The organism is Teredinibacter franksiae, from assembly GCF_014218805.1.
GTDB lineage: Bacteria > Pseudomonadota > Gammaproteobacteria > Pseudomonadales > Cellvibrionaceae > Teredinibacter > Teredinibacter franksiae.
This window is the reverse complement of sequence record NZ_JACJUV010000001.1, coordinates 173,015-288,357: the sequence shown is the minus strand read 5'-3', so window position 1 is coordinate 288,357 and position 115,343 is coordinate 173,015. Positions and strand designations below refer to the sequence as shown.

The window sequence follows — 115,343 nt, the reverse complement described above, 5'->3', positions numbered from 1 at the left end:
ACGCCCGTATTGGTGATACGCAGGGCCTGATTGCTGCAGCGCCATTTATTGAAGGTAAGGGCTTGTTGGCAGCGGGCTCTGTGGTAAAACCTATTCAGATACAGGGTGTGAACCCCAAATATGAAAAAAATATTTCTGCCGTTCACGACCACATGATTGCGGGTGAATTGGCGTTTATTCAACCCGGTCAATACGGCATCGTTATGGGCGATTTATTGGCCGCTCATCTTGGCCTACGGGTGGGAGATAAGGTTTCACTAACACTGCCAGAGGTGTCGGTTACGCCCGCGGGTATCTTCCCTCGGAGTAAGCGATTCAAACTTGTGGGTATTTTTTCCGTGGGTGCCCCTGTGGATCAGTATTTAGTTCTTATCCATATTAATGATGCGCAAAAACTCTTTCGCCGTGGGCAGGCGGTGGATGGGTTACACCTGAAATTTGACGATATTTATCGTGCGCCGACGGCTGTTAGTGAGCTGGCCGAGAAGCTTGGCGAGAAGGTTGTTGGCAAAGACTGGAGTCAAACGCAGGGGAGCCTTTTTCAAGCGGTAAAAATGGAAAAAACCGTTATTGGTTTAATGTTGAGTATCATTATCGCGGTGGCGGCGTTCAACATTGTTACCAGCCTGGTAATGATGGTCGCTGAAAAAAGAAGCGATATTGCCGTGCTGCGCACACTCGGCATGTCGCGCTGGAATATTGTCAGTATTTTTATGGTGCAAGGTATAAGTCTTGGTTTTGTCGGTATTGTACTAGGGTGTGTGTTGGGTACGGTGACGGCAATCTGGTTGCCTGAAATCATGTCCGTTGTGGAGGCGCTTATCGGGATTCAGGTGTTTGACCCCAGCGTTTATTTTGTTGCGTATCTTCCCTCTTATTGGAAATTAGAAGACACGATACTGGTGTGTGGGCTTTCATCGACTATTTGTATTCTTGCCACTATTTACCCGGCGTATCGTGCATCGACCATTGAACCTGCAGAAGCACTGCGGTACGACATATAAAGGTTTTGGAAAAGAAAACGATGAGCAATATTGTACTCAGCTGCCAAGATGTAGTGAAAAATTATAGTCAGGGCCCTCAGCTGGTGGAGGTGTTGAAAAAAATTGAGTTGAACGTAGAGCGTGCTGCGCATATAGCCATTGTTGGCTCTTCTGGTAGTGGTAAAAGTACTCTGTTGAACGTGTTGGGCGGCTTGGACAAACCCGACGAAGGCAATGTTGAATTACTTGGCAAACCATTTTCGCAACTAGGCGACAACCAGCGCGGCGCTATCCGTAATAGCTCACTTGGTTTCGTCTATCAATTTCATCATCTGTTACCTGAATTTACCGCACTTGAAAATGTGGCTATGCCTTTACTTATTGGTGGTAGTGGCAAGAAAAATGCGCTATCGGCGGCTGAGTTAATGCTTAAACGGGTTGGGCTGCAGGATCGGCTCGAACATAAACCCTCAGAATTATCGGGCGGGGAGCGCCAGCGAGTGGCTATTGCCCGTGCTTTGGTTGCTGAACCCGCTTGCGTATTGATGGATGAGCCAACGGGTAACCTCGATTCCACCAATGCTAAAGCCATTCAAATTTTAATGGATGAGTTAAGTAATGAATTGGCAACCAGTTTTGTTGTGGTGACCCACGATGAGCAGTTTGCGAAAACTATGGATACCATATATCAGTTAAACGATGGCGTATTGAGTTTGCTATGACATTACCGTTACCCCTTTATATCGGTTTGCGCTACACCGGTGCTCGCCGTCGCAGCCAGTTGGTCTCTTTTCTGTCGGCGATTTCCATTACTGGGTTGGTGGTCGGGGTGGCATTACTCGTTGTTGTACTGTCCGTTATGAATGGTTTTGACCGAGAGTTGCGAGAGCGCATATTGGGTTTGGTACCGCAGGCGTCTATTAAGCATTACCAGGGGGTCGATAACTGGCCAGAATTGGTGGCGACGTTAAAACAAGACGCTCGAATTCTCGAAGCCGCTCCGTTTGTACAATTACCGGGCCTGGTGAGTTTCCGCAAAAAGGCCGAGCCCATTGTACTTTATGGTATAGACCCAGAGTACGAGCAAAAAGTGTCCATTATTTCACAGTATGTGCAACAGCAAGCGCTTGAGCGTCTTGTAACGGAGCCTTCGGCGCTGATACTGGGTTATGGCGTTGCCAATTCTTTGGGGGTATCGGCAGGTGACAAGCTAATGGTGGTGATACCCGGGAATGCAGGTATTAGTGCAATAGCCGGTAGCCGAAGTGCGGCCAAGATGGGTTATTTTGATGTTGTGGCTGTTATTCAATCACGCACTGAACTCGACAACACTTTGGCACTGACGGGCTTAAGTACTGCAGCTAATTTGGCCGGCATGGGCGACAAGGTTAGTGGTATTCGGTTGAAACTCGATGACTTGTTTGCGGCCCCCAGTATCGTCTACGAAAATCTGATGGAGTTGGGGGTGGGCTACCATGGATCGAATTGGACCCGAACTCAAGGCAATCTCTATCACGCTATTCAAATGTCGAAAAACCTAGTGGGTTTATTGATGTCGCTAATTGTCGGTATTGCAGCATTTAATGTGGTGTCCACACTGGTAATGGTAGTGGTAGATAAGCAAGGTGAAATTGCGATTTTACGCACACTGGGGGCGTCTACAAAAACTATTTTATCGGTGTTTATCGTACAGGGAAGCGTTATCGGGCTGTTGGGCACTTTGCTCGGTATTGGGATTGGTTGTTTGATGGCATTACTTATTGAAGATTTTGTGCAGTTTGTTGAAAGGCTATTTCAGGTACAGTTTTTAAAATCGGATGTTTACCCGTTAACTTATCTGCCTTCTGAAATCCGATTAGCCGATTTAGTTCGAGTGGGCTTAACGGCTTTATCACTGTGTTTTGTCGCGGCTTTGTATCCTGCGTGGAAGGCCAGTCGAGTGCAGCCCGCCGACGCGTTGCGATACGAATAAAGGTTTACTCTTCTTCGGTTAGGGCTCGTTTTTTTCTATCCTGCCAGCGCTGGATTACATGCCACCGCCAGGTCCACTGAATAACCACGTAACCCAGACAGCCAAAAAAGATACTGGCGATAAAACTGCCTAACACTAGTGGCTCCCATATGTGTTGGAATTCGGAAGCGAACCACTGCCAAGACATTTCCATATGAAACTGTCTTGGTTGTATTTGCATAATTCGGGCACCCAGCTTATAGGTGGCGTAGTAGATAACCGGAAAGGTAACAGGGTTACTGATCCATACCAGTGCAATGGAGATAGGCAAGTTGCAGCGGAATAGCAATGCCCCACCTGCGGCAATGGGGACTTGCCCTAATGTTGGTAAAAAAGCAACAAATAGACCCACGAAAAACGCCACTGATACCGAGTGCCGGTTTAAATGAAATAGATTTGGGTCGTGCAGGAGTGACCCCAAAAATTTCAAGCCGGGCGCTTTCCTAATTTTGGCCGGATCTGGGATCCAGCGTTTGAAAATCTTACGTGGCATAGGTTATCAATTCTGCTGAAAGGCACTGCCCGAGAAGCGGGTTGTCGAATGGGCTTCGACAGTATTATAGGCAGTCTTACTCATAGGTAATTCAGTATAGTAAGAGATGTATGGCGTTTTTTGAAATTGCGGTGACACTCAAATATTCGCTATTGTGTAAGCTAGTAGGACGCGACGGTATTATGCCGATAGGCGCTCGATTTGGCTACTGCTTGCGTCCTCAAAACTGTGCCGCGCATTTTAGGGTGCGAAGGTATACCAGTCTTTGATTACAAATAAGCCTATTGGAATGGACTCCCTTATCAAAAGCATTCGCATGGTTACTTTTAAGCCAAACAGCCTGACAAATAGTCGCATAATACTTTTGCTGCTGGTTGCCGCCGCCGGGGGCCTTCCTGCATCTTTGTCATTAGAGTACGCACACTATAGTCGGGTGTTGAGCATGGCACTCTTTGGTTTGCTGCTTTTGTTGCTGTCGGCTGGTTTACTACCGCGCTGGCGACGGTCGTTACTTTTGTTTATTGGTGCGCCACTGTTGGGCTTTTTGTTCAACGGTTATCGCATACTTGCGCTCGTTGACAGCCAGCTACCGGTAGAGATGGAAGGTAAGGATGTAGCGCTTGTTGTAAGCGTGAAGAGCTTGCCCCAAATCACACGGGTTAAGGGGCGGCTGAGTTCCATTGCATTCTATGCACGTGTTATTTCGGTCGCTGAGGACGCGGTGTTGCCGTTGCAGGATAAGCTGATTCGGTTAAGTTGGTACCACCCATCACAAAAATTAAATATTCGCCCAGGGCAACGCTGGGCGCTGACCGCCAGGCTAAAAAGGCCACGGGGTACTGTTAATCCAGACGGTTTTGATTACCAGCAATGGTTGTTAGCAAAAGGTGTCGTAGCAACCGGATATGTTCGCGCTAAAGAGCCTGTTGAGCAGATTTTTGAGGGTTATGCGGGCTTTGATGGCTGGCGCTACCAGCTTGCACAGCTTATCTCCTCAGCTTCGCTAATGGGTGAGCATGGTTCGCTGTTGGCGGCGCTGATGATAGGCGACAAGTCGGCTATTACTCAGTCTCAGTGGCAGGTTTTACAGAAGACGGGGACCATACACTTAATGGCCATCTCGGGTTTACATATCGGTTTGGCCGCTGGCATGGGGTATTGGTTGGGGGTATTACTGTCGCATCTGGGTGCTTTGCGGCGCAACCAGGGGATGCGTTGGTTACCACCCGTTTTAGCTATAATTTTTGCAAGTGTATATGCCGGGTTGGCTGGTTTTTCTATTCCAACGCAAAGGGCATTGGTAATGATAGTGGTATTTAGCCTCGCTTTGGCTATGGGTCGGCGGCTGAATTACTGGTATGTGTTTTTTGTGGCGGTGATCGGTGTTGAAGTGTTAGACCCGTTTGCCTTTTTAGCGCCTGGTTTTTGGCTGAGTTTTGCTGCTGTAGCGGTCCTAGTATCTGTTTTTGGCTGGCGAAAGGGCGTTGATGGCATTTTACTAAAAACACTAAAAGCACAGTTGTGGTTGCTTGTGGGTTTAGCGATTCCGCTGGCTGTTTTGGGTTTGCCCGTGAGCCTGGTATCGCCTATTGCTAATTTGATTGCGGTTCCAGTGGTATCGCTTGCCATCGTTCCATTACTGTTGTTAGGTGCAATTCTGTCCCCTTTTTTTGGCTCTGCCACTCAGGTGTTGTTGAAGCTTAGCGCGTACATTTTTGAGTGGCTATGGCCCTTACTTGATTTTTTTGCGTCTACTGATTTACACGCATATCTTGGGCTGGGCCTAGAAGGGATTCAGCTGATTACTTTGGCGCTGATGCTGGGGTTGTTTCTCGCTCCCGCAGCGTTGAAATTGCGACTGTTAGGCGTTGCTTTACTGGTGGTTACAGTGGCTCCTAATGAACGTCGTGATGGTCGTACCCAATTGACGGTGATGGACGTACAGCAAGGGCTTGGTGTTGTTATCGAAACGCCCTCCGAAACATGGGTGTACGATACCGGGGCGCGTTATGGTGAGCAGTTTGATATGGGCTCCAGGGTCATTGCTCCCTTCCTGCGAAGTCGAAATGTTCGCCAGCTGGACGCCTTAGTAGTGAGCCACGGCGATAATGACCATGCCGGTGGGTTTGATGCACTAGCGCGGGAATTTCAGCCAAAGAGCGTGTTGGCGGGTGAACCCGACCGTCTTACGGGTGCAGTACAGGCCTGTGAAGCGGGGCAGGGCTGGTCTGCTGGCGGTGTCTCGGCCGAGGTTCTTTGGCCTGTGGCGGGCTATGTGTCCGAAAAGGCAAACAATCGTTCTTGTGTGTTATTGCTAACCTTTAACGGGCAAACGGTCTTGCTGATGGGTGATGTTGAAAAGCAGGTTGAGCAGGCGTTGCTCTCAAGTAATGTGCTTCCCAGTGGCGTTGATGTACTCATTGTGGGGCACCACGGTAGTAAAACTTCGTCTTCACCGGCGCTAGTAGCGAAACTCCAGCCGAAATATGCGGTCTTTAGCGTGGGTTACAAAAATCGTTACCATCACCCCAATAAAAAGGTGGTGGAGCGTTTTGAACGGGCCGGTAGCCGTATTCTGCGTACCGATGCACACGGAGCTATCGCCTTTTTTTGGGGGGCTGAGGGTTTGAAATTAACCCAGTACCGATCCGCCGAGCCAAAACCCTGGTTTTGGTAGCGTCAGTCTGTAGGTTTTGGTAAGTGAATTCTGATACACAAGTCACGCCCACCCAATCGGTGTAATCGGGTATGATAACGCCCTTAAAAACAGAGGGTTAGCCGAACTATCTCAGCCTTTTACCCTAGGCTGTGGTTTTTGAAGCTACCGGTGAATTTGGCTTCAGTGCTGAAGCCGGTGAATCCCCCTATTATTTATTTCAGGAGTGATCTGTGTTCGAAATTCTTATGACTGGTGGCTGGTTGATGTTGCCCATCATTTTCTGTTCCGTTGCGGTGATAGCGGTGAGTATCGAAAGATACTGGACCCTAAACCCATCAAAAATAGCGCCGCGACATCAGCTTGGACAAGTCTGGAGTTGGATACAGCAAAATCAGCTCGACAGTGAACGGTTGAAAGAACTGCGTAAATCATCGCAATTGGGGCGAATACTCGCGGCCGGTTTGAGTAATTCCCGTCACGGTCGTGATGTAATGAAAGACAGCATAGAAGAAGCGGCCAGTCAGGTCGTGCACGACATGGAGAGGTTTGTAGGCGCATTGGGCACCATTGCGGCGATTGCACCACTGCTAGGGTTGTTGGGTACGGTGATTGGCATGATCAAGGTTTTCACCGCACTTAACCTTGAAGGTGCAGGCAACGCTGCGGTGCTAGCGGGCGGTATTTCAGAAGCGCTGGTAACGACGGCAGCAGGGTTATGCGTCGCTATACCGGCGATGATCGCCCATCGTTTTTTCGTGCGTCGTGTAGATACATTGGTTGTCACCATGGAGCAGGAAGCGGTTAAATTGGTCGATGCCTTGCACAACGATCGTCGTGTTGATCTGAAAGTTGCCTGATATCGAGCTACGCTATGCAATTTAAACGACAAGTAAAAGCCGAAGAGTCCATCAATCTAACGCCATTGATTGATGTGGTGTTTTTGCTGCTTATCTTTTTTATGGTGTCGACTACGTTCACCAAAGAGACGCACCTTAAAATTGATTTGCCCGAGGCCGTAGGCGATTTACAGCCTACTTTAGTGGATCAAATAGAGGTGGTTGTTGATGCCCAGGGTGGTTTTTCGGTTAATGGCCGAGCGCTGGTGAATAAGCAGTTAGCCACCTTGCAAGCCGCGATTCAAGACATTGGCGCTGCCGATACCAGTGTTCCATTTATCATTACGGGTGATGCAACAACGCCTTATCAAACGGTCATTTCGGTGATGGACCTCGCCGGCCAATTGGGTTTTGCCAATCTTAGCCTAACGACCCGCCAGCCAGAAGAGGCCGATTCAAGTATTCGGACTCAGGACTAGGGCGCGTATTCAGTGAGCCGCGCGCAGTCATCGCAAGCCCGAGCGGCGCCCATACCGAAATTAAAAAAGTCGTGGTTGGTGCAGGCGATAGAAACCCGTTGGTATGCGTCCCCCGGCTGGTTGTACGGTCTGTTACCGCTCGAGTTCCTATTTCGTTTTATCTCAATTCTCCGTAAAGGTTATCTTAATCGTCGTCGCTGGCATTCAACGCTTCCGGTTATTATCGTTGGTAATATTTCAGTTGGTGGTACGGGTAAAACGCCGGTTTTAATCGCGTTGATTAAACATCTACAGGCAGCTGGATTTCATCCTGGCGTTATATCTCGAGGCTATGGGCGCAGCTTCGGTAAGCTGTGCGTTGTGTCTCCTCAGAGTAGGGCAAGTGAGGTGGGGGATGAACCTCTCGAAATAGTTAATCAAACCGCATGCCCCGTTGTTGTTTCGTCATCGCGGGTTGAAGCTGCGCAATATCTACAACAGCATCAGCTTTGCACGGTTATTGTGGCTGACGATGGTTTGCAGCATTATCGTTTGGGGCGCAATATTGAAATAGCGGTGGTGGATGGTGAGGCGGGGTTTGGCAATGGTCATTGCTTGCCTGTGGGGCCTTTGCGAGAACCGGTATCTCGTCTGGCTAGTGTTCATTATGTTTTGGCGAGCGGCAGGGTGGCTGCTTATCCGAGTGCCTACCTGTTTGATGTGCAGCCAAAATGGTTAGTAAATGTAAAAACAGGGGCAAAGGAATCTCTACAGTTTTTGCGGGCTTTGCGCTCACCAATTGCGGTGGCCGGTATTGGTAAGCCGGACAAATTATTTAGTACCTTGAAATGCGTGTTATTCGACAAGGGTGGCGGTACTTTAGAATGTTATGGCTTTGCAGATCATCACGTATTCAGTTTAAAAGATTTTGAATTTGCCGGTAATCGGCCGGTTATAATGACCGCCAAAGATGCGGTTAAATGTGTAGCTTTCGCGCAAAAAAACTGGTGGTATCTAAGTGTTGAAGCAAAATTGTCAGACGAGTTTTTACAGGTGTTACTAACCGATATTAAGCAGGCCGCGATATGACTTTTAGCGTAATTATTCCCGCCCGGTATGCGTCGGAACGTTTGCCGGGAAAACCGTTGGTGGATATTGGCGGTAAACCTATGGTTCAGCACGTATACGAATGTGCTCAAAAAAGTGCAGCGGACAAGGTGATTGTTGCTACCGATGACACGAGAGTTGCCGATGCTGTTGTCAGTTTCGGTGGTGAAGTTTGTATGACATCAGCACAGCATCAATCGGGTACCGATCGCCTGCAGGAGGTGGTTCAGGCCTATGGTATGGGCGATGACGAAGTGGTGGTGAATGTACAGGGTGATGAGCCTCTGATTCCGGCTGCCGTTATTAATCAGGTTGCTAATAATTTGAGGGAAAACGCTAAAGCCAGTGCAGCAACGCTCTGCGAACCTTTTTTAAATCTCGAAATGGTGATGAATCCCAACGCTGTGAAGGTGGTGTGTGACGAGCGCCAGTTTGCGCTGTATTTTTCACGTGCACCCATACCCTGGGATCGAGATGGCTATAGTCTGGGGAAATTTTCTGGTGGAAAGCCTAGTCAAATAGCTCGACGACATATCGGTATATACGCCTACCGCGTTGGCTTACTGAATCAGTTCGTTACTTGGCCAGCGTCGGCCCTAGAAAAAATTGAAAAACTTGAACAATTGCGTGTGTTGGCGAACGGTTTACACATTCATGTTGAGGATGCCTGCGAGCCGGTTCCTGGTGGGGTGGATACCCCAGCCGATTTAGAAAGTGTTCGCGCGCGGGTCAATTAATAGAGGTGCTCATTAGTTAACAGGCTAAATTATGCAGGAAACCCGTGTTTTATTTGTATGTCTGGGCAATATTTGTCGGTCGCCAACGGCGCATGGTATTTTTCAGGCCTATGTTGACCGAGAAAACTTGTCGCACGTTATCCGTATAGAGTCGGCCGGCACCTCCGGCTGGCATGTTGGAGACCCGCCAGATTCTCGGGCAATGGCTGCGGCTAAATCCAGAGGCTTTGACTTGTCTAGGCTCCGTGGGCGTGGGTTTACCGCCAGTGATTTTCTTGCTTTTGATTATATTTTGGCAATGGACAACGATAACCTTAGCGCTATGCAGGCGCTGCAGCCCTCGACCTATACCGGCCACTTGTCGTTGTTTTTAGACTTTTCCCAGCAGACCGCATACCGGGAAGTGCCAGACCCATACTATGGCGCTGCCGATGGTTTTAGCACGGTTCTCGACTTGGTGGAGGATGGTTGTGCTGGGCTTTTAGAGCATATACGACAAACACGTTCATGATTCAAATTCTCGAAAATGTAGATTTACAGCGCTATAACACAATGGCAGTGCCTTCGGTTGCGCGCTTTTTCTGCAGGGCTACCTCGGTTAGTGAATTACGAGAAGCGTTGGCTTGGAGTCAAACACAGCACACAGCGCAATATGTTCTTGGGGGTGGCAGCAATACACTGCTCGACGCAGAGGTAAATGGATTGGTTATTCGCCCAGAAATCTCTGGTTGGGAAGTTGTTGGCGAAGATAAGGACGTTGTCTATGTGTGTGCCGGTGCGGGTGTTGTTTGGCACACCTTTGTTATGGAGTGCATTGAAAATGGTTATTTCGGTTTGGAGAATCTTGCTTTAATTCCGGGCCATGTTGGCGCGGCTCCTATTCAAAATATTGGAGCTTACGGGGTTGAACTGAAGGATGTGTTTCATACATTACAAGCGGTCAACTGCGAGTCGGGTGAATTAATAGAGCTAAGTAAATTACAATGTGAATTTGGTTATCGCGATAGTGTTTTCAAAGGAAGGTACAAAAATAAGCAGGTTATTACATCGGTTACGTTTTCGTTGAGTAAAGCTCCAAGGGTTAGTGTTCAATACCCTGCGCTGATAGAAGAGTTGGCAAAATCTAACGTGCTAACGCCCACGCCAAGGCAGGTGGCGGAAGCCGTTATTCGTGTTCGTAGGCGCAAATTACCTGCACCCGAAACAATACCTAACGCCGGCAGCTTTTTCAAAAACCCTGTGGTGTGCGAAGATTTTGCTTTGAGATTAAAGGCCGAGTATCCCCAAATGCCGCAGTACGATGCGGCCAATAAGCGTAAAAAATTAGCGGCAGGATGGTTGATAGAGCAGTGCGGCTGGAAAGGGCGGAAGGCCTTTGGTGTAAAAGTACATGACAAGCAGGCGTTGGTTATAACAAATCCTAACCGAGTCGATGTGGGCAATATTCTCGAATTGGCAGCCAGTATTGCGGCTGACGTTAAGCTTAAGTTTGATGTAAGTTTGGAGCGCGAACCGAAGCTATTGTCAGAATAATTCTATTTCGTCGTTATCCGCATCGGGTGATTTGGCTTTCTCTTTTTCAAAATGGTGGTTGTAGATTTTAAGGGCTTCGTCAACAGAGCCTCCGCGCATAATGTATTCAAACATAATGCGCTCAGCCTCCATGGTGTAACTTCCCTTAATGTAGTCTTTCAACGTTTGCCATTCACTGGGCTGCGACAATTGCTGACCGTCTGCCATTAAACCTGACATTTTTTCCAGGCTGCGGGCGATATGGTCTAGCCGTTGACATATGCGGTCGTAAAACTGAAAAGCTTGTATGGATGCATTGATATTGACCTGCATCTCGCCGGTGGTTTCGATTAAATCAGATTTAAAGGGGCTTAACTCGGAAGTCGTTTGTAATTGTTCCGCTTGTTGGCCAATCGCAATGGTATGGCTGGCAAGTTTAGTAAAAGCGGAGGTCAGTGTTTCAACCGACTTATTGGATTCAGACATGGTCGCTTCTATCTGGCACACCGCTAGATAAAGCATGTTGATGGTTTCTTTTACGTGAGACCATTCGGAGGAATCTGTGGTTTGTAGTTCAGGTTGGTCGGCCAAACTAGTCGTACTCCCGCTGAGATAGGTGTGCGAATACGCATCTACATAAGAATAGAAGATATTCAGCTGTGTGCAGGGAAGTTTGGTGAGACCTAGCCTGCTTTTAGAGCAGGCTATTGGCTTCGAGTTCGCTTACCAAATTACGGGGTTTGCCCATGCGGTAACCATAGATCACAGAGAACGAAAGTACGTTTTGAACGTAACCTCGGGTTTCTTTAAAGGGGATGGTTTCGATCCATATGTCGAAGGCAACATCCTGTGGGTTTTTACCCACCCAGCGGTCTACACGGTGTGGACCAGCGTTATAAGCGGCAGCGGCGAGTATGCGATTGCCGTTGTATTGATCAAGCAGTTGGTTGAGGTAAAAGCTGCCGAGGCGAATATTGTGTACGGGGTCGAATAAGTCCTGTTTGCGGTGTTTAATGCCGTTTTTTCGCGCTGTGCTTTTCGCTGTGGCAGGCATAAGCTGCATGAGCCCCATGGCGCCGGCCGAGGAGTGAGCGTTTTCGGCGAATGCGCTTTCCTGGCGTGCGACCGCAAATATAAGATCGGGTGTCACGCTGGTGAGCGACGACATTTGGTGCACTTCATCTTCGTAGGCGAGCGGAAAACGAATACTCAAGTAATCCCAAAGGTTACCGGAGATCATGGCGTTGATTCCCTTGTTATACCAGCCCCAGCGTCGCGCGAGTTCACCCGCTGCTACTAGGTCGTCTGAACCCATATGCCGCGTAGTAAATATCCATTCCGCCTGAGCTTCACCGAAGTTGCCTTTTAGCCAGAGCTCACGTGCACGCTTTAAGCCCGGTAAGGCTTCCATTGTTTGCAGTGAACTAGGGCTAATTTCGACTGGAATATGCTCTAAAGAGTAAGATTTACCCATACGATCTGATGATAGAAACCCGTAAAAGCTACGATTATTGGCAAGCTTTAAGTAAATTTGCTCGGGGCTGCCATGGTCTCGATCAACCAATGCCAGCTCACCCATGGCGCGGGCGCGCCAATACTGCCAGCGGTCCTGTGAGCGCTCTTGTTCCGAAAGTGCATTCAGCCAATGGAGTACCTTATCCCAGCTCTGGGTTTTTAACGATTCACGCACTAAGGCATGTATAACGTTGTTTTGTTTAAGCTCATGGGAGTTTGCAATCATCGCCGCAGCGGTATCGGTTTTGCCTTTGCGGATAAGCCGTGTCGCTAGGTACAGTTTGGTTTCGGAGCTAAGCTCTGTAGGGAATAGTTGTTGTGCCTCATAGCCAACCCAAAGTTTCAATGCTTCTTCTGGCGATTTACGCGCGTAACGTTGAATACCATGGGCAATGATTTGCTGCATCGGTAGTGATTGCTCGGCGAAGGTTCGTTGCTTACGAAGCATGTGAGGATAGCCGTGGACGCGCATGTAAAGTTCGGCGTAGGTCGTGTGCTCATCATCCAAAAAGCTACTTACGTAGCGGGCCAGCCCTGTATTGCCGTCTTTCATAGCATTGTGGAAGCGATTCCAGGCAATTTCTTGGGTTAGCCCCCCTGCACGACGCCAGCGATTGAAGAGCGGGTCGCAGGCCTTTGGGTGGGAGTGGCCTTTCTGCCAAATTTCGGCAACTTCATTCAGGGCATCTAAGTCGCGTTCAAAAGTACGAGCATACAGCCAGTAACAATCCAGTTCGGCGGAGCTGAGGGAGGGCTCGTAATAATTCAGGTAGGTCTTCCAGCGTTTTTTAACGGCAAGCGTGTAAAGAAGTTGTTCTCTTAGTCGTGTTTCTAGGAAAGAGCCCTTGTGGTTCTGTATGAACTTATCGATCCCACTGAATTCCAGCTTGTGCAGATTGTATTTGATTAACGCGTAATCAAGGTACGGTGTAAGCGTATAATCACCTAAGCGCTGGTAATGGGAGGTAAACTGTTGCCAGTTACCCTTACTCAGGGCGGTTTTCGCCATTTCGTAGTGATAGCGTTGCTGCTCGAGGGGTACTTGCTGCTCGAGGGGTACTTGCTGCTCGGGGGCTTTTACCTGTTCTGGTTTTGCTACTGCAATTGGCGCGACTGCAAGCAAAAACAGCATGAAATAACGATATAGGGCTTTAATACTTAGGTACAAAACAACAGCTCTCATATACAACATATTTACCAGGCCGTTTCCCTCAGGCCCTTGGCAGATTTGCTATTTAAACATATTTGCATAGCATCTAAACAAGTGTTGCCTATAATAGCGGCCCTCGCTACTTTCAAATTGGAATAAACAAACCGGTTTTATCCCTGATTGCTTTGTTTCATACCCTTTGCCTACTAATTCGAGATATTGATGCCACTTTTCAAACTGGAAAACACTCACCTCCACTATGGAGAGCAAATTTTATTTGACGACCTTTCGTTGCAACTGGACGCAGGCGACAGGCTTTGTGTCATTGGGCGCAACGGTGTGGGTAAGTCAACACTGCTGAAATGTGTAGAGGGCAAGGTAGAGCTAGACTCTGGGTCGCTGTGGTTGGACGACGGCAAGCGCGTAGCTAGCCTTGCGCAAGAGTTGCCCGAGGCCACGGATATCAGCGTTTACGACTTTGTCGCTCAAGGCTTGGCATCGCTAGGGCAAGACCTAGCGGATTACGAAAAGCTGGTTATGCAAGGCGCAGATGCCAATATGCAAGAGTTGGAACGAGTACAGCATAGAATTGAAGCGGCCGATGGCTGGAGTTTACAAACCCGTATTGAACAGGTGCTCACACGCCTTGATCTCGATGCGGATCAACGCATGAATCAGCTGTCTGGGGGCTGGAGACGGCGAGTTGCGTTAGCGCAGGCGCTGGTGAGTCAGCCTGACATTTTATTGCTAGATGAGCCCACAAACCATCTCGATATTGCCGCTATTAAATGGCTGGAGCAGCAGCTACAGAGTTTCGCCGGGGCTATTGTGTTTATTACCCACGATCGCGCTTTTCTCCGCGCAGTAGCGAATAAAGTAGGGGAGCTCGACCGAGGAATTTTACGTGTTTGGAACGGTGACTACGAAGGCTTTTTGGTGTTCAAGCAACAGCAATTAGATGCTGAAGACAGACAAAACGCACTGTTTGACAAAAAGCTAGCTCAGGAAGAAGTCTGGATTCGGCAGGGAATTAAAGCGCGCCGTACTCGCAATGAGGGCCGAGTAAGAGCGCTTGAAAAAATGCGCGATGAGCGTGGGCAGCGCAGAGAGCAGCTCGGTAGCGCTCGAATTGAGCATGGTGGCGATACTGTTTCCGGAAAGCTAGTAGCGCAAATGGAAAATATCAGTTTCGCCTGGCCAGACAAAACCATTATTCAACAGTTTAGCTCTACCATAGTGCGCGGTGACAAAATTGGGTTGATCGGGCCAAACGGTATTGGCAAAAGCACGCTGCTAAAAATTATTCTTGGTGACCTGGAACCACAGCAGGGCAAAATTCGTTTAGGAACCAAGCTTAGTGTTGCCTATTTTGATCAGATGCGTGATCAGCTGGACCTGGAAAAAAGCGCTATAGACAATATCAGTGAGGGGCGTGATAGCATCGAAATTAATGGCCGTCCGCGTCATATCATGTCTTATTTGCAAGACTTTCTGTTCAGCGGCGAGCGTTCACGAACACCGATAAAAACACTGTCGGGTGGCGAGCGAAATCGTATTTTACTGGCCAAATTGTTCAGCAAGCCCAGTAATTTGCTCGTAATGGACGAACCAACAAACGACCTTGATGCAGAAACGTTGGAGTTACTGGAATCTATCTTGGTGGAATACACGGGGACTTTGCTGCTGGTAAGCCACGATCGTCAGTTTCTCGACAACGTCGTTACTTCTACCATTGCCTTTGAGGGCGCAGGCGCTGTACGTGAATATGTAGGCGGTTACGACGACTGGGTGAGGCAGGGTGGCGTATGGCCGGAGCAGGACGGAGCCCAGGCAAAAGCGCAAAGGGATGCTGTAGCGCAGGCCACAGCTAAGCCTGGGTCGGTAAAGCCTCAAAAAGCGGGCAAGAAGCTTAGCTATAAACTTCAGCGAGAGCTGGAGGCGCTGCCTGCGGAGCTGGAAAAGTTAGAAGCCAAGCTGGAGGTGCTTTCAAAAGAGGTCTCCGATGCAGCTTTTTATCAGCAGCCGCAAGAAAAAGTGAATGCAACCTTGGAAAAGCTTTCGGAATCTGAAGCCCGGCTGGCTAGCCGTTACGAACGCTGGGAAGAGTTAGAAGCATTGCAGGGCTTGTAGCCCTGCAAAAAACTCATTGCACCCGAACCGCGAGCACGTCGCAAGATGCATTTTGGACAACGCCTTTAGTGATAGAGCCAAAGAGTAGCGCAAGACCATGGCGGCCGTGACTGCCCACCACAATCAAGTCAATTGCCCGATCTTCTGCTAAACGGTGGAGTTCTGTAGCGGCCTGGCCGATACCCACAAACTGATCTTTCGGGGTGAGTTTAACCTCATCCACAATCTTTGCGAGTCGAGTTTTGGCTTGTTGCTCCATGAGGGCTTGAGCTTCGGTAAGGTCTATGGGCACATCACCGCCATAGGCAAACGCCAAGGGTTCGACGATGTGCGCAATGCTGATGTCGGCATTGCATACGTTGGCGATTTCCGCAGCCTTGTTTAGTATCTGTGCACAGTCAGTTGAGAGGTCTAAACCAACCAGAATATGTTTATAGCCTGTCATAGCGCCTCCTATTCGGGGTTAAAGAGAAGAAATGATCACACTGCTGTTAATATTATAGATCGTGTACAGATGAGGTTGAGTGAATAACTATGTGGACCACCATATTTGCGGTTTTTCTTGTCTCTGCAATGATTATCGGCCCGATTATGATGATCCAGCCGAGCCAGCGTCAGCGACGGCTCGCGCGTTTACGTACGCTGGCGGCCAAGCAAGGTTTGCGCGTGCACCTTGGGCAAAATCCAGCCGGTGGAGAACCCCGGCAGCTTGCGTTGTACAGTATGGCTGTTGACTCTGCTCAGGTGGATCGTGCGCCACAACCTTGGTGTGTTGGTCGGCAGAGCCTAGAGCACGAAATAAACCTGATTGCCGATTGGGACTGGATAGGGGAGCCCCGTGCTAGTAAGGCCGTTACGGCGAGACTGATTGAATGGCTACCCTCGTTGCCAGCACCGATACGAGCGGTAGAGGTAACGCCTCACAGTGTCGTTCTCTATTGGACAGAAGCCTGTTGGCAGCGCGAGGCGCGCTGGGAGGACTCAGCTAGCGCTTGCCTAGCATTCATGGAGTCACAACTTTATTGGCTTTACGAGCAAAGTGTTTCTACGCCCCAAACTGCTGATTGATCGGAAGATTTTGCGGCAGTGATTCGGTGTCTTTAGTTGGGTTAAATTCTGCTTCTGGCATTAGGCTTGGTGAGAGCGCTTTACGTTTATTCGATAACATATCAGACAGCTCTTTTATAAGTTCTTGCCTTTTGTCGTCGCTGTTGCTCGACTGCATCGCAACTTGCTGCGCTTTTTTGTAAAAAGCGTACGCCTTAAGTACATCTCCTCGGTTTAGCGACTGATGCCCTTGGGCAACGTTGCTGACGACACCAACCATAATATGAGTCCAGCTTAATTCGAGTATCAGAGATTCCATTTGGGCAATATCAAGCTTACCTGCGGCCTGTCGTTTACGCAGGATCCGCCCAGTATCATTGAGCATATATAGGGTGCGCGCTATACCTGCATCGCTGCGCTGTAAACGATAAATTTCCCGGGGACGAGAGTGATTACGGTAGGTGTCGGCAAGTTGCTCAGCGTTTTGAAGGGTGACAGACAGCGTTTGACTGTTGGGTTCAAGACGCATCATTGCACCGATCATTTCGATGGCTTCATCGTTTATATGCTCTGCTATGCTGGGCGATTCTGTAAGCGTGTCTACCGTTGCTGCTAGCTCTTCAAGCTCATCAATTCTTCTCTTCATTTGGTGTACTTTTCGGTTTATTAACCTTGATCGGGTTTGGCGCTGGTTCGCAGCGCTAACGATAATGAGCGAAAGAAAAGCGAGAGCGAGACATCCGACGAGCAAAGTGAGAGTAGACATGCTTATGGTTTGAACCAGTAGAGAAAAAGTTAACTGCGTCTAAAATTTATTTTAGTCAATTTTTGGCGTCTGTATGGTTTCATTGCTACTGTTGAAGGGCAGTATTGTTTGTATTTGTGAGCAATAAAGCTTTATTTAACAATCACATACAGGGTAAGCTTTACCTAACCTCTCACCCTACTATTTACCCGTTCGATCTTATGTATCTCTACAAGTGTATTCCATTCGGTGCTTGACCGAATTAAAACGAAGACTTATATATGCGCACCTTTATATGTTTATGGTGCCGCACTGCACATATTTTGATCGGTACCAGTGGCGCAATCACAGCAAAAGAGGGTCAATCTCATTCTGGGTCGGGAACGACTTGAAATGATTGGCAGAGGCGGTTTTGGCGCCAGCATTCACACCAACTTAAAAAGAAGGGTCTCATGGGGAAATCGCTTGTTATTGTGGAGTCACCTGCAAAGGCGAAAACGATTAACAAATATCTGGGAAACCAGTATGTAGTTAAGTCGAGTGTTGGGCATATTCGGGATTTGCCCACGAGCGGGTCTTCCAAAACACCGGTCGATGCGAAAGCTAGAGCGAAGCAGGCGGCTCTCACTCGAAAAATGTCGCCGGAAGAAAAAGCGATACACAAAAAGAACAAGTCGCGGGAGCAGCTGGTCAAACGCATGGGCGTAGATCCAGATAACGAATGGCAGGCGCATTACGAAATTTTGCCTGGCAAAGAAAAAGTTGTTGCCGAGTTACGCAAATTGGCCGAAGAGGCAGATCAAATATATCTGGCGACGGATTTGGATCGTGAGGGAGAAGCCATTGCCTGGCACCTGCGTGAAGCCATTGGCGGCGACTCGGACCGATACCGTCGTGTAGTCTTCAACGAAATCACTAAGTCCGCTATTCAAGAGGCCTTCAAAGAGCCTGGGCGCCTCGATATTGCGCGTGTGAATGCACAGCAAGCTCGCCGCTTTCTCGACCGGGTGGTGGGCTATATGGTCTCGCCGCTACTGTGGGAAAAAATTGCGCGTGGGCTTTCCGCCGGGCGAGTTCAGTCTGTAGCCGTTCGATTGGTGAGCGAGCGTGAGGGTGAAATTCGTGCATTTATCCCAGAGGAATACTGGGAGATTAAAGCTGAGCTAGACACAGCCAAGGGCGAACGAGCCAAATACGAGGTCAGAAAATTTCAAGGGAGCGCCTTCAAGCCGGTAAGCGAACAACAGGCAATGACGGCAACAGCGGCTCTTGGAGAAACCGGTTATTCGGTAACCGAGCGTGAAGATAAGCCAACTAAATCCAAGCCCAGTGCGCCATTCATTACCTCCACCCTTCAGCAGGCGGCGTCTACCCGTCTTGGCTATGGGGTGAAAAAAACCATGATGATGGCCCAGCGTTTATACGAGGCGGGCTACATCACCTACATGCGTACAGACTCCACCAATCTAAGTAAGGACGCCGTAGAGGCCTGTAGAGACTTCGTGCAGCAGGAGTATGGCGATAAGTATCTGCCGGAGAGCCCCAACGTTTACTCCAGTAAGGATGGCGCTCAGGAAGCTCACGAAGCTCACGAAGCTATCCGGCCGTCTGATGTCACGTTACGACCTGTTCAGTTAAAAGGTATGGAGCGGGATGCTGAACGCCTTTACACGCTAATCTGGAATCAATTTGTTGCCTGCCAGATGACACCCGCTGAATTCACCTCCAGTTCGCTGGTAGTAACGTCGGGTGATTACGAGTTGCGCGCGCGTGGACGCGTTATTCGCTTTGATGGCTTCATGAGAGTCATACCGCCAACCGTCAAAAAAGAGGAGGATGCAATACTTCCCGATGTGAAAGTGGGTGAAACGCTCAACCTTCACCAGTTGCTTCCTACTCAACATTTCACCAAACCTTCCGCGCGATATACCGAAGCTAGCTTGGTTAAAGAGTTGGAAAAGCGCGGAATAGGGCGCCCCTCGACCTATGCGGCCATTATTTCCACGATCCAGGATCGTGGCTATGTGCATGTGGAAAATCGTCGATTTTACGCCAATAAAATGGGCGACATTGTTACCGAGCGACTAGTAGAAAGCTTTAGCGACCTGATGGACTACAGCTTTACCGCGAATATGGAGCAGTCTCTCGACGGTGTGGCCGACGGGCGAAAAGACTGGCTGGAGTTACTTAATGAGTTCTACAGCGATTTTACGGTTAAGCTTGAGCAGGCTCAAAATGGCGAAGATGGTATGCGCCGAAATGAGCCTGTTGAAACCGATATCGACTGCTCAAATTGCGGTCGTAAAATGCAAATTCGTACCGGTAGTACGGGTGTATTCTTGGGTTGTTCCGGTTATGCGTTGCCACCGAAAGAGCGCTGTAAAAATACAATGAACCTTGTTTCGGGTGATGAAGCCGTTAACGTCGACGACGACGAAGAAGCCGAATCTCGCCAGCTGCGGCAGAAGCACCGTTGTAAAACCTGTAATACCGCGATGGACAGCTATCTACTGGATGAAACGCGAAAATTGCATATCTGTGGTCGTAATCCAGATTGTGATGGTTATGATGTTGAGCTGGGGACGTTCAAAATTCGCGGGTACGATGGCCCGGTAATTGAGTGTGATAAGTGTGCTAGCGATATGCAGCTCAAGTCTGGTCGTTTTGGTAAATATTTTGGTTGTACCAGCGACGAATGTAAAAATACGCGTAAATTATTGAGAAGTGGTGAGGCTGCCCCCCCTAAAATGGACCCGGTGGATATGCCCGAGCTGATTTGCGAGAAAGTCGACGATCATTACGTGCTCCGCGATGGCGCTAGTGGATTATTTCTGGCAGCAAGCCAATTCCCTAAGAATCGGGAAACGCGGGCGCCGTTTGTTAAGGAGTTGCTCCCTCATAAAGAAGAGATCGACCCTAAATACGATTTTCTCTTTTCTGCCCCAGCGCAAGACGACAATGGTGTCGACACTCTCGTACGCTATAGTCGTAAAACTAAAGAGCAGTATGTTCAATCTGAAGTTGATGGCAAAGCGTCGGGCTGGAAAGCGTTTTATGAAAACGGTAAGTGGGTTGTAACGGCAAAAGCAGCGGCGAAGAAGAAGGTCGCGCCAAAGCGCAAAGCAGCCGTTAAGAAAGCCAAAAAATAAAGTGGCTGCTTGATGTCTGCAGAAGATTATCGAAGGAGTGTGGACAGGCAGCTGGTATTTTCCCGCTGGCAGTTAGATGTCGCCGAGCAGGGGCCTAGCGCCCTCAGTCGGCAGAGCTGCATGCAGGCGGCCGTCCTCCAGTTGTCATGTGCGCTGGATTGCTACCTTTCAGAGATTACTCCACGGTCTTCAGGCTCAGGAGGTGGTTTCGCTCAACGGCTGGCGGCTCTCGATACAACGGTCGATTTTCGACTGCAGGAACTGAGGTTGTATTTAGGTGATGCGGGTTCCTGGTTGAACGATTTGTTAAGCCTTGCCAATTCCTGCACTGAAGTGCCTTTGGCTGAATCTGGGCTTGCCCAGGCTGGTGATAGAATTGGTGGCAACGGCCTCATTGCAAGCACTGCCGAGCAACGGCCAATAGGCTGGGATTCAGTGGATGTTCGCATACTTGGCCAAATTCTTGAGTCCTTTCAGCAAATTGTGACTCGCCACAGAGATCTATCGATCGAGCAATAAACGCGATACTTAAGCCTTTGCTCTAGTGGTATAATGCGTGCCAGTAAACGAATTAACCGGCAGATAGAGTTAGTGGATCGCATGTCGACATTGTATGAAATTGTAGAATTGGAAAATGGCGATATCGCATTGCAGCGTGCAGATGCCGAGGGCTCAGAGCCTTTGGTGCTAATTAAGTTTTCCGAAGAGTCACTTTACTTTTTGAATGAAGCAAAATTTGATGTGGCAAAAGCCATGATAGAAGCTGGCCTTGAAGCTGCAAGCGATATTCAGGAAGAGGTAGTTGAAGAGGGTCATGGGCAAGAGCAAGAAACCCCTTTAGATAATACGCTTCACTAAGATTACAGCCGCTATTAAGCCCCGCCAAGCCCCGCCCCGTATTAAATCTCGCATACTAATCGCTGTTATGGCTGCACTTTTTTGAGTGATTCTGAGATTTAATGACGCGATCGAAATATCAAGCCTCGGCAATTTCCCTGGCGACAAGCCGAATCGAAATTATCAAAATCCAATTTAGATAGGTGTTCAACGTTGGCCACCACGGTAGAGCTGGTGCCATTGGATAAAGCTTCCCATAGCACCCAACTCACGTCTTTCTGGTTAACGCGAACGACTTGCACGTTTTGTAATTGGAATCCGTAGGTGGAAAGGTCAGCTTTGCTGATTTCAGTTGTGGTAATCCAAGTGAGCCATCGATTTTGTGTTTGATGGCTCAAGTGTGCAAGCATCGGCAAAACCATTTCAAAATTACCGATAAAATCGCTTCCGCTAACAGGGAGCACAATTTCAGTCAGGCCAGAGGACTTTTTTTCTGGTGGCTGCGGTTGCGTTGCCGGGCTAACCGGGTGGGCGTTTTTCGCTACTGGATTTGCCATAATGTCCTACCTTTTAGCTACGGCGAATTACGCCGACACTTAAACCTTCAATCGAGAAGTTTTCATCGCGAAGATCAACTTCGATAACGTTAAAGTCGGGGTTTTCGGGCCAAAGTTCTACTGTTGCGCGATTGCGTTCACGCTTAAAGCGTTTAACGGTTACCTCGTCTTCAATGCGGGCGATAACAATATCACCGTTTCTAGCCTGATCTGTTTTATGCACCGCCAGCAGGTCGCCATCGAGAATACCGACATCCTTCATGCTCATACCGTGAACGGTAAGTAGGAAGTCAGCACGTGGAGTGAAAAAGCTGTGGGGAATGTCGCAATAGTCTTCGATATGCTCTTCAGCGAGGATGGGGCTACCGGCTGCTACACGACCTATAAGCGGCAAGCCTGACTGTGTGTCGGGCAGGCGTATTCCGCGAGAAGCACCTGCGATCATTTCGATTGCGCCTTTGCGGGCAAGTGCCTTTAGGTGTTCTTCAGCAGCGTTTGCAGACTTGAAGCCCAGTATTTCTGCGATTTCAGCTCTTGTAGGCGGGTAACCCGTGTCCTGAATGTGTTCTTTGATGAGTTCTAGAATCTGTTGTTGCCTAGCGGTAAGTTTGATCATTTTTCCCCCAATTTGGTGCGCGAACCAAAATTGATGTTGATGTGACGTAGTAGGGTCTGTTTGCATGTACAGTATGTGGGATTATATACAGTATTGTCCAGCATGCAACCTTTTAACGCTAATCCAGCCAAGGTAAGGCTCAGGTTGGTGGTGTTGTGGATGTGTCTGTTAAACTTAAGCTCCTTGTATGGAGTAAGCAATGTCTGAATTAAAAAAATCTAGGTTTCCTAATATCACCCTTGGTGTAAAAGGGAAGCTTGCTAGGTTAAAAGAGAGGGTTGATATTCGTATCAGGGAAAAAGCGATAGCGCGCGCCAAAACACGCATATACTTACATGGGAAAACACCAGACGATTACGCCCCTGAAATATTAGAAACTATTGTTAAAGAGGAGGAGGACAAGTTGAAGAGTGAACTGAAAGATCGGTCGATTATTGTACTTCTTGCCGCTTTGGGGTTGTCCTTTTGGTCATAAATTCCTATGTTTAGGTTTCTCGCAAAATCCTTTGTTGCCACGGTTTTTTTCAAGCGTTACCGGCGGGCAATTATTTCTACGCTCTCTCTGTTTGTGTTTTATTTTGTCGTTTCGCTGGTGCACGACGATTATTTTGTTTACGCGCGGGCGGTGGAAAAAGAGGGTGCTCTGGCATGGGCATTTCTAGTGAAGTGGGCTGTTCTGTTTTTAGGCACAGGTATTTACTACTTGATTAACTTCCCTTTTTTACAGGTCAAAAAAAAGCACGGTCAACAGGGCTCGGCTTCTGTGGAGGAGCACAAGGAGGAGGCGAAGCCAGCTGAGGAGGACCCATTTTCGACGATTCGAAAAAAGAAGGTGCTGAAAAGTAAAGGTGATTTTAGCCTGAAATAACAGGCCGATGAACCGCAACGGGGCGATGATTGCGGTTGGAGCTAATGTTTTGCATAGCGGTATCCATGTGCGGGGTGCGCGCTTGGTTTCTTGGCTGAGCTATATCGGTTAATTACATAAAATCATCGAAACCTGAGAAAGGTTCCGGTTCGATAAGCTCTAGAGGATTGCTGTAGCTGTTGTTAATATGATTTGGGCTGTCTTCCCAAGGGTCTGAGTAAGACGCGCCATAACCCGCATTCGCATCTTCCGGTGCTGCAGCTGTTACTATGTGTAGTTGCCCCCAGGATTCAATTTCAAACTCGTCAATATCGCCATCGGCATACTGTACTTCAATTGTGCTGTTGTGTTCGTCTACGGCAACAATTTCGAAAACCTGCATGCTTGAGGTGTCTTGGTACCAGTTGCCTACGGTTGGGAATATCTTGGCCATGTGTAAACTCCGTTATTGCTACTTTAAAACTAACACCTTCCCGCATGATTCGCACGGTGTTGGGTCTTACTAGGGTGAAAATTTAAAGGGTTAGGGGTATGATGAGGATAGTGTTGTAACAGATTGATTTTTGGCGTTTTTTTTGGGGAAATGTTAAGCGGGCCCTAGTGTTTATAAAATTTGCTGCTATAGAGACCGTGCCGTAAATACTAAAATAATCTATTCAAACCCATCCGATTTTTTGGAAGCAGGCAAGATTGCCTGCGATCCAGCCCTCATTACTAAGATTCAGCGGAGGATTCAAACAATGGCTCAAGGCGAAACTGGGGAAAAAATTCTTCATGCGGCAGGTATTCTATTTGCAGAGCGAGGGTTCGCAGAAACCTCTCTACGCACCATTACAGGGATGGCTGAAGTCAACCTGGCGGCAGTCAATTATCATTTTGGTTCGAAGAAAGAGCTTATTCAGGCGGTATTTACCAGCATTTTAGGGCCTTTTTGCAAAATGTTGGATTCAGAAATTACAAAGCTAGAGGCCGATACCGCCGGTGGTACTCCGACTGTTGAGCAGGTTCTGATTTGTGTGTCGAATGCATTGCTTAAAACGCCAGCCGAAACGGGCGTTGGGGTTCAACGTATTATGAGGCTGCTAAGTTTGGCGTATACACAATCACAGGAGCATTTGCGTAAGCATCTTGTCGCAAACTTTGGAGAAACTTACGCCCGCTGTTCAGGATTATTACAAGCGTCTGTTTCAGGTTTGACGCCTGTTGATTTTTACTGGCGGCTGAATTACATGCTCGGTGCGGTTATATTCACCCTTTCAAGTTATGAGTCACTTAGGGCTATTTTGAATAGCGATTATGGCCAAGACAGTGGTTTGGAAGATGTTCTTAATTCAATGATCCCATCGCTAGCCGCCATTTTAAAGGCCCCCAGCAGCAAAGGTTAAAATGTTTACTGAAACTACTCTTGGCCCCGTTGTAATCGATATTGCGGGGACATTCCTCGATGATTCGGATAAGGAATTACTTTCCAACCCTTGGGTTGGCGGCGTTATATTGTTTACGCGTAATTATTCTTCTGTTATTCAATTACAGGCGCTGACATCTGCGATAAAAGCGATTAATGCCAATTTAATAATTGCTGTGGATCATGAAGGGGGGCGAGTTCAGCGCTTTCGCGAGGGTTTTACCCGTATTCCAACTATGCAGTCGGTAGGTAATCGATTTTTGATTGATGCCGTTGAAGGTTTGCGCTGCGCCCGAGAAGCTGGGTGGCTAATGGCAGCGGAGCTAATTGCGAGTGGTTTGGATATTAGTTTTGCACCTGTTTTGGACGTGGATGAGAGTCTTAGCGATATTATCGGTGATCGCAGTTTTGGCGTTAGCCCAAACGTTGTGGTACAGGTTGCAAGGGCATTCATGGCTGGAATGAAAGAAGCCGGGATGGCAAATACGGGAAAACATTTTCCCGGTCATGGTGGTGTTAGAGCGGATAGCCATCTGGAGCTGCCGGTGGATTCACGCGAACTTAAGGCTTTGGAGTCTCGCGATATTGTACCCTTTAAGGCGCTTGGAGCCGAACTCGATGCACTTATGCCTGCGCATATACTTTTTCCTGCAATCGATGCCGAGCCGGTTGGTTTTTCTTCGTGGTGGATACGTCAATATCTGCGACAAGAACTCCAATTTAAAGGCGTTGTTTTTAGTGATGATTTATCTATGGAAGGTGCCACCGGCGCTGGAGGTTATGGTTCACGTGCACTGGCGGCGCTGTCTGCAGGGTGTGATGCAATATTAGTGTGCAATAATCGCGACGGTGTTTTAGAGGTGTTGCATACCTTGTCGACCAGCTTAGATAAGGTTCCTGCCTCTCGGTTGGAATCGATGTCTGCAAATGTTACCCAGGAATGGGGAGCTTTACGTCAATCTGAGCGCTGGAATGGTGCTCGAGAAATTCTTCAAAATTTGTAAAACGAGTTTGTTATGGATGCACTGTTTGAAAAAATTAATCGTTTGTATGTAGCGGGTGTCGGCAAAGAAAACCTTTGGGTCGTCGACATGTTTGTTGTTGTTCTAGTTACTTTATTGGTTGCAGCTATTCTTGGTCGGTTTTTACAAAAGCTGGAGGCTAAATCGCTACAGACAAAAACTGTTTGGGATGATGCGTTGATTCGCTCGTTACAGCGGCCGGCAAAGTGGTTGGTTTGGGGGGTAGGTATAACCACTGCCGCCGATATGGCCAGTACAGCTTCGTCGTCATTGATCCTAGATTCGGTCGACAATGTGCGCCACATAGGCATCGTTTTTATTGTTGCGTGGTTTTTGACGGGTTTTATCAAGCAAGCAGAATCAAATTTGATGGATCCCGATTATAGTCATAAGCCAATGGATCGTACTACGGCTATGGCGCTGGGCAAGCTTTTGCGCGTGTCGGTTATTATCACCTCTTTACTGGTTGCTCTTCAGGGGCTTGGGTATAGTGTCTCCGGCGTTTTGGCATTTGGTGGTATAGGTGGTATAGCGGTTGGTTTTGCCGCAAAAGATTTGTTAGCCAATTTTTTTGGCGGCTTGATGATTTATCTGGATCGCCCATTTGCCGTTGGTGATTGGGTTCGTTCTCCCGACAAGGACATTGAGGGCACAGTGGAAGATATAGGTTGGCGTTTAACGCGTATCCGAACCTTTGAAAAACGACCGCTTTACGTACCTAATGCAACTTTTACCCAGATATCGGTCGAGAACCCATCCCGAATGTCCAATCGTCGCATCTATGAAACCGTCGGTATACGCTACAGCGATGTGTCAAAAATGGGTGATATTGTGAGTGAGGTTAAAAGCATGCTGCTTGCCCATGAGGCGGTGGCTACGGATTCTACGATTATTGTGAATTTTAATTCATTTGCCTCCAGTTCATTGAATTTCTTTGTTTACTGTTACACGCATACGACTGACTGGGTGAAGTTCCATCAAATAAAGCAGGATGTACTGTTAAAAGTTGTCGGTATTGTCGAATCTCATGGAGCAGAGTGTGCCTTTCCTACCACTACGCTACATATTCCTGAGCCTGTGAATGTTCAGGCGCTTGGCCCTGAAACCGGCGGCATGGTGGCTGACTAGTTATGGATAGTTTGTTGGCCCAAGCGGACACATTATATTCTTATGAGCAGTCGGTAGCGGCAATAGAGGTATTGTCGGATGTGCTAAATAAACATTTTGAAAATTTCAGTGGTGAAAAAATTGTCGCGCTAACGTTATTAAATGGCGGCATCGTTTTTGCTGGAATGTTATTGCCGAAATTATCTTTTGCTCTACAGCTCGATTCCGTTGGTGTATCACGCTACAGGGAGCATGAAACCGGTCGTGATTTACGTTGGCATTCTAAGCCTAGAGCTTCTTTAGTAGGAGCAAACGTTCTGCTCCTTGATGATATTTTTGATCAAGGTATTACGCTAGAGGAGGTTAAAGCTTGGTGTGTTGATCAGGGGGCCAACTCTGTAGAGAGCGTTGTACTTGCCTGGAAGCAATTGGAAGAGAGTGAGGGTGAAGCCTGCAAAGCTAAGCCAGATTTTTATGCGCTAAGTATACCGGATAAATTTGTGGTGGGCATGGGAATGGATTTCGCTGGTAATTACCGAAACGCGCCGGGAATATTTGTTTTAAAAAAGTAAGTGCGGTTGAGTATAGTGAACATGAAAAAAATTGCTGTAATCGGTGGTTCCGGTTTTTATGAGTTCCCTGAGTTGGGGCGTAATGAATCGGTGAGCCAAATGACCCGTTTTAGTGATACTCCCATTGAATTACGCCGTGCAGTTTTAACCGGTCGCAGTGTTTTTTTTATGCCCCGACACGGCTCCGCTCATCATTGTCCTCCGCACAAAATAAATTACCGAGCCAATATTGACGCGCTGGCCGCGTTAGGGGTGGATGCGATTATTGCCGTTAATGCTGTCGGTGGCATTAGTGATGCGTGTGCACCTGGTAATATTGTGTTACCGGACCAGATAGTGGATTACACCTGGGGGCGAGAGGGCACTTTTTTCGATGAGTTTGAAGATGAAATGTGTCACGTCGATTTCTCCTACCCTTTACAGAGCAGTTTTCGCAAACAAATGTTTGATTGTTTGGGGCGGGAGGGCTTAAAGGTAATTAGTAATGGTGTGTATGGTTGCATGCAGGGGCCACGATTAGAAACCGCAGCAGAAATTCAGAAGCTTCAGCGCGATGGTTGTGATCTGGTTGGAATGACAATGATGCCAGAAGCTGTTTTAGCGCGTGAAAAAAATATAAGTTATCTTTCTATATGCGTTGTGTGTAATTGGGCCGCAGGAATTTGTAGCACGAAAAACACCGCTGAAGAGAACGATTCTCAGGTGGCACCATTATCCGTGGATGATATGAAAGCCGTTTTAGAGGAGAAAATCACAAAAGTTCGAACAGCCCTCATTTCGGCCCTTACTTTGGTCTAGACATTAATTAGATTTTACCTTAATGTCCTATGATCCTTTTTGGTGCTGCAGTCGGAATAAATTGACCACACATAACCCATACCGTGGTATGGAATAATAATGATGGTCTGATGTTGTTAGTTCCAGTGCACTGTCGGCCCTGTATATTTGGGCTGGGGATTTATCATTGGTTAACATAATAAAAAAGCAGACTTAAGAGGTGTGGACATGGCTGATAGAGAACTCGGCACTGTCAAGTGGTTCAATAATGCACGTGGTTACGGCTTCATAACGCGTGGCGAAGAAACAGAAGATATTTTTGTACACTATCGTAATATTCGGGGAGATGGATATCGCTCTCTCAGTGAGGGGCAAAAAGTAGAATTTGAGCTCCAAACTGGCGATAAAGGGCTGCAGGCAGAGGATGTTGCTTGCCTTTAAAGGCCTTTTAAATTCTTTTATGATTTCTACAACCGCTACAGGTTTTCGGTGTAATACTGAGAATCTGTAGAGGTGTGTAGCTCACGCTTTTCAATCAATGCGTTTTACAGGTGATTCGCGGGCTCAGCTTGTCTTAGACTGAAGCGTGCTTGTGTCTTATTACTCCTGCAATTCCGGTTCGGTCGTGAAGCGGATAATTTTTATCAATATCCCCATTCTGGGGTGGTCTATGTAGTGCAATTCTTCGCTGCGCATTCTGCGCTTCTGATTAAGCGAAATAATTTCTTTAATTAAAAACGGTTCGTCTGCGAGGCTGGTAAAGTTGTTCAGGCCAGTGTCTAGGTTGTGGCTGCTATTGCCTGTTGTAAAAGAGTCTTGCCCAGCTAAATCAATAACCAATGTTTCGTTGTTATCGGTAAGTTCGATCGCTTCGTCGAAAGCGGGCGTTTCAGTCGCGTTTGAGACTGTGGTTTCAATGGCTGTGGGGGGCGCTGGCAGTTCGGGCCAGTGCTCGCTCTGTTGTCCATAATTGGCTACGAATTGAGTTAGCCAAAGATCTGTGTGGATATGAAGGTAGCGGCTTAAACTGAGTGTAACGGTACCCTCAAGTTCACGATGTTCGCCGAAAGTGTCTCCCCCGCGAATGACTAGCGCCGGTGCATCCTTGAGCGATTTCATTGGTTGTAACCAGCTCTCGTGAAAAAGTACGGCAACGCCTGATTCCCGCTTCAGTGCTCTGGCGGCATTTTTGATGATGTAGCCTTCTTCGCTCAGCCGTTCGAAAGGTGTGTGGGCATTACTGCTTGATCGTATTTCGTCGCTAGTGGCGCCTTCAGTGGCAAGTGTATGAGTTTCGGTGGAGCTTTCTACAATAGCGTCTGCTTCGGTAGTACCTTCTTTATTAGCTTGAAAAAGGTGTTGAACATTCGGTGGAAACGCCAAGGCGAGGTTTTTTGGCCAATTTTCACGCAAACTCTCACTGGCGTTGTCGGCACGCTTAAAAATAACCATTTCAACTTGATACCAGTCTTCATAGAGCGGTACGTCTAACAAACCTTGCGCAACGGTTTTACTGATGCCTGTGGTGGTCAATGTTGCAAAAGCAAGCACGCTCATTAAAGAGCGTTTTATTTGGATGGGCAGGAGTTCTATTTTGCTGTCGGTGTTTTTCATCAGCTGGCCTGTTTAAGTTGCTGAAGTACATGGTTGACTTGATGTAAACGCTCTTGGGCGCTTTCCATTTCAAAACTGAATTTTAGTTGGTTTGCGCCTTCAAGTCGGTAACGTTGTGGTTGTTTCTGGACAAGTTTAACAATTGTAAGGGGTTCGACGCTGGTTTGGCTCGCAAATTCAATCCGTCCACCCACTTTACTGGCTTCAACTTTACTGATGCCCATGGTTTCTGCCTGGAGTCGAATACGGGTTTGCTGAACCAAATTTTTGATAGGGTCTGGCAGGAGGCCGAAGCGGTCTATCATTTCTACCTGTAAATCATTGAGGTCATCGTCTGTTTTTACCGAAGCTAAGCGTTTGTATAGCGTGAGCCGTGTATGCACATCGGGTAGGTAGTCGTCCGGGATCAGCGCGGGAATTCTTAGGTTTATCTCTACGGCAGCTTGCTCTGGTAGCTCCAAGTCTACGGTTTTACCTTCCTGTATGGCTTTAACAGCCCGATCCAGCATGTCCATGTAGAGCGAGAAGCCGATCGCATGCATCTGCCCGCTTTGTTCATCTCCCAACAGTTCTCCGGCACCGCGAATTTCGAGGTCGTGTGACGCCAGGGTAAATCCAGCACCAAGGTCCTGGGCTTCTGAAATGGCCTCGAGTCGTTTTAAAGCGTCGACGGTCATCGCTTTTTTGTGGGGGGTTAACATGTAAGCATAGGCTTGATGGTGCGACCGGCCAACCCGCCCGCGTAACTGGTGAAGCTGTGCAAGCCCGAATTTGTCGGCACGCTCAATAACAATGGTGTTGGCTGTAGGTACATCAATACCCGTTTCAATAATGGTGGTACACACAAGAATATTGAAGCGTTTGTGGTAAAAATCCGACATTACGGCTTCCAGTTCACGTTCGCGCATTTGTCCGTGGCCAATACCGATACGGGCTTCGGGTACTAGCGCTTGTAGCTCTGCTGCGCGTTTTTCTATTGAGCTGACTTCATTGTGTAGAAAATAGACTTGGCCGCCGCGTAATATTTCTCGGAGTACCGCTTCTTTAACGAGGTTGTCGTCGCTTTGACGGATAAACGTTTTAACCGAGAGTCGTTTAGCTGGCGGTGTCGCGATTATCGATAAATCGCGAATACCACTCATGGACATGTTCAGTGTTCGTGGAATGGGTGTTGCGGTGAGGGTGAGAATATCAACATTAGTGCGCAGTGCTTTCAGAGCCTCTTTCTGGCGAACACCGAATCGGTGCTCTTCATCGATGATGACCAGGCCGAGATTATGGTATTTAATATTTCCCTGGATAAGCTTGTGTGTACCGATAACGATGTCCACTTGCCCGGCTTCTACCTTCTTTTGCACCGCCTCTAGGTCTTTGGCTGTTCGAAATCTAGACACTACTTCTACATTAACGGGCCAGTCGGCAAACCTGTCTTTAAAGTTTTCAAAGTGTTGTTGGGCGAGAAGCGTTGTAGGTACCAGTACAGCGACTTGTTTACTGTTTTGTGCAGCAATAAAGGCGGCGCGCATGGCAACTTCCGTTTTGCCGAAGCCAACGTCACCACAGACAAGGCGATCCATTGGTTGTGAGGAAAGCATGTCGTCGCGGACAGCCAAAATAGCTGTTTGTTGGTCTGGCGTCTCTTCGAATGGAAAGCCTGCGCTGAATTGTTGGTAAGTATCTTTGGGGTTAGTGTAAGCGAACCCTTCTCTGGCTTTGCGCTTGGCGTAGATGTTCAACAGTTCTGCAGCAACGTCCCGGACTTTTTCCGCTGCTTTACGCTTGGCTTTGGACCAAGTTTCGCTGCCTAATTTATGTAGGGGCGCGTGGCTTTCGTCTGCTCCGCTGTAGCGGCTAATGAGGTGTAGGTTGGCCACAGGTACATAGAGCTTTGTTTCGTCTGCGTAGTTTAAAACGAGAAACTCATCGGCCTGGCCCCCATGTTCAATGGTTTGCAAGCCTTTGTAGCGCCCAACGCCGTGTTCTATGTGCACAACAGGTGCATCCAGCTTGAGCTCAGTCAGGTTTTTTATAATGCTGTCAGCATCGTCGGTGGCTTGCGTTCTGCGACGTTTTTGTGAAACACGATTACCAAAAAGCTGCTGTTCGGAGACCAGAATAAAACCCGATTCAGTGCAATTTACGCTGCCATCGATGTCTGCAATGGTGATTGCGATATCATCGTTGCTGTCGAAGAATAGGCTTACATCCGATATTTCTTTGGGCTCGACGCCAATTTTTTGCAGCTGTTCTTTTAGTGTCTCCTTGCGGCCGGATGACTCGGCACAAAAGAGGACGCGCTTACTGGTTTCCAGTAGGAAGGTTTCCAGCCGGTGCAGAGGATTATTTGCCTTGTGATCTATAGACAGCTCGGGGGTCACCGTAAAAGCTATTACGCTGGAGCCGCTTTGTTGGTTTTGATTCCCGGTGTGTAGTGTGACCCGTGGAAACCCTTTTAGCGCCGAATAGATTTGGTCGATGGTGTGAAAGGCAGTGTGGGTGGGCAAAATGGGTCTGTACCGGTCGCCACAGCGGCTTTCATAGCGCTGTTCAATGTCTCGCCAATAGCGCTCAATGGATGAGGGTACGCCTTCGTGAACAAAGACAAGTGTTTGTTCTTTGTTTTCAGGAAGGTAGTCGAATAGTGAGGAGGTGCTCTCGAAGAACAGTGGCAGATAGTATTCCACTCCTGCAGGCGACAGCCCGGCGGAAATATCCTGGTATACCATGCACTGCTGGTGATCCACATTAAACTGCTCGTGCCAGCGGCAGCGAAAAGCATTTATCCCGTTCTTGTCGAACGGAAACTCTTTACCTGGCAATAGTTCGATTTGTTGTACTTTTTGAATGGTTCTCTGGGATTCAGGATCAAACTCGCGCAGTGAATCAACCGTATTGTCAAAAAGCTCAATGCGATAGCTGGAGCGGCTGCCCATGGGGTAAACATCAATAAGCGAGCCGCGAACAGCAAATTCCCCGTGCTGGTACACCATGTCTACCGCGTTATAGCCCGCGTTCACTAATTGTGTCCTAAAACTATCTCTGTCTAGTTTGTCGTCTACTTTCAGTATCAGACTTTTACTGAGAATGAAATCTGCTGGTGGTAGGCGTTGCATGAGAGTCGTGGCGGCAACAATTACGACGCATTGTTCAGACGCATGCATGTGGTAGAGGCAACGCATACGTTCAGAAATAATATCCTGATGTGGCGAAAAGCTATCGTAGGGTAGGGTTTCCCAATCGTTGAAAAGCGTCACCTTGAAATTTTCGTCGGCTCGGGCCTTCAAAAAGCAGGCGATGTCGCGGCGGTAAATTTCGGCGGTTGCCATATCGGGCGCGATAACTAACGTATTTTTGTCGGAATTGATCACAGCTTGAGCTACGGTTAAAGCACTTCCGCTGTTGTTTACGAGGTTCGTCCAATTACGGCGGTCACCGCATTGAGTAGGGAGCTCAGGAAGGATGGTATTGTTGATGCTCATTTGGGGATATATCCGCTATCTCGGTGAACGACTAATGGGGAACAGGATTCTAAAGAATGGTAGGCGTTGGGTGCAAATCGGATCGGTTTCCTGTGTGAACGACAGCGCTTTATGTTTAAACCACATGTATGACCAATTTGTGTTGCGAAAACAAGGGGTTATTACATCATTTTTTCATATATTGGCTAGCGTTGATGGGGCCCCGTCCTTATAATTGGCGCGGTTTTTCAATGTCTGTCTGGATGTTGGTGCATATTTAGGCAATGAGCCCAGGTTAGGCTTAAAAATTCGCCAGTTTGATCTATTCTAGATGGGTACGCCGCTGAAAATTGGAAAGCAAATGCTAGGTGGCGCTTCAGAAAGTTGGCATGTAAATATTCGAATTGATACTTCCTCGCCGGTTAAGGGGCTGGCGGGGATGCACACGTTTTTTAAAAACCACTCACTCTAAATGTATAAACTTTAGGCTTAGACGTATGATCAAGATCCGTCGAGGATTGGATTTACCTATAACCGGGGCTCCCCGGCAATCCATAGAAGATGGCCCTTCGATTCGCTCAGTCGCTGTTATTGGTTTCGACTACCACGGTATGAAACCGACAATGGCGGCGCAGGTGGGCGATAAAGTTAAGAAAGGGCAACTCCTGTTTACCGATAAGAAGACGCAAGGCGTTCGCTATACAGCTCCAGCCTCTGGCACTGTCTCTGCGATAAACCGGGGGTATCAGCGTGTTCTGCAGTCCGTTGTTATAGATGTTGAAGGGGACGACGCCGAAAGTTTTGAAAGCTTTGGCCAGGCGGACCTTATATCTCTTGAGCGCGATAAGGTTGTTAGTAACTTGGTTGCATCGGGGCTTTGGACGGCTATCCGTACCCGTCCTTACAGTAAGGTACCCGCCATAGATAATTTGCCGGCGGCTATATTTGTCGCCGCTATGGATACCAACCCTTTGGCGGCAGATCCAACCGTTATTGTTAACGAGCGTGCCGAGAGCTTTAAGAATGGGCTTGCAGTGCTGAGCCGGCTTACCGAGGGTAAAGTGTTTGTTTGTCACGCGCCCAATGCCGATATTCCTAAGCTAGAGTCGGCGGCCGTCCAATACGAAACTTTCGGTGGAGTTCATCCAGCAGGTAATGTTGGAACGCACATGCATTTTTTGGCGCCGGTAAACGCCGAACGCTTCGCGTGGACAGTGGGCTATCAGGATGTGATGGCCATTGGTGACTTGTTTACCACAGGTCAAATTGATAGTTCTCGTGTTATATCTCTGGCCGGACCACAGGTAGAGACAGCTCGATTGGTACGCACCGTTGTTGGCGCGAATCTCGAAGAGCTTACTGCCGGGCAGCTAAGTGCTGGTGAAAACCGACTGGTATCGGGTTCTATTTTCGGTGGACGCAAGGCATTTGGGCCTACGGCTTTTCTTGGGCGTTACCATAATCAAGTGAGTGTTTTGCTCGAGGGGCGAGAGCGCCCATTTGTGCATTTCATGGTGCCTGGCTTTAAGCGCTTCTCGGCTTTACCTATTTATATTTCTGCCCTATTTAAAGGCATGAAGTTCGATTTCACTACATCGTGTAACGGTAGTGAACGCGCTATGGTGCCCACGGGTTCTTACGAAAAAGTTATGCCATTGGATATTTTGCCCACGCAGTTGTTGCGTGCGCTGATTGTTGGCGACACAGAAGTGGCCCAAAAACTGGGTTGCTTAGAATTGGATGAAGAGGATCTTGCCTTGTGTACGTTCGTTTGCTCCGGCAAATATGAATACGGCCCCATTCTTCGCGATAACCTCACACGTATCGAGAAGGAGGGTTAATAAATGAAGGTTTTACGTAATGTCCTTGATAGTCTCGAACCGCATTTTCACAAAGGCGGAAAGCTTGAAAAATGGTACGCGCTTTATGAAGCCGCAGACACCATGTTATTCCAGCCCAATGATGTCACCAAAACCACCGCACATGTTCGCGATGGTGTAGACCTCAAGCGTGTGATGATCACCGTGTGGTTATGTGTGTTCCCAGCGATGTTTTATGGCATGTACAACCTCGGCTGGCAGTCCAATACGATTCTTGCTGAAATGGGTGCAACCGGCATTGAAGGTTGGCGAGGCGTCATTATTGCGGCGTTAGCCGGGCATGATCCAAGCAGCATCTGGGATAATTTTATCTACGGTGCCGCGTTCTTCCTTCCTATCTACGTCGTGGCGTTTGCTGTAGGTGGATTTTGGGAGGTGCTGTTTGCAATTAAGCGTGGGCATGAAATTAACGAAGGTTTCTTCGTTACATCAATTCTGTTCGCCTTAACTTGTCCTCCGGACTTACCATTATGGCAAGCAGCGCTCGGTATTAGTTTTGGTGTGGTGCTTGGCAAGGAGGTGTTCGGCGGTACCGGTAAAAACTTCCTTAATCCAGCGCTTACCGGTCGAGCCTTTCTGTTCTTTGCATATCCGGCGTCTATGTCGGGTGATGCCGTATGGACTGCGGTTGATGGCTACACGGGCGCAACAGCGTTATCCGTTGTTGCTCAGCAAGGTATGGACGTACTGAATTCTCAAATGACCTGGTTGGATGCTTTCTTTGGGCAGCAGCAAGGGTCGATTGGTGAAACGTCTACATTGGCGCTTATTGTTGGCGGTTGCGCGCTCGTATTCACCAGCATTGCCTCACTTCGTATTGTTTTGGGTGTGCTTATTGCCACCATTGTTACCACGTTAATCTATAACGTTTTAGGTAATGCCGAATCAAACCCAATGTTCGCCATGCCATTTTGGTGGCACATGGTGCTAGGGGGGTATGCCTTCGGTCTGTTCTTTATGGCAACTGACCCTGTGTCAGCATCCATGACTAACACCGGTAAGTGGTGGTTTGGTGGTTTGATAGGGTTCATGGTTATCACTATTCGAGTAGTAAACCCTGCTTTCCCTGAGGGCATGATGTTAGCGATACTTTTTGCTAACTTGTTTGCACCACTCATTGACCACTTTGTTGTTCAGTCCAACATCAAGCGGAGGTTAGCACGTGGCTAATAATGATACGATTAAGAAGACCTTAACGGTCGCATTGTTGCTGTGTATCGTCTGCTCTGTGGTCGTTTCCACTGCTTCAGTTTTACTTAAACCTGCTCAAATTGCGAATAAGCAGTTAGATTTTAAGCGCAACATTCTACTGGCAGCAGGCTTGCTAGATGAAGATAAGAATATTGATGAACAGTTTGAACTGATAGAAACACGTATTGTAGACCTACAAACCGGTAAGTTTAACGATGACATAGACGCTGTGAATTTTGATCAGCGAAAAGCCGTGAAAGACCCGCAGTTATCTGATGTTTTGAGTTCGAAAGATGATATTGCCGGCCTTTCACGCCGTGAAAAGTACGCCAAGGTGTATTTAGTTAACGACGATAGTGGGCTTCAGACCGTTGTTCTTCCCGTCTCTGGTTATGGTCTTTGGGGAACCTTGTATGGTTTTCTAGCGGTTGAGTCCGATATGAATACGGTTGTTGGTTTGGGGTATTACGACCACAAAGAAACGCCAGGGTTAGGGGCTGAAGTAGACAACCCGCGCTGGAAAGGTTTGTGGCAAGGCAAGAAGCTCTATAGCCGCAATGGTGACGTTGCCATTTCTGTGATTAAAGGTAGTGTTGCTCCCGGCTCAGCTGGTGCTGAACATAAAGTTGACGGCTTGTCCGGCGCAACGCTTACCAGTGTGGGTGTCGATAACATGATGAAGTTCTGGTTAGGTTCTAATGGTTATGGGCCTTTCCTGAAAAATCTGAAAGCGGGGGAGGCATAATCCATGAAAGTAAAAGAGCTTTTATTTAAGCCAATTCTGGACAACAATCCCATCGGTTTGCAGATTCTTGGCATCTGTTCTGCGCTGGCCGTTACCAGTAGTATGAAAGTGACCATGGTAATGTGTATTGCGCTTACCACGGTTGTGACTTTTTCAAACTTGTTCGTTTCTATTATTCGGAACCATATTCCGAGTAATATCCGCATCATTGCGCAGATGATTGTCATTGCCTCGCTGGTTATCTTGGTTGATCAAGTGCTAAAAGCTGTTGCCTACGATATCAGTAAGCAGCTTTCAGTCTTTGTTGGTTTAATTATTACCAACTGCATTGTAATGGGCCGAGCAGAAGCCTTTGCCATGAAAAATCCACCGTTGGCGAGTGCGCTAGACGGATTTGGGAATGGACTTGGGTATAGCGCAATGCTAATTGCTCTGGCGTTGGTGAGAGAAGTGTTTGGTGCTGGTGCATTGTTTGGCGTAGAGCTGATGCAAACGGTTAATAACGGCGGTTGGTATGTGCCCAATGGTATGCTTCTGTTGCCACCGAGTGCATTCTTTCTCATCGGTTTGTTTATTTGGGCTATTCGCGCATATAAGAAAGGACAGGTTGAGCAAGCAGATTTTAAAATTGCCCCTAACTCCAAAAACGCACAGGAGGCCGTGTAATGGAAGAGCTTATTGCTTTATTCGTACGCTCGATTTTCATTGAAAATATGGCGTTGGCATTCTTTTTGGGGATGTGTACTTTTCTAGCGGTATCCAAGAAGGTTGAGGCAGCTTTAGGTTTGGGCGTTGCGGTTGTTGTTGTGCAAATAATTACGGTGCCTGTCAATAATTTGCTTTATACCTACTTCCTTGCCGAGGGCGCTCTTGCTTGGGCAGGGCTTCCAGAGGTGGACTTGAGTTTCCTTGGCCTGATTACCTATATCGGCGTTATTGCGGCTTTAGTTCAAATTCTGGAAATGTTCCTAGATAAGTATGTACCAGCGCTTTACAACGCACTTGGCGTTTTCCTGCCACTGATAACCGTAAACTGCGCCATCCTCGGTGGCTCATTGTTTATGGTCGAGCGCGACTACAACTTTAGCGAGAGTGTTGTATACGGTGCAGGCTCTGGCGTAGGTTGGGCCTTAGCTATTACCGCTCTGGCAGGTATCCGCGAAAAAATGAAATATAGCGATGTACCTAAAGGCCTTGAGGGTCTGGGTATTACATTTATTGTCGTTGGTTTGATGTCGTTGGGCTTCATGTCCTTCGGCGGCATATCACTTTAACCCACGAGGAAGAAAACGAGTATGAATATAGAAATCATCCTTGGCGTGGTTATGTTTACCGTAATTGTGTTGGCGCTCGTGCTTATTATTATCGGCGCTCGCTCAAAGCTGGTGAATTCCGGTGATGTAAACATCGAAATTAATGGCGAAAAAACCATTACCGTTCCCGCCGGTGGCAAATTGCTTCAAACCCTAGCAGCCAATAATATTTTCTTAGCTTCGGCCTGCGGTGGCGGCGGAACCTGCGCACAGTGTTCGTGTAAGGTGTCTGAAGGAGGCGGCTCTATGTTGCCAACTGAAGAATCGCATTTCACCAAGCATCAAGAACGTGAAGGTTGGCGTCTGAGCTGTCAGGTAGCTGTTAAAGAAAGTATGAAGGTGGAAGTAGATGAAGAGGTGTTTGGTGTAAAACAGTGGGAATGTACCGTTGAGTCCAATCCTAACGTTGCCACCTTTATTAAAGAGCTTACCCTGAAGCTTCCCGAAGGCGAGCATGTAGATTTTCGTGCGGGTGGATACGTTCAGTTGGAATGCCCCCCACACAATGTTAAGTATTCCGACTTTGAGATTGAGCCGGAATACCGTGGAGATTGGGAGCATTTTGGTTTCTTTAATTTGGAATCAAAAGTGGCTGAGCCGACGATTCGGGCTTATTCCATGGCGAATTACCCCGAAGAAAAAGGGGTTGTTAAATTCAACATTCGAATTGCCACGCCGCCACCTCGCTCACAGGGCATTCCCCCTGGAATCATGTCTTCCTATGTTTTTAACATGAAGCCTGGCGACAAAATAAAGGTGTATGGCCCATTCGGTGAATTCTTTGCAAAGGAAACCAATGCCGAAATGGTGTTTATCGGTGGTGGTGCTGGTATGGCGCCTATGCGATCGCATATTTTTGATCAATTACAGCGCGTTAATACCGATCGCAAAATATCTTTTTGGTACGGTGCTCGCTCCTTGCGGGAAATGTTTTACCAAGAAGAATACGACAAATTGGCCGAAGAGAATAAAAACTTCACCTGGAATGTCGCTCTTTCAGACCCGCAACCAGAAGACAACTGGGATGGCATGACAGGCTTTATTCACAATGTGTTGTACGAAAATTACCTGCGCGATCACTCAGCGCCAGAGGATTGTGAGTACTATATGTGTGGACCTCCGATGATGAATGCAGCGGTGATCAAGATGTTAAAAGATCTTGGTGTTGAGGATGATAATATTTTACTTGATGATTTTGGCGGTTAAGGGCTGAAATTACGTATGTATTTACAGTCTCGCTTTTTTATAAAAGCCTTAAACAAAGCGAGTCCGGTTGTTCTGGTCTCGCTTTGTTTTTTTGCGCTATTGGGTTGCGAGCAGTCGGTAAAGCAGCGGGTGTACACACTGGAAGGTCGAACCATGGGTACGACCTACCATATAACCGCTGTAGTAAAGCCGGGTGTTAATATTGTGGAAAATCCACTTCAAATTGAAGTGGATAAGCTACTAGAAAATATTAACCAAGTGATGTCCACCTACATCGTGGATTCAGAACTGTCGTTACTGAATAGAGTGGAGGCCAACAAGCCTACTGTTGTGTCAGAGCAGTTATTTTCAGTGCTCTCTTTGAGTCGTGCAGTGAGTGATCTATCGAGTGGTGCTTTTGATATTACTGTCGGACCATTGGTTAATTTGTGGGGGTTTGGTCCAACTGAGCAGAAAGACCAACAGCCAGAGCCTGCCAAGATTGAACAAACTCTCGCGCAGGTTGGTTACCAGCATATCGCTCTAGACAAAGAGCGATTGCAGGTGACAAAAACAGCGAACGTGTATATAGACCTTTCTGCCGTAGCAAAAGGCTATGGGGCCGATGCCGTTGCTGAGCTTCTAGAGCACCACGGTATTAGCGATTACATGGTCGAGCTGGGAGGCGAGATAGCCTTGGCGGGTAACAATGCTTCGGGCGTTGGGTGGAGAATCGGTGTAGAGCAACCGACCCTAGCGCAAACGGGTGTTATTGAGGCGGTTACAACGCTTAAAGGTGGTATTGCCACTTCGGGCGATTACCGCAATTATTTTGAAGTCGAGGGCAGGCGATTTTCACATACCATCGACCCTTCTACGGGCTACCCAATCGCCCATACCCTTGCTTCTGTTACCGTAGTTGCTGCCAGTGCCGCCAAAGCGGATGCGCTGGCAACTGCAATTAATGTATTGGGGCCAGACAGCGGCTATACGCTTGCCGTTAACAAAAAAATTGCAGCGTATTTTATTATTAGACACAAGGACGGTTTTATAACTAAGGCTACACCGGAATTTAGCCAGTATCGCGTGACATTATGATTGTTTATTTTCTAGCTTTTATCGTTTTATTGCTCGTGGTTGCAGGTATGGCCATTGGCGTAATTTTAAGCGACAAGCCGATCAAAGGTTCTTGTGGTGGGTTATCCGCTGTTGGAATTGATAGTAACTGTGAGATTTGTGGCGGCAATACACAGAAGTGTGAAGATGAGCAGGAGCGCCAGGCCAATGCAGGTGAAACGGCCAAAGCCGATCTTGCTTACGATGCGACACAGAAGAAATAGACGCTAACTAGGATTACGAAAAAAGGGTAACGCAACGAATATGGCCGACTACGAATACGACCTTTTGGTAATTGGTGCTGGTCCTGCGGGTGAATCCGCGGCTATGGCTGGAGCAAAAAATAATTTGAAGGTTGGCGTGGTTGAGCTGCAGGCACAGCTTGGTGGGAATTGTACCCATAAAGGGACTATTCCATCAAAAGCCTTAAGAAATGCTGTAAAGCAAGCGATTCGCTACAAGTCACATCCGTTGTTCCGACATATTGCCGATAATCAGCCATTAACCTACCCAAGAATATTGGCTGCGGCGTCTGAGGTTATTCCAAAACAGGTAAAGCTTCACACCGAATTCTTTAGTCGTAATCGTATTCAAGTACATGAGGGTAGGGCAAGCTTTTTAAATGAAACGCAGATTGAGGTGGTTGATGTTCAGGGTTCGAAAGATGTCCTGAACGCGAAAAACATATTAATCGCAACGGGTTCGCGTCCTTATCATCCAGACGATATCGATTTTTCACACCCGCGAGTCTACGACAGTGACACAATTCTCACCATGCAGCATACACCCCGCACCCTCATTATTTTTGGCGCAGGGGTAATAGGCTGTGAGTACGCTTCAATTTTTTCTGGCCTAGGTTTGAAGGTCGATTTGATCAATTCACGAGAACGATTATTGTCATTTCTTGACGATGAGATAAGTGACGCCTTGAGTTACCACTTGCGTGGTAATGGTGTCATGGTTCGTCACAATGAGGCTCATGATGAAGTCGAGTGTGGCGACAAGGGTGTGACCTTAAAATTGAAATCCGGTAAGCGTATCCGTGCCGATGCTTTGCTCTGGTGTAATGGCCGTTCGGGTAATACAGATCTAGGCTTGGATAAAGTCGGGCTGGAAGCAAACCATCGCGGTCAAATTTCGGTCGACAAAGAATACCGCACATTGATTAAAAATATTTATGCCGCAGGTGACGTTATTGGTTGGCCGAGTTTAGCCAGCGCCTCCTATGATCAAGGGCGCTCAGTCGTAGATTCCATTTTGGGGCGTAAAGTTCGGTTTGTTGAAAACGCACCTACTGGTATTTATACCATTCCTGAAATTAGCTCCGTCGGCAAAACTGAATTTGAGCTTACGTCGGAGCAGATTCCGTATGAGGTTGGTCGAGCTTTTTTTAAAGATACCGCTCGTGGTCAGATCAGTGGCGAAGATGAAGGCATGCTGAAAATTCTTTTCCATATTGATACGCACGAAATTTTGGGCATACATTGCTTTGGTGCTGAGGCCTCAGAAATTGTTCATATCGGTCAAGCAATTATGGATCAGCCAGGTGAGGCGAATAAAATTGATTATTTCGCTACCAGTACTTTTAATTATCCTACGATGGCCGAAGCCTATAGGGTCGCCGCGCTCAACGGTTTAAACCGGGTAAACCGCAGTTAAAAAAATTGGATGAGTTGAACGTCCTGGCCTAGCTCGATTTTTATGGGACTGGGACTACGAGGTGTCAGCGTGACAACTTGTCTTCGCTAAAGCATGTAACGCGTTCTAATTTTGTATCAATCGGAGTTTTCGAGGTCTGTTTGTTCGCCTACCCAGCAAGATTCTTTCTGTTAGGGTGCACTACTCGCAAGGATGTACGCGCATTGAATTTCATTCATTGTTGTTTTAATTTGCTCACCTTTAGATCGCAGTTTTCAGTCGTAATTTTATCACTGATTGTGAATCTGCAGATATTGTTGTATTCGCAATAGTCCTCGTATGAGGGCAACTCCTTCAAAATCCGGTTTTGTTGATCGACCAAAGCCGGCGTATATCCTCGATAAGACAGACTGTTTGCTCCAGCCCCAGTTTCGTGTAGCCACGGTGAACAGCTATGCATGCCGCTTCCGCCCCGAGTACCGATGTACTTAAGAGTTGATTCTCGATGAGTTTGCTTTTGTTGAATCCATACTGGAATTTGGAGAGTGGCTGCATGCTCGTAGTTGGCTGTGACTTTTTGGACAGAGGTATGCCAATTATGGTAATTAAGTGGATGTTCTCTGGCTAGAGATGGGGTCTGATTTCGGAAGATAATCGCTGTGCTGGCCGCTATGGGGTTTTTGGTTACAGCAGACCATCATCACTATTTCTCTGTTTGTCTTAATTCAAAAAATTCGTCTTCCAAATCGCAGCCGTACATGAGCAGGGTGGCTTAGCTGTTTTGTCCGAAATTAGGCTTTTTGACCGTTAGTGTTGCAGGTGTATTTGCCATGTATGTTTGTTTTTTAATCCAAATTCAGTCAGAATCGATCAGTACCCAAAATAAAGTAAACAGTACTGATGAATCTACTGCGACCGCTGCTTAAGCTTTGGTTAAAGCTTGAATGCCAAATGATCACCAATTGTTCCGCCGGATTGCTGGTAAAGCATACCAGTAAAGGCGGGCAGACCCTCATGGCTTGCTGGCCAGAGAAGAAATCCATTGAAAAATCAATGCTATTGGCGGCTGAAGGAGTGATGTCTAAAAAAAGGATTCATCTTGAGAAGGCAGAAAGCGAGGGGGAATACGTATATTTGGGTTATCCCGTATTAGTCGATGGCGATTTTTGGGGCGCTATAGTTATACATACGGACAAAATGAACAGCAAAGATATGCAAGCCGTAGTCAAAATATTGCAATGGGGAATAACTTGGCTGCAGTTCATTCTTTATGAAAACGAAGTTGAAACAATAGGTACTACCTTGGTTCAATACCAAGAATCTGGGCAAATGATTAGTTTTTTGACTCTTGCGCTCAAGGAAAAATCTATCGACGAAATGGCGATAGCCGTGGTTAACTATATTGCGTCGCACCTGCAATTTGACCGGGTGTCTATGGGAATCCTAGATTCACGGAAAGTCCATCTCACAGCCGTTTCATTTTCTGCAAGCTTCGATTCACGTACGCAAGCGATGCAGAATATTATTGCGGCAATGTATGAAAGTACTAATCAAAGATCAAATATTCAGTTCAGCTTGGTCGACGAGGAGAATACTAATACCGGCTTAGTTTCTCGTTGCCACCATCGTTTGATCGAGGACCATCGTCTGAATAGTGCTGCGACTTTCCTTGTTCGTAAAGGTGAGCAAATTCTGGGTGCTTTAACCATAGAGCAGACTAAAACCAATCATATTACTGAAGATGTCCGTAATTATATTGAAAGGTGCTTAACTTTAATTGGATCTATTCTCGATTTGAAGTTGCAAGCACGATTAGGCATGAAACAAAAGTTTTGGCACAAAATTGTTCATTTTTTACATCGTTGTTTTGGTGCCGACCATCCGCTAGAAAAGGCTATTGCGATAGGAGTTTTGAGCTTTTTAATTATTTTGTTTATTCCTGTGGGTTATTCTGTCGCGGGTGACGCTGTGTTACAGAGTACTAATAGGTATTTGGTAGTATCTCCCCATGATGGGTTTATTGGTGCCGTTCACGTAAAACCTGGCGATAGAGTAAAAAAAGATCAGTTACTGGTGTCGCTAAAAGATGACGACCTTATATTGGAAAGAAGGATTGTCTCTAGTCAGCTCCATCAATATCAAATGGAATATGACAGTGCGTTTGTCAGTGGAGACCGTTCTCAAACCGCGATTCTAGGTTCTCGAGTAGATCAGGGTAAAGCAGAGTTGAGTTTGATCGAGCAAAAATTACAGCGCACACGTCTAAAATCGCCGATGGAAGGCATGATTATATCTGACGATATTAGCCAGGTACTGGGTGCACCAACAACTCAGGGTGAGGTTTTATTTGAAATTGCTGATGAGGGAGCTTTTTTTGTTCAAATTTATGTGCATGAAAAAAATATAGCTTTTGTTAAATCGAAGCAGCTTGGCAAGCTTACTTTGGCAAGCTTGCCAGGAGAAGATTTCCAGTTCGAAATTGAGCGTATTACCCCTATTAGTGAATTGCGAGATGGAAAAAACTATTTTAAGTTGGAGGCCAGGCTCATATCCTCAACAGAGTTGTTGCGTCCCGGGATGACGGGTACAGGGAAGATCTCTATTGAGAAAAGAGCGTTGGGGTGGGTTTGGTTTCACGAGGCATGGAATTGGCTTCGATTGTTCTTCTGGTTCTAGAATTTAAATGATACCTAATGACATATAACAGTAATTGGCCACAGCTAAACAAGCTCAAACCGTCTATACCGCGACATACACATATTCAGTTGCGTGAATATAATGGTGAAACATGGTACTTGCTGCACGATAAACTAAATGGTCGCTTTCATCGATTTAATGGTTTGGCGTACCGTTTGATCGGTTTTATGGATGGTCGTAACTCTCTAGATCAAATTATTGAGGCCTCAGCCGTAGCCAATCCAGGTAATAACCTCGAGGATATTGCTACCCGGGAAGATTTGATTGAGCTTCTTCAGTATTTGTATGTGGCGGATTTGTTGATCTGCGATTTTCCGCCCAACACTCAAGAATTATTTAAGCGCAAACGACATAAGCGTTGGCAGTATTGGAGTCAGTTACTTAAGAGCCCGTTTACATGGAGGATACAGCTCTTTAACCCAGATCGGTTGCTCGACCGTCTTTTACCTTTGGCTCGCCTACTGGCAACGCCGACAATGGGTGTTTTTTGGCTGTTGATCGTAAGTTATGCGCTATTGCAGGTAGGCAGTCACTGGTCGGAAATAAGTTCCAGACAGCTAGCACATATACTATCGCCGCAAAATCTATTTTTACTCTGGTTAACCTACCCGGTATTAAAGGTTCTTCACGAGCTTGGACACGGCCTTTTCACCAAAGTTTGGGGGGGCAATGTGTATGAATTTGGTGTGGTTTTTATACTGGGAACACCACTGCCGTATGTGGATGCAACAGCAGCAACGGCATTTGGCAGCAAACAGCAAAGGCTAATGGTGAGCGCGGCCGGAATGGCCGTTGAATTATTTTTAGCGTCTCTTGCTTTAATCGCTTGGCTAAATGTGCAGGGTGGAGTTTTAAAGGATGTTTTATTCAATATCGTATTAATTGGCAGCGTATCAACCTTGTTTTTTAACGGGAACCCCCTGATGCGTTTTGATGGCTATTATCTCCTTTGTGATTTCATAGACCAGCCTAATTTGGCTACACGGGCTCAAAATCAGTTCCGTTATGTTGTTAAACGTTTCGGCTACGGCGTTCATGGGTTGTACTCGCCAGCCACGTCCCGTAAGGAAGCGTTGGGTCTTACATTTTATTCTGTTGCCGCATTCTTCTATCGTTTATTTATACTGGCAACAATAGTATATATTGTTGCTCTTAGCTTTCCAAAGCTTGCTCTGGCCTTGGCGTGCTGGATTGTCTTTTTTCAATTTGCGTTTCCTTGTTTCAAATACTTTCTTTATTTGTTTGCTGACAAGGAACTGCATAAAACACGACGGCGAGCGATTTTCTCTGTTGTTGCCTTCTTTTTCGTACTGGGCATGTTCGTCTCTTATGTGCCCATACCTCAATCAACCAGTGTGCAAGGTGTGCTTTGGTTGCCGCAAGATGCGATGGTGCGCGCAGAAACTTCGGGGCTGATTGTCGAAGTGTTAGTCGAGAATGGAGATTGGGTGGAGGTGGGGCAACCTTTGTTCCGCTTATCAAACCCAGAGCTGAGTACTGAATTACAATCTAAAAAAGCCGCGTATAAAGAGTATCGGGTACGTCAACAGCAGGCCTGGAATCAAGATTTATCGCAATCCCAGTTATTCGAAGAGGATTTGAAGACAATTGCGCTGGAAATTCGCCATTTAAAATTGCAAGTCCAAAACCTCGTTGTGAAAAGCAAAAGCAAAGGGCATTTTAAGCTAACTAGGTCGCATAAAATGCCCGGATATTATATGCGACAGGGTGATATTTTGGGTGTTATCGCTAACGAGGCAACCCCTAAAGTACGTGTTGCACTAACGCAGGAAGCGGTCGGATTGGTGCGCAGTAGTACTGAAAAGATTAAAGTTAGGCTAGCGAGTCGTCCAGAAAAGTCACTATACGGTGAAGTTGTGAGCGAGGTTCCAGGGGGAACTTACGATTTGCCCAGTGCAATATTGGGAACCGGTGGTGGTGGCTCAATAGTTATAGATAAAGGTGACGAGCAAATGAAAAAAACGACGGAACGCATTTTTCTCTTGGAAATTGCATTGCCAGCAGAGAAGAAGTTTGGTTACTATGGGGAGCGAGCTTATGTAAAGTTCTACCATCCGGCTAAGCCCGTTGCAAAACGACTATACCTGAGGGGAAGGCAATTGCTCATTAGCACGTTGCAGAACTAGGGGTGTTTTGGGGCGATTGTGGGTTAGCAGGTTAGTAAATAGGTATTTCTGGTTTAAGTATATTTTTGGTAAACGGGCGGGATATTGGAGAGAAGCGGCTCAGTAGATTGCACATATTTTTTTGCAAGGCGCCTTTACCGATAAGCTGTACATGGTTCTTTTCGGACGATTTGTGTACCTTCTAATCTATTGGAGCCTATTTGAGCGCTAAGGTCACATGGTGTTACTATCGAAGCACTATGTAGTGGCTTAACAAGCTGTTAGTGGCACCATCAAAGGGATTTCGACTCATCACAAGCGCAGGATAGCATTTAACCGTAATCTGTTTTGTGAAGGAAGCGAGGTTTGAAAACAATTTTGACAAATTCTAGTAGACGTTATTTTTTCTTTTTTATTGCTTTACATGCGGCAGCATATGCCAGTAACGCACATTCTGTGGAGCTTAATTGTCGTATCGAGGCTCACATTACTGTTGAAGTGAGCAGTGCTGCTGAAGGTGTGATGAGCGAGGTGCTCGTTGATGAGAATGATATCGTCAAAAAAGGTGACATATTGGCAAGATTGGAGGCCACCCTTGAATCTGCCACCGCTGACCTAAGGAAGATGCAGTCCGAACTTGAAAGTGACGTTGATTCCCAAGATTTGGCTTCTGAATTTTCTGCAAGAAACTATAAGCGTGTTAGCGATCTATACGAGAAAAAAGCAGCTTCTTTTGCGGAATTAGATAAAGCTAAAACCGAAAATAAGTTGGCCCAACAACAACTTCGCCAAGCCCATGATCGTAAGAAGCAAGCCGATCTAGAATATAGGCGTGCATTGGCAGATTTGGAGCGGCGCACGATTGTCAGCCCGATTTCCGGAATGGTTGTGGCGCGGTACAAGGAACCCGGAGAGCATATTTATTTTGAGCCTGTTCTACAGTTGGTTCAGCTGGACCCTTTGCGTGTGGAGGTTTTCGCCCCGGCAGAATTCTATAACAAAATAAAGGAAGGCATGACTGCCACTATTAAGCCTGAATTGGTTATTGCTAAAGACAGTTATACCGCCGAAGTTGTGCGTGTTGATCGCATAATTGACGGGCCTAGCAATACCTTTGGTGTGCTTCTTTCAATTCCTAACCCAAGATATGAACTACCCAGTGGACTTAAGTGCGTAGCCAATTTTTCGGGCATCGTAGGGCTATGAAGCTAAATATCGTATAACGCTGTCAATTGGTAATAACACTTCGATCTTTAGATTAATAACTAATAAGTATTAAAAGTTGCTTTGCATATGCTGTGCTGTGCGTGACAATTGACAGGGAACAAGCTGAATTATCAAGGGAATGGTTGTTAACTAGTTATTTAATGTCGTCGAGTTAGTGTGTTATCAGCTCCACTCATCAACATGAAAATGTAGCTATGTCGAAGAAGCCATCACCTAAGCGTCGTATTATAGCGGAACCTCTAGAGTCCCGGTTGCTGTTTTCGGCGACCGCAGATTTTGCATTGTTGGATGATGGTCATTCGGAAGTGGATTACCTGACCCACACCGCAACCAACACAGATTTGACTGTGGTATTCGATCTCGATTCCGTGGAACCGGACGAAAAAGACGAACAGCAGCAAACTGCTTACTTAGCCGACACACAAATCACAGACTATGCTGGCAAAGCCATCATTTTTGTCGATACCTCGGTCGCTAACTATCAAACTCTCGTTGATGACATTCTGGCGCAATCCTCTCCCTCCGAATTTGAGACCATATTACTCGATGCTAACGCAAATGGTATTGAGCAAATCACTACAACTCTCGAGCAGTTGATTGGTGTGGGGGCAATACATATTGTGTCCCATGGAGCCGAGGGGCGAGTACATGTGGGCAGCGCGCGCCTTGATAGTACATCTCTCGAAAGTCATGAAAGCGAGATTGGTTCTTGGAAAAACGCACTTACTGAAGACGCGGATATCTTAATCTATGGCTGCAACCTTGCGGCCAACGATGAAGGCCTTGCGTTGGTTCAAGATATAGCGAATTTAACGGACGCCGATGTTGCCGCGAGCGATAACGCAACAGGCAGTGAAAAAGAAGGTGGTGATTGGACCCTCGAAGTCAATCACGGTGAGATTAACGTACAAGCTTTATTCAGTGTTTCCTCGGCGCAAAGCTGGGAAGGGCTTTTGGCCGTTCCTACCGCTAACGATGACACTACAACCATTTGGTCAAATGAAACCGTAACCGGCAATGTAATTGACGGCACTGGTGGAACCGGCGTAATTGCTGATGAGCTGAATGGTGAAAACCCCGGCTCTCTGGTCTCAGTTGAATATAACTCGGTTGTTTATAGTGGCTGGGATGGTAGTGGGAATCTGTCCATTACAACGGTTAATAATAATTATGTAACATTTAATCAGGATGGGACTTACACCTACGTCACTGATTACGCGGAAGAGTCGGCGAGCACCGCATCCAATAACTGGGAAGCCGCTTATGATCTCTATGGCTATAACTTGGCCAACTCTCCTCTCGATGGCGGGGATATAACAGCAACGTCGCTTTCTAATGCGGATGTTACGGTGTACCAGAGTACTGCTGGATTGGGGATTGCCGGGCCGGCCGATGCCAATGACAGCGTGGAAAAAAACGCTGGAGTCAACGAGTCCATTGTTATAGACCTCCTAGGCACATACCGAGAAGTTGATATTACGACCAGCTTCATGAGCACTGATGAAGAGCTTCGGTGGTCCGCGTACGATGCCTCAGGAAGCCTCGTTCAAACAGGCTTCTATTCTGGTCTCGCCGGTGGTGGCTCCACAGATTATGAAACAGAATCAATTGCTGTAAGTGGTGACTTCCAATACCTGTTACTTGAACCAAAGGATGATGGTGATGCCTTCAGGTTTTATGCTGTAGACGTTGTCAAAGGATCTTCAGACACTGAAAGTTTTGACTACATATTGCGAGATAACGATGGCGATACGGATGCCGGAGTTTTTACCGTAAATTACGTTGACGATAACAACCCCGCAACGATTAGCTTTACCGGGACACCCACTGAAAATGAAACGCTAATCGCGACTACATGGGATTTCGCTTTCCCGCTCATTTCAGACGCCGACGGATATTCTGGTACCATCAGCTACCAATGGCAAGTCAGCGACGATGGTATCGATGATTGGAGTGATATTTCGGCCGCGACAACATTTGCACTCACCCTCACGGATGCCGAAGTCGACCAATATGTGAGAGTCACAGCGACTTATGCAGATGACCAGGGCACACTTGAAACGCCAGTATCCAGTGCTTCCGGGCAGATCGCCAACGTCAATGATGTCGGTGATGTGTCGATTTCAGGTACGCTCACTGAAGGCCAAGATCTCACAGCAAATGTGGTTGATGGCGATGGTATCTCGGGTGGTATTACTTACCAGTGGGAAACAAGTGCCGATGGCGCAGGTGGTTGGAGCGATATTAGCGGTGCTACTGCCAGTACCTACACCCTGACGGCCACAGACGTCGATCAGTATGTTCGTGTAACGGCTACATACAACGACGATCAAGGAGAGTCTGAAACCCCCGTATCATCTGTGTCAGCGCAGATTGCTGGTTTAAATGAAATCGGCAGCATAGCGCTAACCGGCACCGCAACTGAAAACGCCACACTCACGGCGACCATCACCGACAACGACGGCTTCTCCGGCGAGACCTACCAATGGCAACGCTCCGCCGATGGTATCAACGGCTGGAGTGCTATCGCCGGTGCGACCAATGCGGACTACACCCTGACCGACGCCGATGTTGGGCAATATGTACGGGCGACAGCGAACTACACCGACGACAACACCACGGTAGAAGCCCCGGTATCGGCGGCCTCTGGACCGATTGCCAACGTCAACGACAGCGCCTCGATAGCGCTAACCGGCACCGCAACTGAAAACGCCACACTCACGGCGACCATCACCGACAACGACGGCTTCTCCGGCGAGACCTACCAATGGCAACGCTCCGTCGATGGTATCAACGGCTGGAGTGCTATCGCCGGTGCGACCAATGCGGACTACACCCTGACCGACGCCGATGTTGGGCAATATGTACGGGCGACAGCGAACTACACCGACGACAACACCACGGTAGAAGCCCCGGTATCGGCGGCCTCTGGACCGATTGCCAACGTCAACGACAGCGCCTCGATAGCGCTAACCGGCACCGCAACTGAAAACGCCACACTCACGGCGACCATCACCGACAACGACGGCTTCTCCGGCGAGACCTACCAATGGCAACGCTCCGTCGATGGTATCAACGGCTGGAGTGCTATCGCCGGTGCGACCAATGCGGACTACACCCTGACCGACGCCGATGTTGGGCAATATGTACGGGCGACAGCGAACTACACCGACGACAACACCACGGTAGAAGCCCCGGTATCGGCGGCCTCTGGACCGATTGCCAACGTCAACGACAGCGCCTCGATAGCGCTAACCGGCACCGCAACTGAAAACGCCACACTCACGGCGACCATCACCGACAACGACGGCTTCTCCGGCGAGACCTACCAATGGCAACGCTCCGTCGATGGTATCAACGGCTGGAGTGCTATCGCCGGTGCGACCAATGCGGACTACACCCTGACCGACGCCGATGTTGGGCAATATGTACGGGCGACAGCGAACTACACCGACGACAACACCACGGTAGAAGCCCCGGTATCGGCGGCCTCTGGACCGATTGCCAACGTCAACGACAGCGCCTCGATAGCGCTAACCGGCACCGCAACTGAAAACGCCACACTCACGGCGACCATCACCGACAACGACGGCTTCTCCGGCGAGACCTACCAATGGCAACGCTCCGCCGATGGTATCAACGGCTGGAGTGCTATCGCCGGTGCGACCAATGCGGACTACACCCTGACCGACGCCGATGTTGGGCAATATGTACGGGCGACAGCGAACTACACCGACGACAACACCACGGTAGAAGCCCCGGTATCGGCGGCCTCTGGACCGATTGCCAACGTCAACGACAGCGCCTCGATAGCGCTAACCGGCACCGCAACTGAAAACGCCACACTCACGGCGACCATCACCGACAACGACGGCTTCTCCGGCGAGACCTACCAATGGCAACGCTCCGCCGATGGTATCAACGGCTGGAGTGCTATCGCCGGTGCGACCAATGCGGACTACACCCTGACCGACGCCGATGTTGGGCAATATGTACGGGCGACAGCGAACTACACCGACGACAACACCACGGTAGAAGCCCCGGTATCGGCGGCCTCTGGACCGATTGCCAACGTCAACGACAGCGCCTCGATAGCGCTAACCGGCACCGCAACTGAAAACGCCACACTCACGGCGACCATCACCGACAACGACGGCTTCTCCGGCGAGACCTACCAATGGCAACGCTCCGTCGATGGTATCAACGGCTGGAGTGCTATCGCCGGTGCGACCAATGCGGACTACACCCTGACCGACGCCGATGTTGGGCAATATGTACGGGCGACAGCGAACTACACCGACGACAACACCACGGTAGAAGCCCCGGTATCGGCGGCCTCTGGACCGATTGCCAACGTCAACGACAGCGCCTCGATAGCGCTAACCGGCACCGCAACTGAAAACGCCACACTCACGGCGACCATCACCGACAACGACGGCTTCTCCGGCGAGACCTACCAATGGCAACGCTCCGTCGATGGTATCAACGGCTGGAGTGCTATCGCCGGTGCGACCAATGCGGACTACACCCTGACCGACGCCGATGTTGGGCAATATGTACGGGCGACAGCGAACTACACCGACGACAACACCACGGTAGAAGCCCCGGTATCGGCGGCCTCTGGACCGATTGCCAACGTCAACGACAGCGCCTCGATAGCGCTAACCGGCACCGCAACTGAAAACGCCACACTCACGGCGACCATCACCGACAACGACGGCTTCTCCGGCGAGACCTACCAATGGCAACGCTCCGTCGATGGTATCAACGGCTGGAGTGCTATCGCCGGTGCGACCAATGCGGACTACACCCTGACCGACGCCGATGTTGGGCAATATGTACGGGCGACAGCGAACTACACCGACGACAACACCACGGTAGAAGCCCCGGTATCGGCGGCCTCTGGACCGATTGCCAACGTCAACGACAGCGCCTCGATAGCGCTAACCGGCACCGCAACTGAAAACGCCACACTCACGGCGACCATCACCGACAACGACGGCTTCTCCGGCGAGACCTACCAATGGCAACGCTCCGTCGATGGTATCAACGGCTGGAGTGCTATCGCCGGTGCGACCAATGCGGACTACACCCTGACCGACGCCGATGTTGGGCAATATGTACGGGCGACAGCGAACTACACCGACGACAACACCACGGTAGAAGCCCCGGTATCGGCGGCCTCTGGACCGATTGCCAACGTCAACGACAGCGCCTCGATAGCGCTAACCGGCACCGCAACTGAAAACGCCACACTCACGGCGACCATCACCGACAACGACGGCTTCTCCGGCGAGACCTACCAATGGCAACGCTCCGCCGATGGTATCAACGGCTGGAGTGCTATCGCCGGTGCGACCAATGCGGACTACACCCTGACCGACGCCGATGTTGGGCAATATGTACGGGCGACAGCGAACTACACCGACGACAACACCACGGTAGAAGCCCCGGTATCGGCGGCCTCTGGACCGATTGCCAACGTCAACGACAGCGCCTCGATAGCGCTAACCGGCACCGCAACTGAAAACGCCACACTCACGGCGACCATCACCGACAACGACGGCTTCTCCGGCGAGACCTACCAATGGCAACGCTCCGCCAATGGTATCAACGGCTGGAGTGCTATCGCCGGTGCGACCAATGCGGACTACACCCTGACCGACGCCGATGTTGGGCAATATGTACGGGCGACAGCGAACTACACCGACGACAACACCACGGTAGAAGCCCCGGTATCGGCGGCCTCTGGACCGATTGCCAACGTCAACGACAGCGCCTCGATAGCGCTAACCGGCACCGCAACTGAAAACGCCACACTCACGGCGACCATCACCGACAACGACGGCTTCTCCGGCGAGACCTACCAATGGCAACGCTCCGTCGATGGTATCAACGGCTGGAGTGCTATCGCCGGTGCGACCAATGCGGACTACACCCTGACCGACGCCGATGTTGGGCAATATGTACGGGCGACAGCGAACTACACCGACGACAACACCACGGTAGAAGCCCCGGTATCGGCGGCCTCTGGACCGATTGCCAACGTCAACGACAGCGCCTCGATAGCGCTAACCGGCACCGCAACTGAAAACGCCACACTCACGGCGACCATCACCGACAACGACGGCTTCTCCGGCGAGACCTACCAATGGCAACGCTCCGTCGATGGTATCAACGGCTGGAGTGCTATCGCCGGTGCGACCAATGCGGACTACACCCTGACCGACGCCGATGTTGGGCAATATGTACGGGCGACAGCGAACTACACCGACGACAACACCACGGTAGAAGCCCCGGTATCGGCGGCCTCTGGACCGATTGCCAACGTCAACGACAGCGCCTCGATAGCGCTAACCGGCACCGCAACTGAAAACGCCACACTCACGGCGACCATCACCGACAACGACGGCTTCTCCGGCGAGACCTACCAATGGCAACGCTCCGTCGATGGTATCAACGGCTGGAGTGCTATCGCCGGTGCGACCAATGCGGACTACACCCTGACCGACGCCGATGTTGGGCAATATGTACGGGCGACAGCGAACTACACCGACGACAACACCACGGTAGAAGCCCCGGTATCGGCGGCCTCTGGACCGATTGCCAACGTCAACGACAGCGCCTCGATAGCGCTAACCGGCACCGCAACTGAAAACGCCACACTCACGGCGACCATCACCGACAACGACGGCTTCTCCGGCGAGACCTACCAATGGCAACGCTCCGTCGATGGTATCAACGGCTGGAGTGCTATCGCCGGTGCGACCAATGCGGACTACACCCTGACCGACGCCGATGTTGGGCAATATGTACGGGCGACAGCGAACTACACCGACGACAACACCACGGTAGAAGCCCCGGTATCGGCGGCCTCTGGACCGATTGCCAACGTCAACGACAGCGCCTCGATAGCGCTAACCGGCACCGCAACTGAAAACGCCACACTCACGGCGACCATCACCGACAACGACGGCTTCTCCGGCGAGACCTACCAATGGCAACGCTCCGCCGATGGTATCAACGGCTGGAGTGCTATCGCCGGTGCGACCAATGCGGACTACACCCTGACCGACGCCGATGTTGGGCAATATGTACGGGCGACAGCGAACTACACCGACGACAACACCACGGTAGAAGCCCCGGTATCGGCGGCCTCTGGACCGATTGCCAACGTCAACGATGAGCCGGTTTTAGCCAACCCGCTAATGGACCAATCCGCTGTTGAAGATTCACTGTTTACATTTGCTGTTCCGCCAAACACCTTTTTTGACGCTGACGGAGATGCTCTAGTTTATAGCGCTCAACTCGCCGGAGGAGGGCTGCTGCCTGCGTGGTTAAGTTTTAATGCAACAACACAGGTTTTTTCAGGTACGCCTGATGGTATGGATGATGCGAACACTTCAATTGAGGTAATTGCTTCAGACGGCAACGGCGGGGCAAGTGTTTTTGACACTTTTGCGCTCGATATTGCGGCGGTTAATGATGAACCTTTTGCGACCGGCATTAACGATATTACAGTAGAGGAAGATACAGACCAGAGTGTTCTTGATCTCTTTGGTGCGTTTGAAGATGAAGAAGATGCTGATAGCAATCTTACGTATGAAGTTGTCAATAATAGCAATGAAGAGCTCGTAAGTGTGACTAGCATGGATGTAGTAAACGGACGGCTACAAATAAATTATGCGACAGATCAAGCCGGGTCTAGCACAATCACATTACGAGCAACGGATTCAGAAGGAGCGAGCACGGATACTAGCTTTACCGTTACCGTCAATCCGGTCAATGATAGGCCCACGGCAATCGAAGTAGCGGAAACGACTATCGAGGTTGGTTCTCAAGAAAACTCAACGTTTACCTTGGCTAGTATATTTCACGATGTCGATGAGAATTCTAGCTTAATTTATAGTGTGCAAGATAATTCAAATTCAGATTTAACCCAGGTGGTTGCCATTGACAGCGAAACTGGTGAGTTGATTTTATCTTATAAACCGCAAATGGTAGGGCAAACAACCGTCGTAGTTCGTGCAACAGACAATATGGGGGAGTGGGTTGAAGCCCCTATTAGCATCAACATAGTTAATGCTTTACTTTCCCCCGTTATAATTGCACCGGAATCACCTATCTCAATAATGCCGGAAGCGCCTACGCGTGAAGTAGAGTCACAGCCGGTTGTTAGTTTACCGACGGAAGAATTACCTATTGTAGGCGACCAAGTTTTGATCAAGTCTGAACCTTTGCCAGCGAAAAGCTCCGTTACAAATGGATCATCAGAAAGTTCTTTCTATTTGGATGAGCTTGTAAGCGTTGCAAGTAATTTGGGTAAGGCGCCAATACTCCTTAGTTTTGAATCGGTCAGTGATTATAAAGACGCCGGTGAAAATAAACAAAAGATTGCAGAAGGTATTAGTCGCTCAGGCAGTGCAGAAAGTGTTGAGTCGACGCTTGCTGCTCTGGTCGCAGTAGATAATGCGTTTATAGGCGATCAAGATATTGTTGATTTTAACAACGAACTGAAAAAGCTTAGATCAGATATCGATGAATCGATAGAAGAAAAAAATATCGAAAAAGCGATTTATTCAGGTATTACGGTTACGGTCACCACCGGCATTGTTGTTTGGGTCTTACGCGCCGGCAGCTTGTTTCTAACCCTCTTTTCCATGTTGCCTCTGTGGAAGGGGTTTGATCCATTGCCCGTGCTCGGTTACAAGTCCAAGAAAGAAGATAAGGAAAAGCAAAAGCGGGATGAGCGAGAAGAAGACAAACAACGTAGAGAAGTTGGCTATATGTTTGACAGCAACCCAAAAAAAGCCAAGCCGAATTAATATGAAAATAAACTTAACACCCGCCGTTCGTCTAAGTTTGGGGCTTGTTTTTTTGACAGTATCCATGCTTTTCGTTGCTCATGGTTTAGGGCTTATTCCTAATCAGGAAAAGGCTCTTTTAGACAACAGAAAACAGTTGGCGGAAAATATTGCAATGCAAACCGCGATGGGGTTGAGGCGTCAAAACAATCTGTCCATACGGTCATTCTACGATCAAAGCTTGAAACATAACCCGGCACTACGCTCAATTGCACTTAGAAGAAGCGATAATAGCTTTATTTTGGCAACGTCTAATCATGAGAAGTTTTGGGATGGATATTCTTTAGAGGGTTCAAGCCCGACACATATAAAAATACCTATAAAGGTGAACGGTATTAAAAAAGCCAGTCTGGAGGTGAGTTTTTTCTCCCTGTCGCATGGCGCGAAATACTGGCTAGGTCTTCCACACTTTGTATGGCTTATCCTTTTTGTATGTGTATCCGGATTTTTTGCGTTCATGCTGTATATCAAGCGTGTGCTACACCATTTAGACCCCAGTTCAGTTGTGCCTACGCGAGTGCGAAACGCGTTGAATGTTATGGGTGAGGGTGTTCTTATTTTAGATAAGCGAGATCAAATCGTTTTGGTGAACGAAGCTCTTGTAGCTAAATTGAGGCTTCCTGAGTCGTCGATAGTCGGCCACAGGATTTGTGACTTTGACTGGGTAAAAGATGAGAAAGCTTTGAATCAATCAATGCCTTGGGATGTCGCGCAGGAATCAAATGAAAGACAGTTGGGTGTACGTTTATCCTTAAAGGTCGGGCAGGGGATGCTGGTTTTTCTCGTAAATGCGGTTCCGGTGGGGGATGGTAAAGGTAAAAGTATCGGGGTGATTGCTAGTTTTAACGATATTACTGAGCTTGAAACTCAAACCCAGAGAATTGGGGATATGGAAGCCGAATTAGCTCAAAAAGGTAAGGATATAGATAGAAAAAATCGAGAGTTGCATTACCTGGGCTCGAGAGATCCGCTTACCAATTGTTATAATCGCCGCACACTTTTCAGTCAATTAGGGAAGTGTTTTGAAAAGAGAAGTTCAGCAGGTGCTGAATTCAGTCTTATAATAGTGGGCATTGATCACTTTAAGGCGGTCAACAATAATCACGGTCATGTTGTCGGGGATGAAATAATATTGGGGCTGGCAGAGACGCTTGTGTTTAATATTCGCCCTGGTGATATAGTTGCGCGTATTGGAGGTGAAGAGTTTTGTATTCTTCTGTCAGGCGCTCCTCCAGATAAAGCCTATGCTTTGGCAGAAATGTTCCGGAAAAAGATTGAAGTAAAAACGATCAGTGGGTTAAAGGTAACCGCCAGTTTCGGAGTTTCCTCAATACGCAATGGTGCGGTCGAGCCGAATGAGTTAATTCAGCAAGCGGATGACGCACTTACGGAGTCCAAGCGCAATGGGCGAAACCGAACAACCTCTTGGAACCCAAAGGCGAACTCCAGGTTAGCTGACCCCGTCGCTCATGATGCTATAACCACATAGCCCGACGATAATATCTGTTTTTGCTATGTTCTTATGCTAGCCCTGAATATGCAGTTGTGTTCGTTTGAGTTTCGGGCCGATATTAGTACCATTTCCGGTATACTTTAACATCCCTTCGGGCAGCAACTATTTTTATGTGCTGTTTAGGGTTGAAGTAGAGGAACCGCTATTAAAGATGTTGTATGAGTTCGAGTGGATAAATCGTCCCTTTGTTAAACCGTTCGATATCGTGAATTACCATCGGGCTCCGAAGGCGAGATACCTGCTGGCGAATCTCGTTTTCGCTCATCCAAATGGCTCTTTCTATATCGGTATCCAAGGGTAGCGCTAACTCCTGCTTTAGCGCTCTCGCAACAAAGCTCACTCTCAAGTAGGTTGTGTTGTTGGTTGGGGATGTAAACAGTGAATTACCCAATACCCCCAGCAGTTCAATCCGCCATTGGGTTTCTTCCAATGTTTCCCTTATCGCAGCAGCAAAAAGACTTTCATTTTTTTCTAGATGGCCTGCAGGTTGGTTGAGTAGAAGTCTGCCGTGTTTGTTTTCTTCTACCATCAAAAAAAGGCCATCTTTTTCGACGATAGTGGAGACCGTCACATGGGGGTACCAGTTCATTTTATGCTCTTTTGGCCTAGCCGTTTGTTGCTTCCCTGTTTGACAGATTTTTGCTGTTTTTTTGCGGGGAGGTTTACCGTTTCGAGTGTGTATTCGCCAGGGTTTAGCTTGCCGATTGACCAAGGGCCAATAGCAACTCTTACCAAGCGAAGGGTAGGGTGGCCGACAGCCGCGGTCATTCGTCTTACCTGACGGTTCTTGCCTTCGTTAATGGTCAGTTCAAGCCACTGTGTTGGGGTTTTCTCTCTCTTTCGAACGGGCGGGTTTCGTGGCCAAAGACTGGGTTCTGCGATTAGCTGAGCTCGGGCGGGCTTGGTTTTACCGTCTTTCAGCTCCACGCCTCGTTGAAGAGCCAATATAGCCTTGGTGTCGGGTGTTCCCTCAACCTGCACCCAATAGGTTTTTAACATTTTGAGTTCGGGGTTGCTAATTCGGTGTTGAAGTTCACCGCTATTGACCAAAAGCAGTAAGCCTTCTGAGTCGAAGTCGAGTCTTCCGGCCGGATAGAAGTCATTGGCGAGCATCTGTTTACTAAACACATCCGCAAGCGTTTTTCGGTCCTCTTTGTCGGTAAACTGGCTGAGGTAGTTGAAAGGTTTGTTAAGAAGGACTATTTCTGGCATGGATATGCTTCTTTTTGGTGCCATCTAGGGTTTTATGACCCAATGTGGCAATGCTTACTTACTCAATAAATCGCTGGTATAATTCGCGGCCATTTTAAAGGGGTTTCCCCTGAATTTCCTTCTTTATTGGAATTGCCTGCACACGCTTGTGCGGGGTATTCCCTTAATTATTTTCTCACTAAGGGTGTTAGAGAATGTCGATAGATAAACCTACCATAATTTACACGGAAACCGATGAAGCGCCAGCACTCGCGACCTATTCATTACTGCCCATTATCCAGGCCTTCGCAAAAGCTTCAGACATCGCGGTAGAAACCAAAGACATTTCTCTATCAGGTCGTATTATAGCCAGCTTCCCAGAATATTTGGTTGAAGACCAGCGCCAAGAAGATGCTTTGATGCTATTGGGCGAACTGGCTAAAACGCCAGAAGCAAACATTATCAAATTGCCGAATATCAGTGCTTCTCTTCCACAGCTGCAAGCGGTAATTAAAGAACTCCAGGCAAAGGGCTACAAGCTGCCAGATTACCCTGAAGACCCTTCTTCGGACGAACAGAAGGACGTTAAAACACGTTACGACAAGATTAAAGGTAGTGCGGTAAACCCCGTCTTACGTGAGGGTAACTCCGATCGTCGTGCACCTCCGTCGGTTAAGCAATATGCGCGTAAAAACCCTCACTCCATGGGCGCCTGGGTGAGCGACCGCAAATCCCACGTGGCATCAATGAGTGACGGCGACTTCTATGGCAGTGAACAGTCTGTCACCTTAGCTGAGGCGACCAATGTTAGTATTCAGTTAGTCTCAGGGGAGAGTAAAACCGTACTGAAAAGTGGTTTAGCCTTGTTGGCTGGTGAAGTTATTGATTCATCGGTGATGAGCAAGAAAGCCCTATGCGAGTTCCTCGCTGCCGAAATTGAAAGCGCGAAATCCGACGATGTACTTTTTTCGCTGCATATGAAAGCCACTATGATGAAGGTTTCCGACCCGATTATATTTGGGCATGCGGTGAAAGTTTTTTACAAGCAGGTATTTGACAAGCACGCCGCTCTGTTTGAGGAGCTGGGAGTAGATGCCAACAACGGTATCGGCGACGTTTATACCAAAATTCAGTCACTTGACGCAGCTAAGAAAGCTGAAGTTGAAGCTGATTTACAAGCGATTTATGCCGACCGCCCTGAGATGGCCATGGTGAATTCTGACAAAGGCATCACTAATCTACATGTACCTAGCGATATCATAATTGATGCCTCGATGCCGGCCATGATTCGTGCATCCGGTCAGATGTGGGGGCCGGATGGATCCCAAAAAGATACCAAAGCGGTAATTCCAGACCGTTGTTATGCCGGTGTTTACGACGCCACAATTACTTTTTGTAAAAAGCACGGTGCCTTCGATCCAACCACTATGGGCAGCGTGCCTAACGTAGGGTTAATGGCGCAGAAAGCCGAAGAGTACGGCTCTCATGATAAAACCTTTGAGATTTCGATCGCTGGTTGTGTTCAGGTAGTTGATACAGCCGGTAATGTCCTGATGGAGCACAAGGTAGAAGAAGGCGATATCTTCCGTATGTGCCAAGCTAAAGATGCACCGATTCAGGATTGGGTAAAATTGGCCGTAACACGTGCGCGTGCCACGGGAATTCCCGCTGTGTTTTGGCTGGATGAGAATCGTGCTCACGATGCTCAGCTAATTATTAAGGTCAATAAGTACCTGGCAGGTCACGATACCGATGGCTTGGACATCCAGATTTTGGAGCCTGTAGCGGCCACCGAATACTCGCTTGAGCGCATAAAAGAAGGGCTAGACACTATTTCTGTAACCGGTAATGTTCTACGTGACTACCTTACCGACCTGTTCCCGATTCTGGAGCTAGGCACCAGCGCCAAAATGCTTTCGATTGTGCCTTTAATGAATGGCGGCGGTTTATTTGAAACCGGAGCCGGTGGCTCTGCGCCAAAGCATGTGCAGCAGTTCGAGCAGGAAAATCATCTGCGATGGGATTCGTTAGGTGAGTTTTTAGCACTGGCAGCGTCTTTTGAGCACTTTTCAACGGTAGCTAACAACCCCAAAGCACAGGTGTTGGCCACCACGCTAGACGAAGCGACAGCGCGCTTTCTCGACAATAACAAGTCTCCATCGCGGAAAGCGGGTGAGCTGGATAATCGTGGCAGTCACTTCTATTTGGCGATGTATTGGGCTCAGGCGCTTGCTGCCCAGGACACCGACGCCGAACTGAAGTCTCGTTTTGGTCGTGTAGCCAAAGACATGGCTGAGAATGAAAATAAGATTCTTGGCGAGCTAAACGCCGTGCAGGGTGCTGCGGCTGATGTAGGTGGGTACTACAAGCCAGTAGCAGAGCAAGCAAGTAATGCTATGCGGCCTAGCACAACGCTAAACGCAATCGTAGACGCAATCTAAACCGTCAAAGTCAGCCAGGCACAAGAAAAGGCCTTTATCTTATTGAAGATAAAGGCCTTTTTATGAAAACTGGTTTGAAGAAGCTTAGGTTTCTGCGATCATATGCTCCTGAGGTACCTCAACGGGCTGTACAACAGCACCTTCTTTCGCCATTTGGATGTGCTTGGCATGCAGCCCCTTCTCACCTTGTTCTATCTCGAAGGTGACAGGTTGTCCGGCTTTTAATGTTCGATAGCCTTCCATTTCGATGGAAGAGTAGTGTGCGAAGAGGTCTTCGCCTCCGTCTTCGGGTAAGATGAACCCAAAGCCTTTGGCATTGTTAAACCACTTTACGGTTCCGGTAGGCATAGCTCGGTCCCTTTGTATTGTTTTGCTTTAACCCATTTTAAGTTCCACAGGGCATTTATTTTTATACAGCAACCGCATCCATGCGGGTTGGATACTTTGTAACCAACAATGGACGCATTGTCAAGTTTTTGCACCATTTGTGGTGTTTGTGTACGTTTTGGTCAGTTAGAATCCACATCTATAACGATTTGTGTTGTTGGCATATTCCATGGGTAATCTTGAAAATCTTCGACTAACATTAAATAAAGACGATGACGATGAGTCTGTCATTGATGGCGGTGGCTTGGCTGTTCAGGAAGAGAAGCCAAAGCTCAAAAAACCACCGTTATACAAGGTCGTTTTACTAAATGACGACTACACGCCTATGGAATTTGTTGTAGAGGTGCTGGAAACTTTTTTCGGCATGAATCGAGAGAAAGCCACGCACGTGATGCTTGAGGTTCATACTAAAGGAAAGGGCGTATGTGGTGTTTTTTCCAGGGATGTTGCAGAAACAAAAGCAGCGCAAGTTAATCAATATGCGCGTCAAAATGAACATCCATTGTTGTGTGAAATAGAAGCGTGCGATGACGGTGATTCCGAGTAAATCCAGAATCATTTTTGCTTAAGCCTGACCTTGCTGAAGTTAGTATGATAAGTAGTGAAGGTGGGCATAACAGGTGTAAGTAACGATGCTAAGTAAAGAGCTAGAATCTACGTTAAATACTGCTTTTAAGGGGGCGCGGTCAAAGCGTCATGAGTTTATGACTGTTGAGCATCTTTTGCTCGCGCTTCTGGACAACGAGTCTGCTGCCAGTGTTTTAAGGGCCTGCGGTGCAGATTTAGGTGTATTGCGTCGTGATCTTTCTGAATTTGTTGATTCAACAACGCCGCTGATTCCCGAAGAGGATGAAGACCGTGAAACTCAGCCTACTTTAGGCTTCCAGCGCGTGCTTCAACGCGCAGTTTTTCATGTGCAATCTTCAGGAAAAAACGAAGTAACAGGAGCCAACGTTCTCGTTGCTATCTTTAGTGAACAGGAAAGTCAGGCGGTTTACTACCTGAAACAACAGGGTATTGCCCGTATTGATGTTGTTAATTTCATTACTCACGGTATTTCGAAAGTTTCAGGTTCGAATGCGCCCAGTGATTCGGGTAGCCATGAGCAGCCAGACGAAGAAGCCGCTGCAAGTACCGAAAACAGCTCCCAGAACCCTCTAGATGCCTTCTCAACCAATTTAAATGAGCAGGCTATAGCGGGGCGCATAGACCCGCTTGTTGGGCGTGCATACGAGGTAGAGCGCGTAATTCAGGTGTTGGCGCGCCGCAGAAAAAACAACCCATTATTGGTTGGCGAGAGCGGCGTTGGTAAAACAGCCATTGCTGAGGGGCTAGCGAAGAAAATTATCGATAATGAAGTGCCCGACGTATTAGCCGATAGCACGGTTTATTCGCTCGATCTTGGGTCTCTATTAGCGGGTACAAAATACCGTGGCGATTTTGAAAAACGCTTTAAAGGACTGCTGGCAGAGCTTAAAAAGCGTGAGCATGCGATTCTATTTATTGACGAAATTCACACCATTATTGGTGCGGGTGCTGCATCCGGTGGGGTGATGGACGCCTCCAATCTGTTAAAGCCTCTGTTAACCAGTGGCGATTTACGTTGCATAGGGTCCACTACCTTTCAGGAGTACCGGGGTATTTTTGATAAAGATCGGGCTCTTTCTCGACGCTTCCAGAAGATAGACGTGAATGAGCCGTCTGTTGAAGACACCTATAAGATTTTACGGGGCTTAAAATCTCGTTTTGAAGAACATCACCATCTGAAATATACCGATCCAGCACTTAAATCGGCGGCTGAGCTTGCGAGTAAGTACATCAGTGATCGCTTTATGCCAGATAAAGCCATTGACGTTATTGACGAGGCTGGTGCCTATCAGCAGCTACTGCCCGAGTCGAAACGCAAAAAAGTCATTGGTGTGCGAGATATTGAAGCCATTATTGCCAAGATAGCCCGTGTGCCGCCGAAAACAGTGTCGTCTAGTGACAAGCAGCTATTGGCAAAACTGGAAGCTACCTTGCGTATGACTGTGTTTGGTCAGGAAGAAGCTATCGACACCATTTCGTCGGCTATCAAGCTATCACGAGCAGGTTTAACTAATCACGATAAGCCGATTGGTTCGTTTTTGTTTGCAGGCCCTACGGGTGTGGGTAAAACAGAGTTGTGTAAGCAGTTGGCAAGTGCCATGGGTGTTGAGCTAATCCGTTTTGATATGTCTGAATACATGGAGCGCCATACTGTATCGCGCTTAATCGGCGCTCCTCCTGGGTATGTAGGGTTTGACCAGGGAGGTTTACTCACTGAAGCCGTAACCAAGCAGCCTCATACCGTTGTGTTGCTGGATGAAATCGAGAAAGCCCATCCTGATGTTTTTAATCTGTTGTTGCAGGTAATGGATCACGGTGCATTAACTGATAACAACGGGCGTACCGCCGATTTTCGAAATGTTGTGCTGATTATGACGACTAATGCCGGTGCTGAAACTATGAGTCGGGCCTCGATTGGCTTCACCAAGCAAGACCACTCCAGTGATGGAATGGAAGCCGTGAAGCGATCATTTTCCCCTGAATTCCGAAACCGGCTCGATGGTATTGTACAGTTCGGCAGCTTAACTTTGGATGTAATAAAGACCGTTGTAGATAAGTTCCTGATGGAATTACAGTCTCAGCTGGACGACAAGAAGATCACCCTGGAAGTTAGCGATGCCGCGCGTGATTGGTTGGCTATAAACGGGTACGATGAGAAAATGGGTGCCCGCCCCATGGCTAGAATTATCCAAGAAAAAGTCAAAAAGCCGCTTGCCGATATGGTGTTATTTGGAGTGCTGGCGGAAAAAGGTGGGGTGGTGACTGTTGACGTGAAAGACGATCAGCTGTTGGTGATTCCTGAAGTGGAAAGGCCTAAAGAGGGCTCTCCTGAAGCTTGCGCTTAAAGTGTTTTCATATCAACAAATAAAAAGGCCTGCTTGATGCAGGCCTTTTTATTTGAAACTCGTTTAACTTTAGCGGGCGCGGTAGGTAATACGGCCTTTGCTTAGGTCGTAGGGCGTCATTTCAACTTTGACTTTGTCGCCAGTAAGAATACGAATGTAATTCTTACGCATTTTTCCGGAGATATGTGCTGTTACCACATGTCCATTTTCGAGTTTCACTCGGAAGGTGGTGTTAGGCAATGTGTCGATAACTTCGCCTTCCAGTTCAAAATGGTCTTCTTTCGCCATTCGGCATAAACCTCAAAATGTATTATAGGTTGCTTTTTTAGAGGCGGCATTTTGCCCTAAAAGCAGAGCGAATCCAAGCTAAATGGCAAAACCCAAGAGAATAATTATGCTGGGTTGATCTTTATTGCGCTTAACCACTTAAAAAGAAACGATTGGTCTAGCGAAATAAAAGATCTTGTTGAGGTTGTTGGCAAGGCAATCGGCTTGGTAGCTATTTTAGAGTGGTACCGCTATTTAGTGCTTTTGGTTCCTGGCTTTGTGTGCGGGGCAGGACTAGGGGAAATATACAGGCATGCTTGTTGTGACAAGGAGAAAATTTTTAATGCCATGCATGAAATGTACACCAAGCCCCGAAGGGGGAGGCCTCGAAAGCTTTATCGCAGCGTCGGCTCAAACCGGAAAGGCAGCCACCCCTCCGTTGTACAGTCCTTCTAACACTTAGGCTTGCTATGCCCCGTAGCGGCTAAATTCAATTATTAGAGCCACTCTTATCCGCTTATTTTTATGTGCGAATAAGAGTTAGTTCAAGCGGAATTGATGAATATATCATTTTAAAAACGTTAGCTTCGCCAGGCAAAAATAGTTTTTTGAAGCGCCCTTACAGCACTTGGTCGTTATAGTGTTTTCGGTTTGAGTAAAAAGACGCTTAGCCAATCGTTGTCGTGCGTAGTGGGGTGGAGGAGGCACCCCAAAAGGGGTGTTATATTATAACAGTTGCATTTTGGAGGCCACTTCTGGTGGTTTATCAGTCACAGTGACCCAGTTTTGACCAACCATTACCTGGTAAGGTTGGAAAAGTGTTTTGTAACTCATTTTTTGGCATTTTCTAATCCAATAACCAAGATAGAGGTAGGGCAGCTTTTTTTCTTGCGCCAGTTGAATTTGGTGGAGTACAGCAAAGGAGCCTAGACTGCGTTTGGCGGCTTGGGGGGAGAAAAATGAATAGACGGCAGAAAGGCCATGGTCCAAAAAGTCCGTAACAGCAACGGCCAAAAGTTCACCCTCCGCGCTGCGCATTTCTATGTAACGGGTAGCACCCCATTCAGCCGTTAAAAAATCGGTGTATTGGCCTCGGCTCGGCGGAAACATGTCGCCGTCAGAATGACGGTCATTGATGTAGCGTTCGTATACAGAATAATGTTCGTCTGTATCTATAGAGTCGACGAAGGTAATGCTTAAATCGCTATTAGTTTTTTGGCAGCGTTTTTGAGCTCGGTTGGGTTTGAACTCCTGGGTTAATAGTCGTATGGGAATACAGGCATGGCAGGTTTCGCAGTGAGGTCGGTAAACATGGGATCCGCTTCGTCGGAAGCCGTAGCGAGATAGGTCGCTGTATACCGCCGCATCAATACTGGCTGTAGGGTCTATGAATACCGTTGTCGCATCTTCCCCAGGCAGGTAGCTGCAGGCGTGGGGTCGCGTGGCGTAGAGTTTAAGTGTTGTTAAGTCCGTCAAATCCTTTCTCCGGCATCTGCCATGCTTGGGACCAATCCAATAGTGGGATCTTACCGGCGTAGGTTACTACCGATTTTTGAATTCCGCCATTGTTGCCCAGTGGCGTGGGGGTACGGTTTACTGTTTGGGCTAGCCGTTGCTCAAATTCGCATCTCGGTATTTCTTTGGCACCGAACGAGTTAAGGTATTGTGTGTGAATTTGGCAGTCTATGAGTTCGAATCCCCAAAGCTTAAGCTGCTGTGCAAGTGTTGCGAAGGCCACTTTTGAAGCACCGCTCACGAGACTGTACATTGATTCGCCAAAATAAGAGCGCCCCAACGCAATACCATATAGGCCGCCCACAAGCTCGTCGTTTTGCCATACCTCTACAGAATGGGCCACACCCATAGCGTGCAACTCCATGTAGGCGTCGATCATCTCTTCGGTAATCCAGGAGCCGTCCTGCTCTTTGCGTGCAATGGTTCCACACTGGCGCATAACGGTCTCGAATTGTTGGTCAAACGTAATGCGGAAGGGCTGTTTCCGAAGCAGTTTTCGAAGTGTTCGCCCAAGGTGTAGATCGTCAGGCGATAGCACCATACGTGGGTCGGGAGACCACCACAGGAGTGGCTGGCCATCACTGTACCAGGGGAAAATACCTAACGAGTAAGCTTTGATTAATCGTTCTACTGTAAGGTCACCGCCAACGGCCAGCAGCCCGTCGGGGTCCTTTAGTGCAGATTTTGTCGGAGGGAACCAGGTGTTTTGTTCTTCAAGCCAATGCAGCTGGCTCATGGCGGATTCCCCTGAGTAAAATGCCGGGCGATGCCCTAGTTATAGGTTGTCGATGTACTTCTCTGCATCTAATGCGGCCATGCAGCCGGCACCAGCGGACGTTACAGCCTGTCGGTAGACGTGGTCAGCAACGTCACCGGCGGCGAAAACCCCTGGCACGGTTGTCGCCGTGGCTTCACCTTCTAGGCCGCTCTTAATTTTGATGTAACCGTTGTGCATATCGAGCTGACCTTCGAAAATGTCGGTGTTGGGTTTGTGCCCAATAGCGATGAATACACCGCTTATATCAATGTCTTGAGTGCTGCCATCAAGCGTTGATTTTACACGCAGGCCATTGACACCAGTATCGTCGCCCAGTATTTCATCTAAAGTGTTGTTCCACATAATGGTTACATTGCCGTTTTTGGCTTTTTCCAGTAAACGAGTCTGCAGAATTTTTTCTGAGCGCAGCGCATCACGGCGGTGAATCAGAATGACTTCGCTGGCAATATTCGATAAGTAGAGTGCTTCTTCGACGGCTGTGTTACCGCCGCCGACCACAGCCACTTTCTGATCGCGATAGAAAAAACCGTCGCAGGTGGCACAGGCGCTAACGCCTCTACCCTGAAAGGCTTCTTCAGAGGGCAGACCAAGGTATTGAGCGGAGGCTCCTGTGGCGATTATTAGTGCATCGCAGGTGTAGGTTTCATTGCCTACCAGCTTTTTGGGTGTACTCTTCAGGTCACATTCATGAATATGGTCGAAAATGATCTCGGTATCGAAGCGTTCAGCATGTTGCTGCATGTTAACCATTAGGTCGGGACCTTGGAGTTCTGCAGGGCCACCGGGCCAGTTTTCCACTTCAGTTGTGGTGGTTAGTTGGCCACCTTGTTGCATTCCCGTAATGACAACTGGTTTTAGGTTGGCGCGGGCGGCATAGATAGCGGCCGTGTAACCGGCTGGGCCGGAACCTAGAATAATCAGAGGGAAATGCTTGGCGTCGCTCATAATTTACTCTTCCTGTGACAAATGTTGGCTATAGCGCGAAAATAAAAGGCAGCATACTAGAGTATTCGCTTGGTATGGGCCAATCTACAGCCTCTATATTTGCTATTAAGAAAACTTATCTAACCCGATATCGTCAATATATTGGGATTAATAAAGCGGGTACAATGGCCCCGTATTACAAATAAAGAGACTGAGCACCATTTTGAGTAAAGCAGAAACATCTACAGCGGGGCAGGTTGTCGAAAAAGCGACCACGGCAGCCCGTATTGTTCGCGAAGGCATCCTTATTGGTTTAATGCTCGCCTGTGCATTTATTGCCCTTGCGTTATTAACCTACTCAGCAAATGATCCGGGTTGGTCTAAAACCGGTGCTGGCGGCGTTCTGGAAAATGCCGGCGGGCCGGCCGGTGCATGGCTGGCTGATGTATTTTTCTCGCTGTTTGGCAATATTGCCTATTTGTTCCCGTTACTGCTTGCCTATCAAGTGTTTGTTCAGTTACGTGACCGCTCGGGTGTGCATTTTGATGTTGTTGTTTTTTTGCTCAGGCTGATTGGCTTTTCTTTGGTTATGACCGCGGCTACAGGCATCGCGGTTATGCAGTATGGAACAGAGAGTGCGCTGCTGCCTTTTTCTGCCGGTGGTTACCTTGGCCTCACGACAGCGATGGCCATCAATAATACTTTTGGGTATATGGGTGGGAGCATGCTGCTCCTGGCTATCTTGTTGTTTGGCTTGACTATCTTTGTTGAAATTTCCTGGTTCGTAGTCATGGACTCACTTGGCGGTGTTGTTTTTCGCGGAAGTGCATGGGTGCGTTTGCGTTATACCCAATGGCGTCAGGGGGCCGAAGAACGTAAAAAAGCACGGGTTGCCGTGAAGCAGCGACGCGACGCCGCGAAAGTTCGGGTGGAGCACGAAAAGAAACGAAAGCCGCCTACTATAACCCCGCCAAAGAAACAAAAGCCTGAACCAAGTGTACGTGCGCAGAAAGAAAAGCAGCAAAAGTTACAATTCGACGATACGCCTGCTGTTGGTGAGCTACCTCCGGTTGACCTTCTAGATCCAGCGGATAAAAAGAGTGATAAAGGTTATTCGGAAGATTCATTGGAAGCGATGTCGAGATTACTGGAATTAAAATTAAACGATTTCGGTGTGATTGCCGAGGTGGTTGCTGTATTGCCTGGCCCGGTGGTGACGCGCTTCGAAATTCAACCCGCGGCCGGTGTGAAAGTGAGCAAAATTAGTAATCTTGCGAAAGATCTTGCACGCTCATTGGCGGTTATCAGTGTTCGGGTAGTGGAGGTTATTCAGGGGAAGTCGGTCGTTGGTATTGAGATTCCCAATGAGTATCGTGAAATGGTTCGATTGAGCGAGGTGATTAATTCCGCTGCTTTCGATAAATCTAAATCGCCGCTCTCTTTGGCGTTAGGCCATGACATTTCAGGGCAATCGGTTATCGCCGACTTGGCAAAAATGCCGCATCTACTAGTGGCGGGTACAACCGGCTCGGGTAAATCTGTGGGTGTTAACAGCATGCTGATCAGCATGCTGTATAAAGCTACACCAGAGGAAGTTCGCCTAATTCTTGTTGACCCCAAAATGCTTGAGCTTTCCGTTTACGATGGTATACCGCACCTGCTTGCACCCGTAATTACGGATATGAAAGACGCGGCTACCGGCCTGCGTTGGTGTGTTGGTGAAATGGAGCGTCGCTATAAATTAATGGCGGCGATGGGTGTTAGAAATCTTACCGGCTACAACAAGAAAGTTCGCGATGCAGAAAAAGCGGGCGCCCCCATTACCGACCCGTTGTGGGCTCCCGAAGATGACGGTGTAGTTGAAATGGACAACGCCACTGCGCCGAATTTGACCACTATGCCGTTCATCGTTATTGTTATCGATGAATTTGCAGACATGATGATGATTGTTGGCAAAAAAGTTGAACAGTTAATTGCACGTATTGCGCAAAAGGCTCGAGCGGCGGGTATCCATATGATACTTGCCACGCAGCGACCATCGGTTGATGTGATAACAGGCTTAATTAAAGCTAATGTTCCCACGCGTATGGCATTTCAGGTTTCGTCAAAGATTGATTCTCGTACAATTCTTGATCAGGGCGGTGCAGAGCAATTGCTAGGGCACGGTGATATGCTATTTCTACCACCGGGTGCAGGGGTAACAGTTCGTGTTCACGGGGCTTTTATCGACGACCACGAAGTGCATAAAGTTGTGGCTGACTGGAAAAAACGCGGTGCTCCCGACTATCTCGAAGAGATTTTTAGCGAGGAGGTTGCCAGTATTCCAGTGCCGGGATTTTCCACCGATGAGGGTGATGGTGGTAAGCCCGAGTCAGACCCCCTGTATGATGAAGCCATTGCCTTTGTCACTGAATCGCGTAAAGCCAGTATTTCGGCGGTTCAACGAAAGCTTCGGGTTGGTTATAACCGTGCCGCTAGGCTAATTGAAGAAATGGAAATGTCTGGCGTTGTTACTGAAATGGGTTCAAACGGAATGCGTGAAGTTCTGGCACCTCCGCCGCCTAAACGCTAGCCGTTAAATGCTGTACCTAAACACCAATATTCCAACACCGGGACACCCAGTTTAATGAAACGATTTTTGAACGGTTTTATCGGCTTACTTTTTATTTGCAGTACTGCACACGTGGTGGCATCTGCAGAAGAAGATTTAAGTAAACGTTTAAAGGCCATAGAAACTTTTTCGGCGGCGTTTACACAAATAATCAGTGATCCATCGGGTGAGGAAATTCAATCAACTTCCGGCCTGGTGCAACTGAAAACGCCTGGATTGTTCTATTGGCAGGTGAACCCACCCTTTGAACAGTTGGTGGTAGCGAATCAGCAGTTTTTATGGGTGTACGATGCAGACCTGGAGCAAGTTACGATTTCAGACCGACAGAAATTGGACAATAGCCCGGCGCAAATATTAAGTGGTGATTTCTCTAGCCTTGGCGATCAATACAGCGTTACAGAAAAAAAACAAAAAGGCGGGAATTTATACCGGTTGAAGGCATTGGTTGATAACAACCAAACGTTTACAGAATTACTTTTTGAGTTTAGTAATCAATCACTGCTTACGGGCATGAAACTCACCGATAGGTTGGGCCAGGTAACGTCTGTTTTGTTCAGCGAAATAAAACTAAATACCGGCATTGCTGATACCGTTTTTGAGTTTGGTACACCCGAAGGTGTCGATATAATCGTAAATGAATAGCGTGTAGAGAGGGTATTGCACCTACCAGCTATATTAGCATTAGAACCTATGACCTCCGATTTATTCGTTTCTTCAGCACAGAGCGCAACTACCGGCCGTTCCCAACCGCTGGCCGCACGTTTGCGCCCAAAAAGGCTGGTAGAATATTTGGGTCAGGAACACCTGCTTGGCGAAGGAAAGCCGCTAAGGCTCGCGTTAGAACAGGGGCAGGTTCACTCAATGATATTGTGGGGGCCTCCGGGCGTAGGTAAAACATCGCTAGCCAAACTGCTGGCAAATGAAATTAATGCCCACTTCATGTCGATATCGGCCGTGCTGGCCGGGGTAAAAGATATTCGTGCGGCCGTTGTGGAGGCGCAGCAGCAATGGCAGGCCTACCAGCAAAAAACCATTTTATTTGTAGACGAAGTACACCGCTTTAATAAGTCCCAGCAAGATGCTTTTTTGCCCTACGTGGAAGACGGCACTATAACGTTTGTTGGCGCCACAACCGAAAATCCTTCTTTCGAAGTGAATAATGCACTTCTCTCTCGCTGTCGTGTGTATGTGCTGCAGGGCTTCACTAACATTCAGCTTTCGCAATTGCTCGGCCGTGCTCTAAGCGCAGCTGAGGGGTTGGTTGATCAAAAGCTGACGTTAGGGGAAGGGGTTGAAGATTTGCTAGTCGCCGCCGCTGATGGTGATGCTCGTAAAGTGCTTAATCTCCTCGAAATTGCTAGCGACCTAACCGAGGCCGGGGAAGCGGTTAGCCTAGAGGTTGTTAAACAGGTGCTCACCGGCGACGTGCGTCGCTTCGATAAGGGCGGTGACTTATTTTATGAGCAAATTTCAGCGCTACACAAATCTGTGCGGGGCTCAGACCCTGATGCGGCGCTCTACTGGTTTGTACGTATGCTCGACGGAGGTTGCGACCCACTGTATATTGCGCGCCGGGTGGTGCGTATGGCCAGTGAAGATATTGGTAATGCCGATCCACGAGGCCTACAAATTGCACTAAACGCATGGGATGTACAAGAGCGTTTGGGTAGCCCTGAAGGTGAACTTGCTATTGCGCAGGCCGTTGCCTATTTGGCTTCGGCTGCAAAAAGTAACGCGGTATATAATGCCTATAAAGCCGCCCGCGCCGATGTGCAGCGGCTGCCAAGTTATGATGTACCTAACCACCTACGCAATGCCCCTACAAGCCTGATGAAGGATATGGAATTCGGCAAAGGCTATCGTTATGCTCACGATGAACAGGGTGGTTTTGCCGCTGGCGAAAAATATTTTCCAGACGAAATGGGTGTTACCCAGTATTACCAGCCGGTAGAAAGAGGGCTGGAAATTCAAATAGGTGAAAAACTTCGGCGGTTAAGGGCTCTAAATGTGCAAGGCACTAAGCCAGAAAATTAATTTTGTCGACTTATTTATGGGGTAAAATATGCTTTGGCTTGCGGTTGCATTAGGCGGCGCCTTTGGCGCTATGGGGCGGTACGGTGTATCTGTACTGCTAGCACCACAATACATAAAGTTTCCCGTGGCGACACTTACGGTGAACGTGTTGGGTTCACTGATGATGGGCGTTTTTTATGTCATCATTGTTGAAAAGGCTATGATTTCACAGGAGTGGCGCCATGTGATCATGATTGGTTTTATGGGCGCCTTCACAACCTTTTCAAGTTTTTCAATAGAAGCATTGCATTTATTTCAAGCCGGTCACTGGCAAACTGCGCTTATCTATGTGGGTCTTAGTTTTTCGCTCTGTATAGCCGCCGTTTTTATCGGAATAACAATAACTGACAATTTAATATAATCGGGAAAATCATGTTAGATCCAAAATTCATCCGCGCACAACTTAACGATGTGGCCGAGGGCTTAAAAAAGCGCGGCTACCAACTGGATGTTGCCAAAATACAGGCGCTTGAAGAAGAGCGCAAAGTCGCGCAGGTAGAAAGTGAGAACCTGCAGCAGCAGCGCAACACAAAGTCAAAGGGTATTGGTAAAGCAAAGGCCTCTGGCGAAGACATAGCGCCCTTGCTGAAAGAAGTTGAAAATTTGAAAAGTGCGCTAACCGAAGCTGAGAAAAAGCTAAGTAATGTACAGCTGCAAATGGACGACATTATTTCGGGTATTCCTAACTTACTTTCCGACGATGTGCCGGTTGGTAAAAATGAGGATGACAATGTAGAAGTGTCAAAGTGGGGGGAGCCACGTACCTTCGACTTTGATGTGAAAGACCATGTTGATGTTGGGGATGTGCTCGGAGGCCTAGATTTTGAAACGGCCGGTAAAATTACAGGCGCGCGTTTTGCCATTATGACCGGCGCCGTGGCGCGTATGCACAGGGCACTTATTCAGCTAATGCTCAACACTCACACCGGTGCGCACGGCTATAACGAAATCTATGTTCCCTATATCGTTAACAAAGACTCGCTCTTTGGAACTGGTCAGCTGCCTAAGTTTGAGGAGGATCTCTTTAAGTTGCGCGATGATCGTGATTTTTATCTGATTCCCACCGCTGAAGTTCCCGTTACCAATGTAATGCGCAACGAGATAATCGACGAGAAAAAACTACCACTTAAATTTGCCTGTCATACGCCGTGTTTTCGTTCTGAAGCGGGTAGCTATGGGCGTGACACCCGAGGGATGATTCGCCAGCATCAATTTGAAAAAGTTGAATTGGTACAGTTTGTAAAACCGCAGGATTCAAACCAAGCATTAGAGGATTTAACCGGTCATGCAGAAAACATTTTGCAGCAACTGGGGCTGCCGTACCGTAAAGTCATCCTGTGTAGTGGCGACGTAGGCTTTTCTTCCACCAAAACTTACGATTTGGAAGTGTGGTTGCCGTCACAAAAAACCTACCGAGAAATTTCCTCCTGCAGTAGCTTTGGCGATTTTCAGGCTCGACGCATGAAGGCGCGTTATCGCAACAGTGATTCAGGCAAACCAGCGTTACTGCATACGGTCAATGGATCTGGTCTTGCCGTTGGTCGCACGCTGGTGGCTATATTGGAAAATTATCAGCAGGCCGACGGCTCTGTAGAGGTTCCCGAGGTTCTACGCCCCTATATGAATGGCGAGACGACAATTTCCGCCGCTTAATCGCCGGCCGCCTTAAATAAGAAGTTGTACTATGGATTACTTGCCGCTGTTTTTCGACCTCAAACAGAAAGCTTGTTTAATCGTTGGTGGAGGCGCTATAGCCACGCGTAAAGCTCGCCTACTGCATAAGGCGGGCGCCATTATTTATGTTGTTGCCCCGGTTATTGAGCAAGAGCTGCAACAAATAGTCGGTGGTAGTGGTGGAGTGCTTTCCTTCGAGCATTATCAGGAGCGTTTCATAGAAGGTAAGGTACTCGTTATTTCAGCAACCGACGATGAATCGTTGAACAAACAGGTTTCCGAACACTGCCAGCAGCGCAACCTTCCTGTAAATGTTGTTGATAGTCCCGACCTTTGTTCCGTTATTACTCCCGCTATTGTTGACCGTAGTCCGTTGATTATTGGTATTAGCAGTGGCGGTGAAGCCCCGGTTCTTGCGCGGCGTATACGTACAATGCTTGAAACTAGTATTCCGGCTGGTTACGGTAAGCTGGCCCACTTAATTGCAGGTTTTAGGAGCCGGGTAAAGAAAGCCTTTGCTGATGGTGAGCAGCGGAGACGGTTTTGGGAAAGTATTATCAACGGCCCTGTTGCGGAAAAAGCCTTATCGGGCGATGTAAGTGAAGCTCAGCAGGATCTCGAAGCAGCCTTGAGTCGCGGCGATTGTGAGGTGGGGGGGGAAGTGTACCTCGTGGGCGCGGGCCCTGGCGACCCCGATTTGCTGACCTTCAAAGCCGTTCGCTTGATGCAGAAAGCTGAAGTGGTACTTTACGACCGCTTAGTCTCAGAGCCCGTTTTGGATATGGTGCGCCGCGATGCCGACCGGATTTACGTGGGTAAAAGGCGAAGTGACCACACAATGCCACAGCAGGCAATTAATGAGCTTCTATTATCTTTAGCGCAGCAGGGTAAGCGAGTGCTGCGATTAAAAGGCGGCGACCCGTTTATTTTTGGTCGTGGTGGTGAGGAAATAGACTTGCTTGCCGAAAGCGGAATCCCTTTTCAGGTGGTACCGGGTATTACGGCCGCATCGGGTTGTGCGGCTTATGCGGGTATACCACTAACGCATCGTGACTACGCGCAGTCGGTACGTTTTATTACGGGCCATTTAAAAGAAGGGGAAGTTAACTTTAACTGGCAGGAATTCGTCGCGGACAATCAAACCCTTGTGTTCTATATGGGTTTGAAGGGCTTGGAGCAAATCTGCTATCAACTTGTTCACAATGGCAAGCCTGCTGATACTGCAGCCGCTTTGATTGAGCGCGGTACCCTGCCGGAACAACGCGTTCATATTGGCACGCTAGAGAGCCTGCCCGCTATTGTTGCAGGGCAAGATGTACATGCACCAACGTTATTGATTATTGGGAATGTGGTGAAGCTCGCAGAAAAGCTTGGGGGGAAGCCTCTAACATAATGCGATAACGGTTGTTGGGGTTATGAGCTGTGCTAAAGCAGCGGGCTCCTTGGCCGATAGTTATAAAAGAAAGCCAATTTTGTGTTGATTTAGCTATTATGGTTGATTCGATAAAACCCACACATTCCACCATCCCAAGCCGTTCGGCCAGTCGGAAAGAGCAAAACTCCCCGGCTGTAGAGTCTCATGGCGATAAAAAACAGCCTAAACAGCCCGTCCCACCAAAGGCTGTTAAAGAACGACGTAAGCACTCAGATCGTCGAGAACGGGAGCAAACGGGCTCCCGTGCTGTCTATGAGCTTCGTTCAGGGAAAGTTCGCCGAAAAAATGATCGTGGTCACCCTTCGATAGAGATAGACGTTTAAACTATTGTCATAATTTGAGATGTACTAGCTCAAACGACGATAGGTGCGGAAAATCCATTTGAGGGTGTGCTCAATCAAGTCTCGGGCGCCATCTCTTCGCTACAATTTTGTCCATTTTTCTATTAATTCACAGGTATATTCATGAATAGTAATTCGTCGTCTAATTCTTTTGACTATGACTTATTCGTTATTGGTGCTGGCTCCGGTGGCGTTCGTGCCAGCAGGATTGCGTCACAGTTGGGCGCAAGGGTGGGTATTACCGAAGACCTATATCTTGGCGGTACCTGCGTAAATGTTGGCTGCGTACCGAAAAAGCTGTTTGTATACGGCTCTCATTTTCGAGAAGACTTCGAAGCTTCTCATGGCTTTGGTTGGAGTTATGAAAACCTTAAGTTTAATTGGGAGACGTTGCGCGATAATAAAACGAACGAAATTGAACGACTAAACGGTGTTTACAACAATATACTCGAAGGTGCTGGTGTTGACATTTTAAGCGGGCGGGGAACCCTGCTGGATAGCAATACTGTACAGATTGACGACAAGCGGATCACCGCAAAAAACATATTAATAGCAACGGGTAGCTGGCCACGTAAACCCAATTACCAAGGGGCGGAAAACACGATAGATTCAAATGACTTTTTTTACCTAGATAAGTTACCCAAAAAGGTTATCGTAGAAGGTGGCGGCTACATCGCGGTAGAATTTGCAGGAATTCTAAATAGTCTTGGGTGCGAGACAGAGTTGGTGTATCGAGGGCCACTTTTTCTAAGACACTTTGACGGCGATATTCGGCAATTTATAGCGGAAGAAATGCAAAAGAAAGGGGTGAAGCTATCGTTCAATACGCAAATCGAAAAAGTAGCAAAACAGGATGACGGTACACTTTTGGTAAAAAGAGAGTGCCGGAGCGGCGAAGATCGCTCGTTCTCAGAAGTGCGCGTTGATGCTGTTGTAACGGCAATCGGTCGGTCGCCAAAAACACAAAATCTTGGTTTAGAGGCTCTCGGTGTAGAGCAGAAACCCGGAGGAAGTATAGTTGTCAACAATAACTTTGAAACCAATGTGCCAGGTATATTCGCTGTCGGCGATGTCATTGGTCGTATGCAGTTAACGCCGGTTGCATTAGCTGAGGGAATGGCCTTGGCGCGTTACTTGTTTGACGATAAGCCTATTCGTATGGATTACGACAATATTCCAACAGCTGTTTTTTGTCAGCCCAATATTGGTACGGTTGGCCTCACCGAAGAGCACGCCCATAGCTTGGGGCATAAGCTTGAGCTATATAAAAGTGTTTTTAAACCGATGAAGCATACCCTTAGCGGAGTGGACGAAAAAACTTTTATGAAGTTAGTGGTAGATGCCGAATCCAAAAAAGTACTTGGCGCTCACATGGTTGGCCCTGATGCCGGTGAGATAGTGCAGGGGATCGCTATAGCGTTGAAGGCGGGTGCAACTAAAGACGATTTCGATAGCACCATTGGCGTTCATCCAACGGCTGCTGAAGAATTTGTCACCATGCGATCGCCTGAAAAATAGCAGCACAATGAATGGAGTCAGTTTTAAACTAGCAAGAATGGCCTAGAACTGACTTCAAATATACTTTTGGTAAAACGACCCTCTAGATCGCTTTTAAGTCGAAACTGATAGGGCTACACCTCAAATTCCATTAAATTGCAGGCCTTCGAATATCCGGCCGCTCTTTTTAGCGTTGGAAAAACACGTGCAGCAGCAACGCATAGACCAATCTCAATTTTTTCACTTTTAGTCAACGCTTCATCGATAGCCGTTTGAGCTGTGCTACTTAAATTTTCGTTAAGTGCAATGCTGGTTGCAAAGTCATAGACTCGCTTTAGCTCGGTGGGTAACGTTTCTTTTGAGTATAAAACCGATTCTATGATGGGTTTTGAAACACCTGATTCTAGAGCCATTCTAATATTTAATTGCAGACATGAACCGCAGTCTTCGGCCCGCATGGCAGATAGTTTGGCGACCCAAAAAGCTTCTGTTGATAACGCCTGTTTGTGGGTGGACATTGGCATAAAGGCATTAAATTTGTCGAAGCCTTCTTCACTTGTCTCCAGTAAGTCCCTTAAGTAACGGGCGTCATATTTGTAGTGCGTCTCAAAATTATCTAGATACTGAACTTTTGCATTGGTATCCATGTTTTTTTTCCGAACGAGTTTATATAAGAATTATTGAATAAGTTCATCGTAATTAAGTGTGTACTCATGTAGGACGTTTCAGCGTGCCTAAATGTGACATTAATAAGAAAATAAATTGATGGACTGATTTTGATGTAGTGTTTGGCGACATAAAGCGGGTGTAAGGTGAAAAAATAGTTAAGGATGACTATCAGAGGTTGCAATTTAAATATTTTATGCCTAGCATCCCGGCCGTCTGATGAATCGACTAACGCCAGCGTGTAGGGCCTGATTTTATCTTTGCTTTATATCGATAATAGTTTTTTAATTAAATATCGGCTTAATAGTGCATGTAGGGGAACTCTCCTAGCGGTAGCGTGTGCGAAACAAAATATCTAATAATAATCCGACAGTCTTTCCCGCTTATTCAAGCGTTAAAATTACTCTACTAAACGTATTCGAGCCTGCATGCAGCTATAGATTTAGCAAAATGCCTGGAGGCTTCATATTATTTGAGATGCCCTTAATGGAGGAGGTATGACTACATGGTATTTAGTGTTTACAAAACCAAAAGAAGAATTTAGAGCAAAGCGTAACCTCGAGCAGCAGTGCTATGAAACATACCTGCCGCAAGTAAAAAGGGGGATATCTTCGAAAAAACCGACTCCTGCCCCAATCCCTATGTTTCCCCGATATATGTTTGTAGTGATAGACCCTCAGAAAGATGACGTGTCAAAAATAAGAAACACCAAAGGTGTGGTTGGCCTTGTATCGTTTGGTCCGGAGATGGCAAAAGTTCCCGAAGATGTGATAGATCAAGTGAAAAGAAGCGAAAAGGCCCTGAACACCGAAGAAAAGAAGACATGCGATCGAAAAGCGATCTTCTGTGTAGGCAGAAAGGAGGAGCGAGTTATGCGCTTAATAGATTTGGTTAGTCGACCGAAAACTAGTCAAGTTCCCAATGATGTGGTCGACCAATTATATATGGCTATCTGACCAATTTTTGGTGATTCAATATTGTCGTTGAAGTGTAGTAACGGCATCTAACCAATATCTAAAATACGAAAATGATTGAGGCAGCTATGTTGGATTTTAAAGACTATATGTATTTGAGTGGAAGCGTAGTAAATAGTAAATATAAAGAAGAGACAGAGTTGACGCGGTTGGCAAACGAGTTCGAGGAGAAGGGCTTTGTGACGATGCCAGATTTTTTTATGGCTGAATATTTTGATCTGGTTAAAGATGAATCAATTCGTTTGTCCAAGATGCGTACCGAAAAGCAATTTACTATGCCTGGGTATGAAACCCCAAGGTTTCTGTCTGTCATTGGTGGAAAGCAAATTTTAAATAACTCATTTGTATTTTCTGCCCTATATATAAACGCGGAAGTTAAGTCAGTTTTGTCTTCAATTGTTTCTAGGTCTCTTTATACCGTGGATCACGAAGAAGAATTTATGGTAGTCAATTTTCTTGAGAGAAGTGGTGGCACACATGGCTGGCATTTGGATGACCCTCAGTATGCATTAGTTTCAATTCTCCAGGCCCCAGATCATTCGATGGGTGGCTATTTGGAGGTAATACCAGAGTGGAAAAAATTCTGTGCGGAGTTGGGTATGAATTATATGACCGACACCAATAAAGCTGTTCCTATTGCATATGAGCAAGGGCGAGTTAAAAATATTCACCATAATGCTGGCGATTGTTATGTCCTTAATGCCGGCGACTGTTTGCATAGGGTCGCACCCATATCGGGGGAAACAAATAGAATAATTCTAAATATGGCATTCGATCATCGCTCAAAAATTGACTATGGTGCTACTGCCGATATTTTATATGGCGAGAAAGAAGGCGCCTTGATATGACGGAAGATTTTAAGGGCAAGGTCGCCATTATTACAGGTGCAGGTGGCGGAATCGGTTGTGCTACGGCACTGGCTTTCGCAAAAGAAGGAGTCAAAGTGGTAGTAGTCGATGTAAATGAAGCGGCATCGATTTATACCCATGAATCGATAAAAGAAATAAACGGAACTTCAATGCCCATTGTTGCGGATATATCGAATAACGATGACTGCATTCGGATCATTGACGAAACCATCAGTGCCTTCGGTCGTTTGGATATCCTATTCAATAACGCAGGTATTACTGTTAGAGAAAATAGCCTAAATACGAGTGTCGAAGCTTGGAGAAAAGTTATTGATGTAAATCTAACAGGGGTATTCTTACTCTCTAAGTGCGCTCTAGTGCCCATGACCGCACAAAAAAGCGGTTGTATCATTAATACAGCGTCGGGTTGGGGGATAAATGGTGGTGCTCGTGCTGTGTCGTATTGTGCTTCGAAAGGTGGTGTCGTTTTACTGACAAAGGCAATGGCGATAGATCACGGAGCTGATGGTATAAGGGTGAACTGCATTTGTCCTGGTGACACCAACACCGGGATGCTCGTTGACGAAGCAATTCAGCTTGGCCTAGCTGAAGACCAGCTAATAAAGGAAGGTGCAAGCCGCCCCCTCGGTCGGGTAGGTCAGCCGGAAGATATCGCGAATGCTGTTTTATTTTTAGCGTCTGAGAAAAGTGGATTTATCACAGGAACACCTCTAATTGTAGATGGTGGTGGCCTGGCTGGCAGCGCATAAGGAGTGAAAATGATCGTTACGCGTGACAAAAATGCAGCACTTAAAAAGTTAGTGCCGTTGGCAATTGAGTATGGCCTAATAGATGTTGAGCAGCAGTTCTCAACTTTGGAAAGCTTTTTGAAGCGTATTCCAATACTCACCAAAACTGATCTGTTTAAGCGAGTTGAAGATCAGCAAGAGATGTTTCTATCAAGAGGGATTCTATTCAGTGAAACATCAGGGTCGACAGGAGAACCTCTTGTAACCCCGAGAAACGCAGAAGATCTTGGTTGGAATACTAATAATCAAATGCTTGCTTATAAAAAATATCTAACGGCGGGTGTTGACCGCGTTGCAATTATTCATCCCGGTATTTTGAGTCCATTTGTTGAAGCATCTTGTTTGGCGCTTAACCAATTAGGTGTCGGATTTGTGCGTGTATTTGCGCTTCCTAAGATCTGTGAGTACACGAAAATATACGAGGTTTTAAAGCGCTACAAAATAACAACGATAATGACGACGCCAACGCTAGCGAGTAAAGTTTTCTACGAGTTTAATAAGCATGCACTACCGAATAATTTACTTTCGATTGACAAATTATTGCTAACGGGCGAACCCATTACCCCACATTCTGCAGATAACTTTAGTGAAATATTAAATTGCAGCGCGAAGACTATTCCCTTTGTTTACGGTAGCAGTGAAACCGCGACAGTTATGATTGGTAATACAGATTGTTCTTATGACCCTATTTCAGAGGATTTTATTTTCGAACTGGTAGACCCTGAAACCAACGAGCACTTAGTTTTTGGTGTAAATGGTGCAATTGAGGGGAAGCTGATAATTAGTTGGCTTCGGAATGGTCTATTGCCAATACTTCGCTACGATACGGGAGATATTTTTCGTGTGACGAGTGATGAATCCAGGGTTGCGTGGGAATGTCTTGGTAGAACTCAGTCCAACGGTGTTAGCGCTAGAGTTATGGATGAAATTATATACCAAGAAAAAATTCCAATATATCACTACGAATGTAATGTGATAAATGACCATATATATTTCACTATTATTACGATACCAGGTGGTGAAGAGAATATTGATGTTGATTTAATCAAAACCCTTTTACATCAGAAATTTAATGATAAGTATTCATGTAGTATCGAGATAAATCCTGAAATACACGAGTTTTATGAATTTTCAATAAAACCAAAAATGAGCAGAATCTCTTTATCGAACTAACTTACACGAGGACAGTATTATGACTTGGTGGCAAATTGATCTTATTATTGTTGTGGCCTATGGGCTTCAGCATTCTTTATTAACAACCAAATGGTTTGTTTCCCTATACAATAGAATATTGCCGGATTATTCATGGAATATTGTCTATAGCATGCTCTCTGTGTTGACAATATTTTTGGGTTTTAAATACTGGAAAACATCAGGCGAGTATTTATTCTACTTAATTCCTGGAACTTTTCTGCATCATGTAAGTGTGATTGTACTAGCCGCTTCGCTTTTTCTTTTTTTCTATTGTTTTAAGTTCACTACGTCATTTTGGCAGTGGCTAGGTGTGAAGCAAGTAACGCTAAAATTGATGAAAAAGAAGTTACCGGCGTACTATCGTACGAGAAAGGAAGGTGTGAAAAAATATATTCGATTTCCGCACCATACATGCCTCATTGTATTTTTTTGGGCTCATCCTGTAATGACTATGGATAGCTTTTTACTCGCGATAGGAGCAACTATCTATTTATATTTAGGTACTTATCATCAGGATTTACGTGGATTACGTCTTTTGGGAGATGAATGGGCTGAATACAGAAAAAATACGGCGTTGTTAATTCCTAGTCCCGTAGTTATTAAACGGATGTGGAGTGATTTCAAAGCAGCAATTAATGAAGCCGGTGTGCAGAATACCGAACAATCTGGCGCTACAGACTCTGACGTTTATGATGATGCTGTATTAGTCAAGGTTCCAAATACGAAGTAAGGCATAACTACTCGGGTACTTCTAAAGGGTACTCAGTTTAGAGTATAAATAATAAGCAAAAGGTTTCGGATATGAAAAGAGTTTACTCGGGTGCGCCTTGGGAAAAGCAAGTCGCTTATTGCCGGGCAGTAAAATTTGGTTCGCAAATAGCGGTTTCTGGCACAACGGCCGTTGATGCAGAAGGTATTGTTGTCGGTGAAAACGATATTTATGCACAAACGAGCTACATTTTTGAAAAAATAAGTACCGCGCTTGTTGAGTTAGGCGCAAACTTATCAGATGTTGTCCGGACACGTATGTACGTAACGGATATGACGCTTTTCGACCAAGTCGCAAAAGCACACAAAGAGGCTTTTGACGGTATTGATCCAGCGGCTACTTGTGTTGAGGTTAGTCGTTTCGTCGATGATAGCCTGCTCATTGAGATAGAAGTTGATGCTTACATTTCCGAAAAATAGAGGTTGGTATGAAAATAAACTATCCACGTGAAAAGGCGTTTTCGGGCTATTCTGTACGCGTTGACCGATTACCTTATACGCTTCGCGATGATGAAAAAGCTAGTTTAAAGGCCATTTTTGAGACAGTAATGGTTAATCTTGCTTTTTATGCACGAGACACCTTTGTCGAGAGACTATTTGAAACAGAATACCTTATAAGAATCTACGATAGCACTGGCGAAGTGGTGGGTTTTGGTAATGCTGCGAATAGAGATTGTGGAGGAATCGAAGTTTTACACATTATGTCGATATATGTATTACCGGATTTTCGGGGTTACCGTGCAACCGATCGTGCGTTGCGTATGGTGGTCGTTGATCGGGCAATTGAGCGCGACTATTGTCGTCATCAGCCTATGTACTTCAGTGCCTCTACCGTGAATTTACAACTTTTATATACATCGCTCAAATGTTACACAATATGGCCAGATTTGCTATATGAGAGCCCAGTCCCAGAGGATGTTAGGCGTATAGCTGAGGGCGCTAATTCGCATTACCCCAAGCCGGGGGACAAATTATTCCAGGTGAAGATAACTGAGGAGTTCGCTGGGTTGCGAGATGGGTACGGTCACGACACAAAAAATATTGAATTTAATCAGCGCTTCAGAGCGTTGGCTGACCCTGGAAAGTATGAGTTAGTATTTCTGGTCGGAAGAATTGACGCACGGCAATTAAGTAACTATTTGATGAGCGGTGGTAACTTGCGCAAGCGCTGTGCGCCGGAAGAAGTACTTACTGTATAAACTGAAGTTGTTTTGGGTGATGCTCGCTTTTATCAGAAGCTGGTAAGAAACGATTTTTCTTTTACCATGATAGTTTCAAATTTTCCAAAATTTTCTAAGTGGGGTCGGTGAGCCGATTTGTCTACAATATATATTTTGGCGGGTGTGCGAATACTACGAAAGTAGTTGATTACAAGTTTAGTCGGGGTTGTCTGATCATACTTGCCACATACAAATATCACGGGAAAATTGAAATGAGTTTTATCACTAAAATCTACTTCTAGGCACTGTTCCCATAGATATTTCACGGATAAATACATGGCTAACGTATGTTTTACTGCATTTATAAGCCTCGTTTTTGATGGGTTCAATCGTTCCTGATTATCTTTTACTGTTGTGGTGCTTCTGTCTAACCCTCCATTTTCCAACAGTATTTTTCTATGTAAAGAGAGATAAGGGACTAGTTCTTTTTTCCGATGGGGAGGGGGGCCATACTTGACAAGTTTAGCTACACCTTTTTTTCCTTTATGTTTTAAGGCATAAGCGTACGCCATTTTCTCACCTCTCAAACCGTTAACGATCTGACCAATACCTACATACCCCTGTATTAGGTTGGAAAATCTATCGGCTAGTTTCATCCCTAGGTGGGTCCCCCAAGAGTGAGAACACAAGATAAGCTTGTTTTTGGAGAATAGTTTAAGGGAGTATTTAAGAACGTGTCCCGCATCGCTCACATGGTTTTCAACCGTGAAGTTTGAAAATAGATCCCATATTGACATCGAATCTCCAGCGCAACGTTGGTCGTAGAAAATAAGTGAATATTCTTTAACAAGCGTACTAGATAGAGAGTTAAATATTTCGCAAAGATGTCTGGAATTTCCATAGCCTGGTCCTCCATGTAAATAGAGTATTACAGGGTTATCTGGATTCGCAGTTAAGGTATGCAATCTAATTATTCTGCCGTTTATACGTAAATTAATTATTTTTTGTTTAGTGTCTAATCTTGTCATTACAGATTTCCTGTACAGATAAATATGGTTGCCAATTTAACAGATGGAGTAACGTTTAATGAATGTTTTTTCCAATATACTTTCCTTTAGCGAAAGCACACCAAAAAATGATGTGTTTTCGGTCGTGTCACCCCACGGGGTGGTTGAAAGAAATATTACCTATGAACTATTGATGAACGCTGTTCAAAATATAGATAAGTTGCTTTCTGAAGTGGACTCCGGTATTGCTAGGCCCAAGCATGCAATTGTAATGGCGAACTCACCTGAGTGGGTCGCGTGTGATATTGCTATGGGTGTTACGCATCGTATTGAAATTCCGGTTCCCACAATATTTAGTGCTGAACAAGCAGAAAATCTCATTAAAAATGCAGATTCCGTACTGGTAGACGACATTGGTATGGCGGTTATGTATGATTGGGAAAAAAAATGGAATTTGGGGAAGGATATTAAAAAAGTATATGTTGATTCCAATAAAATATATTGTGCCCCTGAAAAAAGGCAATCGGTTCCGGAACTGATGGAGGCTAGCCTAAATGTGAGGCTAGTGCCGGAAGAATGTAAAATTGTACATACTTCAGGTACAACGAATAACCCTAAAGGGGTGCGTATATCGCAGTCGGCCCTATGGAATCAGATTAGCGCCCTAAAAAGCATGGTTCCTGGTTACCGATTTAGCCGATATGTTTCTATCGTTCCTTTAAGTCTCTTGATTGAGCAAATTACCGCGATATATCTTTTTCTAAGCTACGGTGGTTGCTTGTACTTTCCTTCCGCTGGGGTGCCTCTTCTTGGTTCTAAAAGTAGCATGCCGGATGATTTGATTAAATATTTCACCATCGTCGAGCCCGATTTTGTTGTGGTCTCCCCATCCATTGTTGAGAGATTGCATTCTATTGGTAATTCGTTAGTTGATCCCTCACGTTTGGTGAAGACAGTTTTTGGCCTAGATGCGCCACCCTTTATAGCATGCGGCAATGCGCCAATAGCGACCGAAATATTAACCGGCCTACATGACATGGGTCTTCAGGTGTATGAGGGATATGGTCTTAGTGAAAATACTTCTGTTGTCTCATGGAATTCACCCTCTCAGTTTAAATATGGAACAGTTGGAAAGCCTCTGGATCATGTGACGTTAAAGCTATCAGACGAAAATGAATTACTTGTAAAAAGTGCCTCGCTATATTTGGGGTATACCGCTACAGACCCATCAAGCTGCGTGATTGACGACGATGGCTGGTTGCATACCGGTGATATCGGGGAGTTGGATAGCGATGGTTACGTAAAGGTCGTTGGCCGAAAGAAACATGTGTTAATTACGGCGAGTGGTAGAAACGTATCGCCTGAATGGGTCGAATCACAGTATAAGCGCCTCCCGTTTATTAGAAATGTGGCTGTTTTTGGCAACGATTTACCATTCTTAATGGCCGTGTTTATTGTAAATAGAGGGGAATTAACGAATACCGAAATGCGTCGTGCCATCGATAACTATGGATTAGAGCAATTTAGTGACGTGGAGCGTGTTAGGCAGTACGTATTATTGGAATCTAACCCACAGGTTAGAAAAGAGTACATAACAATTACAGGCGACCCAATTCGCCCTAAACTTTGGGAACGACTGACTGAAGAGTTTGATGTTGAGGGTTTAAAAAATAAATCTGGCGAGTCTATCTCTGCGTAGTGCGCTAGCAAAAAAATATTTTCCTGGTTTTCTATTCTTAAATTATTACCTTGATACAGCAGTATAGGTATAACCGTAAATAGTGTCGTTAATTTGTTACATTATGATATTGCAAAAAAAATTCTGGGTGCTATCTGAGAATAGGAAAATCTATTATTTATTTACAAATTTTGAGGAGATTGTTGTGAGCAATGATATATCTATAACACAATACAAAAATACGCGTGGAATTTTGATTGAAACCTCTAAAAAGCAACCGATAACGAACGTAATCGAATCTTCTATGTTTTCACGGTTAAGCGATTGTGGATTTATTCTGTATCGCGGATTTGATACAAATATAGACTTGTTTTCAGACTTTGTTCAATCGGGTAGTAGTCGGGTAACAATTGACCCTATGCGTGAATTTTACGGTAATACGGCTCAGAAAGTAGATGCTGGTCTTGATGCCGTTGGTATGCATGTGGAGCACGGTAATAACCCATTTCAACCTGATATTTGTTGGTTTTATTGTGAAAAGGCAGCAAGTTCCGGTAGTCAAACAACCGTTTGTGATGGTTACGATGTTTGGGAAAAAATGCCAAATAATCTGAAGAACCTATTTGATACAAAGGAGATCATGTACTGCCGATATATAGAGGGTGATAAGTGGAAAAAGATGGCAAAAAACTTAGTGCCAAGCGCGAATTCTGAGGAAGAAGTGACACTCGATGCATTTCTTAGTTTGGTCGACAATAATGGATTTCGAGTTGAGTTACAGGAGGACGAATCAGTTTATTATGAGTATTCAACGAGTGCAGTTAGATCTAATAAAAATGTTAATAAAAAATCATTTGCCAATAGTATATTGGGTCCTTCGTATAATTATCAGGCACCTATTATTAAGTTCTCCGATGGTATGCCAATAGAAGAAGATGTTCATGACGCTCTGGAGTCCATTTTTGAGGAGTCTACAGTGGAAATAGATTGGCAGTCTGGGGATGTGCTTGTAATAGATAATATACATATCATGCACGGTAGACGCGCTATTGAGGATGTAGATCGAAAATTATTTAACGCAATGAGTTTTCGATAATTGTATCTAACGTCAACGGTTTTATTGGTATTGGAATTATTTGGAGCGGGTATGACAACAGAAAAAACAGGAATTTTGTTTATACGTATTGCTAGCCTGTATTTACTATTTGGGTTGGGTATTGGCATTTATTTAGGTGTAACAAAAGACTATTCGGTAGTTTCTGCCCATGCACATGTGAACTTACTAGGGTGGATGAGCATGGCCCTATGTGGCTTTATCTATATTAGGTACGCGTCAAGTATCTGTTCGATAAAGGCTAGAATACACTTTTGGGGCCACAATCTTGGGTTACCCATCATGATGGTTTCGGTTGTACTTTTAACCAAAGGGCAGCCCCTCGCGGCGGTGGGAATATCCATTGGATCATTGGTCGTTGTTCTTTCTTTGATCCTGTTTACCCTGAATGTCTTCGAGGGTGTTGAGCCCGCTAAAGTGGAATTGTAGGTTAGGTATACTGAGCGCGTGCTTGTACATAACAGATAAAATACGCACGCGTTGGTTTCTATTCAAAATTAATTTTGGGGGTAGTTTCGCCCGATAATATTTACGTTAGCATTAAATGTCGATACCAAAAGGCATATAGGAAAATAATGGAGGGGGTTGAGGTGGATATAGATAAACAAAAAAACATTCCTGGTTCTGATGGTGAGCATAAACTTCAGAGAATGTACGGCACACAGCGTAGAGCTGAGAATTTTTATAATAAGCAAGTTCTAAATTATTTAAACGAACGTATGTGTGGATTTGTCAATGAGCAGGATATGGCGTTTATTGCAACATCTGATAAAAAGGGAGAATGCGACTGTTCCTTTCGTGCTGGCATGAAAAATTCACTCTACATACTTTCTAAGAAACGTATTATATTTCCTGAGTACCGTGGAAATGGGGTTATGGCAAGCGCTGGGAATGTTGCTGAAAACCCGCATATGGGAATGATATTTATCGATTTTAGCTCAACTATTGGCTTACACATAAATGGAAGTGCATCAGTTGTAGCAAATGATGTTGCGGATAATTTATTGGCGGAAATGGGGGAATCTCTAGATCTGTCGCTTTTGGCAAAGGGGCGTAGGCCAGAATTTTGGTTTTCGCTTGACATAGAGGAAGCATACATTCACTGCTCTAAACATATTCCCCTCATGCGCCCGATCGATAGAGATATTGACTGGGGTACAGATGATGTAGTGAAAAAAGGTGGGGATGCTTTCGAGGCTAAAAACTGTGCTCGCCCCTGGGTAAAGGAAGCCGTGAATATGAAACCCTAGAGGTAAACACTCAGTCCCTTGCAAAAATTTGCCCAACAGATGTCGCAAAAAATCGTTATGCGGCGTGTTTTATTGGTTAGGTTGAATTTACTGGTTATTTTTCTTGGCAAGAGAAATATACCTCAATAAGATTCGTGCTTAATCCATGGTTGCGTAAGGGACTTTAGCCAAATGAACGATGTAATTGACACATTTGAAGGTGCGCGGGCAAAATTGCTTGGTCTGGCTTATCGAATAACAGGTTCGGCATTTGAAGCCGAAGATATTGTTCACGAAACGTTTTTAAAGTGGCACGACGCAGACCATCCGTCTATTAAATCTCCGCAGTCTTGGCTTTGTACCGTTGCGTCAAGATTGGCGGTGGACCACCTTCGTTCGTCTTGCGTTATGCGGGAAGAGTATATGGGTACTTGGTTGCCGGAACCCTTTATAGAGAATAAAGACAATCCAGATTCAAGCTATGAAATTGACGAGTCGATAACGATGGCGCTGTTGGTGCTATTGGAAAAGCTCTCGCCTGAGGAGCGGGTTGTTTATATATTGCACGACCTTTTCCATTTTGGCTTCTCCGAAGTAGCCGACATTTTAGAAAAACCATCAGTGACTTGCCGAAAAATGGCTAGTCGTGCCCGAAGTAAAATTGATAAAGACAGAATTCGCTATAGTCATGATTCAGTTGAGCATCAAGAGGTCATTCACGCGTTTTTTTCAGCGGTAAAGCAGGGTGATATATCCGGCTTGGTAAATGTTTTGCAGAGTAATGTAAGTTTTCATAGTGATGGTGGTGGTAAGGCTTTCGCACTGCCTCACACCCTAAAGGGTTTAGATGTGGTTGTCGATGTAGTACTGACGTATCTAACATCGGCCGTTGAAAGTGGCTCTCATTCGATAGATGAAGTTTGGTTTAATGGCGCGCCAGGTTTTTTGGTGTCTGATGGAGGTCAGCCTGTTTCCGCATTCAATTTTGAAATATCAGACAAAAAAATTCAGGCAATTCACGTCCTGCGTAATCCTGAAAAATTGAAGTTATTTGATACGAAAACATGTGTTGATGATATTCAAATGGTTTAGTTGTTGGCGGCACTTCCAAGCGTTTTGTAATATACCTTCAATTTATAATATTCGATTAACCCAGTTTTATCCTCGGTCGTATAAATCCTCTAGTTGGTCTCTCCCTATCCCCACCTCAATTCTTATAGTGGTTGATTTGAATGTTTTCCGGAAATTCGGCCTGCTACTAAGCGTCGAATGTTTAATTTGGAAAGGCTATAAAAATGGGTACGTATTTCTCAGCTGTAAAAATCGTTTTAAAAAAAGAAAGTGGTTGGCGCGTATTGGGCTATCTATTTCGGTTTTTGCGGGTAACATAAGCAGTATTGAAGTTGTTGGTAATCCGACTTTCTGTTTTGTATTGAGTGTGGCTGCTGTCGTTTTTTTAATAATAATTATTGGCGTCCAGTCAATCGCATTCTTTTAATGGTCTCGCTAAAAAGATTCATTCTCGAATGTTTGACCAACCCCGAAAACACTCTTCTTCTGATTTCCCAAAAGGAAAATCATTTATCTGGTTTTACAGGCGAATACCATCTTCTGTAGGGCCGGCACGTTGATTTAATGCCCCCATCATTCTAATAGCCTAGGGCATCATGTTTTGCGAACCCCTATTTTTAAACCGTCAGAGGAATAACAATGAAAATATTTAAGTTGTTAAAATCTCTGCGTGCGGTAGGTGTGACAGTGACAGTAGTACTGTCGCCCACCGTTTTCGCAGATATTACGTGCAATGTTTCTTCATGGAACCACTGGGGAAGTGGTTATCAAACAGATATTACTATTACTAATACTGGAGCACCGGTCAGCGGCTGGTCGATTGATATCGTATTTAACGAATCTCCCCAGTTCACCAACGGTTGGAGCGCTAGCTATGGCGTTTCAGGCAACACAGTTACGGCTTCCAATATTTCTTGGAATGGTAATTTGGGCGCTAATCAGTCAACCACTATTGGCTTTCAGGGCGCATCAAATGGTGGTTTGTCGCAACCGTCCTGTATCGGCGATGGTATTAATTCGAGTTCTTCAAGTAGCTCGTCGTCTAGTAGTTCATCCTCCAGCACTCCTTCGTCTAGTTCGAGCAGCTCTTCATCGAGCAGCAGCTCAAGCTCTTCCAGTGGTCAATGCGAAGAAGTTTGTCAGTGGTACGGCGAGGGCCAATGGCCTTTGTGTGAAAATCAAAATAACGGTTGGGGCTGGGAAAATAATCAGAGCTGTATTGGCAGTAACACTTGTGAAGCTCAGGGGGGAAGCGGGGGTATTGTAAGTGATTGTAGTTCTAGCAGCTCCTCCTCCAGCTCCAGTGACTCCTCCAGTTCAAGCAGTTCGAGTAATTCTTCTTCAAGTTCTAGTAATTCAAGTTCCAGTAGTTCAAGTTCCAGCGCTAATGGCAATGCTATTTTTCGGGTGGATGGCTCAGGTAATATCACTAAAAATGGTGATGTATTCCCTGTGCGTTGTGGATCTTGGTTTGGGCTAGAAGGGCGTCATGAACCCTCTGACGATCCCGCAAACCCCAGCGGTGCACCTATGGAGCTTTACATGGGAAATACTTTCTGGGCCAATGGCAATGCCGGTACCGGAAGGACGATTCAAGATACGATGGACGACCTGTTGGCGAAGGGCATAAACGTCGTGCGCTTCCCGATTGCCCCCCAAACTCTCGACCCAAATGACTCACAGGGAACAGGAAACGTATTGAAGAATCACGCCTCAGTGCGGGTGGACAATGCCCGACTGGCCATGGAGCAGTTTATTCTGGCTGCCGATGCCAACGGTATTGAGGTAATGCTCGATATTCACTCCTGTTCAAATTATGTGGGTTGGCGAGCAGGCCGTTTGGATTCGCGACCCCCTTATGTGGATGCAGATCGAGATAATTACGATTTCACCCGAGAAGATTCTTCCTGTGCCGCTTCGGGGAACCCTGGCTCTGTCTCCAACGTTCAGGCGTACGGCCAAGCAGCATGGTTGAATACTCTGCGGGAGCTAGCGGGGTTATCGACACAGTTGGGTGTAGATAATATTATCGGTATTGATATTTTCAACGAGCCATGGGATTACACTTGGGCCGAGTGGGCATCACTTTCGGCAGCTGCCTTTCAGGCTATCGATGAGGTGAATCCGAATTTATTGGTGTTCGTGCAGGGTATTTCGGCGTCGGCTGGCAATCAGGATGGGAATCCCGATGACAAAGTCGATATTCCCCATGGAGAAATATTCACTAATCCAAACTGGGGTGAGAATTTGTTTGAAGCGGGGGACAGTCCGCCCAATATTCCCAAAGAGAGGTTGGTGTATTCACCCCATACTTATGGCCCATCTGTGTTCGTGCAACGCATGTTTATGGATCCAGGGCAACCAGCGTGTGAGGGATTGGAGGGTGACGAGGCTGGTGACAATGGTTGTAATATCGTTATTGATGCCGCGATTTTACGCGCTGGCTGGGAGGAGCACTTTGGTTACCTAAGAGATTTAGGCTACGCCATGGTCGTCGGCGAGTGGGGCGGCAATATTGATTGGCCCGATAAGGCCTCGATTCGTGACCAGGATCGCTGGGCTCACATTAGCCCCGGTGTTGTCGATCTACAGTGGCAAAATGCATTCTCCAGCTACTTGTCTGAAAAGGGCATAGAAAGCTGTTTCTGGTCTATTAACCCAGAGTCTGGAGATACCGGCGGTTTGTATGGCCATGCCTATGACCCTATTAGTAATACCGCTGGTTGGGGTGAGTGGCTAGGCTTAGATGAAAGGAAGTGGAGTATTTTAGAGGCTTCCTGGTAAATCGATTTTAGTTTGTCTTCATCGATGAGTCCGGGGCCGGCCTTTAGCTGGCTCCGGATTTTTTTGCGCTGAATTTTTGTGGTTACGGCAGAGTGGGTATGGGTAGCATGGGTGAAAACACACGAATCGTTGCTAGATTAATTTGTGTTATGTTCTTTAGGTCAGGGTCTGGCAAGATCATGCATAAACTGATCTGCTTGGAGTGGTCGTGAGCTGGGCGGTGACGATAGAGATATTATTTGCGAGCCTTTAATTGCCCGCACACCAAATAGTTGTGTATAAAGAGCTTTTCGCATAGGTTCAAGCCTCCTGACGGTGAAATTGGGAGCGCATAGGTCGAAAATCACGTTACTTGGTGTTCCATGTTGTTTTTTGACGTTCAACAAAATAGTGGATGATTAGCCGCTTCGATGTTGCGATTATGTTGGGGGGAGTTTCGTTGCAGGCTTATGATTGATTGATATACTTGGCTGGGTGCTGAGGTCTACCAGAGTAATAGTATGTACAAATTTATTGGGGCTAGTTTTTTTTCGTTGCTCCTCGCTTTTAATAGTGCTTCTGCAAGTACCGGCGTTGCTAGGGCGGGTAACGCACTTACGCTTGGCTCAGCAAATTACTCTCACGGAATGGGTTCCAGCATCTATAATCCGGCGGCCCCTGCGGCTAGTGCCGAGTTGCCGACCAAATTTAAAAGAGAGATGGGTCTTTCATTCAGTGGTGGTTTGGAATACGGCAACGTCGACAATATTTTCATGTTGGTCGATCTGATCAGTGATGTAATTAACGGGGAAGAGCCTGGAGATGGGTCTATTCCACCCGACCTGCCCGATGAACCGGTAAACCTTCCAAGTAATCCAACTTTTCAGGATATACTCGACCAAAACCCGGAATTTGCACGTTGGTGGGATGCCGTGCAGTCTCAGGCTACTTTTTTTGCCTCAGCCACGGCTATTATTGCTGAAGAAACTTATGCTAAATCTCAGCTTTATGGAACGCTTCCCATCCATATTTCAAACGACAAATGGGGTGGTGCGGTAACGCTTGAGTTGTTTTCGTTTTTCGCCTCTAAAGCCCGAGGGGGGTTCGATTCATTTGAATTTGACCAAGAGATCGCTCGCAATCAGCTCGAAGCAGCTAAAAAACTACCACCCGATACGACAGAGACTGTTTTTGCTCTAAGCGACGATTTTCAGCTTATCGTTAACCCGTCTGAAAACTCAGCAAACCTAAAAATTACGAATGACAGCCTTCTATTAATTAAAGGCGCAAATATTAGTGGTCTTTCTTTTAATTACAGTCGGGAATTTTTTCGGTCTGAAGAGGGGGCTTTGTTCTTTGGTCTGAAGCCCAAAATATATTGGGCGGGGCTTGCCTTTCTGGATACTCGTTTTGCCGAGCTCAGCGATTCAGAAAAGCTTTTTGATGATATCCGGGAAACTGATTATCGCTACTCGAGCAGGCTAGGGTTAGATATTGGTGCTATGTGGGTTAGTAGTAACCTAGCTGTTGGTATTACAGCTAATGATTTGACCGGTGCAGAGTTTTCATTTCCAAGCTTCGATCGTGAGCGTTATTGGAAGGTAGAAACCATAAGAAAGCTCACTAAGGAGTCGACTTACAAAATTGATCCTCTATTAAGGTTTGATGCATCTCTGTTTAGTGGCGATGGTGGTTGGAGCGTGAATACGCAAATTGATATGAACGAAGTGGGCGATATTTTTGGGGATGACTATCAATGGTTTGTAATTGCTGGCGCTTACCAAAGCTCAAAAAAATGGATGCCGAATTTACGTTTAGGGTACCGTAGTAACTTATCTAATGATGGGCTGGAGTATTTAAGTGCGGGCGCTACAGTGTTTGATGTGCTCAGTGTGGATGTATCCACGACCCTAGATAGTGTGAAGATTAATGGGTCGGACACTCCGAGAGGCGCAGCAATTAGCTTGGGTTTAAATTTTAGGTATTAGGTGAGCTGGGTATCTACAATAGATGAGAGCTTAGTTTCGCCACTGAGCAGTGGTCAAGTGCAGCCTATTAAGCTAGAACCTTATTAAAGTAGCAGATACAAAAAAGCCCCTACTCACAGAGTAGGGGGCTTTTTTGTATCTGGCGACCCGGAAGGGACTTGAACCCTCTACCCCTAAAATTGCTCATTTTCCAACCTCTTTCTGTAAGCGGTATGCAGGCATTAACCAACGGTTAAGTATTACCACGCTTGCTATCCTTTACTCTAAAGTGCTCTGTAAGCGTCCCGAAAAACGTCCCAGCCCCGAAAACGTCCCCAAAACGTCCCAAAATCGCTGATATTTTAAACAATTTCGGTGTTTGCCCGGTTTTCAGCTCTAACAGCACCCTAGATGCCCGTTTTACCCCCTCAAACGCTCAAATATGCGCTCAATGGCTTTGTTTTGTAGCTCGACTGACAGCGACAAATTTTCATCGACTAGCAGCGTTCCATAGTGTTGGTTCAATATTGTATCGTCGGTGTGACCAAGCTGATCTGTGAGGAATGCCGATTCCATATCGTGAGTCTTCATCTGGGATGTAAACGAATGGCGGCAATGGTTAACTGCCCGGTTTTGGCCTTCCTTGAATTTGTGCTTGTACCGCACACCAGCCACTTCACAAATCTTGTGAAAATTTTCCCGGTAGGTATCGCCTTGCAGAATTCCATCCGGTGACCGGTGATGCAGGTTTGGATAAACCAACGTCACCTTGTGGGTTTCAAAAACACCTCGATCAACCTGTACTTGAATCTCACGTTGCGGAAGACTCACGTTTGCCTTGCGCACGTTTTCTAAGTGTTCGTACGCTAAACGATTCAACTAAATAAAGGCTTGTAGGAATTATTACTATTTTTTTTGTTGACCTTTCGAGCCATAAATTTATTAGGTTCAGGTCAACCCCCCCCCTATATAAGGGGGGGTTGACCCTAATGAATGGCCTTAACGTAAAAAATGAGCGTTTGCGCTTATCGTGGACGCACAGGAGGCTCAAAAGCGGGAAGAGCAGCGCAACCGTGAGTTTGAGCAAACATACCTTGATTTTAATGCGCGGGAAGGCAACGAGGAAGCAACCGCGCATTAGCGCATGAATCAACACTATTGTGGGTCAAATCGGCGGCTTGAAATTTGGGCTTTAATAAGCGGCGGCCCTATAGGAAAAATACCCCGCCGCTTATTAGCGCGGCGGGTATTTGTTCCCGACTTCCTAATCGGCGGTGCCGAATGCCCGCCGATTAGCTGAATTGTTACCTTGTTAACGGGTGTGGCTTGCTTTATTTGGAGGGCATTTATGACCCACAAGGTTTTAGGTGCTGACCATGCGCTCCTACGTTTTTGCGGGTAGTGACCCACAGGTGTTGGGCTTTTGATGGGCGCTAATGCAGGTCGGTGTATACTCAACGTATGTATTAATTCGAGGGTTATTGCCATGGGCGGCAAACGAACCATAGCCAACCGAAACCAGATTTATGAGGAACTTGCTACGACAGAACAGCCGCAAGCTGATGTTGTATTGTCAATAAAGCGTGAATTGCATACACGAGAGGCCGATTTACGGAAGCAGCATGTAGTATTTGCAAAAGCCATGGCATCCGGTGAGTGCAACCAAACTCAGGCCGCCAAAAAAGCAGGCTACTCTCCCCGGAGTGCTTACCTGCAAGGGTTTCGGCTGATGCGCAATGATAAAATCGTTGCTTTGATCCGCCGGTATGAAGAATTGGATGCGCTACTTCATGGTTTTCCAAAGCATGTTAAAAGGTATGAAGCAAAAAAAATTCTTGAAAATGAAAAAACGCGAGACGCCGATAAGCTCAGCGCGCTAAATTATTTATCCCGACTGGATGGCGATTTTATTGAAGGTGCTGCCACTGGCTCTGAAATAAATGTAACGCTTAACTTGGGGCCACCTGCACAGACGGGTGGCCAGACTGTAGAACGCCAGTATAGCCACACTAGACCAATTCACGAATTACCCGCTAATTAAAAATAATTAGCGGCAAATTGCTGGTTAATCTTTTCCGCGTTAATTCCAATATAACGCAGCGTGTGAGCACTTGATGAATGCCCTAGGATTTTCTGGACAAGCGCCAGATCATTGGTGCGCTTGTAGGTGTGATAGCCCAACGTTTTACGCATTGAATGCGTACCAATAACCAACTCCAAACTTGGCGCGGCATCCTGCACAGCTTTGCTGAATGCAGAGCGTGACAAAGGCTTGGTTTCCGTGTGGTACTTCCAATTGCTACGAAACAGAAAAACGTCGCCTTTCTGTTTGGCACGGCGAGTAAATATTTCAGCCGCAACGATGTTAAGCTCAATTTCTTTGCTCTTGCCAGTCTTAGCTTCCTTGACGATTAGGTAGTGAATACCTTTGCGCTTTCTAATGTCGGAAAACTTAATTGCGAGCAAATCACTTACACGTAATGCAACGCAGCACCCAAATAGCCAGTAATCACTAAATGTCTGGCTGTAATGCGTTAATAAAAATTCACTAATGCGCTGAATGTCTGTTGTGTCTTGGAGCGGTTGAACTTCATTCATAACCTTGATACCTCTGGGCTGGAGTAGTACACACAATTAGATTTTTTTTAATCTGCCAGCCGAATCAACGCAAGTCAATTGATTAAGTGCGCGGAGTAGTACACAAAATATCATTATGTGTAGTAAAATTTATTATTACGAATAGGCTTATCGACAGGGGGGCACCCCAAAAAATTCGTAATTCGCGAAGTAACATCCATAGTTCCCACTTCGCCAAAGTACCAAAAGTCAAATGGCGCATGTATCATTTATTTCGCTCAGTGCTTCCCCACCATCGACACGCGGATCTCCACCCCAAAACCGATATTGTCGGCACAAGAGGTTTTACGTTATGGAAACAAGAAAAATAAAATATTGGCCGAAAAAAAACCTAATTACGGATGGTTACACTGAAGTTTATTTCGAGAGTTGGGCAAAATTCAGCGAGTACCTCAATACTAATATGCTAGACCAAAACTCGTGTATATGGAGAGGCCAGAGAGAACAGAACTGGAAACTCGAATCTGCTTTTGACCGTTCTTCAAAGGTAAATGGTAGCAGCAGTGTTTTCGAGGAGCAGGATAAACGCTTCCGATATGCTTGCAGCGGGAAACTTGCTGCGGAGGAGCTAAGAAAAATAGAAGACCCTCGAGAGTTGTGGGCTCTAGGCCAGCACCATGGCCTTCATACGCCCCTGCTCGATTGGACTGAATCTCCGTACGTAGCGGCTTTTTTCGCATTCGCGGATCAAGATGCTACCAAAGGTGCGAACGAGTACCGGGCTGTATATTGCTTTTATAAGCAACATGCTGAAATTATAGAAAGCGTCAGATTCGAATCTATCCGGGGGGAACTCGCTAGAGGAAGTAATCCACTCAAATCGCTTGCGTACCAGTTCGAGAATCAGGATCACCTAACATTTTATCGGCCAGATATCTCCGACAATAGTCGCCTTATTAGCCAAAGCGGCTTATTTAGTATAAGCATAGGGTCTATAGAAGACTGGGTTACTAGGAATTCAAAAGGCGAAGATAGTATAGCCTACCTTCAAAAGTTACTAATTCCCGAATCTGAGCGTATAAGCGCCCTAAAAGCATTAAACAGGATGAATATAAATTTCTCCACCTTGTACCCTGATTTAGAGGGTGCATCAAAGCACACTAACTTATACATGGAAATTGAAAATTACTAAATGCAAGCTGCTAAAATGAAGAAAATGAGAAAAGTAACAATGTCCACTCGCACCCGAGAAGCCATATCCAAAATTCAAGGCTATTTAGCAGAGGCGCCAACGCTCACAAAAAATGAGCTGGTCGATTTTATTCAGAATGAACTGACACCGCTTAAAGACGAGCTATGCCAGCAGGATATATATACCAAATTATGGGCTCTCGCCCAGACTGAAATTAGAGACAAGCTCCCTCGAATGCCAAAGTACGAAACAGCCAGCCCAGAATGTTACTCAACAGGAAAAACACTAAAAGCACTTGGCGTAACGCCCAGTCAGAAGAGCATGAAGCATTTAGAAAACCTTGCGAATAGCAACAAACTAGCACTGGAAGCATTCAAAGATTTTCTAGAAAAGGAAACAAGCGGCGAACTACAAAATATTAAACCACCAACTATAAACGACAGAAGATTCACAGCGCTTGATTTGGCGCTGATTGCAAGGCAGTATGGATAACATATAAACCAGAGCCCTAAGCACCTACACACTGTGGGTCACAAATTGATAAGAAACAAAAACAAAAGCAAAACAAAAACAAAAACAAAAACTACTCATAAACCCCTAAGCTTTGCTTGCGTTGTTTCTCCGCAATTTCAGCATTAATTTGTTTCTGAATCTCTGCCCCTGAATAATCGAAGTGCCCACCTTTTTCAATTTGTGCGTGCATATCACCCTCAGCATCTATTTCGCGCTGTGCCAGAGTTTGCTGCACAGCCGAAATAATTTTCTTGGCTTCCAAAACATTTTCTGTTTTCAGATCAAAGGCCGAAGCCCCATAAAATGTTTTAGACGCTTCATGTAATTTAAGCTCTAGCTCATCGTCCTCTTCTTCAGCAAAACTTTTAATTAAGTCACCCACTTCTGGATCGTAAAATGGATCAACGGGTACTGTAGAATCACGACGCGAAACCTCATTGATCACCTCCTTAAAACCTTCAATCAGAATCGCTCTATCGTCTGCGGTAAGATTTTTATCGCTCAGGCTTTCACGCAATTGGGATTGCACATTAACCAGTTCTAGGTCAGGCAAGTTAGGTAATTCTTTTTTAAGCGCTGCAATACGTTCAACAGGATAATCGATCATCGTATTTTCTCCTCAATTTATTTAAAAAAAGTAATAGAATAAACCCTATGCCCCCGGCCCTAAAAATTAGGGCGCAAAAATAAGCCGCATGCTAATCTACTAAAAACAAAAAACCAGAAACAAAAAACCAAAACCACAAAAGGAGCACCCTCATGAAAAAATCAAAAAATGAACTGCCCACTAAAACCCAGCAAGGAAAAACCAGCGCTAAGATTACGCAAGGATTTGGCAGCAGCGGCAGTATTACCGTTGGCAGCGTAAAGCCGACAGAACGCACATTGCGTGAAGGTTTTAGCCATATTCCGGGTAATCCTCAGATTAAATAAAGCGACGGAAAATAACGATGGGCTTTGTAATTGATTATTCTAATACCCCAAGGATTGGGGTAATTCGCACTGGCCAGAGCAGGCCAAAAAAAGATATTACGCTTACACCCAGTGGCGCAAAGCAAACCTACACCACAGACAAATATCAACCAAGATTTAATATAAACCGAACAGACGAATACCAGAAAAAATAAACCCAACACCCTAAACCCTAAAACCCTAAAACCCTAAAACCCTAAAACCCTAAAACCCTAAAACCCAACACCACTGTGGGTCAAAAAATGAAGCTTATAGAATTCCCAAACAAAAAAGCCAGACCGCACAAAGATTTAGACAACGAAGAGTTAGCCGTGCGCTGCCTGCTGGCTGAAATTAAACGTGAAAGCATTCAGCGGCTTTTAAGCAGCGACTGGGATCGTTGGTCAGTCGGAGACGGCATAGTGTACCGAAAATTTACGGAAGAATATTTTGAAAATTCAGATCGGCTGTATAAAAGCCTTAGCAGCGAGATTTGTCGGCGAGTAGAAAATATTAATTAAAAAAAGCCCACGATAAGCGAGATTTTTAATAAAACACTATTGCCACATTAATCGCTATGGCACGTTCCTTCCCAAATGCAGCCAGCGTCTGTAAATGTAATTTTATCGCTTTCACGCCTATATTTAATTAATCCTAGCTTTTCAAGCCTGACATAGTGCCGATAAAAAGTATCAGGCTTTGTGCTTATTAAAGGCATTTGCTTGCAAGCGGTCTTTCGGCAAGCGAAAACAAAATCGCCCTTGCATCCAAGATAGTTTAAATAGGACATAACAGAATACTCTTGCAGTTTAAGCCCTATCTTCATTCCGTAAGCCATATCGTTTTTCGAAAATTCAACTGTTCTTAACATAATTTACCTATTTGCATGGTTTGGTTTAGCGTGTTAATCGTGCAGAGTTTTAATAAGGCTTTCATGGCCTAGTGACCTATAACCTCGTTTTTCGGCAAAAGCGGCTATACCGGGATTTGCGCACTCTATGCCGACCGCAAAAAAACCGTGACGCCTCGCAATCGTTTCTAGCGCATTAAATAGCTCTGTCCCTAAGCCTTTTTTATTGGGCGATACCTCTATTACCGCCACAATAAGTGTGCGATAAGGCCACGGCTTAATAGTATCTTTGTAACGCAAATACAGGGTTAAACTCTTATGCTTTGTAATCCATTCGGTAGGGGGTTTATTAAGTATTGAAACATCAATATCGTCATCCTCGTCGGCAACCCTGTAATCGAATGTTTTATTAAGCTTGTTGTGAAATCCGCGTGGCGTCGGTAGCTCTAGGTGCTTACTAACAAACTGGTCTAGCATAGGCGTTAAATCGCCAATAAGCCGCTCTCCGGCTGTTGATTTAATGTGTGCTGAATCTAGCGTTTCAATCATGTTTTTTCTCCTAATAAAGTTGGGTTGAAAAGTTTTTATTGTGCCTGCTGATAAAGCCGCGCAACCAAGCGTTTACATTTGTAAACAAAAAAAAGCCGCTCAATGAACGGCCTATTTAAATTTCCGTGTTTTGTGCACCTTCACTTAACAATTTTCTTTTCCATACTCCAGCCTGATTTTGAGGTTTTTACATTTTTATGCTCTTTTGTCGCTGTAAACTCAAAAATAATTCGGCCTTTCCATTGGCCTTCATCTTGTAAAGAATAGCCAGTAATCTTACCACCAAAAAATGACGGTTTATTTTGCGTTTTGTGCAGAAAAATATCGCCGCCTATTAGTTGATCAGCCACCTCATGAGAAATTGCCCAAAAACCACTTTTCCAGTTTTGGGTAGCTTTGTCGTCTCGGGTAAGTAAATTTTCTTTTTCGATCAAGTGTAGTTTCATTCAAGCCCTCTGAGGGTGCATATAGGCCGCGAGTGCGGCCTTTGTTTTATCCAACGTTTTGCATGAGGGGATCGGGGAAGCGCTGCACCCCCCTCAACCGGTAGCTGGTCGGCTTCCCACTCATTACTTAAAATTTTTCCCTGAACCCTTCCGCGATAGCTTCCAGCTTTGCCATCAGGTTGGGGTCTTTGTCGGTACCTGCCACCTCTTTGGGTTTCCTGTGATCCCAGTGCTTAATGACGGTGATCAACAGGTAGGCGCTGCTATCAAAAAAGCCGGGGCAGTACACCAGCACATAACCGGACGTGCGCGAGAACTGGAGCAACCTAACCGGGAAGGTTTCGCCGTTGCGCTTTAAGTGGATGTGTTGCAGTTCCAAAAACCGGCGGTTGCTGGTGAAGTCATAGGGCGCATCACGGCCAAAGGTGTTGGGTAATACCCCCTTTTCTTTGTACAGCCGAAAGTCTGCCAGTAAATCTTTTGCCGCATCCGCACCCAAGGCATCCGCCATCAGTTTGCTTTGAAAGAGTCGTATCTTTGCCACGGTCACCCCTAACGCTTTTTCACTGCGGTGTGGGTGGCTTTGGTAACGCGCGCCAGTTGCTGGTCGTAGCGGTGCTTATTGGGCGTGGTATCCGTGGCTGGTGTTTTGTTGTGATCGTCTTCGACAATCTCAAACGGCTTGTTGTCCGTTCCCTTTATGAATTGTTTTGGCATTCGACAAAATCCCCCAGATCGTTGTCAGTGTTTTGCAGTTGCTCGGTCATGCTATCAACCATGGATTCGGTTAACGCAAACTTACCCGGTGCGGTGTTGAGTTCTGCCGTGCCGCGTTGGCTCATTTCCACAAATTGCACCATGTCTTCGTACAGGTGCGCAGGCACCGCATAGAACTGGATTTGATTGTGGGATGACACCGCCACAGCATCACCGTCAGCTTCCGCCAACACAGCGCCGGGGTTATTTTTGAATTTGCTAATGGATGTGGCGAAGCCACACATAACCCGCTGTAACATAGAATCACCTCATAACTTTAGGGCTAACATTAGGGCTAATTATAGCGCTGTTATGGGTAAGGGGTAAGGGGTAAGGGGTAAGGGGTAAGGGGATTACAGGAGCGTCCAAGCCAGTGAGGCAACCACAACCATGGAAGCGATAATCACAAGGATTTTAATGTGTCGCACCTGAGTGCGAATGTGCTGGATGTCGGTTTTGAGTTGGTCGAGTTCGGGCATAAAGGGGATCACACACTGTGGGTCAAAGTAACGCTTAAAACCTTACCATGCAGGGCGCTGCCACAGAACAAATAGACACAAAAAAACCCGCACTTGGCGGGTTTCTCTTCTTCCAAAACGTCCCAGAAGTATCTCTTACATTCGCTCTAGGTCACGCCCCGGAAGGGCTAGAGCATATCTGATAATGGCGACCCGGAAGGGACTTGAACCCTCGACCTCCGGCGTGACAGGCCGGCATTCTAACCAACTGAACTACCGGGCCGCGGTAGACTTTCGTAACACATATCTCAGGAGATAAGTGGTGGGTGGTACAGGGGTCGAACCTGTGACCTACGGCTTGTAAGGCCGTCGCTCTCCCAACTGAGCTAACCACCCCCGAAAGGAGCGGCTATTGTAATGATTCTTCTTGGGCGGTCAATACCTTTATGACACATTCGTTATTGTTTTTAGGTGGTTCTTGGTCAGTGGGTAAAGGGTGATCAATGAATTGAATTATTTCGGTTCGGTTTGGCGAAATAGTGCGCAGTTCGCAGCATTTTATGGCTGCCCTATATCTGTGTGAAAGGCGGCTGCTATAATGGTTTGCATTATTCTATGGGGGATCTGACTTGGCCATACCTACGCTGCGAATTCAAACGTTCTGTCTTAATCTGTTGTTGCTGGCTGTCATTATCGGTGCTGTTGAGGCGCGTGCGGCAATAGATGCGTATGCATTCGAATCTGAATCGGCGCGGGTGCGATATCAGGTTTTGGTCCAAGAGCTTCGTTGCCCGAAATGCCAAAACCAAAACCTATCCGATTCCAACTCCGCAATTGCCATAGACTTGCGTAATGAAGTTGCTCGCATGATTACGGAAGGTCGTACAGACCCCGAAATTAAGGAGTATATGGTCAATCGCTATGGCGATTTTGTGCTCTACCGGCCACCCGTGCAAAAGAATACGTTGGTATTGTGGTGGGCGCCGGTGCTTATGACTGTTGTGGGCCTGTCGATTTTTTTAGTGATACTGCTTAGGCGCAGACGCTTGGATGGAAGAAAGGGTGAAAACCATAGTGCTGATAGCGCTGCTGAAAGTAACAGTGACACCGCTCAGCTCGGCGATCAGTAAAAAAATAATACATAAACTAAAGGGGACTCAGTGAATATTCCTTTCTGGCAAGGTTTTTTGGCGCTCAGTGTATTGGCGGCAGGCTTTCTTATTTGGCCTACGGTGTTTGTGCGCAGAGAAAAGAAACGGGAACTTCTTGCCGATGAGCAAGGCGAATTGAACAAAGGCGTGTATCAGGATCAAATAAAGGAACTGGAAGCAACCCATTTTCGCGGTGAAATTGAACAGGTAGAGTTACAACAGCTAAAAGCCGACCTCGAAAAAACCCTGTCAGCCGAAACGCATAACCTAGCCGCGCAGTCTGAAAGGCCCATAATCGCCAGCTTTAAAAGCCGCTTACCTGTGCTTGGGCTTTCTTTAGCATTGCCGCTTTGCGCATTGATATTTTATGGCGCGGTCGGAGGTAAGGCCGATTGGGATATATACCAATTGTCGATGAAAAGGGCGCATGCAACGGACCCGGCCGAGAGGCGGGAGGTTAGCGAGAGCCTGTTACAAAGCTTGCAAACCCGCCTTGAACAGAAGCCCACCAACAGTCAGAGCTGGTATCTGTTGGCGTCTGTTTCTTCCGATCTTGGTGATCACGATGAGGCGGTGCGTGCCTATCGGCGGGTGCTCGAGCTAGAGTCCAATGCCCCCCAGGTAATGGCGGAGTTAGCACAGGCGTTGTTTTTACGAGCGGGTAATACCATAACGCCGGAAGTCAGTGAAAATACTCAGATGGCGTTGCAGCTCAACCCACGGATACCCACGGCACTGGGTTTGGCCGGTATAGAGGCCTTCCAGTCGGGTGCTTACCAGACGGCTATAGACCATTGGAGTTTGGCTATTTCTCAGCTAGACCCAAATTCCCCCGCTTCTGTGGCGTTGTCATCGGGTATTGCCAGCGCTCAAGCGGCCTTATCAAAGTCGGAAAAAGTGAGCAGTAAAGGTAAGAAAAAAGAGTCCGCCGATGGGCCGAAAATAAGTGTTTCGGTCAGTTACGATAAGAATATTGTTAGCGTAAACCCTGATGATCAGGTTTTTGTGTATGCGCGAGCTTGGCAGGGGCCCAAAATGCCTTTGGCCATTCGAAAGCTAAAAGTATCTGATTTACCGATTAGAATTACGCTCGATAAAACCAGCGCGATGGCGCCAGGTATGGATCTTGGTAGCTTCCCTCAGGTGGAAGTGGTGGCGCGTATCAGTGGTTCAGGCAGTGCTATACCGCAAGCCGGTGATTGGCAGGTGGCAGAGGGGCCAATTATTGTGGCAGAGCATGCGGGTACGGTATCGCTTAAAATTGTTGAGCAGATAGATTAGCCTGTTTTTGATCAAAAAATAAGCGGTTTTGTGGCGCTGTATTTTGTGCCCCTAAAATTAAAAAAATCACTGATGATTAGCCGGGTCTATCTGTGTAGAATCGGCTGTTTTCTCTGAATCTCACTTTTGGATATTCTTCTGGGAGTGCAATAAATACTGGTGTTTTCTCTTTATGCGGTTGAAATGTATCAAGCTGGCCGGGTTTAAGTCGTTTGTAGACCCCACCACCGTCAATTTCCCCAGTAACCTCTGCGCTGTTGTTGGGCCCAACGGTTGCGGTAAGTCGAATATTATCGATGCCGTGCGCTGGGTAATGGGGGAATCGTCGGCGAAGAACCTGCGTGGCGAAGCCATGACAGACGTTATTTTTAACGGCTCTAGTAGTCGAAAGCCCGTAGGGCAGGCGTCTATCGAGCTGATTTTCGATAACAGTGACGGCACCATAGTTGGGGAGTTTGCTGGATATAACGAAATATCGATTAAGCGTAAGGTAACCCGCGAAAGCCAGAATTTTTACTACCTTAATGGCAGTAAATGTCGTCGGCGTGATATTACCGATATTTTCTTGGGTACCGGCTTGGGGCCGCGTAGCTACGCGATTATTGAGCAGGGTATGATTTCGCGCCTGATCGAAGCCAAGCCTGAAGAGTTGCGGGTGTATGTGGAGGAGGCCGCTGGCATTTCCAAATACAAAGAGCGTCGTCGCGATACTGAAAACCGCATGCGTCGAACACACGAAAACCTCGAACGCTTGACTGACATTCGCGAAGAGCTTGGGCGGCAACTTTCTCGCCTAGAGCGACAATCTCAAGCGGCTGAAAAGTACTCAGAGTTCAAAAAAGAAGAGCGTGAACTTAAGGCCAAACTTCATGCGCTGCGCTATCAAATGCTGCAGGCAAAATCTGAAGAAAAACATAAAGAAATCAAGCAGCTGGAGCTGAAAGTTGAAGCTCAGATTACGGAGCGGGTTCGGCAGGATTCCGAGATTGAAAAGTTCCGTGCCGAGTATACCGACAAGAGTGATCGCTTCAACGAGGTTCAGGGGCGCTACTACGCCATCGGCTCCGATATTACCCGTATAGAGCAAGCCATTCAGCATGCCGAAGAGCGGGAGCGTCAACTTAAGGTTGATATCCAGCAAACTGAGCGCGATTGTGCCGAGGCCGAAGAACATCTTGCCCTCGATAAGGCAAAAGCCGAAGGCTGGGAAGCCGAGCTACTAGAGATAGTGCCGGAACTCGACATTGTTAAAGGGGCGGAAGAGGAGTCTGGCGCTGTGTTGCTGGAAGCAGAAGATGGCATGCATCTCTGGCAGCAGGACTGGGACCAGTTTAACCAACGTGCAGCCGAGCCGCGCCAACAGGCAGAAGTGCAACAATCGCGTATTAAGTACCTTGAGCAGGTACAAACTCGTTTACTTGAGCGAATAGAAAAGCTGGAAAGTGAGCGCGACAGCCTGGTTGTCGGCGATGTCAAAGACGATATAGAGCTTCTTCAGGAAGAGGTGGCTACCCTAGAGTTGGGCTTAGAAGAGAAGGCCGAGCAGGTAGAGTCTCTTAGTGAAGTTGTTACCGACGCACGGGAAAAACAATACGGTCTCACTGAAGAGCGTGATCAACTGCGCGGCGAATTACAATCTGCACGTGGGCGCTTTGCTTCATTGGAAACTTTGCAGCAGGCGGCGTTGGGGCAGTCTGGCGGTGTTATTGGCGACTGGTTGAATGCGCAAGGGTTGGCCGAATACCCGCGCTTGGCAGAAAAGCTTGAAGTGGCATCCGGTTGGGCTAAAGCGGTTGAAGTCGTATTGGGTAAGTCATTGCAGGCTGTTTGCCTAGAAGACTCTCTACAGGGGTTAACAGACGCGCTTGGTGGTATAGAGGCCGGCGAGCTAACCCTGTTTGAAACCACCGCAAATGCAGCTGGTTCGGCGGGTGAAGATTCGTTGCTGGCAAAGGTTACTTCTGCAGCCGATCTTTCATCGCTGCTACAGGGTATAAAAATAGCCGAAGACCTTGCCACGGCTTTCGCAAAGCGTGGGGCTTTAGTGGCGGGCGAGTCAATAGTGACACCAGACGGTATTTGGCTGGGGCCGAATTGGCTAAAAGTCGTTAAAGATGACGATTCCGGTGCGGGTGTTATTGCTCGCCAGCAAGAGCTGGAGCAGTTGGAAACACGCATTGCGGCGCTCGAAGAGAAAATTGAGAGCATCAGTGATGATCTTGAGGCGACGAAATCACGCCACGCCGATGCTGAAAGAGATCGGGACAACCTTCGCCGTGAAGCCGACGACATGAAGCGCAAATACGGAGAAATAAAAGCCGACCTCAGCGCCCGTAGAGCCAAAGTGGAACAGGTTGTTGAGGGGCGTGAGCGTGCCGAGCGTGACATTAACGAAGCGCGCGTGCAAATGGATGCTGAATCAAAGAATCTTATAGAAGCTCGTACTTTACTACAGGCTGCTATTGGCGCCATGGAGTCGGATACCGACGAGCGAGAAAAATTGCTGCATCGTCGAGACGAAATTCGCAGCAAGCTAGATCAGGCCCGACAAAAGGCTCGCCATGACAAAGATCGCGCCCACGAATTGGCCATGCGCCACCAATCGCTTAAAACACAGGTAGATGCTATTCGGCAGGGAATCCAGCGCCTGCAAGACCAAATGGGTCGTATGCAAGAGCGGCGCGAAACCCTAAAAACGTCACTTGAAGAAAACCGGGAACCTGTTGAAGAACATAAGCTCGAATTGGAAGTGCTACTGGAAAAACGCATTAGTGTTGAGCAGGAGCTTACGCAAACTCGCCAATTGGTAGAAGCGGTGGAAACCGCATTGCGTGACATTGAGAAGCAGCGCCATCAAATTGAATCCACCATAACCAATATTCGTAGTTCGCTCGAGAAAGCCCGATTGGATGCGCAAACATTGGATGTGCAGAGTGACGGCTTAAAACAGCAATTAGTGGAGCAGGAGTTCGATCTGCAAACCGTGTTGGCTGTATTAGATGAGGATGAAGATGAGACCTACCTCGAAGAAACCCTGACGAAAATAGGCAATCGTATTGGTCGGCTAGGGCCTATTAACCTAGCGGCAATTGATGAATATAAAACCGAATCTGAGCGTAAAAACTATCTCGATGCACAGAACGAAGATTTGAATGACGCGCTGGAAACGCTTGAAAATGCCATTAAGAAAATTGACCGTGAAACACGAACGCGGTTTAAAGAAACCTTCGACCAGATTAATACTGGGTTACAGGAGTTGTTCCCGAAAGTGTTCGGTGGCGGCCATGCATACCTGGAGCTGACGGGGGAAGATATGTTGGATACGGGTATTGCGATTATGGCGCGCCCACCGGGGAAGAAAAACAGTACGATTCACTTACTTTCTGGTGGCGAAAAGGCACTTACCGCTATTGCGTTGGTGTTTTCAATATTCCGTTTGAATCCGGCTCCATTCTGTATGCTCGATGAGGTTGATGCACCGCTCGACGATGCCAACGTTGGTCGTTACGCGCGAATGGTGAATGAAATGTCGGATCAGGTGCAGTTTATTTACATTACCCATAACAAAATTGCCATGGAAATGGCGCATCAGTTAATGGGCGTTACCATGCACGAACCGGGTGTTTCGCGCATGGTAACGGTAGATGTGGAAGAAGCCGCGGAGTTGGCAGCGGTATAACCGCTGTCTGGGCTAAGAATTTTATTTGGGGGTTTATATCAGTTATGCGAGATTGGTTAACGGTTATTATCGTCTTGCTTATTGTGGGCATTCTATTGGATGCCTTTCGTCGAATGCGTCAGTCTCGACGTGAAAATTTGCAGCTTTCGAGGAATGTTACTAAAGCAGATAAAGAGGAAGCTTCTATTAGCAATAGTGAGTTTCCAAGTGGTGGCGCTCGAGTTGCCAGCCGAAGAGCAGATAAGGATGTTTCGAACTTAAACTTGAACATTAAAAAAACCTACCTCGAAAAGAAAACGACAGTAGGGGCGCCTAATAGAATTCCGGAGCAGGTTACGCTTAACCTTGATGAGCATGTACCCATGCTCATGGATTCTGTGGTCGATGACGGGAGTGAAAACGAGGATGAAACCGTTGACGAAATTGAGAGCGTTAACGAACCGATATTAGGTGACTTCGATTCGCTCGACGAAAGTATTGAGCTAGACCAACCCGAGCCGCAACCTATAGGGCAAAAACCTGCGTTAAGTTCAAAGTCTGTCGAACGTTCAGCCGCACAGGTAAAGGAAGAACCGCAAAATATTCAACAGCCCGATGAAGTACTTATTATCAATGTGATGGCGCGCTCGGGGTGCCGTTTTCCGGGGGATAGGCTGCTGTCGGCGTTGATGGAGCGTGGGATGAAGCTTGGCGCTATGGATATATTTCATCGCCACATTAACGACGACGGTGATGGCCCGGTGGTATTCAGTTTGGCCAATATGGTTGTGCCGGGTACTTTTAACCTTGCAAAAATGAACGAATTTGAAACCCCGGGCGTGAGTCTGTTTTTAAGTCTTCCTCTTGAAATAACTGACGAAGAGGGCGAGCCCGTTGATGGTATCTGTATACGAGCCTATGACAACATGGCCGAAACGTCTAAAGCGTTGGCTGAAGCTTTAGATGGTGTGTTAATGGATAAAAACCGCAGCGTAATGAAACAACAAACTATCGACTACGACAGGGAGCTGGTGGTGGAATATGAGCGCAAGCAAAGACTGGCTCGCGTGTAACGTGTTTGTTGTTAAGCTAATTAATTGAGAACCCTGCATGAGTGATTCAATTTCACAGCCGACGGCACAGGCTGTAGCGCGCTGTGCTGAACTGACCAAACAGCTTAATTACCATAACAAGCAGTATTACCTGCTCGATCAGCCCGAAATCTCCGACGCTGAGTACGACCGCCTTTTTCAGGAACTAAAGAAGCTTGAGGATACCTACTCTTCACTACGTGTTTCGTCTTCACCTACCCAGCGGGTAGGTGAAGCGCCGCTTTCGGCTTTTGAAAGTGTTGTGCACGAAATGCCTATGCTCTCGTTAGACAACGCATTTAACGAAGACGATATGGTGGCGTTCGATAAACGTATTAAAGACCGGCTTAAAAGTGATGAAACATTGGAGTATAGCTGCGAGCCTAAATTCGATGGTATTGCCGTTAGCCTGTTATACCGCATGGGTACGCTTGAGCGAGGTGCTACCAGAGGAGACGGTGCTTCGGGTGAAAACATTACCCAGAACGTCCGCACTATTGGGTCTATTCCGCTTCAGCTTGCGGGCGAAGAAATACCGGCAGTACTAGAAGTTCGTGGCGAAATATTTATGCCTAAAGCGGGCTTTGAAAAGCTTAATAAGCGCGCAGCCGAAAAAGGTGAAAAACCCTTTGTAAACCCACGGAATGCGGCAGCTGGAAGTTTGCGGCAGCTGGATTCTGCGATCACCGCAAGTCGGCCGTTGGTTATGTGTGCGTACAATGTGGGTTATGTTGAAGGTGAATTGCCCAAAACGCACAGTCAAATATTGTCCTGCCTTAAAGAGTGGGGTTTTATCGTAAGCGAAGAGTTAAAGGTTGTAGCTGGGGTGGAGGGGTGTCTAGATTATTATCGGCAGCTCGAGCAGCGACGTGGTGCCCTTGCCTACGATATTGACGGTATTGTCTTTAAAATTAATAGTATTCCATTACAGCAGCAGCTGGGTTTTGTTTCCCGTGCCCCACGTTGGGCTATTGCCCATAAATTTCCGGCTCAGGAAGAAATGACCACACTAAATGGGGTGGAATTTCAGGTGGGGCGTACGGGAGCTATTACACCAGTAGCGCGATTACAGCCCGTATTTGTCGGTGGTGTAACGGTTTCTAACGCAACACTGCATAACCGAGATGAAATTGAACGGCTTGGTGTTTGTGTTGGCGATACCGTTGTTGTGCGCCGTGCGGGCGACGTTATTCCCCAAATTGTTGCTGTGGTTCCGAGCAAGATAACGTCTTCCTTAAAAGCCATTGAATTCCCACAACATTGTCCTGTGTGCAGCTCCCCGGTGGAAACGGCTCCTGGCGAGGTTGTTGCGCGTTGCAGTGGCGGCTTAATTTGCGAGGCCCAACGAAAAGAGGCGATTAAACATTTTGCAAGCCGCCAGGCTATGGATGTGGATGGTCTAGGCGATAAATTGGTTGAGCAGTTGGTTGATGCTGGTTTGGTAAAGCAAATAGCGGATCTATTTACTGTTCCTAAAGATAAATTGGCGGCGCTGGAGCGCATGGCGGAAAAATCGGCCGACAATCTTTTGGCTGCCTTAAATAAAAGTAAAAATACAACGCTGCCTCGCTTTTTATTCGCATTGGGCATTCGTGAGGTTGGTCAGGCCACGGCCCGCAATTTGGCACAGCATTTTGGCAAACTCGACAATATTATCCATGCAGACACGGATGCACTGCAGTTGGTTGACGATGTGGGCCCTGTGGTCGCACACTTTGTCTATGAGTTTTTTCGCCAAAATGAGAATTTACAGGCGGTCGACGATTTAAAAAAGGCCGGCATAAACTGGGAAGAGAAGGAGCCGGTAGAGGTCGCAGAATTACCCTTGGTTGGTCAAACATGGGTGTTGACCGGTACGCTGGAAACCATGGCCAGAGATGAAGCGAAAGAAAAATTGCAGGCCCTTGGCGCGAAAGTGGCTGGTAGTGTATCGGCAAAAACATACTGCGTTGTGGCTGGGCCGGGCGCCGGTTCCAAGCTGGCTAAAGCCGAAAAGCTAGAGGTAAACGTTATGGACGAAGCTGCATTTGTGCAGTTTTTGGGGGCGTTTGAATGACCCTCTTTTGTGTTTTCAGTCGCCGGTTTGCTTTAGCTGTTATCACGGTTTTATGTGTGGGTTGTGCGTCTTCACCCCCTAAGAAGCAGGACAATATTTGTCATATATTTGATGAAAAAGACAAATGGTACAAGCAGGCGAAAAAAGCCAGTAAAAATTGGGGTATTCCTATTGCCACAAACATGGCGATGATGCATCAGGAGAGCCGGTTTGTGTCTAAAGCCAAACCGCCAAGAAAAAAAATACTGGGTTTTATACCAGGGCCGCGCAAAAGCAGCGCGTATGGCTATCCCCAGGCAAAAGATGAGACCTGGGATTGGTACAAGGATAAAGCCGGCCGTTGGGGTGCAGACCGTGACGATTTTGAGGATGCTATCGATTTTGTTGCTTGGTACAACAGTATTAGCGTGAAACGGAATAAAATCGCAGCAAATGATACTTACAGGTTGTATCTTGCGTATCACGAAGGGCATGGCGGCTATTCACGAGGCACATATAAATCTAAAGCATGGTTGACATCTGTCGCCAAAAAGGTCGATAGCCGCGCTCGAACGTACCAACAACAACTCAACAAGTGTGAAAACCGCCTGGATTCATCCTGGTGGTGGCCTTTTTAGGGGGAGTGGATGGAAGAATCCATTGTATACGGCTGTATTAAAGATGCGGTGCACTTCAATGATGACGAGCTGCGTCGGAGCACAAACCGTGATGCTATGCTTTCGTTGCCGAAAGCAGATGAATGGCCTTATTTGTGTCAGGAAATGTTTGCCATACCGCGGATAGAAAGCGGTGGAGAGCACTACCAAACAGAAGTTATGCATTTTGGCGCTTCATACAAAGCGGTAGAGTATGAGTGGAGCCAGTGGATGGAAAAGTTTGAGGCGCTGCTTAATCGCATGTACTGGGTGTCGGCGGTCGTGCATTTAGAAACGGAGCTTACCGGTACGCATACCTTTACCTGGGAGAGCTTGAGTAGCGGTCATTCACCCGGGGCCGGAATTAAGCAGGTAAACTGTGAATGGACGCAGGAAAAAGCTTTTTTATAATAGGTTTTTTGTAATTTGAAAATACGATTGAAGGTCAACAAACGCTACCAGTTTATGGTGCTTCTTAGTGCCTGTGGCGCGTCATTGTGGATGATGGTTGTTCGTTTTGGCTACCCAGTAGAAAAACTCATTCAAGGCTTTTGGATAATTGTTGTGCTTTTGGGGGCTATTGTGGTTGTTGCGCTTCCGGTCGCTGTTTTATTACGTTGGCTGAAGGGTCGAAAGGAAGATCTAGATTTCAGCGCGCAAAATACTAAAAGCAAAGACTAATGAGCCTTAAAGATTCAACAATCCCTACAGAATATGCCATAAGGTTACTCGAACAGGCAGAAGCCTCAGGTTGCGACAGAAACCAAATCTTGCAATTGGCGCAGGTTGACTGGGCTGACCTTTCCAAGTGGAAAGAGGTTTCTGGTAAAACCTATGGGTTGTTGTATCAGGCTGTTATGCGTGTTGCTGCCGATGAATGGTTTGGAATGTTTACCGGAGGGAAAGTGCCATTGGGGTCTTTCCGTTTAATGTGCCTTACCCTAATGAGCTGTACCAACTTAAAGCAGGCAATAAATCGTGCCGGTGAATTTTCTGAGATTTGC

104 protein-coding genes, 2 tRNA genes and 2 pseudogenes (2 of these 108 running past the window's edge) are annotated in these 115,343 nt (G+C 47.0%); 78 read left to right on the top strand and 30 right to left on the bottom strand.

The features are described from left to right. The 3 genes in view from H5336_RS01160 to H5336_RS01150 are tightly spaced (at most 20 nt apart) and all read left to right on the top strand, a layout consistent with a single transcriptional unit that may run on beyond the window. Window positions 1-1,004, top strand: the 3' portion of a protein-coding gene (locus H5336_RS01160) for a lipoprotein-releasing ABC transporter permease subunit (RefSeq protein WP_185230596.1). It extends 253 nt beyond the left edge of the window; only the last 1,004 of its 1,257 coding nucleotides appear in the window; its start codon lies beyond the left edge, outside the window; its stop codon occupies window positions 1,002-1,004. Window positions 1,005-1,024: 20 nt separating this feature from the next. Further along, on the top strand, window positions 1,025-1,705 hold the full coding sequence (lolD, locus tag H5336_RS01155; protein ID WP_185230594.1) for a lipoprotein-releasing ABC transporter ATP-binding protein LolD: 681 nt from the start codon (window positions 1,025-1,027) through the stop codon (window positions 1,703-1,705). Further along, window positions 1,702-2,955, top strand: a complete 1,254-nt coding sequence (locus tag H5336_RS01150; RefSeq protein ID WP_185230592.1) for a lipoprotein-releasing ABC transporter permease subunit — start codon at window positions 1,702-1,704, stop codon at window positions 2,953-2,955. The genes lolD and H5336_RS01150 overlap by 4 nt, the downstream gene beginning before the upstream one ends. Window positions 2,956-2,959: 4 nt before the next feature. Here the strand turns inward: H5336_RS01150 and H5336_RS01145 are convergent, their stop codons facing one another. Then, a complete protein-coding gene (locus tag H5336_RS01145; RefSeq protein WP_185230590.1) occupies window positions 2,960-3,487 on the bottom strand; it encodes a DUF2062 domain-containing protein in 528 nt (175 codons plus the stop codon). A 265-nt stretch (window positions 3,488-3,752) separates the two neighbouring features. Here H5336_RS01145 and H5336_RS01140 point away from each other — a divergent pair, with 265 nt between their 5' ends. From H5336_RS01140 to murB, 7 genes are all read left to right on the top strand, one after another. Continuing rightward, window positions 3,753-6,164 (top strand): DNA internalization-related competence protein ComEC/Rec2, encoded by a 2,412-nt coding sequence (locus H5336_RS01140; protein WP_185230588.1) that lies wholly within the window; start codon window positions 3,753-3,755, stop codon window positions 6,162-6,164. A gap of 227 nt (window positions 6,165-6,391) precedes the next feature. Beyond that, on the top strand, window positions 6,392-7,003 hold the full coding sequence (locus H5336_RS01135) for a MotA/TolQ/ExbB proton channel family protein (protein WP_221628096.1): 612 nt from the start codon (window positions 6,392-6,394) through the stop codon (window positions 7,001-7,003). A 14-nt stretch (window positions 7,004-7,017) separates the two neighbouring features. Then, window positions 7,018-7,461 carry an ExbD/TolR family protein gene (locus H5336_RS01130; RefSeq protein WP_185230584.1) on the top strand — a complete coding sequence of 148 codons (444 nt, stop codon included), beginning with the start codon at window positions 7,018-7,020 and terminating at the stop codon, window positions 7,459-7,461. Between the two features lie 12 nt (window positions 7,462-7,473). Continuing rightward, a complete protein-coding gene (gene lpxK, locus H5336_RS01125) occupies window positions 7,474-8,529 on the top strand; it encodes a tetraacyldisaccharide 4'-kinase (RefSeq protein ID WP_313555678.1) in 1,056 nt (351 codons plus the stop codon). Continuing rightward, complete coding sequence (kdsB, locus tag H5336_RS01120) at window positions 8,526-9,284, top strand: 3-deoxy-manno-octulosonate cytidylyltransferase (RefSeq protein WP_185230582.1); 759 nt, start codon at window positions 8,526-8,528, stop codon at window positions 9,282-9,284. Before lpxK ends, kdsB begins: the two co-directional genes overlap by 4 nt. 31 nt (window positions 9,285-9,315) lie before the next feature. Next, window positions 9,316-9,795, top strand: coding sequence for a low molecular weight protein-tyrosine-phosphatase (locus H5336_RS01115; RefSeq protein WP_185230580.1), 480 nt, complete (start codon window positions 9,316-9,318; stop codon window positions 9,793-9,795). Beyond that, window positions 9,792-10,817: a UDP-N-acetylmuramate dehydrogenase gene (gene murB / locus H5336_RS01110; RefSeq protein WP_221627960.1), complete on the top strand. Its 1,026-nt coding sequence runs from the start codon at window positions 9,792-9,794 to the stop codon at window positions 10,815-10,817. The genes H5336_RS01115 and murB overlap by 4 nt, the downstream gene beginning before the upstream one ends. Here the strand turns inward: murB and H5336_RS01105 are convergent. Further along, window positions 10,809-11,387, bottom strand: a complete 579-nt coding sequence (locus tag H5336_RS01105) for a hypothetical protein (protein ID WP_185230578.1) — start codon at window positions 11,385-11,387, stop codon at window positions 10,809-10,811. The two genes, murB and H5336_RS01105, sit on opposite strands and share 9 nt — an antisense overlap. A 103-nt stretch (window positions 11,388-11,490) precedes the next feature. Then, window positions 11,491-13,503: a transglycosylase SLT domain-containing protein gene (locus tag H5336_RS01100; protein ID WP_246438990.1), complete on the bottom strand. Its 2,013-nt coding sequence runs from the start codon at window positions 13,501-13,503 to the stop codon at window positions 11,491-11,493. A gap of 180 nt (window positions 13,504-13,683) precedes the next feature. Here H5336_RS01100 and H5336_RS23995 point away from each other — a divergent pair. The 3 genes and pseudogenes from H5336_RS23995 to H5336_RS23985 all read left to right on the top strand — a co-directional run. Then, window positions 13,684-14,544: pseudogene (locus H5336_RS23995) on the top strand (ABC-F family ATP-binding cassette domain-containing protein); the annotation flags it as partial. Continuing rightward, window positions 14,542-15,066, top strand: a pseudogene (locus H5336_RS23990) (ATP-binding cassette domain-containing protein); the annotation flags it as partial. The pseudogenes H5336_RS23995 and H5336_RS23990, both read left to right, overlap by 3 nt. Next, entirely contained in the window at window positions 15,061-15,591 is a 531-nt protein-coding gene (locus tag H5336_RS23985; protein WP_446697313.1) for an ATP-binding cassette domain-containing protein, read from the top strand. The pseudogene H5336_RS23990 and the gene H5336_RS23985, both read left to right, overlap by 6 nt. A 13-nt stretch (window positions 15,592-15,604) precedes the next feature. On the opposite strand, the gene H5336_RS01090 is transcribed toward H5336_RS23985, so the two are convergent. Further along, window positions 15,605-16,036, bottom strand: a complete 432-nt coding sequence (locus H5336_RS01090) for a universal stress protein (protein WP_185230574.1) — start codon at window positions 16,034-16,036, stop codon at window positions 15,605-15,607. 89 nt (window positions 16,037-16,125) lie between these two features. Here H5336_RS01090 and H5336_RS01085 point away from each other — a divergent pair, with 89 nt between their 5' ends. After that, window positions 16,126-16,659, top strand: coding sequence for a hypothetical protein (locus tag H5336_RS01085; RefSeq protein ID WP_185230572.1), 534 nt, complete (start codon window positions 16,126-16,128; stop codon window positions 16,657-16,659). On the opposite strand, the gene H5336_RS01080 is transcribed toward H5336_RS01085, so the two are convergent. Then, window positions 16,637-17,284, bottom strand: coding sequence for a hypothetical protein (locus tag H5336_RS01080; RefSeq protein ID WP_246438989.1), 648 nt, complete (start codon window positions 17,282-17,284; stop codon window positions 16,637-16,639). The genes H5336_RS01085 and H5336_RS01080 overlap by 23 nt on opposite strands. A 551-nt stretch (window positions 17,285-17,835) precedes the next feature. Between H5336_RS01080 and topA the strand changes: the two genes are divergently transcribed. The 3 genes from topA to H5336_RS01065 all read left to right on the top strand — a co-directional run bounded on the left by topA (window position 17,836) and on the right by H5336_RS01065 (window position 21,390). Continuing rightward, entirely contained in the window at window positions 17,836-20,532 is a 2,697-nt protein-coding gene (gene topA / locus H5336_RS01075) for a type I DNA topoisomerase (protein WP_185230570.1), read from the top strand. Window positions 20,533-20,544: 12 nt separating this feature from the next. Continuing rightward, window positions 20,545-21,051, top strand: a complete 507-nt coding sequence (locus H5336_RS01070; RefSeq protein WP_185230568.1) for a DUF6586 family protein — start codon at window positions 20,545-20,547, stop codon at window positions 21,049-21,051. An 81-nt stretch (window positions 21,052-21,132) separates the two neighbouring features. Further along, complete coding sequence (locus tag H5336_RS01065) at window positions 21,133-21,390, top strand: hypothetical protein (protein ID WP_185235573.1); 258 nt, start codon at window positions 21,133-21,135, stop codon at window positions 21,388-21,390. 98 nt (window positions 21,391-21,488) lie between these two features. Here the strand turns inward: H5336_RS01065 and H5336_RS01060 are convergent, their stop codons facing one another. Both H5336_RS01060 and lexA read right to left on the bottom strand, forming a co-directional pair. Next, the gene (locus H5336_RS01060; RefSeq protein WP_185230566.1) at window positions 21,489-21,926 is read right to left on the bottom strand and encodes a SulA-like leucine-rich domain-containing protein; all 438 of its coding nucleotides are present in this window, start codon (window positions 21,924-21,926) and stop codon (window positions 21,489-21,491) included. A 13-nt stretch (window positions 21,927-21,939) separates the two neighbouring features. Further along, the gene (gene lexA, locus H5336_RS01055; protein WP_185230564.1) at window positions 21,940-22,542 is read right to left on the bottom strand and encodes a transcriptional repressor LexA; all 603 of its coding nucleotides are present in this window, start codon (window positions 22,540-22,542) and stop codon (window positions 21,940-21,942) included. A gap of 199 nt (window positions 22,543-22,741) precedes the next feature. Between lexA and H5336_RS01050 the strand changes: the two genes are divergently transcribed. Together H5336_RS01050 and H5336_RS01045 are read left to right on the top strand one after the other, a co-directional pair. After that, on the top strand, window positions 22,742-23,017 hold the full coding sequence (locus H5336_RS01050) for a dihydrouridine synthase (protein ID WP_185230562.1): 276 nt from the start codon (window positions 22,742-22,744) through the stop codon (window positions 23,015-23,017). A 6-nt stretch (window positions 23,018-23,023) separates the two neighbouring features. Next, window positions 23,024-23,410, top strand: a complete 387-nt coding sequence (locus tag H5336_RS01045) for a hypothetical protein (protein ID WP_185230560.1) — start codon at window positions 23,024-23,026, stop codon at window positions 23,408-23,410. Between the two features lie 112 nt (window positions 23,411-23,522). On the opposite strand, the gene H5336_RS01040 is transcribed toward H5336_RS01045, so the two are convergent. Then, a complete protein-coding gene (locus tag H5336_RS01040; protein WP_185230558.1) occupies window positions 23,523-23,843 on the bottom strand; it encodes a DUF6763 family protein in 321 nt (106 codons plus the stop codon). A 307-nt stretch (window positions 23,844-24,150) separates the two neighbouring features. Here H5336_RS01040 and H5336_RS01035 point away from each other — a divergent pair, with 307 nt between their 5' ends. The 6 genes from H5336_RS01035 (at window position 24,151) to H5336_RS01010 (ending at window position 28,734) form a co-directional block, all read left to right on the top strand. Continuing rightward, window positions 24,151-24,795: a TetR/AcrR family transcriptional regulator gene (locus tag H5336_RS01035; protein ID WP_185230556.1), complete on the top strand. Its 645-nt coding sequence runs from the start codon at window positions 24,151-24,153 to the stop codon at window positions 24,793-24,795. Between the two features lies 1 nt (window position 24,796). Beyond that, window positions 24,797-25,819 (top strand): beta-N-acetylhexosaminidase, encoded by a 1,023-nt coding sequence (nagZ, locus tag H5336_RS01030; protein ID WP_185230554.1) that lies wholly within the window; start codon window positions 24,797-24,799, stop codon window positions 25,817-25,819. A gap of 12 nt (window positions 25,820-25,831) precedes the next feature. Next, on the top strand, window positions 25,832-26,965 hold the full coding sequence (locus tag H5336_RS01025) for a mechanosensitive ion channel family protein (RefSeq protein WP_185230552.1): 1,134 nt from the start codon (window positions 25,832-25,834) through the stop codon (window positions 26,963-26,965). Between the two features lie 2 nt (window positions 26,966-26,967). Continuing rightward, window positions 26,968-27,516: a phosphoribosyltransferase family protein gene (locus tag H5336_RS01020; RefSeq protein WP_185230550.1), complete on the top strand. Its 549-nt coding sequence runs from the start codon at window positions 26,968-26,970 to the stop codon at window positions 27,514-27,516. Between the two features lie 21 nt (window positions 27,517-27,537). After that, window positions 27,538-28,314 (top strand): S-methyl-5'-thioinosine phosphorylase, encoded by a 777-nt coding sequence (locus tag H5336_RS01015; RefSeq protein ID WP_185230548.1) that lies wholly within the window; start codon window positions 27,538-27,540, stop codon window positions 28,312-28,314. A 207-nt stretch (window positions 28,315-28,521) separates the two neighbouring features. Beyond that, the gene (locus H5336_RS01010) at window positions 28,522-28,734 is read left to right on the top strand and encodes a cold-shock protein (RefSeq protein WP_185230546.1); all 213 of its coding nucleotides are present in this window, start codon (window positions 28,522-28,524) and stop codon (window positions 28,732-28,734) included. A gap of 159 nt (window positions 28,735-28,893) precedes the next feature. Here H5336_RS01010 and H5336_RS01005 read toward each other — a convergent pair whose 3' ends face one another. Both H5336_RS01005 and mfd read right to left on the bottom strand, forming a co-directional pair. Then, on the bottom strand, window positions 28,894-29,907 hold the full coding sequence (locus H5336_RS01005; RefSeq protein ID WP_185230544.1) for a CsiV family protein: 1,014 nt from the start codon (window positions 29,905-29,907) through the stop codon (window positions 28,894-28,896). Continuing rightward, window positions 29,907-33,386, bottom strand: a complete 3,480-nt coding sequence (mfd, locus tag H5336_RS01000; protein ID WP_185230542.1) for a transcription-repair coupling factor — start codon at window positions 33,384-33,386, stop codon at window positions 29,907-29,909. Before mfd ends, H5336_RS01005 begins: the two co-directional genes overlap by 1 nt. 476 nt (window positions 33,387-33,862) lie before the next feature. Here mfd and H5336_RS00995 point away from each other — a divergent pair, with 476 nt between their 5' ends. The 14 genes from H5336_RS00995 (at window position 33,863) to H5336_RS00930 (ending at window position 58,836) form a co-directional block, all read left to right on the top strand. Beyond that, complete coding sequence (locus tag H5336_RS00995; RefSeq protein ID WP_185230540.1) at window positions 33,863-35,206, top strand: Na(+)-translocating NADH-quinone reductase subunit A; 1,344 nt, start codon at window positions 33,863-33,865, stop codon at window positions 35,204-35,206. 3 nt (window positions 35,207-35,209) lie between these two features. Further along, window positions 35,210-36,415 (top strand): NADH:ubiquinone reductase (Na(+)-transporting) subunit B, encoded by a 1,206-nt coding sequence (locus H5336_RS00990; protein WP_185230538.1) that lies wholly within the window; start codon window positions 35,210-35,212, stop codon window positions 36,413-36,415. Further along, window positions 36,408-37,181: a Na(+)-translocating NADH-quinone reductase subunit C gene (locus H5336_RS00985; RefSeq protein WP_185230536.1), complete on the top strand. Its 774-nt coding sequence runs from the start codon at window positions 36,408-36,410 to the stop codon at window positions 37,179-37,181. The genes H5336_RS00990 and H5336_RS00985 overlap by 8 nt, the downstream gene beginning before the upstream one ends. Window positions 37,182-37,184: 3 nt before the next feature. Next, a complete protein-coding gene (locus tag H5336_RS00980; RefSeq protein WP_185230534.1) occupies window positions 37,185-37,847 on the top strand; it encodes an NADH:ubiquinone reductase (Na(+)-transporting) subunit D in 663 nt (220 codons plus the stop codon). Then, entirely contained in the window at window positions 37,847-38,455 is a 609-nt protein-coding gene (gene nqrE / locus H5336_RS00975) for an NADH:ubiquinone reductase (Na(+)-transporting) subunit E (RefSeq protein WP_185230532.1), read from the top strand. The genes H5336_RS00980 and nqrE overlap by 1 nt, the downstream gene beginning before the upstream one ends. Window positions 38,456-38,476: 21 nt before the next feature. Next, a complete protein-coding gene (gene nqrF / locus H5336_RS00970) occupies window positions 38,477-39,700 on the top strand; it encodes an NADH:ubiquinone reductase (Na(+)-transporting) subunit F (protein ID WP_185230530.1) in 1,224 nt (407 codons plus the stop codon). Window positions 39,701-39,715: 15 nt separating this feature from the next. Continuing rightward, a complete protein-coding gene (locus H5336_RS00965; protein WP_185230528.1) occupies window positions 39,716-40,777 on the top strand; it encodes an FAD:protein FMN transferase in 1,062 nt (353 codons plus the stop codon). Next, window positions 40,774-41,019 carry a (Na+)-NQR maturation NqrM gene (nqrM, locus tag H5336_RS00960; protein ID WP_185230526.1) on the top strand — a complete coding sequence of 82 codons (246 nt, stop codon included), beginning with the start codon at window positions 40,774-40,776 and terminating at the stop codon, window positions 41,017-41,019. The genes H5336_RS00965 and nqrM overlap by 4 nt, the downstream gene beginning before the upstream one ends. A 40-nt stretch (window positions 41,020-41,059) precedes the next feature. Next, entirely contained in the window at window positions 41,060-42,454 is a 1,395-nt protein-coding gene (sthA, locus tag H5336_RS00955) for a Si-specific NAD(P)(+) transhydrogenase (protein ID WP_185230524.1), read from the top strand. 879 nt (window positions 42,455-43,333) lie between these two features. Continuing rightward, window positions 43,334-45,109, top strand: a complete 1,776-nt coding sequence (locus H5336_RS00950) for an efflux RND transporter periplasmic adaptor subunit (protein ID WP_185230522.1) — start codon at window positions 43,334-43,336, stop codon at window positions 45,107-45,109. A gap of 692 nt (window positions 45,110-45,801) precedes the next feature. After that, window positions 45,802-47,277 (top strand): efflux RND transporter periplasmic adaptor subunit, encoded by a 1,476-nt coding sequence (locus H5336_RS23570; RefSeq protein WP_313555660.1) that lies wholly within the window; start codon window positions 45,802-45,804, stop codon window positions 47,275-47,277. 345 nt (window positions 47,278-47,622) lie between these two features. Continuing rightward, complete coding sequence (locus tag H5336_RS00940) at window positions 47,623-48,462, top strand: efflux RND transporter periplasmic adaptor subunit (protein ID WP_246438988.1); 840 nt, start codon at window positions 47,623-47,625, stop codon at window positions 48,460-48,462. Between the two features lie 215 nt (window positions 48,463-48,677). After that, on the top strand, window positions 48,678-57,308 hold the full coding sequence (locus H5336_RS00935) for a DUF8696 domain-containing protein (protein WP_185230518.1): 8,631 nt from the start codon (window positions 48,678-48,680) through the stop codon (window positions 57,306-57,308). A 1-nt stretch (window position 57,309) separates the two neighbouring features. After that, a complete protein-coding gene (locus H5336_RS00930) occupies window positions 57,310-58,836 on the top strand; it encodes a sensor domain-containing diguanylate cyclase (RefSeq protein ID WP_185230516.1) in 1,527 nt (508 codons plus the stop codon). 169 nt (window positions 58,837-59,005) lie between these two features. On the opposite strand, the gene H5336_RS00925 is transcribed toward H5336_RS00930, so the two are convergent. Together H5336_RS00925 and H5336_RS00920 are read right to left on the bottom strand one after the other, a co-directional pair. Continuing rightward, a complete protein-coding gene (locus H5336_RS00925) occupies window positions 59,006-59,449 on the bottom strand; it encodes an NUDIX hydrolase (protein WP_185230514.1) in 444 nt (147 codons plus the stop codon). Next, the gene (locus H5336_RS00920) at window positions 59,446-60,072 is read right to left on the bottom strand and encodes a pseudouridine synthase (RefSeq protein WP_185230512.1); all 627 of its coding nucleotides are present in this window, start codon (window positions 60,070-60,072) and stop codon (window positions 59,446-59,448) included. The genes H5336_RS00925 and H5336_RS00920 overlap by 4 nt, the downstream gene beginning before the upstream one ends. A gap of 194 nt (window positions 60,073-60,266) precedes the next feature. Between H5336_RS00920 and H5336_RS00915 the strand changes: the two genes are divergently transcribed. Continuing rightward, window positions 60,267-62,492: an NADP-dependent isocitrate dehydrogenase gene (locus H5336_RS00915; protein WP_185230510.1), complete on the top strand. Its 2,226-nt coding sequence runs from the start codon at window positions 60,267-60,269 to the stop codon at window positions 62,490-62,492. Window positions 62,493-62,576: 84 nt separating this feature from the next. Here the strand turns inward: H5336_RS00915 and cspD are convergent, their stop codons facing one another. Further along, the gene (gene cspD / locus H5336_RS00910; RefSeq protein WP_185230508.1) at window positions 62,577-62,840 is read right to left on the bottom strand and encodes a cold shock domain-containing protein CspD; all 264 of its coding nucleotides are present in this window, start codon (window positions 62,838-62,840) and stop codon (window positions 62,577-62,579) included. A gap of 208 nt (window positions 62,841-63,048) precedes the next feature. On the opposite strand from cspD, the gene clpS reads away from it, so the two are divergent. Both clpS and clpA read left to right on the top strand, forming a co-directional pair. Next, window positions 63,049-63,426: an ATP-dependent Clp protease adapter ClpS gene (gene clpS / locus H5336_RS00905; protein ID WP_185230506.1), complete on the top strand. Its 378-nt coding sequence runs from the start codon at window positions 63,049-63,051 to the stop codon at window positions 63,424-63,426. 85 nt (window positions 63,427-63,511) lie between these two features. Further along, window positions 63,512-65,812 (top strand): ATP-dependent Clp protease ATP-binding subunit ClpA, encoded by a 2,301-nt coding sequence (clpA, locus tag H5336_RS00900; RefSeq protein ID WP_185230504.1) that lies wholly within the window; start codon window positions 63,512-63,514, stop codon window positions 65,810-65,812. Between the two features lie 69 nt (window positions 65,813-65,881). Here the strand turns inward: clpA and infA are convergent, their stop codons facing one another. From infA to trxB, 4 genes are all read right to left on the bottom strand, one after another. Next, on the bottom strand, window positions 65,882-66,100 hold the full coding sequence (infA, locus tag H5336_RS00895; protein WP_045859879.1) for a translation initiation factor IF-1: 219 nt from the start codon (window positions 66,098-66,100) through the stop codon (window positions 65,882-65,884). A gap of 705 nt (window positions 66,101-66,805) precedes the next feature. Beyond that, complete coding sequence (locus H5336_RS00890; RefSeq protein ID WP_185230502.1) at window positions 66,806-67,555, bottom strand: arginyltransferase; 750 nt, start codon at window positions 67,553-67,555, stop codon at window positions 66,806-66,808. Continuing rightward, complete coding sequence (gene aat / locus H5336_RS00885; protein ID WP_185230500.1) at window positions 67,533-68,330, bottom strand: leucyl/phenylalanyl-tRNA--protein transferase; 798 nt, start codon at window positions 68,328-68,330, stop codon at window positions 67,533-67,535. Before aat ends, H5336_RS00890 begins: the two co-directional genes overlap by 23 nt. Before the next feature lie 39 nt (window positions 68,331-68,369). Then, window positions 68,370-69,317, bottom strand: coding sequence for a thioredoxin-disulfide reductase (gene trxB, locus H5336_RS00880; RefSeq protein WP_185230498.1), 948 nt, complete (start codon window positions 69,315-69,317; stop codon window positions 68,370-68,372). Window positions 69,318-69,519: 202 nt separating this feature from the next. Here trxB and H5336_RS00875 point away from each other — a divergent pair, with 202 nt between their 5' ends. The 8 genes from H5336_RS00875 to gorA all read left to right on the top strand — a co-directional run bounded on the left by H5336_RS00875 (window position 69,520) and on the right by gorA (window position 78,948). Further along, a complete protein-coding gene (locus H5336_RS00875; RefSeq protein WP_246438987.1) occupies window positions 69,520-71,868 on the top strand; it encodes a DNA translocase FtsK in 2,349 nt (782 codons plus the stop codon). Window positions 71,869-71,922: 54 nt separating this feature from the next. Further along, window positions 71,923-72,549, top strand: a complete 627-nt coding sequence (lolA, locus tag H5336_RS00870) for an outer membrane lipoprotein periplasmic chaperone LolA (protein ID WP_185230496.1) — start codon at window positions 71,923-71,925, stop codon at window positions 72,547-72,549. 48 nt (window positions 72,550-72,597) lie between these two features. Beyond that, the gene (locus H5336_RS00865; RefSeq protein ID WP_185230494.1) at window positions 72,598-73,941 is read left to right on the top strand and encodes a replication-associated recombination protein A; all 1,344 of its coding nucleotides are present in this window, start codon (window positions 72,598-72,600) and stop codon (window positions 73,939-73,941) included. Between the two features lie 28 nt (window positions 73,942-73,969). Beyond that, window positions 73,970-74,341: a fluoride efflux transporter CrcB gene (gene crcB, locus H5336_RS00860; protein ID WP_185230492.1), complete on the top strand. Its 372-nt coding sequence runs from the start codon at window positions 73,970-73,972 to the stop codon at window positions 74,339-74,341. 11 nt (window positions 74,342-74,352) lie between these two features. After that, window positions 74,353-75,633, top strand: coding sequence for a serine--tRNA ligase (gene serS, locus H5336_RS00855; RefSeq protein ID WP_185230490.1), 1,281 nt, complete (start codon window positions 74,353-74,355; stop codon window positions 75,631-75,633). 31 nt (window positions 75,634-75,664) lie between these two features. After that, window positions 75,665-77,047 (top strand): siroheme synthase CysG, encoded by a 1,383-nt coding sequence (gene cysG, locus H5336_RS00850; protein WP_185230488.1) that lies wholly within the window; start codon window positions 75,665-75,667, stop codon window positions 77,045-77,047. Window positions 77,048-77,145: 98 nt separating this feature from the next. Next, window positions 77,146-77,412: a hypothetical protein gene (locus tag H5336_RS00845; RefSeq protein ID WP_185230486.1), complete on the top strand. Its 267-nt coding sequence runs from the start codon at window positions 77,146-77,148 to the stop codon at window positions 77,410-77,412. Window positions 77,413-77,553: 141 nt separating this feature from the next. Further along, entirely contained in the window at window positions 77,554-78,948 is a 1,395-nt protein-coding gene (gene gorA, locus H5336_RS00840) for a glutathione-disulfide reductase (RefSeq protein ID WP_185230484.1), read from the top strand. Window positions 78,949-79,061: 113 nt separating this feature from the next. Here gorA and H5336_RS00835 read toward each other — a convergent pair whose 3' ends face one another. Beyond that, complete coding sequence (locus H5336_RS00835; protein WP_185230482.1) at window positions 79,062-79,574, bottom strand: hypothetical protein; 513 nt, start codon at window positions 79,572-79,574, stop codon at window positions 79,062-79,064. A 516-nt stretch (window positions 79,575-80,090) separates the two neighbouring features. Between H5336_RS00835 and H5336_RS00830 the strand changes: the two genes are divergently transcribed. The 7 genes from H5336_RS00830 to H5336_RS00800 all read left to right on the top strand — a co-directional run bounded on the left by H5336_RS00830 (window position 80,091) and on the right by H5336_RS00800 (window position 85,385). Continuing rightward, window positions 80,091-80,549 (top strand): transcriptional activator RfaH, encoded by a 459-nt coding sequence (locus H5336_RS00830; protein ID WP_185230480.1) that lies wholly within the window; start codon window positions 80,091-80,093, stop codon window positions 80,547-80,549. Between the two features lie 86 nt (window positions 80,550-80,635). Next, window positions 80,636-81,415 (top strand): HalD/BesD family halogenase, encoded by a 780-nt coding sequence (locus H5336_RS00825; RefSeq protein ID WP_185230478.1) that lies wholly within the window; start codon window positions 80,636-80,638, stop codon window positions 81,413-81,415. After that, complete coding sequence (locus H5336_RS00820) at window positions 81,412-82,185, top strand: SDR family NAD(P)-dependent oxidoreductase (RefSeq protein WP_185230476.1); 774 nt, start codon at window positions 81,412-81,414, stop codon at window positions 82,183-82,185. The genes H5336_RS00825 and H5336_RS00820 overlap by 4 nt, the downstream gene beginning before the upstream one ends. A gap of 9 nt (window positions 82,186-82,194) precedes the next feature. Beyond that, window positions 82,195-83,397, top strand: coding sequence for an AMP-binding protein (locus H5336_RS00815; protein ID WP_185230474.1), 1,203 nt, complete (start codon window positions 82,195-82,197; stop codon window positions 83,395-83,397). 19 nt (window positions 83,398-83,416) lie between these two features. Beyond that, window positions 83,417-84,148 carry a hypothetical protein gene (locus H5336_RS00810; RefSeq protein WP_185230472.1) on the top strand — a complete coding sequence of 244 codons (732 nt, stop codon included), beginning with the start codon at window positions 83,417-83,419 and terminating at the stop codon, window positions 84,146-84,148. A 71-nt stretch (window positions 84,149-84,219) separates the two neighbouring features. Further along, window positions 84,220-84,606, top strand: coding sequence for a RidA family protein (locus H5336_RS00805; protein ID WP_185230470.1), 387 nt, complete (start codon window positions 84,220-84,222; stop codon window positions 84,604-84,606). Between the two features lie 8 nt (window positions 84,607-84,614). Further along, window positions 84,615-85,385: a hypothetical protein gene (locus H5336_RS00800; protein WP_185230468.1), complete on the top strand. Its 771-nt coding sequence runs from the start codon at window positions 84,615-84,617 to the stop codon at window positions 85,383-85,385. A 32-nt stretch (window positions 85,386-85,417) separates the two neighbouring features. On the opposite strand, the gene H5336_RS00795 is transcribed toward H5336_RS00800, so the two are convergent. Then, window positions 85,418-86,374 carry an alpha/beta hydrolase gene (locus tag H5336_RS00795; RefSeq protein WP_185230466.1) on the bottom strand — a complete coding sequence of 319 codons (957 nt, stop codon included), beginning with the start codon at window positions 86,372-86,374 and terminating at the stop codon, window positions 85,418-85,420. A 58-nt stretch (window positions 86,375-86,432) separates the two neighbouring features. On the opposite strand from H5336_RS00795, the gene H5336_RS00790 reads away from it, so the two are divergent. The 7 genes from H5336_RS00790 to traF all read left to right on the top strand — a co-directional run bounded on the left by H5336_RS00790 (window position 86,433) and on the right by traF (window position 96,196). Next, entirely contained in the window at window positions 86,433-88,052 is a 1,620-nt protein-coding gene (locus H5336_RS00790; protein WP_185230464.1) for an AMP-binding protein, read from the top strand. Between the two features lie 184 nt (window positions 88,053-88,236). Next, on the top strand, window positions 88,237-89,127 hold the full coding sequence (locus H5336_RS00785) for a TauD/TfdA family dioxygenase (protein ID WP_185230462.1): 891 nt from the start codon (window positions 88,237-88,239) through the stop codon (window positions 89,125-89,127). A gap of 51 nt (window positions 89,128-89,178) precedes the next feature. Next, window positions 89,179-89,574 (top strand): cytochrome-c oxidase, encoded by a 396-nt coding sequence (locus tag H5336_RS00780; protein ID WP_185230460.1) that lies wholly within the window; start codon window positions 89,179-89,181, stop codon window positions 89,572-89,574. 161 nt (window positions 89,575-89,735) lie between these two features. Then, the gene (locus H5336_RS00775) at window positions 89,736-90,395 is read left to right on the top strand and encodes a pyridoxamine 5'-phosphate oxidase family protein (protein WP_221627959.1); all 660 of its coding nucleotides are present in this window, start codon (window positions 89,736-89,738) and stop codon (window positions 90,393-90,395) included. 171 nt (window positions 90,396-90,566) lie between these two features. Beyond that, window positions 90,567-91,466, top strand: coding sequence for an RNA polymerase sigma factor SigJ (gene sigJ / locus H5336_RS00770; protein WP_185230456.1), 900 nt, complete (start codon window positions 90,567-90,569; stop codon window positions 91,464-91,466). A 618-nt stretch (window positions 91,467-92,084) separates the two neighbouring features. After that, window positions 92,085-94,229, top strand: coding sequence for a cellulase family glycosylhydrolase (locus H5336_RS00765; protein WP_185230454.1), 2,145 nt, complete (start codon window positions 92,085-92,087; stop codon window positions 94,227-94,229). Between the two features lie 500 nt (window positions 94,230-94,729). Next, complete coding sequence (gene traF, locus H5336_RS00760) at window positions 94,730-96,196, top strand: conjugal transfer protein TraF (protein WP_185230452.1); 1,467 nt, start codon at window positions 94,730-94,732, stop codon at window positions 96,194-96,196. A 399-nt stretch (window positions 96,197-96,595) separates the two neighbouring features. Here the strand turns inward: traF and H5336_RS00755 are convergent, their stop codons facing one another. Then, window positions 96,596-97,006, bottom strand: coding sequence for a site-specific integrase (locus H5336_RS00755; protein WP_185230450.1), 411 nt, complete (start codon window positions 97,004-97,006; stop codon window positions 96,596-96,598). A gap of 655 nt (window positions 97,007-97,661) precedes the next feature. Here H5336_RS00755 and H5336_RS23300 point away from each other — a divergent pair. Further along, window positions 97,662-98,216: a terminase small subunit gene (locus tag H5336_RS23300; protein ID WP_281385321.1), complete on the top strand. Its 555-nt coding sequence runs from the start codon at window positions 97,662-97,664 to the stop codon at window positions 98,214-98,216. Here the strand turns inward: H5336_RS23300 and H5336_RS00745 are convergent. Further along, a complete protein-coding gene (locus H5336_RS00745) occupies window positions 98,213-98,773 on the bottom strand; it encodes a tyrosine-type recombinase/integrase (protein WP_185230446.1) in 561 nt (186 codons plus the stop codon). The genes H5336_RS23300 and H5336_RS00745 overlap by 4 nt on opposite strands. A gap of 331 nt (window positions 98,774-99,104) precedes the next feature. On the opposite strand from H5336_RS00745, the gene H5336_RS00740 reads away from it, so the two are divergent. Together H5336_RS00740 and H5336_RS00735 are read left to right on the top strand one after the other, a co-directional pair. Continuing rightward, window positions 99,105-99,944: an FRG domain-containing protein gene (locus H5336_RS00740; protein ID WP_185230444.1), complete on the top strand. Its 840-nt coding sequence runs from the start codon at window positions 99,105-99,107 to the stop codon at window positions 99,942-99,944. Continuing rightward, window positions 99,945-100,436, top strand: coding sequence for a hypothetical protein (locus H5336_RS00735; protein WP_185230442.1), 492 nt, complete (start codon window positions 99,945-99,947; stop codon window positions 100,434-100,436). It abuts the gene before it with no gap. A gap of 91 nt (window positions 100,437-100,527) precedes the next feature. Here H5336_RS00735 and H5336_RS00730 read toward each other — a convergent pair whose 3' ends face one another. Continuing rightward, window positions 100,528-101,064, bottom strand: a complete 537-nt coding sequence (locus tag H5336_RS00730) for a hypothetical protein (protein ID WP_185230440.1) — start codon at window positions 101,062-101,064, stop codon at window positions 100,528-100,530. Window positions 101,065-101,216: 152 nt separating this feature from the next. Here H5336_RS00730 and H5336_RS00725 point away from each other — a divergent pair, with 152 nt between their 5' ends. Continuing rightward, window positions 101,217-101,390, top strand: coding sequence for a hypothetical protein (locus H5336_RS00725; protein ID WP_185230438.1), 174 nt, complete (start codon window positions 101,217-101,219; stop codon window positions 101,388-101,390). 281 nt (window positions 101,391-101,671) lie between these two features. After that, window positions 101,672-101,929: a hypothetical protein gene (locus tag H5336_RS00720; RefSeq protein WP_185230436.1), complete on the top strand. Its 258-nt coding sequence runs from the start codon at window positions 101,672-101,674 to the stop codon at window positions 101,927-101,929. A 383-nt stretch (window positions 101,930-102,312) separates the two neighbouring features. Here H5336_RS00720 and H5336_RS00715 read toward each other — a convergent pair whose 3' ends face one another. From H5336_RS00715 to H5336_RS00685, 8 genes are all read right to left on the bottom strand, one after another. After that, window positions 102,313-102,807, bottom strand: a complete 495-nt coding sequence (locus H5336_RS00715) for a GNAT family N-acetyltransferase (protein WP_185230434.1) — start codon at window positions 102,805-102,807, stop codon at window positions 102,313-102,315. A gap of 140 nt (window positions 102,808-102,947) precedes the next feature. Continuing rightward, the gene (locus H5336_RS00710; RefSeq protein ID WP_185230432.1) at window positions 102,948-103,241 is read right to left on the bottom strand and encodes a hypothetical protein; all 294 of its coding nucleotides are present in this window, start codon (window positions 103,239-103,241) and stop codon (window positions 102,948-102,950) included. 139 nt (window positions 103,242-103,380) lie between these two features. Next, on the bottom strand, window positions 103,381-103,797 hold the full coding sequence (locus H5336_RS00705) for a type II toxin-antitoxin system YafO family toxin (RefSeq protein ID WP_221627958.1): 417 nt from the start codon (window positions 103,795-103,797) through the stop codon (window positions 103,381-103,383). Window positions 103,798-103,805: 8 nt separating this feature from the next. Then, window positions 103,806-103,970, bottom strand: a complete 165-nt coding sequence (locus tag H5336_RS00700; protein ID WP_185230428.1) for a hypothetical protein — start codon at window positions 103,968-103,970, stop codon at window positions 103,806-103,808. Continuing rightward, a complete protein-coding gene (locus H5336_RS00695; protein ID WP_185230426.1) occupies window positions 103,952-104,269 on the bottom strand; it encodes an antitoxin of toxin-antitoxin stability system in 318 nt (105 codons plus the stop codon). Before H5336_RS00695 ends, H5336_RS00700 begins: the two co-directional genes overlap by 19 nt. A 93-nt stretch (window positions 104,270-104,362) precedes the next feature. Next, window positions 104,363-104,488 carry a hypothetical protein gene (locus H5336_RS23295; RefSeq protein WP_281385320.1) on the bottom strand — a complete coding sequence of 42 codons (126 nt, stop codon included), beginning with the start codon at window positions 104,486-104,488 and terminating at the stop codon, window positions 104,363-104,365. 185 nt (window positions 104,489-104,673) lie between these two features. Beyond that, a tRNA-Asp gene (locus H5336_RS00690) sits at window positions 104,674-104,750 on the bottom strand. Window positions 104,751-104,787: 37 nt separating this feature from the next. Further along, window positions 104,788-104,863 (bottom strand) — tRNA-Val (locus tag H5336_RS00685). 233 nt (window positions 104,864-105,096) lie between these two features. On the opposite strand from H5336_RS00685, the gene H5336_RS00680 reads away from it, so the two are divergent. The 9 genes from H5336_RS00680 to H5336_RS00640 all read left to right on the top strand — a co-directional run. Further along, window positions 105,097-105,597: a cytochrome c-type biogenesis protein gene (locus H5336_RS00680; protein WP_246438986.1), complete on the top strand. Its 501-nt coding sequence runs from the start codon at window positions 105,097-105,099 to the stop codon at window positions 105,595-105,597. Window positions 105,598-105,627: 30 nt separating this feature from the next. Beyond that, window positions 105,628-106,899, top strand: coding sequence for a c-type cytochrome biogenesis protein CcmI (gene ccmI / locus H5336_RS00675; protein WP_185230423.1), 1,272 nt, complete (start codon window positions 105,628-105,630; stop codon window positions 106,897-106,899). A 172-nt stretch (window positions 106,900-107,071) separates the two neighbouring features. After that, a complete protein-coding gene (gene smc, locus H5336_RS00670) occupies window positions 107,072-110,578 on the top strand; it encodes a chromosome segregation protein SMC (RefSeq protein ID WP_185230421.1) in 3,507 nt (1,168 codons plus the stop codon). 44 nt (window positions 110,579-110,622) lie between these two features. After that, window positions 110,623-111,630 (top strand): cell division protein ZipA, encoded by a 1,008-nt coding sequence (gene zipA, locus H5336_RS00665; protein ID WP_185230419.1) that lies wholly within the window; start codon window positions 110,623-110,625, stop codon window positions 111,628-111,630. A gap of 37 nt (window positions 111,631-111,667) precedes the next feature. Continuing rightward, a complete protein-coding gene (gene ligA / locus H5336_RS00660; RefSeq protein ID WP_185230417.1) occupies window positions 111,668-113,704 on the top strand; it encodes an NAD-dependent DNA ligase LigA in 2,037 nt (678 codons plus the stop codon). After that, window positions 113,701-114,321 (top strand): transglycosylase SLT domain-containing protein, encoded by a 621-nt coding sequence (locus H5336_RS00655; RefSeq protein WP_185230415.1) that lies wholly within the window; start codon window positions 113,701-113,703, stop codon window positions 114,319-114,321. Before ligA ends, H5336_RS00655 begins: the two co-directional genes overlap by 4 nt. A gap of 9 nt (window positions 114,322-114,330) precedes the next feature. Further along, window positions 114,331-114,750 carry a hypothetical protein gene (locus tag H5336_RS00650; RefSeq protein ID WP_185230413.1) on the top strand — a complete coding sequence of 140 codons (420 nt, stop codon included), beginning with the start codon at window positions 114,331-114,333 and terminating at the stop codon, window positions 114,748-114,750. Window positions 114,751-114,765: 15 nt separating this feature from the next. After that, the gene (locus H5336_RS00645) at window positions 114,766-115,020 is read left to right on the top strand and encodes a hypothetical protein (RefSeq protein ID WP_185230412.1); all 255 of its coding nucleotides are present in this window, start codon (window positions 114,766-114,768) and stop codon (window positions 115,018-115,020) included. Further along, on the top strand, window positions 115,020-115,343 hold the start of the coding sequence (locus H5336_RS00640) for an AraC family transcriptional regulator (protein ID WP_185230411.1). It continues 744 nt past the right edge of the window; only the first 324 of its 1,068 coding nucleotides appear in the window; its start codon is at window positions 115,020-115,022; its stop codon lies beyond the right edge, outside the window. The genes H5336_RS00645 and H5336_RS00640 overlap by 1 nt, the downstream gene beginning before the upstream one ends.

Coding starts and splice junctions, on each gene's coding strand:
- H5336_RS01115 (WP_185230580.1), top strand. CDS start 9,316: ATGCAGGAAACCCGTGTTTTATTTGTATGTCTGGGCAATATTTGTCGG.
- H5336_RS00815 (WP_185230474.1), top strand. CDS start 82,195: ATGATCGTTACGCGTGACAAAAATGCAGCACTTAAAAAGTTAGTGCCG.
- H5336_RS00700 (WP_185230428.1), bottom strand. CDS start 103,970: ATGCCAAAACAATTCATAAAGGGAACGGACAACAAGCCGTTTGAGATT.
- serS (WP_185230490.1), top strand. CDS start 74,353: ATGTTAGATCCAAAATTCATCCGCGCACAACTTAACGATGTGGCCGAG.
- sigJ (WP_185230456.1), top strand. CDS start 90,567: ATGAACGATGTAATTGACACATTTGAAGGTGCGCGGGCAAAATTGCTT.
- H5336_RS01035 (WP_185230556.1), top strand. CDS start 24,151: ATGGCTCAAGGCGAAACTGGGGAAAAAATTCTTCATGCGGCAGGTATT.
- H5336_RS01085 (WP_185230572.1), top strand. CDS start 16,126: ATGTGGACCACCATATTTGCGGTTTTTCTTGTCTCTGCAATGATTATC.
- H5336_RS01020 (WP_185230550.1), top strand. CDS start 26,968: ATGGATAGTTTGTTGGCCCAAGCGGACACATTATATTCTTATGAGCAG.
- H5336_RS00865 (WP_185230494.1), top strand. CDS start 72,598: ATGACCTCCGATTTATTCGTTTCTTCAGCACAGAGCGCAACTACCGGC.
- H5336_RS00950 (WP_185230522.1), top strand. CDS start 43,334: ATGAATCTACTGCGACCGCTGCTTAAGCTTTGGTTAAAGCTTGAATGC.
- H5336_RS00735 (WP_185230442.1), top strand. CDS start 99,945: ATGCAAGCTGCTAAAATGAAGAAAATGAGAAAAGTAACAATGTCCACT.
- murB (WP_221627960.1), top strand. CDS start 9,792: ATGATTCAAATTCTCGAAAATGTAGATTTACAGCGCTATAACACAATG.
- smc (WP_185230421.1), top strand. CDS start 107,072: ATGCGGTTGAAATGTATCAAGCTGGCCGGGTTTAAGTCGTTTGTAGAC.
- H5336_RS00925 (WP_185230514.1), bottom strand. CDS start 59,449: ATGAACTGGTACCCCCATGTGACGGTCTCCACTATCGTCGAAAAAGAT.
- H5336_RS00930 (WP_185230516.1), top strand. CDS start 57,310: ATGAAAATAAACTTAACACCCGCCGTTCGTCTAAGTTTGGGGCTTGTT.
- H5336_RS00790 (WP_185230464.1), top strand. CDS start 86,433: ATGAATGTTTTTTCCAATATACTTTCCTTTAGCGAAAGCACACCAAAA.
- H5336_RS00830 (WP_185230480.1), top strand. CDS start 80,091: ATGACTACATGGTATTTAGTGTTTACAAAACCAAAAGAAGAATTTAGA.
- H5336_RS01130 (WP_185230584.1), top strand. CDS start 7,018: ATGCAATTTAAACGACAAGTAAAAGCCGAAGAGTCCATCAATCTAACG.
- lolA (WP_185230496.1), top strand. CDS start 71,923: ATGAAACGATTTTTGAACGGTTTTATCGGCTTACTTTTTATTTGCAGT.
- H5336_RS00935 (WP_185230518.1), top strand. CDS start 48,678: ATGTCGAAGAAGCCATCACCTAAGCGTCGTATTATAGCGGAACCTCTA.
- H5336_RS01135 (WP_221628096.1), top strand. CDS start 6,392: ATGACTGGTGGCTGGTTGATGTTGCCCATCATTTTCTGTTCCGTTGCG.
- H5336_RS01050 (WP_185230562.1), top strand. CDS start 22,742: ATGTCTGAATTAAAAAAATCTAGGTTTCCTAATATCACCCTTGGTGTA.
- H5336_RS01010 (WP_185230546.1), top strand. CDS start 28,522: ATGGCTGATAGAGAACTCGGCACTGTCAAGTGGTTCAATAATGCACGT.
- sthA (WP_185230524.1), top strand. CDS start 41,060: ATGGCCGACTACGAATACGACCTTTTGGTAATTGGTGCTGGTCCTGCG.
- H5336_RS01090 (WP_185230574.1), bottom strand. CDS start 16,036: ATGACAGGCTATAAACATATTCTGGTTGGTTTAGACCTCTCAACTGAC.
- H5336_RS00845 (WP_185230486.1), top strand. CDS start 77,146: ATGGTTGATTCGATAAAACCCACACATTCCACCATCCCAAGCCGTTCG.
- H5336_RS00965 (WP_185230528.1), top strand. CDS start 39,716: ATGTATTTACAGTCTCGCTTTTTTATAAAAGCCTTAAACAAAGCGAGT.
- H5336_RS00980 (WP_185230534.1), top strand. CDS start 37,185: ATGAAAGTAAAAGAGCTTTTATTTAAGCCAATTCTGGACAACAATCCC.
- H5336_RS00795 (WP_185230466.1), bottom strand. CDS start 86,374: ATGACAAGATTAGACACTAAACAAAAAATAATTAATTTACGTATAAAC.
- mfd (WP_185230542.1), bottom strand. CDS start 33,386: ATGAGCATCAACAATACCATCCTTCCTGAGCTCCCTACTCAATGCGGT.
- H5336_RS00780 (WP_185230460.1), top strand. CDS start 89,179: ATGACAACAGAAAAAACAGGAATTTTGTTTATACGTATTGCTAGCCTG.
- H5336_RS00740 (WP_185230444.1), top strand. CDS start 99,105: ATGGAAACAAGAAAAATAAAATATTGGCCGAAAAAAAACCTAATTACG.
- kdsB (WP_185230582.1), top strand. CDS start 8,526: ATGACTTTTAGCGTAATTATTCCCGCCCGGTATGCGTCGGAACGTTTG.
- H5336_RS01145 (WP_185230590.1), bottom strand. CDS start 3,487: ATGCCACGTAAGATTTTCAAACGCTGGATCCCAGATCCGGCCAAAATT.
- H5336_RS00820 (WP_185230476.1), top strand. CDS start 81,412: ATGACGGAAGATTTTAAGGGCAAGGTCGCCATTATTACAGGTGCAGGT.
- lexA (WP_185230564.1), bottom strand. CDS start 22,542: ATGATCAAACTTACCGCTAGGCAACAACAGATTCTAGAACTCATCAAA.
- H5336_RS00745 (WP_185230446.1), bottom strand. CDS start 98,773: ATGAATGAAGTTCAACCGCTCCAAGACACAACAGACATTCAGCGCATT.
- H5336_RS00835 (WP_185230482.1), bottom strand. CDS start 79,574: ATGGATACCAATGCAAAAGTTCAGTATCTAGATAATTTTGAGACGCAC.
- H5336_RS00810 (WP_185230472.1), top strand. CDS start 83,417: ATGACTTGGTGGCAAATTGATCTTATTATTGTTGTGGCCTATGGGCTT.
- H5336_RS01040 (WP_185230558.1), bottom strand. CDS start 23,843: ATGGCCAAGATATTCCCAACCGTAGGCAACTGGTACCAAGACACCTCA.
- H5336_RS01005 (WP_185230544.1), bottom strand. CDS start 29,907: ATGAAAAACACCGACAGCAAAATAGAACTCCTGCCCATCCAAATAAAA.
- H5336_RS00990 (WP_185230538.1), top strand. CDS start 35,210: ATGAAGGTTTTACGTAATGTCCTTGATAGTCTCGAACCGCATTTTCAC.
- topA (WP_185230570.1), top strand. CDS start 17,836: ATGGGGAAATCGCTTGTTATTGTGGAGTCACCTGCAAAGGCGAAAACG.
- H5336_RS01045 (WP_185230560.1), top strand. CDS start 23,024: ATGTTTAGGTTTCTCGCAAAATCCTTTGTTGCCACGGTTTTTTTCAAG.
- H5336_RS00720 (WP_185230436.1), top strand. CDS start 101,672: ATGAAGCTTATAGAATTCCCAAACAAAAAAGCCAGACCGCACAAAGAT.
- traF (WP_185230452.1), top strand. CDS start 94,730: ATGTACAAATTTATTGGGGCTAGTTTTTTTTCGTTGCTCCTCGCTTTT.
- zipA (WP_185230419.1), top strand. CDS start 110,623: ATGCGAGATTGGTTAACGGTTATTATCGTCTTGCTTATTGTGGGCATT.
- cspD (WP_185230508.1), bottom strand. CDS start 62,840: ATGCCTACCGGAACCGTAAAGTGGTTTAACAATGCCAAAGGCTTTGGG.
- H5336_RS01150 (WP_185230592.1), top strand. CDS start 1,702: ATGACATTACCGTTACCCCTTTATATCGGTTTGCGCTACACCGGTGCT.
- H5336_RS00825 (WP_185230478.1), top strand. CDS start 80,636: ATGTTGGATTTTAAAGACTATATGTATTTGAGTGGAAGCGTAGTAAAT.
- crcB (WP_185230492.1), top strand. CDS start 73,970: ATGCTTTGGCTTGCGGTTGCATTAGGCGGCGCCTTTGGCGCTATGGGG.
- H5336_RS00655 (WP_185230415.1), top strand. CDS start 113,701: ATGACCCTCTTTTGTGTTTTCAGTCGCCGGTTTGCTTTAGCTGTTATC.
- nagZ (WP_185230554.1), top strand. CDS start 24,797: ATGTTTACTGAAACTACTCTTGGCCCCGTTGTAATCGATATTGCGGGG.
- H5336_RS00650 (WP_185230413.1), top strand. CDS start 114,331: ATGGAAGAATCCATTGTATACGGCTGTATTAAAGATGCGGTGCACTTC.
- ligA (WP_185230417.1), top strand. CDS start 111,668: ATGAGTGATTCAATTTCACAGCCGACGGCACAGGCTGTAGCGCGCTGT.
- H5336_RS00995 (WP_185230540.1), top strand. CDS start 33,863: ATGATCAAGATCCGTCGAGGATTGGATTTACCTATAACCGGGGCTCCC.
- H5336_RS01080 (WP_246438989.1), bottom strand. CDS start 17,284: ATGAAGAGAAGAATTGATGAGCTTGAAGAGCTAGCAGCAACGGTAGAC.
- nqrE (WP_185230532.1), top strand. CDS start 37,847: ATGGAAGAGCTTATTGCTTTATTCGTACGCTCGATTTTCATTGAAAAT.
- lolD (WP_185230594.1), top strand. CDS start 1,025: ATGAGCAATATTGTACTCAGCTGCCAAGATGTAGTGAAAAATTATAGT.
- H5336_RS00725 (WP_185230438.1), top strand. CDS start 101,217: ATGAAAAAATCAAAAAATGAACTGCCCACTAAAACCCAGCAAGGAAAA.
- H5336_RS01015 (WP_185230548.1), top strand. CDS start 27,538: ATGAAAAAAATTGCTGTAATCGGTGGTTCCGGTTTTTATGAGTTCCCT.
- H5336_RS00805 (WP_185230470.1), top strand. CDS start 84,220: ATGAAAAGAGTTTACTCGGGTGCGCCTTGGGAAAAGCAAGTCGCTTAT.
- H5336_RS23300 (WP_281385321.1), top strand. CDS start 97,662: ATGGGCGGCAAACGAACCATAGCCAACCGAAACCAGATTTATGAGGAA.
- H5336_RS00695 (WP_185230426.1), bottom strand. CDS start 104,269: ATGTTACAGCGGGTTATGTGTGGCTTCGCCACATCCATTAGCAAATTC.
- clpS (WP_185230506.1), top strand. CDS start 63,049: ATGGGTAATCTTGAAAATCTTCGACTAACATTAAATAAAGACGATGAC.
- nqrF (WP_185230530.1), top strand. CDS start 38,477: ATGAATATAGAAATCATCCTTGGCGTGGTTATGTTTACCGTAATTGTG.
- clpA (WP_185230504.1), top strand. CDS start 63,512: ATGCTAAGTAAAGAGCTAGAATCTACGTTAAATACTGCTTTTAAGGGG.
- trxB (WP_185230498.1), bottom strand. CDS start 69,317: ATGAGCGACGCCAAGCATTTCCCTCTGATTATTCTAGGTTCCGGCCCA.
- H5336_RS01025 (WP_185230552.1), top strand. CDS start 25,832: ATGGATGCACTGTTTGAAAAAATTAATCGTTTGTATGTAGCGGGTGTC.
- aat (WP_185230500.1), bottom strand. CDS start 68,330: ATGAGCCAGCTGCATTGGCTTGAAGAACAAAACACCTGGTTCCCTCCG.
- H5336_RS23295 (WP_281385320.1), bottom strand. CDS start 104,488: ATGCCCGAACTCGACCAACTCAAAACCGACATCCAGCACATTCGCACT.
- gorA (WP_185230484.1), top strand. CDS start 77,554: ATGAATAGTAATTCGTCGTCTAATTCTTTTGACTATGACTTATTCGTT.
- H5336_RS23985 (WP_446697313.1), top strand. CDS start 15,061: ATGGACGAACCAACAAACGACCTTGATGCAGAAACGTTGGAGTTACTG.
- H5336_RS01060 (WP_185230566.1), bottom strand. CDS start 21,926: ATGGCAAATCCAGTAGCGAAAAACGCCCACCCGGTTAGCCCGGCAACG.
- nqrM (WP_185230526.1), top strand. CDS start 40,774: ATGATTGTTTATTTTCTAGCTTTTATCGTTTTATTGCTCGTGGTTGCA.
- H5336_RS00800 (WP_185230468.1), top strand. CDS start 84,615: ATGAAAATAAACTATCCACGTGAAAAGGCGTTTTCGGGCTATTCTGTA.
- cysG (WP_185230488.1), top strand. CDS start 75,665: ATGGATTACTTGCCGCTGTTTTTCGACCTCAAACAGAAAGCTTGTTTA.
- H5336_RS00730 (WP_185230440.1), bottom strand. CDS start 101,064: ATGATCGATTATCCTGTTGAACGTATTGCAGCGCTTAAAAAAGAATTA.
- H5336_RS01065 (WP_185235573.1), top strand. CDS start 21,133: ATGTCGACATTGTATGAAATTGTAGAATTGGAAAATGGCGATATCGCA.
- H5336_RS00765 (WP_185230454.1), top strand. CDS start 92,085: ATGAAAATATTTAAGTTGTTAAAATCTCTGCGTGCGGTAGGTGTGACA.
- H5336_RS01100 (WP_246438990.1), bottom strand. CDS start 13,503: ATGTTGTATATGAGAGCTGTTGTTTTGTACCTAAGTATTAAAGCCCTA.
- H5336_RS00920 (WP_185230512.1), bottom strand. CDS start 60,072: ATGCCAGAAATAGTCCTTCTTAACAAACCTTTCAACTACCTCAGCCAG.
- H5336_RS00915 (WP_185230510.1), top strand. CDS start 60,267: ATGTCGATAGATAAACCTACCATAATTTACACGGAAACCGATGAAGCG.
- H5336_RS01070 (WP_185230568.1), top strand. CDS start 20,545: ATGTCTGCAGAAGATTATCGAAGGAGTGTGGACAGGCAGCTGGTATTT.
- infA (WP_045859879.1), bottom strand. CDS start 66,100: ATGGCGAAAGAAGACCATTTTGAACTGGAAGGCGAAGTTATCGACACA.
- H5336_RS00715 (WP_185230434.1), bottom strand. CDS start 102,807: ATGATTGAAACGCTAGATTCAGCACACATTAAATCAACAGCCGGAGAG.